Origin of the sequence: Amycolatopsis sp. NPDC051903 (assembly GCF_044452505.1) — a bacterium.
GTDB lineage: Bacteria > Actinomycetota > Actinomycetes > Mycobacteriales > Pseudonocardiaceae > Amycolatopsis.
The window spans coordinates 1-115,343 of sequence record NZ_JBITBT010000023.1 but is presented as its reverse complement, the minus strand read 5'-3'; the positions used below and the strand labels follow the sequence as shown (position 1 = coordinate 115,343).

Annotated in this window: 93 protein-coding genes and 1 other RNA gene (1 of these 94 running past the window's edge); 66 read left to right on the top strand and 28 right to left on the bottom strand. The window is 71.8% G+C overall.

Annotation, left to right across the window (positions count from 1 at the left end; translation table 11 throughout):
- The 7 genes from ACIA77_RS34790 to ACIA77_RS34760 all read left to right on the top strand — a co-directional run.
- Positions 1-466: the 3' portion of a TIGR02569 family protein gene (locus ACIA77_RS34790; protein WP_395890293.1), read on the top strand. The gene continues 332 nt to the left of window position 1, outside the view; the window shows 466 of its 798 coding nt (coding positions 333-798); the start codon falls outside the window, past its left edge; the stop codon is at positions 464-466.
- A 166-nt stretch (positions 467-632) separates the two neighbouring features.
- On the top strand, positions 633-2,639 hold the full coding sequence (locus ACIA77_RS34785; RefSeq protein WP_395890335.1) for a molybdopterin oxidoreductase family protein: 2,007 nt from the start codon (positions 633-635) through the stop codon (positions 2,637-2,639).
- The gene (locus tag ACIA77_RS34780) at positions 2,636-4,051 is read left to right on the top strand and encodes an FAD-dependent oxidoreductase (protein ID WP_395890292.1); all 1,416 of its coding nucleotides are present in this window, start codon (positions 2,636-2,638) and stop codon (positions 4,049-4,051) included. Before ACIA77_RS34785 ends, ACIA77_RS34780 begins: the two co-directional genes overlap by 4 nt.
- Complete coding sequence (locus ACIA77_RS34775; protein ID WP_395890291.1) at positions 4,048-5,409, top strand: nitrate/nitrite transporter; 1,362 nt, start codon at positions 4,048-4,050, stop codon at positions 5,407-5,409. Before ACIA77_RS34780 ends, ACIA77_RS34775 begins: the two co-directional genes overlap by 4 nt.
- Entirely contained in the window at positions 5,409-7,913 is a 2,505-nt protein-coding gene (nirB, locus tag ACIA77_RS34770; protein ID WP_395890290.1) for a nitrite reductase large subunit NirB, read from the top strand. Before ACIA77_RS34775 ends, nirB begins: the two co-directional genes overlap by 1 nt.
- On the top strand, positions 7,910-8,248 hold the full coding sequence (nirD, locus tag ACIA77_RS34765) for a nitrite reductase small subunit NirD (protein WP_395890289.1): 339 nt from the start codon (positions 7,910-7,912) through the stop codon (positions 8,246-8,248). Before nirB ends, nirD begins: the two co-directional genes overlap by 4 nt.
- The gene (locus ACIA77_RS34760) at positions 8,245-9,348 is read left to right on the top strand and encodes a uroporphyrinogen-III synthase (RefSeq protein WP_395890288.1); all 1,104 of its coding nucleotides are present in this window, start codon (positions 8,245-8,247) and stop codon (positions 9,346-9,348) included. The genes nirD and ACIA77_RS34760 overlap by 4 nt, the downstream gene beginning before the upstream one ends.
- Here ACIA77_RS34760 and ACIA77_RS34755 read toward each other — a convergent pair.
- Positions 9,314-10,513 carry an FAD-dependent monooxygenase gene (locus tag ACIA77_RS34755; RefSeq protein WP_395890287.1) on the bottom strand — a complete coding sequence of 400 codons (1,200 nt, stop codon included), beginning with the start codon at positions 10,511-10,513 and terminating at the stop codon, positions 9,314-9,316. The two genes, ACIA77_RS34760 and ACIA77_RS34755, sit on opposite strands and share 35 nt — an antisense overlap.
- A gap of 116 nt (positions 10,514-10,629) precedes the next feature.
- On the opposite strand from ACIA77_RS34755, the gene ACIA77_RS34750 reads away from it, so the two are divergent.
- On the top strand, positions 10,630-11,100 hold the full coding sequence (locus ACIA77_RS34750) for a MarR family winged helix-turn-helix transcriptional regulator (protein ID WP_395890286.1): 471 nt from the start codon (positions 10,630-10,632) through the stop codon (positions 11,098-11,100).
- A gap of 22 nt (positions 11,101-11,122) precedes the next feature.
- Here the strand turns inward: ACIA77_RS34750 and ACIA77_RS34745 are convergent, their stop codons facing one another.
- Positions 11,123-12,241 carry a DNA glycosylase AlkZ-like family protein gene (locus ACIA77_RS34745; RefSeq protein WP_395890285.1) on the bottom strand — a complete coding sequence of 373 codons (1,119 nt, stop codon included), beginning with the start codon at positions 12,239-12,241 and terminating at the stop codon, positions 11,123-11,125.
- A 10-nt stretch (positions 12,242-12,251) separates the two neighbouring features.
- On the bottom strand, positions 12,252-12,650 hold the full coding sequence (locus ACIA77_RS34740) for a DUF3224 domain-containing protein (RefSeq protein ID WP_395890284.1): 399 nt from the start codon (positions 12,648-12,650) through the stop codon (positions 12,252-12,254).
- 62 nt (positions 12,651-12,712) lie between these two features.
- Between ACIA77_RS34740 and ACIA77_RS34735 the strand changes: the two genes are divergently transcribed.
- A complete protein-coding gene (locus tag ACIA77_RS34735; RefSeq protein ID WP_395890283.1) occupies positions 12,713-13,690 on the top strand; it encodes a helix-turn-helix transcriptional regulator in 978 nt (325 codons plus the stop codon).
- Positions 13,683-14,477: a uroporphyrinogen-III synthase gene (locus tag ACIA77_RS34730; RefSeq protein ID WP_395890282.1), complete on the top strand. Its 795-nt coding sequence runs from the start codon at positions 13,683-13,685 to the stop codon at positions 14,475-14,477. Before ACIA77_RS34735 ends, ACIA77_RS34730 begins: the two co-directional genes overlap by 8 nt.
- Here the strand turns inward: ACIA77_RS34730 and ACIA77_RS34725 are convergent.
- Entirely contained in the window at positions 14,474-15,295 is an 822-nt protein-coding gene (locus tag ACIA77_RS34725) for a siderophore-interacting protein (protein ID WP_395890281.1), read from the bottom strand. The genes ACIA77_RS34730 and ACIA77_RS34725 overlap by 4 nt on opposite strands.
- Before the next feature lie 46 nt (positions 15,296-15,341).
- The gene (locus ACIA77_RS34720; RefSeq protein ID WP_395890280.1) at positions 15,342-15,668 is read right to left on the bottom strand and encodes an MGMT family protein; all 327 of its coding nucleotides are present in this window, start codon (positions 15,666-15,668) and stop codon (positions 15,342-15,344) included.
- A 138-nt stretch (positions 15,669-15,806) separates the two neighbouring features.
- Here ACIA77_RS34720 and ACIA77_RS34715 point away from each other — a divergent pair, with 138 nt between their 5' ends.
- The 4 genes from ACIA77_RS34715 (at position 15,807) to ACIA77_RS34700 (ending at position 24,235) form a co-directional block, all read left to right on the top strand.
- On the top strand, positions 15,807-18,980 hold the full coding sequence (locus ACIA77_RS34715) for an ATP-dependent helicase (protein ID WP_395890334.1): 3,174 nt from the start codon (positions 15,807-15,809) through the stop codon (positions 18,978-18,980).
- Entirely contained in the window at positions 18,977-22,396 is a 3,420-nt protein-coding gene (locus ACIA77_RS34710; protein WP_395890279.1) for an ATP-dependent helicase, read from the top strand. Before ACIA77_RS34715 ends, ACIA77_RS34710 begins: the two co-directional genes overlap by 4 nt.
- 198 nt (positions 22,397-22,594) lie before the next feature.
- Complete coding sequence (locus ACIA77_RS34705) at positions 22,595-23,677, top strand: potassium channel family protein (RefSeq protein ID WP_395890278.1); 1,083 nt, start codon at positions 22,595-22,597, stop codon at positions 23,675-23,677.
- 87 nt (positions 23,678-23,764) lie between these two features.
- Positions 23,765-24,235, top strand: a complete 471-nt coding sequence (locus ACIA77_RS34700) for a hypothetical protein (RefSeq protein ID WP_395890277.1) — start codon at positions 23,765-23,767, stop codon at positions 24,233-24,235.
- Between the two features lie 31 nt (positions 24,236-24,266).
- Here the strand turns inward: ACIA77_RS34700 and ACIA77_RS34695 are convergent, their stop codons facing one another.
- Positions 24,267-25,271 carry a neutral zinc metallopeptidase gene (locus ACIA77_RS34695; RefSeq protein WP_395890276.1) on the bottom strand — a complete coding sequence of 335 codons (1,005 nt, stop codon included), beginning with the start codon at positions 25,269-25,271 and terminating at the stop codon, positions 24,267-24,269.
- 365 nt (positions 25,272-25,636) lie between these two features.
- Between ACIA77_RS34695 and ACIA77_RS34690 the strand changes: the two genes are divergently transcribed.
- Genes ACIA77_RS34690 through ACIA77_RS34670 form a run of 5 tightly spaced genes read left to right on the top strand, consistent with a single transcriptional unit; the run spans position 25,637 to position 31,021 of the window.
- Positions 25,637-26,977: a hypothetical protein gene (locus ACIA77_RS34690; protein ID WP_395890275.1), complete on the top strand. Its 1,341-nt coding sequence runs from the start codon at positions 25,637-25,639 to the stop codon at positions 26,975-26,977.
- Complete coding sequence (locus ACIA77_RS34685) at positions 26,974-27,609, top strand: DUF4129 domain-containing protein (RefSeq protein ID WP_395890274.1); 636 nt, start codon at positions 26,974-26,976, stop codon at positions 27,607-27,609. Before ACIA77_RS34690 ends, ACIA77_RS34685 begins: the two co-directional genes overlap by 4 nt.
- Positions 27,606-28,751 (top strand): DUF4350 domain-containing protein, encoded by a 1,146-nt coding sequence (locus ACIA77_RS34680; protein WP_395890273.1) that lies wholly within the window; start codon positions 27,606-27,608, stop codon positions 28,749-28,751. Before ACIA77_RS34685 ends, ACIA77_RS34680 begins: the two co-directional genes overlap by 4 nt.
- On the top strand, positions 28,748-29,731 hold the full coding sequence (locus ACIA77_RS34675) for an AAA family ATPase (RefSeq protein WP_395890272.1): 984 nt from the start codon (positions 28,748-28,750) through the stop codon (positions 29,729-29,731). Before ACIA77_RS34680 ends, ACIA77_RS34675 begins: the two co-directional genes overlap by 4 nt.
- Positions 29,732-29,734: 3 nt before the next feature.
- Positions 29,735-31,021 carry a DUF58 domain-containing protein gene (locus ACIA77_RS34670; RefSeq protein WP_395890271.1) on the top strand — a complete coding sequence of 429 codons (1,287 nt, stop codon included), beginning with the start codon at positions 29,735-29,737 and terminating at the stop codon, positions 31,019-31,021.
- Here the strand turns inward: ACIA77_RS34670 and ACIA77_RS34665 are convergent.
- Complete coding sequence (locus ACIA77_RS34665; RefSeq protein ID WP_395890270.1) at positions 31,018-32,022, bottom strand: stage II sporulation protein M; 1,005 nt, start codon at positions 32,020-32,022, stop codon at positions 31,018-31,020. The two genes, ACIA77_RS34670 and ACIA77_RS34665, sit on opposite strands and share 4 nt — an antisense overlap.
- Before the next feature lie 151 nt (positions 32,023-32,173).
- Between ACIA77_RS34665 and ACIA77_RS34660 the strand changes: the two genes are divergently transcribed.
- The 12 genes from ACIA77_RS34660 (at position 32,174) to ACIA77_RS34605 (ending at position 46,146) form a co-directional block, all read left to right on the top strand.
- The gene (locus ACIA77_RS34660; protein WP_395890269.1) at positions 32,174-33,178 is read left to right on the top strand and encodes an RDD family protein; all 1,005 of its coding nucleotides are present in this window, start codon (positions 32,174-32,176) and stop codon (positions 33,176-33,178) included.
- Between the two features lie 12 nt (positions 33,179-33,190).
- Complete coding sequence (locus ACIA77_RS34655; RefSeq protein WP_395890268.1) at positions 33,191-33,859, top strand: DUF2207 domain-containing protein; 669 nt, start codon at positions 33,191-33,193, stop codon at positions 33,857-33,859.
- Positions 33,852-35,366 (top strand): DUF2207 family protein, encoded by a 1,515-nt coding sequence (locus ACIA77_RS34650; RefSeq protein WP_395890267.1) that lies wholly within the window; start codon positions 33,852-33,854, stop codon positions 35,364-35,366. The genes ACIA77_RS34655 and ACIA77_RS34650 overlap by 8 nt, the downstream gene beginning before the upstream one ends.
- 9 nt (positions 35,367-35,375) lie before the next feature.
- On the top strand, positions 35,376-36,671 hold the full coding sequence (locus ACIA77_RS34645; protein ID WP_395890266.1) for a M16 family metallopeptidase: 1,296 nt from the start codon (positions 35,376-35,378) through the stop codon (positions 36,669-36,671).
- Positions 36,668-38,059, top strand: coding sequence for a M16 family metallopeptidase (locus ACIA77_RS34640; protein ID WP_395890265.1), 1,392 nt, complete (start codon positions 36,668-36,670; stop codon positions 38,057-38,059). Before ACIA77_RS34645 ends, ACIA77_RS34640 begins: the two co-directional genes overlap by 4 nt.
- Positions 38,059-39,066 carry an NAD(+) diphosphatase gene (gene nudC, locus ACIA77_RS34635; protein ID WP_395890264.1) on the top strand — a complete coding sequence of 336 codons (1,008 nt, stop codon included), beginning with the start codon at positions 38,059-38,061 and terminating at the stop codon, positions 39,064-39,066. Before ACIA77_RS34640 ends, nudC begins: the two co-directional genes overlap by 1 nt.
- Before the next feature lie 253 nt (positions 39,067-39,319).
- Complete coding sequence (locus ACIA77_RS34630; protein ID WP_395890333.1) at positions 39,320-40,561, top strand: ROK family transcriptional regulator; 1,242 nt, start codon at positions 39,320-39,322, stop codon at positions 40,559-40,561.
- Between the two features lie 22 nt (positions 40,562-40,583).
- A complete protein-coding gene (locus tag ACIA77_RS34625; protein ID WP_395890263.1) occupies positions 40,584-41,960 on the top strand; it encodes an extracellular solute-binding protein in 1,377 nt (458 codons plus the stop codon).
- Complete coding sequence (locus ACIA77_RS34620; protein ID WP_395890262.1) at positions 41,957-42,940, top strand: carbohydrate ABC transporter permease; 984 nt, start codon at positions 41,957-41,959, stop codon at positions 42,938-42,940. The genes ACIA77_RS34625 and ACIA77_RS34620 overlap by 4 nt, the downstream gene beginning before the upstream one ends.
- Before the next feature lie 70 nt (positions 42,941-43,010).
- The gene (locus tag ACIA77_RS34615; protein ID WP_395890261.1) at positions 43,011-43,895 is read left to right on the top strand and encodes a carbohydrate ABC transporter permease; all 885 of its coding nucleotides are present in this window, start codon (positions 43,011-43,013) and stop codon (positions 43,893-43,895) included.
- Positions 43,892-45,157, top strand: coding sequence for a 6-phospho-beta-glucosidase (locus ACIA77_RS34610; RefSeq protein ID WP_395890260.1), 1,266 nt, complete (start codon positions 43,892-43,894; stop codon positions 45,155-45,157). Before ACIA77_RS34615 ends, ACIA77_RS34610 begins: the two co-directional genes overlap by 4 nt.
- The gene (locus ACIA77_RS34605; RefSeq protein ID WP_395890259.1) at positions 45,154-46,146 is read left to right on the top strand and encodes an N-acetylglucosamine kinase; all 993 of its coding nucleotides are present in this window, start codon (positions 45,154-45,156) and stop codon (positions 46,144-46,146) included. Before ACIA77_RS34610 ends, ACIA77_RS34605 begins: the two co-directional genes overlap by 4 nt.
- A gap of 47 nt (positions 46,147-46,193) precedes the next feature.
- Here ACIA77_RS34605 and ACIA77_RS34600 read toward each other — a convergent pair whose 3' ends face one another.
- From ACIA77_RS34600 to ACIA77_RS34590, 3 genes are all read right to left on the bottom strand, one after another.
- On the bottom strand, positions 46,194-46,706 hold the full coding sequence (locus tag ACIA77_RS34600) for an SRPBCC domain-containing protein (RefSeq protein WP_395890258.1): 513 nt from the start codon (positions 46,704-46,706) through the stop codon (positions 46,194-46,196).
- Positions 46,703-47,029, bottom strand: a complete 327-nt coding sequence (locus ACIA77_RS34595; protein WP_395890257.1) for an ArsR/SmtB family transcription factor — start codon at positions 47,027-47,029, stop codon at positions 46,703-46,705. Before ACIA77_RS34595 ends, ACIA77_RS34600 begins: the two co-directional genes overlap by 4 nt.
- Positions 47,030-47,099: 70 nt before the next feature.
- Positions 47,100-48,011, bottom strand: a complete 912-nt coding sequence (locus ACIA77_RS34590; RefSeq protein ID WP_395890256.1) for an AraC family transcriptional regulator — start codon at positions 48,009-48,011, stop codon at positions 47,100-47,102.
- Positions 48,012-48,104: 93 nt separating this feature from the next.
- On the opposite strand from ACIA77_RS34590, the gene ACIA77_RS34585 reads away from it, so the two are divergent.
- Entirely contained in the window at positions 48,105-49,091 is a 987-nt protein-coding gene (locus tag ACIA77_RS34585) for an aldo/keto reductase (protein ID WP_395890255.1), read from the top strand.
- Here ACIA77_RS34585 and ACIA77_RS34580 read toward each other — a convergent pair.
- Positions 49,088-50,455, bottom strand: coding sequence for a gluconate:H+ symporter (locus ACIA77_RS34580; protein ID WP_395890254.1), 1,368 nt, complete (start codon positions 50,453-50,455; stop codon positions 49,088-49,090). The two genes, ACIA77_RS34585 and ACIA77_RS34580, sit on opposite strands and share 4 nt — an antisense overlap.
- A complete protein-coding gene (locus ACIA77_RS34575; RefSeq protein ID WP_395890253.1) occupies positions 50,452-50,946 on the bottom strand; it encodes a gluconokinase in 495 nt (164 codons plus the stop codon). Before ACIA77_RS34575 ends, ACIA77_RS34580 begins: the two co-directional genes overlap by 4 nt.
- Positions 50,947-51,042: 96 nt before the next feature.
- On the opposite strand from ACIA77_RS34575, the gene ACIA77_RS34570 reads away from it, so the two are divergent.
- Both ACIA77_RS34570 and ACIA77_RS34565 read left to right on the top strand, forming a co-directional pair.
- Positions 51,043-51,753, top strand: a complete 711-nt coding sequence (locus ACIA77_RS34570; RefSeq protein WP_395890252.1) for a FadR/GntR family transcriptional regulator — start codon at positions 51,043-51,045, stop codon at positions 51,751-51,753.
- A gap of 49 nt (positions 51,754-51,802) precedes the next feature.
- Positions 51,803-52,699: a cobalamin biosynthesis protein gene (locus ACIA77_RS34565; RefSeq protein ID WP_395890251.1), complete on the top strand. Its 897-nt coding sequence runs from the start codon at positions 51,803-51,805 to the stop codon at positions 52,697-52,699.
- On the opposite strand, the gene ACIA77_RS34560 is transcribed toward ACIA77_RS34565, so the two are convergent.
- The 3 genes from ACIA77_RS34560 to ACIA77_RS34550 all read right to left on the bottom strand — a co-directional run bounded on the left by ACIA77_RS34560 (position 52,696) and on the right by ACIA77_RS34550 (position 54,756).
- Positions 52,696-53,310, bottom strand: coding sequence for an FMN-binding negative transcriptional regulator (locus tag ACIA77_RS34560; protein WP_395890250.1), 615 nt, complete (start codon positions 53,308-53,310; stop codon positions 52,696-52,698). The genes ACIA77_RS34565 and ACIA77_RS34560 overlap by 4 nt on opposite strands.
- Positions 53,311-53,378: 68 nt before the next feature.
- A complete protein-coding gene (locus tag ACIA77_RS34555) occupies positions 53,379-54,215 on the bottom strand; it encodes an SURF1 family protein (protein WP_395890249.1) in 837 nt (278 codons plus the stop codon).
- A gap of 79 nt (positions 54,216-54,294) precedes the next feature.
- The gene (locus tag ACIA77_RS34550) at positions 54,295-54,756 is read right to left on the bottom strand and encodes a low molecular weight protein-tyrosine-phosphatase (RefSeq protein ID WP_395890248.1); all 462 of its coding nucleotides are present in this window, start codon (positions 54,754-54,756) and stop codon (positions 54,295-54,297) included.
- A gap of 40 nt (positions 54,757-54,796) precedes the next feature.
- On the opposite strand from ACIA77_RS34550, the gene ACIA77_RS34545 reads away from it, so the two are divergent.
- From ACIA77_RS34545 to ACIA77_RS34530, 4 genes are all read left to right on the top strand, one after another.
- Positions 54,797-55,618: a Nif3-like dinuclear metal center hexameric protein gene (locus ACIA77_RS34545; RefSeq protein ID WP_395890247.1), complete on the top strand. Its 822-nt coding sequence runs from the start codon at positions 54,797-54,799 to the stop codon at positions 55,616-55,618.
- A 53-nt stretch (positions 55,619-55,671) separates the two neighbouring features.
- Entirely contained in the window at positions 55,672-56,409 is a 738-nt protein-coding gene (locus tag ACIA77_RS34540; RefSeq protein WP_395890246.1) for a zinc ribbon domain-containing protein, read from the top strand.
- Positions 56,406-57,545 carry a bifunctional RNase H/acid phosphatase gene (locus ACIA77_RS34535; RefSeq protein WP_395890245.1) on the top strand — a complete coding sequence of 380 codons (1,140 nt, stop codon included), beginning with the start codon at positions 56,406-56,408 and terminating at the stop codon, positions 57,543-57,545. Before ACIA77_RS34540 ends, ACIA77_RS34535 begins: the two co-directional genes overlap by 4 nt.
- Before the next feature lie 199 nt (positions 57,546-57,744).
- Positions 57,745-59,493, top strand: coding sequence for a hypothetical protein (locus ACIA77_RS34530; protein ID WP_395890244.1), 1,749 nt, complete (start codon positions 57,745-57,747; stop codon positions 59,491-59,493).
- On the opposite strand, the gene ACIA77_RS34525 is transcribed toward ACIA77_RS34530, so the two are convergent.
- Both ACIA77_RS34525 and sfnG read right to left on the bottom strand, forming a co-directional pair.
- A complete protein-coding gene (locus tag ACIA77_RS34525) occupies positions 59,490-60,671 on the bottom strand; it encodes an SLC13 family permease (protein WP_395890332.1) in 1,182 nt (393 codons plus the stop codon). The genes ACIA77_RS34530 and ACIA77_RS34525 overlap by 4 nt on opposite strands.
- Positions 60,672-61,920: 1,249 nt before the next feature.
- Entirely contained in the window at positions 61,921-63,045 is a 1,125-nt protein-coding gene (gene sfnG / locus ACIA77_RS34520) for a dimethylsulfone monooxygenase SfnG (protein WP_395890243.1), read from the bottom strand.
- A 265-nt stretch (positions 63,046-63,310) separates the two neighbouring features.
- On the opposite strand from sfnG, the gene rnpB reads away from it, so the two are divergent.
- The 10 genes from rnpB to ACIA77_RS34470 all read left to right on the top strand — a co-directional run bounded on the left by rnpB (position 63,311) and on the right by ACIA77_RS34470 (position 77,874).
- Positions 63,311-63,706: RNase P RNA component class A (gene rnpB, locus ACIA77_RS34515), an RNA gene on the top strand.
- 744 nt (positions 63,707-64,450) lie between these two features.
- Positions 64,451-65,299: a hypothetical protein gene (locus ACIA77_RS34510; protein ID WP_395890242.1), complete on the top strand. Its 849-nt coding sequence runs from the start codon at positions 64,451-64,453 to the stop codon at positions 65,297-65,299.
- A gap of 482 nt (positions 65,300-65,781) precedes the next feature.
- Positions 65,782-66,048, top strand: a complete 267-nt coding sequence (locus ACIA77_RS34505) for a hypothetical protein (protein WP_326568540.1) — start codon at positions 65,782-65,784, stop codon at positions 66,046-66,048.
- A 12-nt stretch (positions 66,049-66,060) separates the two neighbouring features.
- Positions 66,061-66,549 carry a hypothetical protein gene (locus tag ACIA77_RS34500; RefSeq protein WP_395890241.1) on the top strand — a complete coding sequence of 163 codons (489 nt, stop codon included), beginning with the start codon at positions 66,061-66,063 and terminating at the stop codon, positions 66,547-66,549.
- A gap of 3 nt (positions 66,550-66,552) precedes the next feature.
- Positions 66,553-69,522 (top strand): ATP-binding protein, encoded by a 2,970-nt coding sequence (locus ACIA77_RS34495; RefSeq protein ID WP_395890240.1) that lies wholly within the window; start codon positions 66,553-66,555, stop codon positions 69,520-69,522.
- Entirely contained in the window at positions 69,519-71,588 is a 2,070-nt protein-coding gene (locus tag ACIA77_RS34490; protein ID WP_395890239.1) for a magnesium transporter, read from the top strand. The genes ACIA77_RS34495 and ACIA77_RS34490 overlap by 4 nt, the downstream gene beginning before the upstream one ends.
- Positions 71,589-71,591: 3 nt before the next feature.
- Positions 71,592-72,191 carry a hypothetical protein gene (locus tag ACIA77_RS34485; protein ID WP_395890238.1) on the top strand — a complete coding sequence of 200 codons (600 nt, stop codon included), beginning with the start codon at positions 71,592-71,594 and terminating at the stop codon, positions 72,189-72,191.
- 4 nt (positions 72,192-72,195) lie between these two features.
- Positions 72,196-73,194, top strand: coding sequence for a C40 family peptidase (locus tag ACIA77_RS34480; RefSeq protein WP_395890237.1), 999 nt, complete (start codon positions 72,196-72,198; stop codon positions 73,192-73,194).
- Positions 73,195-77,340: 4,146 nt separating this feature from the next.
- Positions 77,341-77,652 carry a hypothetical protein gene (locus ACIA77_RS34475; protein WP_395890236.1) on the top strand — a complete coding sequence of 104 codons (312 nt, stop codon included), beginning with the start codon at positions 77,341-77,343 and terminating at the stop codon, positions 77,650-77,652.
- A 24-nt stretch (positions 77,653-77,676) separates the two neighbouring features.
- Positions 77,677-77,874 carry a hypothetical protein gene (locus ACIA77_RS34470; RefSeq protein WP_395890235.1) on the top strand — a complete coding sequence of 66 codons (198 nt, stop codon included), beginning with the start codon at positions 77,677-77,679 and terminating at the stop codon, positions 77,872-77,874.
- Positions 77,875-78,970: 1,096 nt separating this feature from the next.
- Here ACIA77_RS34470 and ACIA77_RS34465 read toward each other — a convergent pair.
- Positions 78,971-79,933: an AAA family ATPase gene (locus ACIA77_RS34465; RefSeq protein ID WP_395890234.1), complete on the bottom strand. Its 963-nt coding sequence runs from the start codon at positions 79,931-79,933 to the stop codon at positions 78,971-78,973.
- Positions 79,934-80,059: 126 nt separating this feature from the next.
- Here ACIA77_RS34465 and ACIA77_RS34460 point away from each other — a divergent pair, with 126 nt between their 5' ends.
- Genes ACIA77_RS34460 through ACIA77_RS34450 form a run of 3 tightly spaced genes read left to right on the top strand, consistent with a single transcriptional unit; the run spans position 80,060 to position 82,805 of the window.
- Positions 80,060-81,460, top strand: a complete 1,401-nt coding sequence (locus tag ACIA77_RS34460) for an RNB domain-containing ribonuclease (RefSeq protein WP_395890331.1) — start codon at positions 80,060-80,062, stop codon at positions 81,458-81,460.
- On the top strand, positions 81,457-82,230 hold the full coding sequence (locus ACIA77_RS34455; RefSeq protein WP_395890233.1) for a helical backbone metal receptor: 774 nt from the start codon (positions 81,457-81,459) through the stop codon (positions 82,228-82,230). The genes ACIA77_RS34460 and ACIA77_RS34455 overlap by 4 nt, the downstream gene beginning before the upstream one ends.
- Positions 82,227-82,805 (top strand): hypothetical protein, encoded by a 579-nt coding sequence (locus tag ACIA77_RS34450; protein WP_395890232.1) that lies wholly within the window; start codon positions 82,227-82,229, stop codon positions 82,803-82,805. The genes ACIA77_RS34455 and ACIA77_RS34450 overlap by 4 nt, the downstream gene beginning before the upstream one ends.
- Before the next feature lie 98 nt (positions 82,806-82,903).
- Here ACIA77_RS34450 and ACIA77_RS34445 read toward each other — a convergent pair whose 3' ends face one another.
- Together ACIA77_RS34445 and gabT are read right to left on the bottom strand one after the other, a co-directional pair.
- A complete protein-coding gene (locus tag ACIA77_RS34445; protein WP_395890231.1) occupies positions 82,904-84,331 on the bottom strand; it encodes an aldehyde dehydrogenase family protein in 1,428 nt (475 codons plus the stop codon).
- Positions 84,328-85,683, bottom strand: a complete 1,356-nt coding sequence (gabT, locus tag ACIA77_RS34440) for a 4-aminobutyrate--2-oxoglutarate transaminase (RefSeq protein WP_395890230.1) — start codon at positions 85,681-85,683, stop codon at positions 84,328-84,330. The genes ACIA77_RS34445 and gabT overlap by 4 nt, the downstream gene beginning before the upstream one ends.
- Before the next feature lie 106 nt (positions 85,684-85,789).
- On the opposite strand from gabT, the gene ACIA77_RS34435 reads away from it, so the two are divergent.
- Entirely contained in the window at positions 85,790-87,208 is a 1,419-nt protein-coding gene (locus ACIA77_RS34435) for a PucR family transcriptional regulator (RefSeq protein WP_395890229.1), read from the top strand.
- Here ACIA77_RS34435 and ACIA77_RS34430 read toward each other — a convergent pair.
- Positions 87,198-87,968, bottom strand: a complete 771-nt coding sequence (locus ACIA77_RS34430; protein WP_395890228.1) for a cache domain-containing protein — start codon at positions 87,966-87,968, stop codon at positions 87,198-87,200. The two genes, ACIA77_RS34435 and ACIA77_RS34430, sit on opposite strands and share 11 nt — an antisense overlap.
- Before the next feature lie 6 nt (positions 87,969-87,974).
- Positions 87,975-88,718 (bottom strand): FadR/GntR family transcriptional regulator, encoded by a 744-nt coding sequence (locus ACIA77_RS34425; protein WP_395890330.1) that lies wholly within the window; start codon positions 88,716-88,718, stop codon positions 87,975-87,977.
- A 115-nt stretch (positions 88,719-88,833) separates the two neighbouring features.
- On the opposite strand from ACIA77_RS34425, the gene ACIA77_RS34420 reads away from it, so the two are divergent.
- The 5 genes from ACIA77_RS34420 (at position 88,834) to ACIA77_RS34400 (ending at position 94,395) form a co-directional block, all read left to right on the top strand.
- Positions 88,834-90,255 (top strand): gamma-aminobutyraldehyde dehydrogenase, encoded by a 1,422-nt coding sequence (locus ACIA77_RS34420; RefSeq protein WP_395890227.1) that lies wholly within the window; start codon positions 88,834-88,836, stop codon positions 90,253-90,255.
- A 34-nt stretch (positions 90,256-90,289) separates the two neighbouring features.
- Complete coding sequence (locus ACIA77_RS34415; protein ID WP_395890226.1) at positions 90,290-91,366, top strand: ABC transporter ATP-binding protein; 1,077 nt, start codon at positions 90,290-90,292, stop codon at positions 91,364-91,366.
- 25 nt (positions 91,367-91,391) lie between these two features.
- Positions 91,392-92,600, top strand: a complete 1,209-nt coding sequence (locus ACIA77_RS34410; protein ID WP_395890225.1) for an extracellular solute-binding protein — start codon at positions 91,392-91,394, stop codon at positions 92,598-92,600.
- Positions 92,601-92,694: 94 nt separating this feature from the next.
- Complete coding sequence (locus tag ACIA77_RS34405; RefSeq protein WP_395890224.1) at positions 92,695-93,576, top strand: ABC transporter permease; 882 nt, start codon at positions 92,695-92,697, stop codon at positions 93,574-93,576.
- Between the two features lie 15 nt (positions 93,577-93,591).
- The gene (locus tag ACIA77_RS34400) at positions 93,592-94,395 is read left to right on the top strand and encodes an ABC transporter permease (protein WP_395890329.1); all 804 of its coding nucleotides are present in this window, start codon (positions 93,592-93,594) and stop codon (positions 94,393-94,395) included.
- On the opposite strand, the gene ACIA77_RS34395 is transcribed toward ACIA77_RS34400, so the two are convergent.
- Positions 94,392-95,171, bottom strand: a complete 780-nt coding sequence (locus tag ACIA77_RS34395; RefSeq protein ID WP_395890223.1) for an SDR family NAD(P)-dependent oxidoreductase — start codon at positions 95,169-95,171, stop codon at positions 94,392-94,394. The genes ACIA77_RS34400 and ACIA77_RS34395 overlap by 4 nt on opposite strands.
- Before the next feature lie 56 nt (positions 95,172-95,227).
- Here ACIA77_RS34395 and ACIA77_RS34390 point away from each other — a divergent pair, with 56 nt between their 5' ends.
- Positions 95,228-95,791, top strand: coding sequence for a TetR/AcrR family transcriptional regulator (locus ACIA77_RS34390; RefSeq protein ID WP_395890222.1), 564 nt, complete (start codon positions 95,228-95,230; stop codon positions 95,789-95,791).
- Here the strand turns inward: ACIA77_RS34390 and pip are convergent.
- On the bottom strand, positions 95,788-96,741 hold the full coding sequence (gene pip / locus ACIA77_RS34385; RefSeq protein WP_395890221.1) for a prolyl aminopeptidase: 954 nt from the start codon (positions 96,739-96,741) through the stop codon (positions 95,788-95,790). The genes ACIA77_RS34390 and pip overlap by 4 nt on opposite strands.
- Before the next feature lie 484 nt (positions 96,742-97,225).
- On the opposite strand from pip, the gene ACIA77_RS34380 reads away from it, so the two are divergent.
- Together ACIA77_RS34380 and ACIA77_RS34375 are read left to right on the top strand one after the other, a co-directional pair.
- Positions 97,226-98,173: an undecaprenyl-diphosphate phosphatase gene (locus tag ACIA77_RS34380; protein WP_395890220.1), complete on the top strand. Its 948-nt coding sequence runs from the start codon at positions 97,226-97,228 to the stop codon at positions 98,171-98,173.
- A 52-nt stretch (positions 98,174-98,225) separates the two neighbouring features.
- A complete protein-coding gene (locus tag ACIA77_RS34375) occupies positions 98,226-99,143 on the top strand; it encodes a cytochrome c oxidase assembly protein (RefSeq protein WP_395890219.1) in 918 nt (305 codons plus the stop codon).
- 19 nt (positions 99,144-99,162) lie between these two features.
- Here ACIA77_RS34375 and panB read toward each other — a convergent pair whose 3' ends face one another.
- On the bottom strand, positions 99,163-100,038 hold the full coding sequence (gene panB, locus ACIA77_RS34370; protein ID WP_395890218.1) for a 3-methyl-2-oxobutanoate hydroxymethyltransferase: 876 nt from the start codon (positions 100,036-100,038) through the stop codon (positions 99,163-99,165).
- A gap of 243 nt (positions 100,039-100,281) precedes the next feature.
- Between panB and lysX the strand changes: the two genes are divergently transcribed.
- From lysX to ACIA77_RS34355, 3 genes are all read left to right on the top strand, one after another.
- The gene (lysX, locus tag ACIA77_RS34365) at positions 100,282-103,605 is read left to right on the top strand and encodes a bifunctional lysylphosphatidylglycerol synthetase/lysine--tRNA ligase LysX (RefSeq protein ID WP_395890217.1); all 3,324 of its coding nucleotides are present in this window, start codon (positions 100,282-100,284) and stop codon (positions 103,603-103,605) included.
- Positions 103,606-103,695: 90 nt separating this feature from the next.
- Complete coding sequence (locus ACIA77_RS34360; RefSeq protein WP_395890216.1) at positions 103,696-104,268, top strand: hypothetical protein; 573 nt, start codon at positions 103,696-103,698, stop codon at positions 104,266-104,268.
- A gap of 433 nt (positions 104,269-104,701) precedes the next feature.
- The gene (locus tag ACIA77_RS34355) at positions 104,702-105,244 is read left to right on the top strand and encodes a methylated-DNA--[protein]-cysteine S-methyltransferase (RefSeq protein WP_395890215.1); all 543 of its coding nucleotides are present in this window, start codon (positions 104,702-104,704) and stop codon (positions 105,242-105,244) included.
- Between the two features lie 39 nt (positions 105,245-105,283).
- Here the strand turns inward: ACIA77_RS34355 and ACIA77_RS34350 are convergent, their stop codons facing one another.
- Positions 105,284-107,005, bottom strand: coding sequence for an NAD+ synthase (locus ACIA77_RS34350; RefSeq protein ID WP_395890214.1), 1,722 nt, complete (start codon positions 107,003-107,005; stop codon positions 105,284-105,286).
- Between the two features lie 99 nt (positions 107,006-107,104).
- Positions 107,105-109,444, bottom strand: a complete 2,340-nt coding sequence (gene secA2 / locus ACIA77_RS34345) for an accessory Sec system translocase SecA2 (RefSeq protein WP_395890213.1) — start codon at positions 109,442-109,444, stop codon at positions 107,105-107,107.
- A 164-nt stretch (positions 109,445-109,608) separates the two neighbouring features.
- Between secA2 and ACIA77_RS34340 the strand changes: the two genes are divergently transcribed.
- Positions 109,609-111,171, top strand: coding sequence for an alpha/beta hydrolase (locus ACIA77_RS34340; RefSeq protein ID WP_395890328.1), 1,563 nt, complete (start codon positions 109,609-109,611; stop codon positions 111,169-111,171).
- Here ACIA77_RS34340 and ACIA77_RS34335 read toward each other — a convergent pair whose 3' ends face one another.
- Positions 111,172-111,837 carry an LppX_LprAFG lipoprotein gene (locus tag ACIA77_RS34335; protein WP_395890212.1) on the bottom strand — a complete coding sequence of 222 codons (666 nt, stop codon included), beginning with the start codon at positions 111,835-111,837 and terminating at the stop codon, positions 111,172-111,174.
- A 90-nt stretch (positions 111,838-111,927) separates the two neighbouring features.
- On the opposite strand from ACIA77_RS34335, the gene ACIA77_RS34330 reads away from it, so the two are divergent.
- Positions 111,928-113,208 (top strand): MFS transporter, encoded by a 1,281-nt coding sequence (locus tag ACIA77_RS34330; RefSeq protein ID WP_395890211.1) that lies wholly within the window; start codon positions 111,928-111,930, stop codon positions 113,206-113,208.
- Between the two features lie 76 nt (positions 113,209-113,284).
- A complete protein-coding gene (gene glnA / locus ACIA77_RS34325; RefSeq protein WP_395890210.1) occupies positions 113,285-114,628 on the top strand; it encodes a type I glutamate--ammonia ligase in 1,344 nt (447 codons plus the stop codon).
- The last annotated feature ends 715 nt before the right edge of the window (positions 114,629-115,343 follow it).

Here is a 115,343-nt window from a genome sequence, read left to right as displayed (position 1 = left end):
CCTGCCGCGCCCGGATTTCCTGTCCGCCCGCGACGACGTCGACGCGATCGCCGACCGCATCGCGTGGGAGGAACTCGACCGCCCGCTCGACGAAGCCAAGGGCGGCCGCTGGTTCGAGGTGCTGGCCCCCGCGCGCCGGCCGGTCAAGCTGCCGTTGCAGGTCGCGCACGGCGAACTCCTCGCGGGCGTGCTCTTCGACGGCGACGCCGCCCCCGGCATCGTCGACTTCGTGCCGTACTACCGCCCGGGCGAATACGGCGCCGCCGTGGCCGCCGTCGACGCCCTCGCCTGGGGCGGCGCGACGGGTGACCTGCTCGACCGGTGGGCGCACCTGCCGGAGTGGCCGCAGCTGCTGCTGCGCGCGGTGCTGTTCCGCTTGGCGGGCAACGCGTTGAACCCGCGCTCGACCGGCGCGGCCCTGGACGGGCTGCGCGCCGCGGCGCGTGAGGTGAGCGCGATCCTCTAGACCTCACCGCTCGGTGGTGCGAAGCGGCGAGTGATGTCAACTGCCTGAAACATTCCAGCGTTTCCAGGTAACACGGCGTGCTTAGCGTCGGGGCCAACGCCGACCCCGAGGAGCGCCCGTGCCGCACGCCGACACGCACTGCCCCTACTGCGCGCTGCAGTGCGGGATGCGCCTGGAGGGCACGCGCGTCACCCCGCGCGACTTCCCGGTCAACGCCGGGGGTCTGTGCCAGAAGGGCTGGACGTCCGGTGAGCTCCTGCGCGGTGGCGACCGGCTGACGACGCCGCTGGTCCGGCGCGGCGGCGAACTCACCCCGGCGAGCTGGGGCGAGGCGCTGGACGTCGTCGCGGCGAAGCTGCGTGACCTCCGGAACCAGCACGGTCCCGACTCCGTCGCGGTGTTCGGCGGCGGCGGGCTCACCAACGAAAAGGCTTACCTGCTGGGGAAGTTCGCCCGCGTCGCACTCGGGACTTCGCAGATCGACTACAACGGCCGCTTCTGCATGTCGTCGGCCGCCGCGGCGGGGCTGAAGGCGTTCGGCGCGGACCGCGGGCTGCCGTTCCCCGTAACGGACCTCGCCGGCGCCGACGTCGTGCTGCTCGCCGGGGCGAACCCGGCGGAGACGATGCCGCCGTTCGTGCAGCACGTGCGCGGCGCCGAGCTGATCGTCGTCGACCCGCGCCGGACGCCGACGGCCGAGCTGGCCGGCCTGCACCTCGCACCGGCGCCGGGCACGGATCTGGCGCTGGCGCTGGGGATCCTGCACGCCGTGGTCGCCGAGGGCCACCTCGAAAAGTCCTATGTGGACCATCGGACGGCCGGCTTCGACGAAGCGTGGCGCATCGCCGCCGCGTGGTGGCCGGAGCGGGCCGAGCGCGTGACCGGCGTCTCGGCCGCCGACCAGCGGCGCGCGGCCGAGCTGCTCGGCAAGGCGCGCAACGCCTACGTCCTCACCGCTCGCGGAACCGAGCAGCACGCGACCGGCACGGCGACCGTCGGCGGCTGGATCAACCTGGCGCTCGCGCTCGGGTTGCCCGGCCGGCCCGGCTCGGGGTTCGGCTGCCTCACCGGCCAGGGCAACGGCCAAGGCGGGCGAGAACACGGCCAGAAGGCCGACCAGCTCCCCGGCTACCGGAAGATCGACGACCCGGCCGCCCGCGCGCACGTCGCCGGAGTCTGGGGCGTGGCCCCGGAAGCCCTGCCGGGGCCGGGCCGGTCGGCGACCGAGCTGCTCGACGCGCTGGGCCGTGAAGACGGCCCGAAGGCGCTGCTCGTCTTCGGCAGCAACGTCGTGGTGTCGGCGCCGCGGTCGGCCGCGGTCCAAGATCGACTGTCCGCGTTGGACTTCCTCGTCGTCGCCGACTTCGTGCTGTCCGAGACCGCCGAGCGCGCCGACGTCGTGCTCCCGGTCACGCAGTGGGCGGAGGAAGACGGCACGCTCACCAACCTCGAGGGCCGGATCCTCCTGCGCCGCAAGGCCGTCGACGCGCCGGCCGGTGTGCGGTCCGACCTCGGCGTGCTCCGCGACCTGGCGACTCGCCTCGGCCAGCCGGCCGAGCGGTTCCCGGCTGACGCGGGCGAAGTCTTCGAAGAACTGCGGAAAGCCTCGAAGGGCGGCACCGCCGACTACTCCGGCATCACCTACGACCGGCTCCGCTCGGGCGAAGCCCTGCACTGGCCCGTCCCCGCCGAGGACCACCCCGGCACCCCGCGGCTGTTCCTCGACCGCTTCGCCCACCCCGATGGCCGCGCGTGTTTCGCCGCGGTCGACCACACCGGGCCCGCCGAACTGCCCGACGCCGAATTCCCCTTGCAGGCCACCACCGGCCGCGTGCTGCAGCACTACCAGTCCGGCGCCCAGACCCGCCGGATCGCCGAGCTCGTGGACGTCGTCCCGGAGGTGTTCGTGGAGGTCCACCCCGAAACCGCCGCGCGCGCCGGCCTCGCAGACGGTGCCCGCGCCGTCGTGCGGTCACGCCGCGGCGAGACGGTCGCCCGCGTCCGGTGCGTCGGTTCGCTCAAGCCCGACCTGGTGTTCCTGCCGTTCCACTTCCCCGGCGAAGGCCGGGCGAACCTGCTGACGAACCCCGCGCTCGACCCGGTCAGCCGCATGCCCGAGTTCAAGGTGTGCGCGGTCGCGCTGTCCCAGGTGGACGAAGAGGTGGACGCGTGAGCGCCCGGCACGTCGTCGTCGCCGGGTACGGCATGGCTGGCGCGCGGCTGGCCGACGAGATCCGGCGCCGGGACCCGGACGCCGAGCGGGTGCGGCTCACGATCGTCGGCGCCGAGCCGCACCCCGCGTACAACCGGGTGCTGCTCTCGTCGGTGCTCGCGGGCGGGCTGACCGCGGCCACCGTGCGGCTGCACGACGAGGACTGGGCCGCCCGCACCGACGTCGACCTGCGGCTGGGCGAGTCCGTGGTCGCCATCGACCGGGAGCACCGGACCGTAGAGACCACCGGCGGTGTGCTCGGCTACGACGCCCTGGTGCTCGCCACCGGCGCCGAACCGTGGCTCCCGCCGGTCGAAGGACTCGAACCCGGCCCGGGTGTGCTGACCTTCCGCACCCTCGACGACTGCACCCGCATCCTCGACGCCGCGCAGCCCGGCGCACCCGTTGCCGTGCTCGGCGGCGGGTTGCTCGGCCTCGAAGCCGCGCGCGGGCTCGCCGGGCGCGGTGCGAACGTCACCGTCGTCCACCCGCACGGGCACGTGATGGAACGCCAGCTCGACGCCGGCGCCGGCCGGGTGCTCGCGCGGCGGCTCGCCGAGCTGGGCGTGAGCTTCCGCTTCGACGCCACGGCCGCGCGCCACCTCCCCGGCGACGGCCTGAAACTCGACGACGGCAGCTTCGTCCCCGCCGACCTGGTCGTGGTGGCCGCGGGCGTCCGCCCGGAAACGGCGCTCGCCGAGGCGGCGGGCCTGGCCGTGGACCGCGGCGTGCTCGTGGACGACCTGCTGCGCACCAGCGACGGCCGCATCCACGCCCTGGGTGACTGCGCGCGCCACGACCACGCGCCGGCCGGGCTGGTGCAGCCCGCGTGGGAACAGGCCGCGGTGCTCGCCGACCTGCTCACCGGCGTCGACACAGCCGCGCGCTACCGCGGCACGCGGGTCGTCACGCGGCTCAAGGCGCGGGGCGTCGACCTCACGGCCCTCGGGGAAACCCACGACGGCGCCGACGCCGACGTCCTGACGATCGACGACCCGTCCGGCGGCCGCTACGGCAAGCTCGTCGTGCGCGACAACCGCGTGACGGGCGCGATCCTGCTCGGCCTGCCCGACGCGGCCGCGACCGTCACGCAGTTCCACGACCGCGGGATCCCGCTGCCCGAAGACCGGCTCGCCGTGCTGCTCGGCCGTGCGCTGCCCACGGGCACGCCGCCCGCCGCGAGCCCCGCCGACCTGCCCGCGTCGGCCCTGATCTGCCGCTGCAACGCCGTGACCAAGGGCCGGCTCGTCGAGGCGTGGCGCGGCGGCGCCACGGACGTCGCCGCACTGGCGCGCGCCACCCGCGCCACCACGGGGTGCGGCGGCTGCCACGACACCGTTTCCGCCGTCGCCGGCTGGCTGGCGGCTCAATGACCCCGATCGAGGAGGACACCGTGAAGGCCAGCTGGATCGAGCACTGGGAACCCGAGGACGAGACCTTCTGGGAGTCGACCGGGAAGCGGATCGCCCGGCGCAACCTGTGGTTCTCCGTGTTCGCCGAGCACATCGGGTTCTCGATCTGGACACTGTGGTCGGTCGTCGTGCTGTTCATGGGGCCGGCCTACGGGTTCTCGGCCGCCGACAAGTTCCTGCTCGTGTCCACCCCGACGCTCGTGGGCGCGGTCATGCGGCTGCCCTACACGTTCGCCGTGGCGAAGTTCGGCGGGCGCAACTGGACGATCTTCAGCGCGGCGTTGCTGCTGGTGCCGACGGTGCTGACGGCGATCGTGCTGCACCCCGGCACGTCGCTGGGCACGTTCGTGCTGATGGCCGCGCTCGGCGGGGTCGGCGGCGGGAACTTCGCGTCGTCGATGACGAACATCAACACCTTCTACCCGGAGCGGTACAAGGGCTGGGCGCTCGGCCTCAACGCCGGCGGCGGCAACCTCGGTGTCGCCGTGATCCAGCTGGTCGGCCTGCTCGTGATCGGCACGGTCGGGGCGACGGCGCCGCGGGTCGTGCTGTTCATCTACTTGCCGTTGATCGTGATCGCCGCCTTGTGCGCCGCGCTGTTCATGGACAACCTCGCCACCGTTCGCGGTGATACGAAGGCGATGCGCGAGGTCGTCCGATATGGACACACGTGGGTCATGTCGCTGTTGTACGTCGGGACGTTCGGTTCGTTCATCGGGTACAGCTTCGCGTTCGGGCTGGTGCTGCAGAACCAGTTCGGCCGCACGCCGCTGCAGGCCGCGGCAGTGACGTTCCTCGGGCCGCTGCTGGGCTCGCTCGCGCGGCCACTCGGCGGGCGGCTGTCCGACCGGCTCGGCGGCGGCCGTGTCACGTTCGCGACGTTCGGCGGGATGGCGCTGGCCACGGTCGTGCTGATCCTGGCGTCGTCGGCGAAGTCGCTGGTGCTGTTCACCGTCGCGTTCATCGTGCTGTTCGTGCTGACGGGCGTCGGCAACGGCTCGACGTACAAGATGATCCCGGCGATCTTCCAGGTGAAGGCGCACGCGGCCATCGACGCGGGTGGCGACGAAGCCGTGGAGCTGCGCAAGGCGCGGCGCCTGTCGGGCGCGCTGATCGGGCTCGCCGGCGCGATCGGGGCTCTGGGCGGGCTGTTCATCAACCTCGCGTTCCGGCAGTCGTTCGCCGCCGCGCACAGCGGGGTGCCGGCGTTCGTCGGGTTCCTGCTGTTCTACGCGGTGTGCGTGGGCGTGACGTGGGCGGTGTACCTGCGCAAACCCGCGCTGCAGGCGCAGGTCGCGCTGGCCGGGGGACAGGTCTGATGCGCACGGTGGTGGTGGCCGGGCACGGCATGGTCGCGCACCGGCTCGTGGAGGCGTTGCGCGCGGCCGATGCGGCCGGCGAATGGCGGGTCGTGGTGCTCGCGGAGGAGAGCCGGCCGGCGTACGACCGAGTGGCGCTGACGTCCTACGTGGACACTTGGGATCCGGCCGCGCTGGCGCTGCCCGGCGCGGACTACGCGGACGACCCGCTGGTCGAACTGCGGCTCGGCGACGCCGTGGTGACGGTGGACCGGACCGCCCGGCAGGTGATGACGGCGTCCGGGCACGTGCAACCGTACGACGCGCTGGTGCTGGCCACGGGATCGCGGCCGTTCGTGCCGCCGGTGCCGGGCCGGGACCTGCCGGGCGTGTTCGTGTACCGGACGATCGAGGACCTCGACGCGATCCGCGCGGCCGCCGCGAAGCCGGGCCGGGGCCGCCGGTCCGCCGTGGTCATCGGCGGTGGCTTGCTCGGCCTGGAAGCCGCGAAGGCGTTGCGGGACCTGGGTTTGTCGCCGCACGTCGTCGAGATGGCGCCACGGCTCATGCCGCTGCAGGTCGACGAGGGCGGCGGCGCGCTGCTGCGCCGGCTGATCACGCAGCTCGACGTGACCGTCCACACGGGAACGTCCACGGACGCCATCGAGGCCGACGGCTCGCGGCTGCTGGCGAAGCTGGGCAACGGCACGGAACTCGACGTCGACCTCGTCGTGTTCTCCGCCGGTGTCCGCCCGCGCGACGACCTGGCCCGGCAGAGCGGGCTGGCCGTGGGCGAGCGCGGCGGGGTGCTGGTCGACGCGAACTGCCGCACGGACGACCCGGCCGTGTTCGCGATCGGCGAGTGCGCGGCCGTGGCGGGCCGCGTCTACGGCATCGTCGCGCCGGGTTACGCGATGGCGGAGGTCGTCGCGGCGCAGCTGACCGGGGGAGAGGCGACGTTCCCCGAACCGGACACGGCCACGAAGCTCAAGCTGATGGGTGTCGACGTCGCCAGTTTCGGCGACGCGCACGCCGCCGCGGAGGGCGCGCTCGAGGTCGCGGTGAACGACGCCGTCGCCGGCACGTACAAGAAGCTCGTGGTCACCGACGACGGCCGCACGCTGCTCGGCGGGGTGCTCGTCGGCGACGCGGCGGAGTACAACACGCTGCGCGCGCTGGTCGGCCGTCCGCTGCCCGCCGACCCCGGTGCGTTGCTGGCGCCCGCCGGCGGTGGCGCGGCCGTCGGGGTCGACGCGTTGCCCGACGAAGCGCAGATCTGTTCGTGCAACGGCGTGTCCAAGGGCGCGCTGACGAGGGCGATCCACGAGGACGGCTGCGATTCCGTCGGCAAGCTCAAGGCGTGCACGCGCGCCGGCACGTCGTGCGGTTCGTGCGTGCCGATGCTGGCGAAACTGCTGAACGCGTGCGGCGTCGAGCAGTCGAAGGCGCTGTGCGAGCACTTCCCGCAGTCGCGCGCGGAGCTGTTCGAGATCATCCGGGCCACGCGCATCACCACGTTCAGCGAACTGGTCAGCCGCCACGGCACCGGAGCCGGGTGCGCGGTGTGCAAACCCGCCGTCGCGTCGATCCTGGCGACGCTCGGCAACGGCCACATCCTCGGCGGCGAGCAGGCGACGCTGCAGGACACCAACGACAAGTTCCTCGCGAACATGCAGCGCAACGGCAGCTACTCCGTCGTCCCGCGCATCCCCGGCGGCGAGATCACGCCCGAGAAGCTCATGGTGATCGCGCAGGTCGCGCAGGACTTCGGGCTGTACACCAAGATCACCGGTGGCCAGCGGATCGACCTGCTGGGGGCCACTGTGGACCAGCTACCGGAGATCTGGCGACGGCTCGTCGACGCGGGGTTCGAGTCCGGCCACGCGTACGGCAAGGCGCTGCGCACGGTGAAATCGTGCGTGGGCTCGACGTGGTGCCGCTACGGCGTGCAGGACAGCGTCGGTCTCGCGATCGAGCTGGAACTGCGCTACCGCGGGCTGCGCTCGCCCCACAAGATCAAAGCGGGGGTGTCCGGCTGCGCGCGCGAATGCGCCGAAGCGCGCGGCAAGGACTTCGGGGTGATCGCGACGGAAAAGGGCTGGAACCTCTACCTCGGCGGCAACGGCGGGGCCACGCCGCGCCACGCCGAGCTGTTCCTGTCCGATGTGGACACGGAGACCCTGATCCGCACGATCGACCGGTTCCTCATGTTCTACGTCCGCACGGCCGACCGGCTGCAGCGCACCGCACCGTGGCTCGAGGAGCTCGACGGCGGGCTCGAGCACCTGCGCGCGGTGATCGTCGACGACAGCCTCGGCATCTGCGAAGACCTCGACGCGGCGATGGCCAAGCACGTGGCGGACTACGCCGACGAATGGCGTGGGGTGCTGGAAGACCCGGAGAAGCTCGCGCGGTTCAGCTCGTTCGTCAACGCGCCGGGCACGCCGGACCCGTCGATCTCGTTCCGCCCGGAACGGGAGCAGAAGGTGCCCGTGATGCTGGGCGTGCCGGAGGTGAAGCGATGACCACGTCGATCGAACGGACCTGGACCGCGGTGTGCCCGGCGGCTCACGTGGGTGATCACTCCGGTGTCGCGGCCCTCGTGGAGGGGGAGCAGGTGGCGGTGTTCCGGGTGGGGTCCTCTTGGTTCGCGCTGTCCAACTGGGACCCGTGCAGCGGCGCGGCGGTGCTGTCGCGCGGCATCGTCGGGGACGCCGGGGGAGCGGCGGTGGTCGCGTCGCCCGTGTACAAGGACCGGTTCTCCCTCCACACCGGACAGTGCCTGGACGCGGAGGGGATTTCGGTGCCGGTGTACCCGGTGCGGGTGCGGGAAGGGGTCGTCGAGGTGGGCTCCCCGTGACGGACGTGCTCCCCCTGGCCGGGTTCGTGGCCGGGATCACCGCGGCGCGCCGGGCTGACGAGCTCGGCGCGCTTCTGGTGCGCAAGGGGGCCTCCGTGCGCTACGGCCCGGCCATCCGGATCGTTCCGCTCGCCGACGACACCGAACTGCACGCCGCCACGCGGCGGCTGCTGGAGTCCCGGGTGGACTTCGTCGTGGCCACCACCGGCATCGGCTTCCGGGGCTGGGTCGAGGCCGCCGAGGGCTGGGACCTCGGCGACGCGCTGCTGGACCGGCTGGCGCGGGCCCGGCTGGTGGCGCGCGGCCCGAAGGCGACCGGCGCGTTGCGGGCCGCCGGACTGTCGGAGGACTACTCGCCGCCGTCGGAGAGCAACGCCGGAGTGCTGCAGCACCTGCTGGAGTCCGGTGTGGACGGACGCACCGTCGCCGTCCAGCTCCACGGCGAGCCGTTGCCGTACTTCGCCGACGCCCTGCGCGCGGCGGGCGCGTCGGTGATCGAAATCCCCGTCTACCGCTGGGTCGGCCCGGCGGATCCGGGCCCGCTCGACCGGCTGCTGGACGCGGTGCTCGACGGCACCGTCGACGCGTTGCCGTTCACGTCCGCGCCGGCCGCCGCGTCGACGATCGCCATGGCCCGCCGCACCGGCCGGCTGCCGGCGCTCGTCGAAGCGTTGACGTCACGTGTGGTCGTCGCCTGCGTCGGCCCCATCACCGCCGGGCCGCTGGCCGCTCTGGGCATCCCGACCGTCCAACCGCGACGGTCGCGCCTCGGCGCGCTCGCCCGCACCGTCTCCGACGCCCTGCTGGCCCGGGCTCCGCGGCTCTCGGTCGCCGGCCACGACTTGGAACTCCGCGGCCAGGCCGTGGTCCTCGACGGTTCTTGGCACGACATCGCTCCCGCCCCCATGGCTTTGCTGCGCGTGCTCGCCCACACGCCCGGCCGCGTGGTCTCCCGGCGCGAGCTCACCACCGCGCTGCCGTCGGGCGGTGAGGAGCACGCCGTGGAAACCGCGATCGGGCGCCTGCGCACCGCGCTCGGTGGCCCGGCCGTGATCCAGACCGTGGTCAAGCGCGGCTACCGCTTGGCAGTCGATCGGTGAAGTCGGGCAGCTCCAGCGCGGAGTACTCCGGCCGGTCGGTAGCGGTGGGCAGGGTGCTGCGCCGCGACAGCTCGGCGTTGCGCGCGGCCAGCGCTTCGGCGGTGTTGGGGAACATGCTCGCGTTGCCTTCGGAGACCAGCGCCTGGTTCAGCTCGACGAACGGGCGCGCGGTCTGCTCGTAGGCCTCGAACGCCGCGGTGTGGTCGGCCCGCGTGGCCAGTTCGCCCGCGAGCACGTAGGCCCCGACGAGCGCGATGCTCGAACCCTGCCCGGTCAGGAACGACGGCGCGTACGCGGCATCGCCGATGAGCGCGACCCGGCCCGATGACCACCGCAGCAGGTGGATCTGGCTGACGACGTCGAAGAACAGGTCGTCGGCGGCGCGCATCGCGTCGACCAGCCGCGGGATCTCCCAGCCGTCGCCGGCGAAGACCGAGGCCACGAGCTCGCGCTGCGCGGCCGGGTCGCGGAAGGCGTCGAACGGCGGCTCGGGGCGCGCGAAGCTCAAGAAGCCGTGCACGTGGTCGCTGTCCCCGACGGCGTACAGCGCCGCGCCGCGGCCCGGCGTGCTCCACAGCACGCCTTCGCGGGACAGGCCGAAGTCGTTGCGCACGGTGAAGCCCGCGAAGCAGTACCCGAGGTAGCGGTGGAACTGTTCCTCCGGGCCGAACGTCAGGGCGCGGACGCCCGAGTGCAGGCCATCGGCGCCGATGACGAGGTCGAACGTGCGGCGCCGGCCGCTGCGGAAGGTCACGTCGACGCTCTCGGGCCGATCGTCGAGGGCGGTGACGGTGTCGTCGAAGAGGTACTCCACGCCGTCGCGGGTGGCCGAGTGCAGCAGCTTCGCGAGGTCGCCCCGGCGCACCTCCAGGTCCCGGCCGTCCACGCCACCGGCGATGGCCTCGGGCCGCAGGGCGGCGACGACGCTGCCGTCCGGGTTGAGGAAGGAAATGCGGCGGGTGTCGACGTGGGCCTCGCGCAGCTGCGGCAGCAGGCTCATGCGCTCGACCACGCCGAGCGCGGTGCCGCGGATGTCGATGGGGTAGCCGCCGCCGCGCAGCGCGCTCGCCTTTTCGACGACGGTGACCTCGAACCCGTAGCGGTCGAGCCAGTACGCCAGTGCCGGTCCGGCGATGCTGGCGCCGGAGATCAAAACGGTGGTCATGGTGTCCTCCAGGTCAGATAACTAACTTAGGTATGCTTATTCAGACCGCACCGGTCCCCCTTCGACCGGAGCGCCTGCGTCAACTATATAACTAACTTAGGTATCTATGAGGTGTGATGGGTGACACAATCGACCCGGCGGCGGTGCTGCCGCGGCTGATGCAGCTGGGCAACGCGCTCAACCGCAGCCAGCTGACCGAACGGGCCATGGCGCAGGTCGGCATCCCGCTCGACCGGCCGGCCGTCAGCGTCCTCGTCACGCTGCGGACAGCCGGGAAACCCTTGCGCGTCGGGGAGATCGCCTCGCGCATGCAGGTCGTCGGCCCGCACGTCACGCGCCACCTGCACGCGCTGGAGAAGCGCGGCCTCGTCGCCCGCGTGACCGACCCGGACGACCAGCGCGCCCGCCTGATCGAACTCACCCCCGACGGCACCACCGCGGCGGGCCGCTACCTGCAAGCCGTGCTCGGCTGGTTCACCGACGCACTGGCCGACTGGCCGGCCGAAGACCGCGCCACCTTCGGCCGGCTGCTGGACCGCTTCGTCGAGGATCTGACCGCCCGCCTCGCGACCATCGACGAATCCTGAGCGCCGGCGGGCCGCGGGGAAACTAAGCCCAGGTCACCGAGAAATCCCCGTACCCCCGCGCAGTCGCAGCCCGGGCGGCTTCCTCTTCGGCCGCGTCGCGGTCCGCGCGGCGGAGGGGGTCGAAGGCCGTGAGCGTGAAGGCCAGCCGTTTGCCCGAGCCGCGGGTGCGCCACACGCCCAGGAGTTCGCCGTCCACCAGGAGGGCGCCGGGGCTGCCCAGGATTTTCCAGACTTCCTTGGCACGCGCCGTGTCGGGCACCAGTACCGCCTTGTCGCGGGCTTGGGTGAAGGGGTCCAGGGGCGGCAGCAGCCGCACCACCGACGGTGAAGGCGGGTTCTCCAATGCGTCCACTTGGGACGAAGGCAGGTACGCCCGCCGGCCGTCCACGCGGACCTCGGTCAGGTCGGCCGGCCACGTCCGCGCGACCACCGTCTTAGCCGTGCCGGCGAAGCCCGCCGCGTCGCCCTGGGTGGCGGGGCCGTTCACGGTGAGGTAGCCGCGCACCACGCGGGACGCGGCGGCCGGGTCCGGTGAGGTTCGCATGCGGCCGCGATCCTCCAGCGGCGCGAGCGTCGCCGGGGACTGGTCGGCTTCCAGGCGCACGCCGCCGTGGAGGGTGGCGACGCGCATGAGCTGTTCCTGGATGTGCGTGGCGTTGCAGCCGCGGCACCAGCGTGAATACGCGTCGGGCAGTTCGCGCGTCGCAGCGGCGCTCACGGCGCCCTTCGACATCGGCTTCGTCACGACCTTGCGGATCGCGCGCGCCGCGGTGAACAGGACTTCAGTGGCCGGCACGCCCGTCGCGCCGATTTCCTTCTTCTGCCACAGCATCCGGGCCAGCGCGTCGTCATCGTCGAGCGGCACGAGGGAAGCCACGAGCTCCGGCAGGTCCGCGCGCCGGTGGAAGTGCGGTGCACCGCGGTGCGACCACACGAGGGCCAGGCGTGGATCGTCCACAAGGGAATTCGGGTCCACCGGGGAAGCCGACCGCGCGGCGAGCGCGAGCAACGCGGTGTCGCGCATGCTGTCCTGCAGGCCGAGGTCGAACAGCGACGACGACACCGGATCAGCGGCGCTGCGGTGCAGCCCGTGCTGCGCGACCCGGTACGCCATGACCTGCTTGCGCGACACTTCGAGCACAGCCGCCTCCTCAGCCCAGCCGGTAGTCGAACGTGTACGACACGGTCGGCTCGCCGAGCACACCCGTCACCGTGCCCGAACCGGCCAGCCCGGCGAGCCCGCCGGTCGCCGAACCGGGCACGACCTCGAACTTCGACCAGATGCCCTTCGGGTCGAACCCGCCTTCGTGGCGGACGACGAAGGTGCCGCGGCGGCCGCCGACCACGCCGTCGAAGCGCTCGAAGCTCGGTGACGTCGTGCCGCCGCCGTCGTAACCCTCACCCGCGTAGTACAGCAGGTAATCGCAGATCGACTCACCTTCGATGACACCGTGGTACTCCATCGTGGCGTGCGCGTAGGCCACGCGCGGCCCGCCCTCCTCGCCGCTCGCGAGGTGCTCGTCCCACTTCTTCATGCTGAATTCGTTCATGCCGCCCACTCAACCGCCCATACCTGTCAGCTTGTGTCAGGATTTCGGGGCATACTCGATTCGTGCGCGCTTCCCGACTTCTCACGGTGCTGCTCCTGCTGCAGAACCGCGGCCGGATGACGGCCGAAGAGCTGGCCGCCGAGCTGGAGGTCTCCGTGCGCACGGTCTACCGCGACATCGACGCGCTCTCGGCCTCCGGCGTCCCCGTGTACGCCGACCGCGGCCGCGCCGGTGGTTATCAGCTGGTCGACGGCTACCGCACCCGGCTGACCGGGCTCACCGAGGAGGAGGCGCAGTCGCTGTCGCTCGCCGGGCTGCCGGTGGCCGCGGCGGAGCTGGGACTCGGCACGGTGCTGGCGGCGGCGCAGCTCAAGCTGTACGCCGCCCTGCCGAAGGAGCTGCGCAGCCGCGCCGGCCGGGTCGCCGAGCGCTTCTACCTCGACGTGCCCGGCTGGCACCGCGGCATCGAGAGCGTGCCCGCGTTGTCCCTCGTGGCCGACGCCGTGTGGTCGGCCCACCGCATCCGCATCCGCTACGAACGCTGGGGACAGCAGGAGGTCGAGCGGGTGCTGGAGCCGCTCGGCCTGATCCTCAAGGCGGGCAACTGGTACCTCGCCGGCCGGTGCGAGGGGACCGATCGCACGTACCGGATTTCGCGCATCCGCGAGCTGACGGACCTCGGCGAAGAGTTCGAGCGACCGGCCGACTTCGACCTCCCCGCCTATTGGCAGGAGTGGTCGGCGCAGTTCGAACGCCGCATGTACCCGCGGATCGCGACGGTGCGCCTGTCACCGCGCGCGCAGGCTCTCGTACCGTTCTACGCGGGCAGCGTCGGCGCCCGGGCGTTGCGCGAGGCGCTCGACGGCGGCGCGGAGCCCGACGAAGAGGGCTGGCTCACGATCGGGCTGCCGGTGGAGCCGGGCGAACCGGCGATCGGCGAACTGCTGCGGTTCGGGCCGCACCTGGAAGTACTCGAGCCGGCCGACCTGCGGGCGCAGCTCGCGGAAGCGATCAGGGAGATGGGAGCGACGTATGGGTGAGCTCCACGGGGTGCGCATCGGCGTCACCGCCGAACGCCGCGCCGACGACCTCATCGGCGCCTTGATCCGCCACGGCGCCGAGGTGCGCCACGCGCCCACGATCACCATCGTGCCGCTCGCCGAGGACCCGGAGCTCAAGCGCAGCACGGAAACCGTGCTCGCCGCGCCCGTCGGCTTCACCGCCGTCACGACCGGCGCCGGCTTCCGCGGCTGGGTCGGCGCCGCCGACGGCTGGGGCCTCAAGGACGACCTGCTCACAGCCCTCGCGGCCTCGCGGATCTTCGCGCGCGGCCCGAAAGCCGTCGGCGCGTTGCGCGGCCTGGGCCTGCGCGAGGATTATGCGGCGCCCGGCGAGAGCAACGCGGAGCTCTTCCAGGCCCTGATCGACGCGGGTGTCGAGGACGAGCGCGTCGCCGTCCAGCTGCACGGCGCGCCGCTGCCGGAGTTCACGAGCCGGCTCACCGGCGCCGAAGTCGTCACCGTCCAGCCCTACCGCTGGCTGTCGCCGCCGAACGCGCAGCCGGTGTTCTCCCTCGTCCACGACATCCTGTCGGCCGAGGTCCAGGCGCTGGTCTTCACCAGCGCCCCGGCCGCCACCAACTTCCTGACGCTCGCCGGGGACCGCCGGGACGCGGTGGTCGACGTCCTGCGGCGGGGCGAGATCAAGACGTTCTGCGTGGGCCCGGTGACCGCGGCACCCCTCGAAGCCGCGGGCATCCCGACCTGCCAGCCCGAGCGGCAACGGCTCGGTGCCCTGGTCAAGCTGGTCGTGGCCACCCTGGGCTAGGGCGCCGCCGCCACCCGCTCGCGCCCGACGGCTTCTTCGCTCATGCCGTGGCGCCAGTAGCCCGTGAAGCAGATCGCCGCCTTGTCGAAACCGCGGTCGCGCACGAGGTGGCGGCGCACGTGCTTCACGGCGTTCGCCTCACCCGACACCCACGCGTACGGCGCCCCGCCCGGCAGGTTCGCGACGCGCAGCGCGTCGAGCAGCGCCGCACCGTGCGGCCGCTCGCCGCGCACGACCCAGTGCAGCTCCACCGCGCCCGCGGTGTCGAACGTCTGCCGCTCCGCGCGGTCGGGGATCTCGACGTACACCGACGCCCGCGCCGATCGCGGCAGCGCCTCCACGATCGCGCCGATCGCCGGCAGGGCCGTCTCGTCGCCGACGAGCAGCTGCCAGTCCGAGCCGCCGGGCACCTCGTAGAGGCTGTGCGGGCCGACGAACGCGACCGCGTCGCCGGCCGCCGCCCGCGCGGCCCACGACGATGCCGGGCCGAGGTCGTCGTCGTGCAGCACGAAGTCGATGTCGACCTCGGCGCGCTCGGGCCGCAGGGCGCGCACTGTGTAGGTGCGCATCGGCGGCCGGACCTCGTCGGGCATCGCGAGGTAGGTCCGGTACCAGGACAGCACGTCGCCGCCGGAGGGAGGCGGCGGCAGCTGCGGCTCGTCCTGCCCCGCGAGCGGGAAGAACACCTTCAGGTACGCATCGGGGCCGAACCCCTCGGACGCGGCCAGCGTCGCGCTGTCGAACGTGACCCTGGCCAGGTGCGGGGTGACGCGCCGGACCGCGGTGACCCGGCCGCGGTGGGAAGTCAGCAATGCCATTAGGTGAGGCTAACCTAAACGACGGCGCTTGTGAAAGCGCGCGTGCTTAGAAGAGCCCGGCGGGACCGTCCTCTTCCGGCGGCCCGTCGGGCTGCCACCGGTACTTCCGCAGGTTTACGCGCTGACCGTCGGCGAGCACCCCCTCCGCACGCAGGCGTTCGAGCTGCTCGTGGACCAGGTGCGGCGCCGGCGTGCCGTCCGCGCGCAGGATCCGCTGCCACGGCAGGTCGTGCCCGTCCTCGGCGAGCACCCGCCCGACCAGGCGCGGAGAGGGCGCACCGGAGAGCGCCGCGATGTCACCGTACGTCGCGACGGTCCCCGCCGGCACGTCGCTGATGACGGCCCGGATCCGCTCGTGAAGTTCGTCGTCCACCCCAGCACTGTGCCGCATGCCACCGACAGTTCCGGCCGCCGGTCGCCAAGTGCGTGCCGGTGCGCCACCCGCCCGTGGCGGCGTGCTTCCATCAATGACGTGAACGGGCGGAGGACGGTACAGGGACAGGCGCGGCTCGTGCGCCCGCCCGCCGCCGGCGCACCCACGTTCACCTGGGACGCCGGCGCGCGCCGCGTGCTCTCGGCGCCCGCCGGGTTCCTGCGCGTGCTCGGTGGCCCGGGTACCGGGAAGACGACCTTGCTCGCCACCGCGGCCGCGCGCCGCATCGCCGAGGGTGCCGACCCGGAGAGCGTGCTGGTGCTCACCACGTCACGCCGCTCGGCCGACGCGCTGCGCGCCGACATCACGCGCCGGCTCACCTCCGATCCGGAGCAGGCTTCGCCGCTGCCGCGCACGGTGAGTGAGCCCCTGGTGCGGACGGTCCACTCGTACGCCTTCTCGCTGCTGCGACTCGAAGCCCGCGCCGAGGAACTGCCGCCCCCGCGGCTGCTGGCCGGAGCGGAGCAGGATGTGGTGGTGCGCGACCTGCTGCAGGGCGACCTGGCGATCGGCGCGCCCGACTGGCCCGAGCAGCTGCGCCCGGCGCTGAACGTGCCCGGCTTCGCCGAGGAGCTGCGCGACCTGCTGATGCGCGCCGCCGAACGCGGTCTCGGGCCCGAGGACCTCGTCGAGCTCGGCCACCGCAAGGACCGCGAGGAGTGGGTGGCGGCCGGGCACTTCTGGGCGCAGTACGAGGAAGTCACGCAGCTGCAGGGCGCGGGCGGCAACGCGCTCGGCGTCCGCAGCGCGCCCGCGCTCGACGCCGCCGAGCTCGTCACGTCGGCACTGCTCGCGTTCGAGGACGACGAGGAGCTGCGCGAGCGCGAACGCAGCCGCGTGCGGCACCTGTTCGTCGACGACGCCCACCACCTCGACCCGCTGCAGGTCCAGCTGATCCGCCAGATCGGGCTCACCGCCGCCGAGTTCGTGGTGGCCGGCGACCCCGACCAGTCCGTGTTCTCCTTCCGCGGCGCCGATCCGCGGCTGTTCGCCGACGCGGACGACGACGGCGACCGCACGGTCGTGCTCACCACGTCGCACCGGCTCGCGCCCGCCGTGCGCGAGGCCGTGACGCGCCTCGGCGCGACGCTGCCGGGGGCGTCGGCGCACCGGAAAATCGTGTCACCGCAGGGGAAACGCGGGGGCAAGGTCCGCGTGCGGCTGATGCCGACGCCCGCCGCCGAGGCGAGCTGGATCGCCGACCAGTTGCGGCGCGCGCACCTCGTCGACGGCGTGCCGTGGTCGGACATGGCCGTGCTCGTGCGCTCCCCGGCGCGGACTTTCCTGGTGCTGCAACGAGCTCTTCGCGCGGCCGGGGTGCCGATCGGCTCCGCCACCCAGGAACTGCCGCTGGCCAAGCACTCCGCCGTGCGGCCGCTGCTGGCCGTGCTGCGGATCGCCGCCGAGCCCGAACTGCTCGACGTCGACCTCGCGGAGATGCTGCTGTCGTCGGCTCTCGGTGGCGCGGATCCGCTGGCGCTGCGCCGGTTGCGCCGGGGGCTGCGGCGGCTGGAACTCGCGGGCGGCGGCCAGCGCTCCAGCGACGAACTGCTCGTGGAAGCGCTGCGCGGCGGGGACATCCTGGCCGGGCTCGCCGACGCCGAGGCCGGTCCGGTCCGGCGCGTCGGCAAGCTGCTGAGCGTCACGAACCGGGCCGCCGTGCGTGGTGACGGCGTGGAGCAGGTGCTGTGGGAGCTGTGGGAGGCCAGCGCGCTGCAGGAGCGGCTGCTGCGGCTGGTCGACCGCGGCGGTTCACTCGGCGCGCAGGCCGACCGGGACCTCGACGCCGTGGTCGCGCTGTTCGACGCCGCGGGCCGCTACGTCGACCGGCTGCCGCGCGCGAGCGTCGCGGCGTTCGCCGACTACCTGTCGTCGCAGAACATCGCGGGCGACACGCTCGCGCCCGCCGCCATTCCCGGCGAAGGGGTGACCCTGGCGACCGCCCACGCGGCCGCGGGTCGCGAGTGGACGGTCGTGGCCGTGGCGGGCGTGCAGGAGGGCGCGTGGCCGGACCTGCGGCTGCGCGGTTCGGTCCTCGGGGTCGAACGGCTCGTCGACGTGCTGTCCGGAGTGGACGACAACGACCGGGTGTCGGCGATCGCGCCGATCCTGGCCGAAGAGCGGCGGCTGTTCTACGTCGCCGCCGCCCGCGCGCGGAGCACGTTGCTGGTCACGGCCGTCGCGGGCGAGGACGAACAGCCGTCGCGGTTCCTCGACGACCTGGAGGAGAACGGCGCCGACGACGGTGCGCTCGACTCCCGCATGAAGCCACCGGGCCGGTCGCTGGTGCTGGCCGAGCTCGTCGGTGAGCTGCGCGAAGTCGTGTGCGACGACAAGGCCGACCCCGAACGGCGCGAACGCGCGGCCACGCAGCTCGCGCGGCTGGCCGACGCCGGTGTGCCCGGCGCGCACCCGAGCACGTGGTACGGGCTGCTGCCCTCGTCCACCGACCAGCCGGTGCACGGCCCGGGCGACCTGATGCGGATCTCACCGTCCACAGTGGAAGTCCTGGTGAAGTGCCCGTTGCGCTGGCTCGTCGAACGCCACGGCGGCAGCGACCCCGCGCAGCTCGCCGCCGTCACCGGGACGCTCGTGCACGGGCTGGCGCAAGCCGTCGCGGGCGGGCGCACCGACGACCAGATCCAGGCCGCGCTCGACGACGCCTGGGTGCGCGTCGACGCCGGGGCGCCGTGGTTCTCGCGGCGCGAACGCAACCGCGTGGAGGCGATGCTGCAGAACTTCGTGCGGTGGCTGGAAGGCAGCCGCAAGGAGCTCGTCGAGTCGGGGGTCGAGCAGGACATCGAGGTCGAGCTGCCGATGGGCGACGACGAGGTGCGGGTCCTGCTGCGCGGCCGCGTCGACCGCGTCGAGCTCGACAAGGACGGCCGGCCGGTGATCGTCGACATCAAGACCGGCAAGGTGCCCGTGTCCGGTGCCGACGCGGAGCAGCACCCGCAGCTGGCCGCGTACCAGCTCGCCGTGCTCCTCGGTGCCATCGAGGGCAAGAACACGCCCGGCGGCGCGCGGCTGGTGTACGTCGCGAAGTCCAACGCCAAGACCGGCGCCACCCAGCGCGACCAGCCGCCGCTCGACGAGGACGGCGGCCGGCAGTGGCTCGACCTGGTGCGGTCGGCGGCGGCCGCCGCGGCCGGGCCCGGCTACGAGGCCCAGGAGAACCCGGACTGCGACCGCTGTCCCGCGCGGGGCTGCTGCCCGCTGCGGCCCGAGGGCCGGCAGGTGACGGGGCCGTGAGCTCGTTCCTCCTCGCGAGCCCCGTGGAACCCGCGGAGATCGCCGACGCGCTGGGGCTGCACCGCCCGACGCCCGAACAGGCCACCGTGATCTCGTCGCCCGTCGAGCCGTCGCTGGTCGTCGCGGGCGCCGGCGCGGGCAAGACGGAGACGATGGCCGCGCGCGTGGTGTGGCTCGTCGCCAACGGGATCGTGAGCCCGGAACGCGTGCTGGGCCTCACGTTCACGCGCAAGGCCGCGCGCCAGCTCGGCGAACGCGTGCGCGCCCGGCTGCGGCGGCTGGCCGGTTCGGGGCTGCTCGACAAGATCGACCCGACGGGCGGCCTGCGCGCGGTCGTCGTGGCCGGGGAGCCGACCGTGCTGACTTACCACGCCTACGCCGGGCGCCTGCTGTCCGAACACGGTCTGCGGCTGCCCGTGCAGCCCGGCGTGCGGCTGCTGTCGGAGACGTCGTCCTGGCAGCTCGCGCACCGCGTGGTGTCCACTTGGGACGACGACCTCGACACCGATCGCGTGCCGTCGTCGGTCACGGCGCAGCTGCTCGCGCTGGCCGGCGAACTGGGCGAGCACCTCGTGCCCACGGACAAGCTCGCCGAGTACACGCAGTGGCTGTGCGACGTGATCGAGAACGCGCCGCGCGCCAAGGGGCAGCGGGCGTCCTTGCCGGTGAAGCTGCAGGAAGTGATGGCGGCGCAACGGTTCCGGCTCGCACTGCTGCCGCTCGTCGAGGCGTACCACCGGCGCAAGCGCGCCGAGGGCGCGCTGGACTTCGCCGACCAGATGTCGCTGGCCGCGCAGCTGGCCGACGGGTATCCCGCCGTCGTCGCGGGTGAACGCGAGCGGTACGGCGCCGTGCTGCTCGACGAGTACCAGGACACCGGCCACGCGCAACGCGTGCTGCTGCGGTCGCTGTTCGGGATGGGGGACCACGCACCGATGCCGGTGACAGCCGTGGGCGACCCCGCACAGGCGATCTACGGCTGGCGCGGCGCGTCCGCGGCGAACCTGCCGCGCTTCACCACGGACTTCCCGCGCCGCGTCGCCGGGCAGCTCGCCCCCGCGCACGAGTTCGGCCTGCTCACCAGTTTCCGCAACCCGCCGGAGATCCTGGCGCTCGCCAACGCCGTCGCGGAACCGCTGCGGGCGCGAGGGCTCGGGGTGCAGCCGCTGCGGGCACGCGACGGCGCCGGGCCGGCCGACATCGCGGTGGCGTTGCTGCCCGACGTCCGGGCGGAACGCGAGTGGGCCGCCGACGCCCTGGCGCGCCGCTGGCACGCCGAGAAGGAGGAGTCCGGCAAACCGCCGACGGCCGCCGTGCTCGTGCGCCGCCGCGCGGACATGGCGCCGATCGCGGCGGAACTGCGGTTGCGCGGGCTGCCCGTGGAGGTCGTCGGCCTGGGCGGGCTGCTCGACGAGCCGGAGGTCGCGGACCTCGTCAGCACGCTGCGGGTGCTGGCCGACCCGCTGGCCGGAAGCGCGGCCGCGCGCCTGCTCACGGGCGCGCGGTGGCGGCTCGCCGCGGCCGATCTGGCGGCGCTGTGGCGCCGGGCGGGTGAGCTGTCGTCCCCGGCGCCGCAGGGTGAATCCGCCGAAGAGCCGGTGCTCGTCACCGAACGCGCCGAGCAGGCCGGCCTGATCGACGCCGTCGACGAACCCGGTGCGCCGGAACGGTATTCCGAGGACGGGTACCGGCGCATCCGGCGCATCGGCGCGGAGCTGGCCGCGTTGCGCCGCCGGCTCGACCAGTCGCTGCCCGAACTCGTGGCCGACGTCGAGCGGACGATGCTGCTGGACGTCGAATCACTGGCGCGGCCCGGTTCGGCGGGCCGCGCGCACCTCGACGCGTTCGCGGAGGTCGTGACCGACTACGCCGAGACGGCGCCCACGGCCACCCTGTTGTCCTTTGTGGACTACCTGAACACGGCCGCGCACGCCGAAGACGGCCTCACGCCGGGCGAGGTGGAGGTCGTGCCCGACCGCGTGCAGGTGCTGACCGTGCACTCCGCGAAGGGGCTGGAGTGGGAGGTCGTGGCCGTGCCGCACCTCGTCACCGAGGTGTTCCCGAGCAAGCGCCGGTCCTCGTCGTGGCTGCGCACGTCGACCTCGCTGCCCGCGATCCTGCGCGGTGACTCGGCGGACCTGCCGGAGCTGCGGATCTCCGCCGGGTTCGACCGCAAGGAGGTTCAGGAAGCGCTCGAACTGCACGAAGAGGGCTTCGCCGCGCGGGAAGCCGACGAGGAGCGCCGGCTGTGCTACGTCGCGCTCACGCGGTCGGAGCGCGCGCTGATCGTGTCCGGGCACTGGTGGAACGAAAGCAGCACGCGCGCCAAGGGACCGTCGGTGTTCCTCACCGAGATCGCCGACGTGCTGCGCGAAGCCGACCCGCCGATCGGCGTGCTCGACGCGTGGGCCGACGAACCCGCCGAGGACGAGGAGAACCCGCTCGTCGCCGACTCCCGCACGGCCCGCTGGCCCGTCGACCCGCTCGGCGACCGCCGGACGGGGGTGGCGACGGGAGTCGAGCTGGTGTTCGCGGCGATGGCGGAGCTCGCGAAGCAGCCACCGCCCCCACCCCCGGAGCCGCGGGACGAGCAGCCCGACCTGTTCAGCGTCGCCGCCGAGGACGACGACGTGCCGCTGCCGCCCGAGCCCGACGAGTACGACGATTTTGCCGGGGAACCGGACGGGCCGCCGGCCGATGAGTACGAAGAGGACAGTGCCGATGAGGTCGACCCCGCCGACCCCGACGGCTGGATCGCCGACACCGACGTGCTGCTCGCCGAACGCGCCCGCGCCCAGTCCACTGTGGATCGCGTGGTGCTGCCCGCGCAGCTGTCGGTGAGCCAGCTCGTGGAACTCGCCGCCGACGCCGACGCGCTCGCGCGCAAGCTGCGCCGGCCACTTCCCTTGCCGCCCAGTACGTTCGTGCGCCGCGGCACCGCCTTCCACTCGTGGCTCGAACAGCGGTTCTCCGGTGAGGGCCTGCTGGACATCGACGACTTGCCGGGCGCAGCCGACCTCGATGAGGCGCCGGACGCCGATTTCGAACAGCTGCAGGAGGCGTTCGAACGCAGTGAGTGGGCCGAGCGCGTGCCGCTGGCCGTGGAGGTGCCGTTCTCGGCCGACGTCGAGGGGATCACCGTGCGCGGCCGCATGGACGCCGTCTACGCCGATCCCGACGGCGGCTGGACGGTGGTGGACTGGAAAACCGGCTCCGTGCCCTCGGCCGACCGGCTGCCCGCGCTGGCCGTGCAGCTGGGCGCGTACCGCCTCGCGTGGGCGGCGCTGAAGAACGTGCCGGTGGACCGCGTGCGCGCGGCGTTCCACTACGTGCGCCACGGCCACACGCTCAGCCCGGCGGATCTGCTCGACTCCGAGGGCCTGCGTGACCTGCTGCGGAACGTCCCCCGGGAGTAGCGGCTCAGGCTCGGTCCTGGTACCGGAGGAACTCCCCGGTTGGCGTCGCACGTGGACGTGCGCCCCGGGCGTCGCCCGAACTCGGCGCGCCGGGTCCCGGCCTGCCACAACGTGATCACCGCGACGGGTGTGCGGGCGTTGACCTTCGGCTATTCTCCCCGCTGTGAGTGACGCCGAACACCCGCGGGGAGCCGGTGCATGAAAGCCCTGAAACGGCTGCCCCTGAACGTCCGGCTGAGCGACCGCCCCGACCACGAGCTCGTCGGCGTGATCCGGATGCCGGAGCTCACCACGAGCCCGATGCGCGCGATCGTCAAGCGGATCATCGGCGCGCTGCTCGCGCTGCTGGCCGCGGTGCTGATCGTCTACGCCGACCGCGACGGCTACCGCGACGTGAACGGCGACGGGCTCTCGTTCCTCGACTCGATCTACTACGCAACGGTCTCGCTCTCCACGACGGGCTACGGCGACATCACGCCGGCCTCGGCGTCCGCGCGGCTGGTGAACATCCTCGTCATCACGCCGCTGCGCGTGCTCTTCCTCATCGTCCTCGTCGGGACCACGCTGGAGGTGCTCACGGAGCGCTCCCGGCAGGCATTCAAGATCCAGAAGTGGAGGACGAAGGTGCGCGACCACACCGTCGTCGTCGGGTTCGGCACGAAGGGCCGCTCGGCCGTCAACGCGCTGCTCGGCGACGAAGAGGTGCAGCCCAGCCGCATCGTCGTCGTGGACACCGACCAGGAGGTGCTCGACGCGGCGAGCTCGATGGGGCTCGTGACCGTGCACGGCTCCGCCACCAGGGCCGACGTCCTGCGCGTGGCCGGGGTGCAGCACGCGAAGGCCGTGGTCGTGGCGCCGAACCGCGACGACACGGCGGTGCTCGTCACGCTCACCGCGCGCGAGCTGGCGCCGAAGGCCCACATCGTCGCGTCGGTGCGGGAGGCCGAGAACGTCCACCTGCTCAAGCAGTCCGGCGCGAACCAGGTCGTGGTCTCCAGCGAGACGGCCGGGCGGCTGATGGGCATGGCGACCTCGGCCCCGCGGCTGGTCGACATGGTCGAGGACCTGATCACGCCGGAATCGGGACTCGCGATCGCCGAGCGGCCCGCCGAAGCGTCCGAAGAGGGCGGTTCGCCGCGGCACCTGCCGGACATCGTGCTCGGTCTCGTCCGCGACGGCGTGCTCTACCGCGTCGACGCCCCGCAAGCCGACGCGATCGAGCCCGGGGACCGGCTGCTGTACGTCAAGAAAGTGACGCAAGTGGACAAGGTCGAGTCCTGATCACACCGTGACGGCCGTTCGGCGGAGGGTTACCCCGCCGCCGGTACCTCACTGGGTTTTGCCCCGGGGATCTGGAACCATGGCGGCGTGAAGCTTCCCGACGTCACGAGCAGGACCTCCGTGCAGAGGTGGCTCCAGGTCGGCATTCCCGCCGCCGCCGGGGTGCTCGTGGTCGTGCTCGCTTGGCTCGCCGGCCCCGGTCTCTTCGGCATCGGCGGCGCCGACGCGGGCGCCCCGGTGCAGGCCGAGGTCACCAAGCCCGCCGCGTGCTCCGCGGCGAACCCGGTCGAATCCGTCAAGTTCACGCTCGGTGGCAAGCCCCGCGAAGGCGCGCTCAACGGCTGCGGGCACGCCCTGAACGAACGGGTGGAAGTCGGTGTCCCCGTGGACGCCGCCGACACCGGCACCATCAGCGTCACGGCGTCCGACACCTCGGCCGGCTCCCAGGACGCCCGCGGCCCGATCGCGCTGGTGCTGCTGGTCTTCGCGTGCTTCTCCGGCGGGATGTACGCGTTCCTCGTCATCCGCGGTTCGGGCAAGCTCGCTCTGCTGCACTGACCCAGCACCAACCCGGAGCGGGCGCGTCGCGTCAGCTGACCAGCGACGAAGGCGCCGCGAACGTGTTGCAGTCCGCGATGCGGTTGGACTTCGCACCCTGGCGCCACCAGTAGGCGTAGTGGGCGTTGGTGCCGTGGTCGTGGCTGTGGGACGTGTTGTCCCCGCGGGTTTCCTGGTCGTTCCAAGCCTTGTTGTACATGTCGCGGGTGATGGTGCCGCCCTGGTCGACGTGGGCGCCGAGGAACATGCCCGAGAAGCACTGGGCCTGCAGTTCCTTGCGGCGCGACATTTCGAGGCCCTCGGCGCTGTTCTGGCCGGCCGCGTAGATCTTCTGCCACGCGGCGTCCATGATGCCGGCGACCTCCTGCACGTGGTGGCCGTACTCGTGCGCGAACAGGGCCAGGTAGACGCCGGGGTTGTTGCCGTACTGGTCGGTCTGCAGCCCGGCGAACGGGACGTACAGGTTGTTCTCGCAGTAGTACGCCGCCGTCGCGATGCCGACCTGGATGGTGCCGCACGCGGTTTCGAAGCTCGGGCCCGTCGGGAAGTGCAGGGCGGGCGGGGTGAACGGCAGGTCGTAGGCCTCCAGGAACGGCCCCCACGCCGCGTCGAGGCACTTGCTGGCCGCGGTGAAGAACGCTTCGGCGCCCGACTGCGAGCTCTGCCAGGCCGGCAGGTCGCAGACGCGGTTCTGCAGCCCGGCGTTCGGGTCCTGCAGGATCGGGTGGTCGGCCAGCTTGAGGATCTTCTGCGGGCCGGCGGTGCTCGGTTCGGTGGTGGACGTCTCGGGCGCCGAGGACGCGGTGGACGACGAGCCGTTGTTCGGCGGTAGCTCCAGCGGGCTGGTCGGCGCGGGCGCCGGGTTGTTCTGGTACCCGGTGGCGCCGACGTCCGTGCTCGGCCGGTTCAGCGCGACGATCGCGACGACACCCAGCACCAGCACCGTCACCGCGCCCAGCGCGATCCCGATGATCGCGCCCGGCGAACGCCGCTGCGGCTGCGGCGGGGGGTAGCGCTGCGGCGGGTACTGGCTCATCCAGGGGTTCTGCGGCGGCGGGCCCAGCGGAGGCGGCCCCTGAGGCGGGGGTCCCTGAGGCGGCGGCCCTGGGGGCGGTCCCTGCCGGCCTGGACCCTGTCCCGGGACCGGCGGCGGTTGAACGGTCCCGCGAGGCGGCACCTGGCCGTAGGGCGGTTGCGTCATCAGGGCAGTCCCGGAGGGTCTCGGCACGGGCCGGGCGGCCCCCGGCTTCCGTTCAGCATATCGGGGGAACGGGGGCCGCACGCACCACTCGTGCCCCATCGGTCACCCGACGTGGGTGTCACCCCAGGTCTGGCCCGGTTTGGGAGCCTCTGGAAGAGTGAGCGGCAGCAAGTGACGGGCCGTGACCACGAGGGGCTTCGATGACAGACACACCCGGCTCGCCGGGGCCCGGCGACGACGCGCCCACCCCGAGCCACGGCTTCCCGCGTCCCGATCCGGCCGGCTCGTCCGCCGAAAAGGCCGAAAACGCCGCGAACACCGGTGGCAGCCCGGCTTCGGAAAGCCCGGCGCCGCCCGGCGCCGCGGATTCCGGCGCCCGAAATCCACAGTGGCGGACTCCGGGCACTCCCGTTTCCGGTTCACCCGAACCTTCCGCGCCCGCGGGCCCGCAGCAGCCCGGCTCGCCGCAAGGCGCGCCCGGGACCCAGAACGCGCAATGGCAGTCTCCCGCCGGCGGTGGTCAGCAACCCGGCTCGCAGTGGCAGTCTCCCGGCGGGTACCAGCAATCCGGGCCGCAGCCGATGCCGCAGTACCCCGGCGGCCCGTACGGCGCCGGCCCCGGCTGGAACCCGCACGGCCTGGGCAAACCCGGCGTGATCTCGCTGCGCCCGCTCAACGTCGGTGACATCCTCGACGGCGCGATCACCGCCATCCGCCGTTACCCGGTGCTCATCCTCGGCGTGTCGGCGATCGTCGCGGTGATCGTGGCGGGGCTGAACCTCATCGTGGCGCTGGTGCTCAGCCCCGACCTCAACCGCGTCGCGACGCTCGGCCCGGCCGCCACCCAGCAGGAGCAGCTCGACGCGTTGTACTCCCTGCTGGGTTCCACGGCCCTGAGCTTGATCCCGACGTTGATCATCATCCTGCTCGGCCAGACGTTCCTCACGGGTTTCCTCACCGTGGTGATGGGCAAGGCCGTGCTGGGGCGCCCCGTCGACTTCCGCTCGGCCTGGAGCGAAGCCGCCCCGCGGCTGCTGCCGCTGCTCGCGGTGACGGTCCTGTACGGACTGGCCACCGCGGTCGCCGCGATCTTCTGCTTGCTGCCCGCCGTGATCCCGTACGTGTTCTGGTCGCTCGCGGGCCCCGCGCTGGTGCTCGAGCGCGGCACGATCCGCCAAGCGTTCGGGCGTTCGCGCACGCTCGTGTCGGGCGCGTTCTGGCGCGTGCTCGGCATCCTGCTGCTCGCCGCGGTCATCGGCTGGCTAATCTCCGCGATCATCGGCATCCCGTTCGAACTCGGCTCGGGCGCGTTCTCGGGCCTGTTCGACCCGCAGGCGCAGGTGCCGCAGCAGACCACGGGCGGGCTGGTGCTCCAGTCGGTGGGCACGGTGATCGCCAGGACGATCGTCACGCCGTTCACCGCGCTCGTCACGGTGGTCCTCTACATCGACCAGCGCATGCGGCGTGAGGGCATGGACATCGAGCTGGCCAGGGCCGCGGGCCTCAACCCCCCGCCGGCACCGCCGCGGCAGGCGTGGTGACGTTCCTGTTCCTCACCGACGTCCCGGTCGACATCGACCGGGACCACGCTCGCCTGCGGGCGATCGAGGAGCTGAGCAACCCCGCGTACGCGGACGCGCGGCCCAGCCTGCTGCAACAGGTCGCGACGTGGCTCGGCGAGAAGTTCAGCGAGCTGATCAACAGCCTGTCCGGTGTTCCCGGGGGACCGCTGGGACTGCTGCTGATCGTCGCGCTGCTGATCGTGCTGATCGTGGTGGTGCGGATGCGCGTCGGGAAGGTCGGGCGCGCCGCGCAGGCCGCCCGGCACGTCTTCGGCGGCCGCCGCCGCAGCGCGGACGAGTACCGCAAGGCCGCCGAACAGGCCGCGGCGCGCGGGCAGTTCGCCGACGCCGTGCGTGAACGCTTCCGCGCGATCGTCCGCGGTCTGGAGGAACGGGCGCTGCTCGACGCCCGTTCGGGCCGCACGGCCGACGAAGCCGCCGCGGAAGCCGGGGCGCTGCTGCCGAACCTCGCCACCGACCTCGCGGCGGGCGCGCGGCAGTTCGACGACGTGCACTACGGCGGACGGCCCGGCTCGGAAGCCGCGTACCGCGCGCTGACCGACCTCGACGACCGGGTTCGCCGCGAGCGCCCGGTGCTGGTGGGCGCGTGAGCACCACCAGCTCCGTCTCGCCGGACCTGCGGCGCATCTGGCGCGGCGTGCGGGTGCCGCTCGGGCTCCTGCTGCTGATCGTCCTCGTCGCACTCGCGCTCGTGCTCAGCCGCGGTGACCAGACGAGCGGCGACCTCGAACCCGGTTCGTACGAACCTCGGGGCAGCCACGCGCTGGCGCACCTGCTACAGGAGGAAGGCGTGGACGTCCGTCCCGTGCACACGATCGCCGAAGCGCTGCAGCAGGCCGACGGCGGCACGCTCGTGATCACCGCGCCCGAACGCGTGCCCGGCACCGGCCTGACCGACCTGCGCCGCCGTGTGGCGCACCTCGTGCTCGTGGCGCCGGACGCGAACACACTGTCCACACTGGTCCCGACCGTCACGACCGCCGGGACCACCGACGTCCAGACGCTGTCTCCGGGTTGCACGGTGGGGGCCGCGGTCGGCGCGGGCACCGCGACGCTCGGCGGTACGCGCTTCCGCACGGACGACTCCGAAGCGCGCCAGTGCTACCGCGCCGGCCAGGACCCCACGCTCGTGCAGTTCGCCGACCGCACGGGCACCGTCACGCTGCTCGGCACCGGCGCGCCGCTGACCAACGACCGCCTTTCCGACGAGGGCAACGCCGCGCTCGGGATGCGGCTGCTGGGTGATCACCAGCGGCTCGTCTGGTACGTGCCGTCGCCCAACGACCCCGCGCTCGGCGGCGGGCAGAAGTCCTTCTACGAGCTCATCCCGCCGGGCTGGCGTTACGGTGCCTTCACGGCCGGGATCGCCGTGGTGCTGTTCGCGTTGTGGCGGGCGCGGCGGCTCGGCCCGGTGGTGCCCGAGCCGCTGCCGGTGCTCGTGCGGGCGGCGGAGACGGCGGAAGGCCGCGCGCGCCTGTACCGCCGGGGAGGTGCGGCTGGGCACGCAGCCGAGACGTTGCGCGAAGCGGCCCGCGGGCGGCTGCGGGCGAGACTGGGCTTGCCGCGCGAAGCCGAAGCTGCGGCGATCGTCGAGGCGGTGAGCGCGCGCACGGGCCGGCCGGCGGCCGAACTCGGCGGCGTGCTCTACGGGCCGCCGCCGGAGGACGACGCCGGGCTGGTCCGGCTGGCGGACGAACTGGACACCGTGGAACGAGAGGTGGAGCGGTCTTGAGCACCGAACAGACGCAGGCGCCGGCCGGGACGAACGACGCACGAGCGGCGCTGATCGCCCTGCGCACCGAGGTCGGCAAGGCCGTGGTGGGCAACGACGCGGCCGTCACCGGGCTCATCCTGGCGCTGCTCTGCCGCGGGCACGTGCTGCTGGAGGGGGTGCCGGGCGTCGCGAAGACGTTGCTGGTGCGGGCATTGGCGGCGGCGCTGGACTTGAAGACGACGCGCGTGCAGTTCACGCCCGACCTGATGCCGGGCGACGTCACGGGTTCGCTGGTGTACGACGCGCACAGCGGCGAGTTCTCGTTCCGCGAAGGCCCGGTGTTCACGAACCTGCTGCTCGCCGACGAGATCAACCGCACGCCGCCGAAGACGCAGTCGTCGCTGCTGGAGGCGATGGAGGAGCGGCAGGTGTCGGTGGACGGCAGGCCGCGGCCGCTGCCCGACCCGTTCGTGGTGATCGCGACGCAGAACCCCGTGGAGTACGAGGGGACCTACCCGCTGCCGGAGGCGCAGCTCGACCGGTTCCTGCTCAAGCTGACCATGCCGGCGCCCTCGCGCGAGGACGAGATCGGCATCCTCTGGCGCCACGCGCAGGGTTTCGACCCGCGTGACCTCGCGGCCGCGGGCATCCGCCCGGTCGCGGGCGCGGCGCAGCTGGCGACGGCGCGGCAGGCGGTGGCGCGGGTGACCATCGGGCCCGAGGTGATCGGCTACGTCGTGGACCTGTGCCGCGCGACGCGCGAGCTGCCGGCCGTCCGGCTGGGCGTTTCCCCGCGTGGCGCAACGGGTCTGCTCGCCGTGACGCGCGCGTGGGCGTGGCTGGCCGGGCGTGACTACGCGACACCGGACGACGTGAAGGCGCTGGCCCGCCCGGCGCTGCGGCACCGCCTCGATGTGCGGCCGGAGGCCGAGCTCGAAGGCGTGACGGCCGACGGGGTCCTCGACCGGGTGCTGGCCTCCGTGCCGGTGCCGCGCTGACGCGTGGCACTCACCGGGCGGCTCGGGCTGCTGGCGCTGCTGGGGGCGCTGGTGGTCGGGCTGCTGTTCCCGTCCACCGCCGGCGTGCTCGGTGTCGGCGCGGTGCTGCTCGTGCTGGTGGCCCTCGACGTCGCGCTGGCCGGCAGCGTCCGCGCGCTGCGGTTTTCGCGCAGTGGCACCACTTCCGTGCGCCTCGGTGAGCCGGCCGAGGTCACGCTGACCGTCACGAACCCGGGCCGGCGCACCGTGCGCGGCCTGCTGCGCGACGCGTGGCCGCCGAGCGCCGTCGCCGGCGACCGGCACCGCATTGCGGTTCCGGCGGGGGAGCGGCGCACCGTCACCACGCCCATGCTCCCCACCCGCCGCGGCGACCGGCGGGCGTTCCGCGTGACCGTGCGCGCCGTCGGTCCCCTCGGCCTGGCGGCGCGGCAGGGTTCGCACGAGGTGCCGTGGTCGGTGCGGGTGCTGCCGCCGTTCCACAGCCGCAAGCACCTGCCGTCGCGGCTCGCGCGGCTGCAGCAGCTCGACGGCCGCAGCGCCGTGATGATCCGCGGGCAGGGCACCGAATTCGACTCGCTGCGCGAGTACGTCGTCGGCGACGACGTGCGCTCCATCGACTGGCGCGCCACCGCCCGCGCGGCCGACGTGATGGTCCGCACCTGGCGCCCCGAACGCGACCGCCACGTGGTGCTGGTCCTCGACACGGGCCGCGTTTCCGCCGGCCGCGTCGGCGACGCGCCCCGGCTCGACGCGGCCATGGACGCCGCGCTGCTGCTCGCCGCACTGGCCTCCCGCGCGGGTGATCGCGTCGATCTGCTCGCGTACGACCGCCAGGTGCGGGCCGCGGTTCCGAGCTCACCGGCGTTGTTGCCCGCCTTGGTGAACGCCATGGCGCCGCTCGAACCGTCGCTGGTCGAGACGGACGCGCGCGGCATGGTCGCCGAGGTCCTGCGGCGCTCCCGCCGCCGCGCGCTCGTGGTCCTGCTGACCGGCCTCGACCCGGCGCCGCTGGAGGAGGGGCTGTTCCCCGTGCTGACGTCGCTGACCTCCCGGCACCACGTCATCGTGGCTTCCGTGGCCGATCCCCGCGTCGCCGAAATGGCCGCCGCCCGCGGCGACGCGGAGTCCGTCTACGACGCGGCCGCGGCCGAACGGACCCTCGCCGAACGGGCTTCCGCCACCGCCCGCCTGTCCCGCCGCGGGGTCGACGTGGTGGACGCCGTGCCGGAAGACCTGCCCCCGGCGTTGGCCGACCGCTACTTGGCGCTGAAAGCCGCGGGGCGGCTCTAACCCGCTTCGGGCAGCGCGTCGCCGGTGTACCGCCGGTCCAGGTCGCCGAGTTCGCCGTCGCGGGCGGCGCGGCGGCCGAGCGTGAAGACGTAGGTCAGGAACAGCAGTTCGACGACCACGCCGATGCCGATGCGCACCCACGTCGGCCAGCCCGACGGCGTCACGAACGCCTCGATCACGCCCGACACCAGCAGCACGCACGCCAGCCCCAGCGCGATCACCACCACCGACCGGCCCTGCTCGGCCAGCGCGGCGCTGCGCGAGCGCCGCCCGGGGTCGATCACGGTCCAGCCGAGCTTCAGCCCCGTGCCGGCGGCGATGAACACGGCCGTGAGCTCCAGCAGGCCGTGGGGCAGCAGCAGGCCGAGCAGCACGTCGCCGCGGCCGGCCGAGGACATCAGGCCGATGGCGATGCCGGCGTTGAGCGAGTTGAGCCACAGCGCGCTGATCACGGGCAACCCGAGCGCGACGCCGAGGAACAGGCAGGTCGCCGCGACCCACGCGTTGTTCGTCCACACCTTGGCGGCGAACGAGCTCGCCGGGCCGGTCGAGTAGTACGTCTCGTACTGGCCGCCGGGGGCCGTCATCGCCTTGACCTCGTCGGGGGAGATCAGCGAAGCGCGCACGGAGTCGTCGCCCGCGATCCACACGCCGAGCACGGCCATCAGGGCCACCGACACCAGCGCGGCCGGGATCCACCAGCGCCGGCTCAGGTACACCGCGGCGGGGAAGCGGCGCGTGAAGAACAGCGCAACTTCGCGCCACGCGGGACTGTGCGAACCCGTCACCGCGGAGCGGGCCCGCGCCACGAGCGCCGACAGCCGGGCCAGCAGTGCGGGGTCGGGCGCCGTCGAGCGGATGATCGACAGGTGCGTGGCCGTGCGCTGGTAGAGCGTCACGAGCTCGTCGGTTTCGGCGCCGGACAGCTTCCGCTGCCGTACGAGCTCGCCGAGCCGCGCCCACTCCGAGCCGTGCGCCGCGACGAAGACGTCGACGTCCACCCGATCACCTCCTGGAACCCCAGCCTAGGGCTCACTGCGCCGTCCGTTGCCGAACGGGCCACAGCCACGGCGGAAAACGTTGCGCCGTGCGCGCGGCGCTCGGTTCGGGTGTCCGCCTCCGTTCGGCCGGACCGGCAACTAGGCTTGCCCGGTGCAGGAAGAGTCCGATCTGGTCACCGGCGAGGCCGTCGTCCTCGACCTGCGGGTGGCCAAGCTCGCCAGCCGCGGCGTCGCGATGATCCTCGACGTTCTGGTGCAGGCCGCGTTCCTGCTGATCGTCGTGGTGGTCGTCGCCGTCGCCGCGCCCGACCTCGACCCGGCGCTGTCGGTCGCGTTGCTGCTCACGGTGTTCGTGCTCGTCGTGATCGGCTATCCCGTGCTGTTCGAGACGCTCAGCCGCGGCCGCTCGCTCGGCAAGCTCGCGCTCGGCCTGCGCGTGGTCCGGCTCGACGGCGGGCCCATCCGCTTCCGCCACGCCCTCACCCGCGCGCTCGCCGGGTTCTTCGTGGACTTCTGGGCGCTCGGCTTCCTCGGCGCGGTGGCCGTGATCGTGTCGCTGAGCTCCTCGAACGGCCGTCGCGTCGGCGACTACCTCGCCGGCACGCTCGTGATCCGCGAACGCGTGCCGCGCAGCGCGCAGGCGTACGTCGCGATGCCGCCGGGGCTCGAGGGCTGGGCCGCGCAGCTCGACCTCAGCCGCCTGCCCGACGACCTGGCCCTGGCCGCCCGCCAGTTCCTCGCCCGGTTCCACGAACTGCGGCCCGACGCCGCCGAAGCGCTCGGGCACGGGCTCGCCCAGCAGGTGGCGTACGCGATCGGCGCCGCGGTGCCCTACGGGATGCCGGCGTGGGTGTTCCTGTCGGCGGTGCTGGCCGAACGCCGCAACCGCGACCAGGCGCGGCTCGCGCAGCAGGTGTACGCGGGCGCGCAGGCACCGCAGCCGGGGTATCAGCAGCGGCCGGCCTACCAAGCGCCGCCGGGGCAGTACGCGGACCAGAGGCCTGGGCCGGCCTCGCACCAGCCGCCGCCGTCGTACCCGCAACCCGCGCAGCCCCCGTACCAGCCGCCGCCCCCGCCGCAGCAGGGCAACGGCGTGGCCCCCGAGCAGCAGACCCGGCCGCCGGAGCCGGAGAACCCCTTCACCCCGCCGAGCTGAGCTGAGCCATCCGTGCTGATCGCCCTGGCCCTCGGCGTGACCACCACCGCCACCGCCCAGCCCGACGGGTCCGTCACGGTCGTCGAACGCGTGACGATCACGGCCCCGGCCACGCACCGGATCGCGTTGCGCGTACCGGTCACCGACGACGAAAACCGCGTGTACACCGTCCGCGACGCCCGGGTAACCGGCGCCGGTCACCTCGCCGAGGACGCCGGCGGCGTCACCGCCAGCTACACCGGTGACGCCACCCTGACGTACACAGTGGACGGTGCGGTCGCCGCCGGCGGCCAGGTCCGGTGGCCCGTCACCGGCGGCTGGGACCAGGACCTCACCACGCTCACCGCCCGGCTGCGGGCGCCGGGCATCTCCACAGTGGACTGCTTCGCCGGCGCCGTCGGCTCGGCGCGGCACTGCACGTTCTCCGAACTGGGCGCCGACGGCGTCGCCACCGTCGAACAGGACGGTCTCCGGGGCGGCGACCGCGTCGACCTCGTGGTGCAGGTCCCGCCGGGCGCGCTGGCCGGGAACGCCCGGTTCGTCCCGGTCTCGCCGGTCGCCGATTTCCTGAAGGGGCCCGGAATCCCGCTCGTCGCCCTGGTCGTGCTGCTGGCCGGCGCCGCGGCCACCTGGCTGCAGCGCCGACGTGGAACCCGGCAGCGGGTGCTGGCCCGTGCGTAGGCTCGCCGTCCTCCTCGCGATTCCGGCGCTCGTCTTCACCGCCACGCCCGCGCAGGCGCAGGACCTGCCCGGGTTGCCGCAGAGCGCCGAAGTCACCCTCAAGCTGCAGCGCGACGGCAGCCTGTCCGTCATCGAGGCCGTGTCGGTCCCGGCCGGCACGACGATGACCCGCACCCTCCCGCTGCGCACCTCCGCCGACGGCGCCCACGACCGCGTGCTCACCGTGCGCGACCTGAGCATCGAGGGCGCCGGCACCGCCGACACCACCGAAGACCAGGTCAGCTTCGACCTGCGCGGCGGCACCTCGATCGTGCGCTACACGGTCGACGGCGTGGTCGGGCGGACGCTCGGCGTCGAGCACGTGACGTGGGACGTCGCCGCCGGCTGGGACACCCGGCTCGAACTCCTGCGCGCCACCTTCGCCGCACCGAACCTGCCCGACGCGCTCACCTGCCTCGCCGGCCCGCCCGGCTCCGCCACACCGTGCGGCGCCGCGCAGCTCGACCACTCGGGGCTCACGCGCGTCTCGGTGTCGAAGCTGGCCCCGGGCGATCGCGTGGAGCTCACCGCGGAGTTGCCCGCCGGCACCGTGCCCGCGAACGAGCACCTGGTGCCCGCGAGCACCGTGGCCGGCGCGTTCCTCGTGACGACCCCGGTCGTGGCCGCGTGGCTCGCGCTGGCGGTGCTGCTGCTCGCCGGGATCGCGCTGCTGGTCGTGCTGCGCCGCCGGGACCGCGCGGCCGCGTTGCCCGTGCAGCTCGAGGTGGACGGGCACTTCTCGTCGCCGCAAGGCGTGCTGCCCGGCCACGTCGGCGTGCTGCTCACCGGCCGCGCCGACGCGGTCGACGCCGCCGCGACCGTGCTCGACCTCTGCGTCCGCAACTACCTCTGGGTCACCGACGGGCCGACCCTGCACCGCCGCAACCCGCCGGATGAGCAGCTGACCCCGTTCGAGCGCGCGGTCTACGAAACGGTCGTGCCGGGGGAGTCGGCGCGCCTCGCCCCGTTCACGGTCGACGCCGATCCGCACGCTGACGCCGTGGACCGCGGCTGGCTCTCGCGTCGCCCGGCGCAGCTGACCCGGGCGGGGCTGCGCGGCTGCTGCTACGGGGTTTTCCTCACCGTCCTGCTTTCTTTCACCGTCGGCTACGCCCAGCTCGGCCTCGTCCTGCTGGCCGCCGGAGCCGCGCTCGCCTTGGGCGCGTCGTGGCTGCCGCCGCGCACGCCCAACGGCACCTACCTGCGCGATCAGCTCCTCGGTCTGCGCGCCGAACTGCTCGCCGCGGAACCCGCCGACGACCTGCTCTTCGCCCGCGCGCTCCCGTACGCGCTCGCGCTGGACGTGCCGGCCCCGGCGCGTTCGCTGCAGGCGTACTGGTCGGATGCCGGCGACGACGCCGCCCGCACCAGGGCGTTCACCGCGGCGCTGGTGGCGGCCGCCGGAGGGGCACGACACCACGTGGGAGCGGTACCACCAGTCGAGCCACGCGCCGCCGCCTCTGCGTAGGGTGGGGGCATGGCCGATCCCGAGCTTCACCGTTTCACGATTGACAACGGTCTGCGCGTGGTGCTCGCCCCGGACCCGACCGCGCCGGTTGTCGGGGTCAGCGTGCACTACGACGTGGGCTTCCGTTCCGAGCCGGAGGGGTTGACGGGCTTCGCGCACCTCTTCGAGCACCTGATGTTCCAGGGCAGTGAAAGCCTGGAGAAGCTGGCCCACTTCCGCCACGTGCAGTCGAGCGGCGGGACCTTCAACGGGTCCACCCACCCCGATTACACCGACTACTACGAGGTGCTGCCCTCGGCGGCCCTCGAGCGCGCGCTGTTCCTCGAAGCCGACCGCATGCGCGCGCCGAAGCTGACCGCGGAGAACCTGGCGAACCAGATCGAGGTCGTCAAGGAGGAGATCCGCCTCAACGTGCGCAACCGGCCCTACGGCGGGTTCCCCTGGATCCTCCTGCCGCCGGTGCTGTACTCGACGTTCGCGAACGCGCACGACGGCTACGGGGCGTTCGAAGACCTCGAAGGCGCGACGCTCGACGACTGCGCGGCGTTCTTCGACACGTACTACTCGCCGGCCAACGCGGTGCTCACCGTCGCCGGCGATTTCGAGGTGGAGAACGCGAAAGCGCTGATCCAGAAGCACTTCGGCGACGTGCCGCACCGGCCGGCGCCGAACCGCCCGTCGTTCGCGGAACCGCTGCCGACGACCGAGCTGCACGGCGAGCACGAGGACCCGCACGCGCCGCTGCCCGCGCTCGCCGTGGGCTACCGCATGCCCGACCCCGTCAACGACCTCGACGGTTACCTCGCGTACCTCGTGCTGGCCGGCGTTCTCACCGACGGTGACGGCTCCCGCCTCCAGCAGCGCCTCGTGCACCGCGAGCCGCTGGTCGTCGACATCGGCGCCGGCGCCGGGCTGTTCGGCCCGTTCGAGGCGCGCGACCCCGACACGTTCACGATCACCGCGATCCACCCGCCGGACGTGGCGCGCGAGCGCGTGCTGGCCGCGCTCGACGAGGAGCTCGAGAAGCTCGCGTCGACGCCGCCGGACGAGCAGGAGCTGAAGAAGGTGACGGCCCGCTGGGCCGCGAGCCTGCACTCGGAACACGACCGGCTGGTGTCGCGCACGCTGGCGTTCGGCGCGTTCGAGCTGCTGTACGGCGACGCGTCGCTGATGCACCGGCTGGCCGACCGCATGTCGGCGGTCACCGGTGAAGCCGTGTCGGCCGCGGCGAAGGCGCTGCGCCCGGACGCGCGCGCCGTGCTCGTCGTGAAGCCCGCCAACTCCGAAGGGATGGACGAGCAGTGACCTCGGCTACGCACCGCAGTGCGGAGGAGATCGGCCGCACCGCCGCCGGCCCGCGCGCGCTGCCCGCACTGGGTGAGCAGCGCGCCGCCGCCGAACTGTCCCACGTGGACACGACGCTGAGCAACGGCCTGCGCGTGCTGGCCGTGCGCAAGGCTTCCGTGCCGCTCGTGGAGGTGCGGCTGTGGATCCCGTTCGCGGGGGACGACAAGCTGCACCCGGCCACGGCGGAGGTCCTGGCCGAGACGCTGCTGACCGGCACGGCGAAGCGCGACCGCGTGGAGATCGACGCCGAACTGGCCCTGATCGGTGGTGACCTCGGCGCGGGCGTGGACCCGGAACGGTTGTACGTCAACGGTTCCGCGCTGTCCGACGGCCTCCCGACGCTGCTCGACGTGCTCGGCGACGTGCTCACCGGCGCCACCTACGGCGACACCGAGGTGATCCGCGAACGCGAGCGGCTGATCGAGCGCATCGCGGTGTCGCGGACGCAGCCGCGCACGATCGCGCGCGAGGCGCTGCAGAAGCACCGCTACGGCGACCACCCGGTGACCCGCGAGGTCCCGGAGGCGGCCGACGTCGCCGTGGTCACCCCGGAGCAGGTGCGGGCGCTGCACGCGGCTTCGGTGCTGCCGCGCGGTTCCGTGCTCGTGGTGGCCGGCGACATCGACCCGCAGGCCGTGCCGGCCGAGCTGGAGCGCGCGCTCGGCGGCTGGGCCTCGGACCGCTCCGCCGTGGTGCTCCCGGCGCTGCCGGAGCTGGCCGGCGGTTCCGTGCTGCTGGTGCCGCGCGCCGGCGCCGTGCAGTCGCAGATCCGCCTCTCGGCGCAGACGGTGACGCGCACCGACCCGCGGTACCCGGCGCTGCAGCTGGCGAACCTGGCGTTCGGCGGGTACTTCTCGTCGCGGCTGGTCGAGAACATCCGCGAGGACAAGGGGTACACCTACGGCGCTCACTCGGGGTTCGAGTTCACCGGGCAGAACGCCGTGGTGAACGTCGACGCCGACACCGCCAACGAGGTGACCGCGGCGGCGCTGCTGGAGACCCGCTACGAACTGGGCCGTCTCGCGCTCGTACCGCCGACGGCCGAAGAGGTCGAATCGGTGCGCCAGTACGCGATCGGCTCGCTGGTCACGTCGACCTCGTCGCAGTCGGGCCTGGCCGGGCAGCTGCTGGCGCTGGCGTCCACGGGCCTCGGCGTCGAGTGGCTGCAGGAGCACCCGGCGCGGCTGGCGGCGGTCACGGAGGAGCAGGTTGCCCAGGCGGCGCTGGACTTCTTCGCGCCCAAGCGGTTCACCGGCGTGGTCGTCGGTGACGCCGAGGTGCTGGCGCCGAAGCTGACCGCGCTGGGCGAGGTGACCGTCGGGTCCGAGCCGGGCGAGCCGGCCTGATGACCGTCCCGTTCGCACTCGGTGCCCTGCCGACGCTGTCGCGGTCCACTGTGGACCGGCAGGAGGCGTTGCGCACCAACCCGGAGCGGCTCCTCGAGAAGTGGTCCGAGGCCCGCGTCGTGCTGCTCGACGACGCGGGCCGCACCCCGGTCTCCGAGGGCGGTTCGGCGCTGGCCACCCGCAAGGCCGTCGACTTCGGCTCGGAACCCCCGGCCGACGCGGTGTTCCTCGGCGAGTGGGAGGACACGGACTACTGGTCGCTGCCCGGCCGCGCCGAGGGCGACGCGGACACCGTGAAGATGGCCGGCAGCTGGGGTGTCGTCGAAGAAGTGCCCCGCGTGGACGGCGAGATCTGGGTCGAGCTGCGCGGTTACGGCGATCAGCTGGACGACACGTCGGCCGGCTTGTTCACCACCGCGCAGGCGCTGCGCCACTGGCGGCGCCAGGCCCGTTTCTGCACCCGCGACGGCTCGCCCACGAACCTGGTCCACTTCGGCTGGGCCAGCAAGTGCGAGGCCAAGGGCCACGAGGAGTACCCCCGCACCGACCCGGCGGTGATCTGCCTGGTCCACGACGAAGACGGGGTCAACGGGTCCCACGTGCTGCTGGCGCGCCAGCCGATCTGGCCCCCCGGCCGCTACTCGGTGCTCGCCGGCTTCGTCGAAGCCGGCGAATCCCTGGAGGGCTGCGTCTCCCGCGAGATCGGCGAGGAGGTGGGGGTCGACGTGACGGACATCCGCTACCTCGGCAGCCAGCCGTGGCCGTTCCCGCGCTCGATCATGCTGGGCTTCACCGCCCGGGCGTCCCGTTCGCAGCCGCTGGTGCCCGCGGACGGCGAGATCGAAGAAGCGCTGTGGGTCTCGCGAGCCGAATTGCGGGAGGCCTTCCGCAACAGCGGCACCGACGTCTCCACCCCGATCGCGGACGGCGCGGCGCAGATCCTGCTGCCTGGCAACTCGTCGATCGCCCGCGTGATGCTGAAGGCGTGGGCCGACGCCGAGGAGTGACTTTTCGCAGGTGATGAGGGCCCTTCCCGTTGCGGGGAGGGCCTTCGTCGTTTCCGGGTGCTCCGTTCGGAGCGGCACCGTGTGCGCACGACCGGCTACGCAGCGCGCTGCCGGAAACCTCCGCGACGCCAAGCGTTACCCGCTCGTTCCACGCACCCATTGACGCGATGTGGCCTCGCTCACTACAGTCGCCCGAAACCGTCTGTAAAGTATCCTAATTAAGGGGCCGCGAGTGCGCGCCGGAAGCCCGAGGATGTTGCGCGAGATCAACGACCGCGCGGCCATCGAGGCGTTGCTGCGCAGCGGGCCGCTCACGCGGGGCGAACTCGAAGTGGTCATCGGGCTGTCGAAGCCGGCGACGGCGCAGCTGCTGACGCGCCTGGAGCAGGACAACCTGGTGGGCAAGGCGGGTGAGCGCGCGGGCGGCGGGCGTGGACCGCGCGCGCAGTTGTGGGCCGTGAACGGCAGCCTCGCGCACGTCGCCGCCGTGGACCTCACGCCGCACGTCGCGGACTTCGTGATCGCCGACGTGGCGGGCACGGTCGGCGCGGAGTACCAAGTGCGGCTGCCCGTCCACGAAAACGCCGACGTGATCGGCACCTTCGGCAAGGCGCTCAAGCACGTCACCCGGAAAGCCGGCCTCGAGCTCGGCGACCTGGCCCACGTCGTCATCGGCGCGCAGGGCGCGTTCGACCCGCGCACCGGTCTGCTGTCCTCCGCGCCGCACATCCCCGGCTGGCTCGGGTTCGACGTCCCCGCGAAACTCAGCGAAGAGCTCGGCATCGCCGTGACCATCGAGAACGACGTGAACCTCGTGGCCGTCGAGGAGATGACGGCCGGGAAGGCCCAGGACGTCGACGACTTCGTGATGGTCTGGCTCTCGGATGGCGTCGGTGGCGCCGTCGTCATCGGGCGGCGGCTGCTGCGCGGTGCGACCGGCGGCGGGGGCGAGATCGACTGGATGCGCGTCCCCGATCCGGCCACTGTGGACACCGGCGACCGCTGGCCCGAGGCCGGCGCGCGGTTCGGCAACCTCGTCGACTCGCCGGGCCTCACGCGGCTGGCGAAGGCCCACGGCCTCGCCGCCGAGACCGGCCCCGCCGCCGTCGCCGAGGCGAGAAGCCAAGGCCACCAAGCGTTTCTCGACGACGTCGCCCGCCGCGTCGCCGGGGGACTGGCGAGCCTGGTCGCCGTCGCCGACCCGCAGCTCATCCTGCTGTCGGGCGACACCAGCCGGGCCGGTGGCGAGGAGTTCGCCGCCACCGTCGCCGAGCAGCTGCACGCGCTCGTCCTGCCGCGCACGCCCGTCGCGCTGGCTTCGGTGCAGGGCAACGCCGTGCGGGCGGGCGCGTTGCAGTCCGCGCTCGCCACCGCCCGTGAAGACGTCTTCGGCGTCGTCACCCCCACGCTCCGCGGGTCGCGCCGACCCCCGGAGGGCACAGCGGGAGCGCCTTCCGCGGCACTCCCGAGCTCAGCCCCGTCCCCGACCGAGTAACCACCCCACGAGGAGGAGGGTCATGGCCCCCACGACCCGCGTCCGCAGGATCGCGCGAAGGCGCGGTTCTCTGCTGCTGTCCGCCGCGGCGGCCGCCACGCTGCTGGTGACCACGGCCTGCGGCGCGGCCGCGCCGAGCGGCTCGGGCGACGCCGCGGCGCCGCCGAACAAGGACGACAAGCTCACCCTCACCGTCTACAGCAAGTTCACCGATCGCGAGTACGGCGTCGTCACGGCCGCGCTGAACAAGCTGAAGGCCAAGTACCCCAACATCACGATCAACCACGAGGGCAACCAGGACGACGACAAGCTCACGCAGTCGATCCGCGGCGGCAACCCGCCCGACGTGGCCATCTCCTTCTACACCGACAACCTCGGCGCCTGGTGCTCCACCGGCAGCTTCCAGGACCTCAAGCCCTACCTCGACCGCGACAAGATCGACGTGAACCAGATCCCCGAAGCGGTTCGCAACTACACGTCGTACCAGGGCAAGCGCTGCGCCATGCCGATGCTCGCCGACGTCTACGGCCTCTACTACAACAAGGACATGTTCGCGGCGCACGGCATCAGCTCGCCGCCGAAGACCACGACCGAGCTGTTCGAGGACGCCAAGAAGCTCACCGAGTTCAACGCCGACGGCTCGATCAAGACGATGGGCTTCATCCCGTCGATGCCGTTCTACGCCAACCAGGCGCAGTACTGGGCCCCGAACTTCGGCGCGCAGTTCATCGGTCCGGACGGCAAGTCGTCGATCTCGTCCAGCCCCGGCTGGAAGGCGATGTTCGAGTTCCAGAAGAAGCTCATCGACTTCTACGGCGGCCACGACAAGGTCGAGAAGTTCAAGGCCGGCCTCGGTGACGAGTACTCCGCCGACAACGGCTTCCAGAAGGGCAAGCTGGCCATGATGTACGACGGTGAGTTCCGCACCGCGTTCGTCAAGGACCAGACCCCGACCCTGAACTACGCCACCGCGCCCGCCCCGGTGCTGGACAGCATGGCCGACCACTACGGCGCCGGCTTCGCCACCGGCACGATCATCGCGATCCCCAAGGGCGCCAAGAACCCCGGCGCCGCGTGGGAGCTGATCAAGCAGGTCACGCTCGACACCGACACGCTCGTGGACATGGCCAACGGCCTCAAGAACGTGCCCAGCACCACCGCATCGCTCACCTCGCCGAAGCTCGACGTGCCGCCGCAGTTCAAGACCTTCCTCGACATCTACGGCAGCGGCAAGCTGGTCGCCAACCCGTCGACGCCGATCGGCGACGCGTTCCTCAAGGCGGTCAACGACTTCGCCGAGAAGTGGCAGGCCGGTTCCGTGCCGGATCTCGACGCCGGCCTGAAACAGGTCGACGCCCAGGTGAACGACGAACTGGCGCAGAAGGGCGCCGGCGGATGACGTCGGTACTCGAAGCCAAGACCCCGTCCGCACCCGCCAAGGTGCGGGCGGGGTCGGCCCGGGCCAAGCGCCGTCGCACGGTGTTCTACTTCATGGCACCGGCGACACTGGGGTTTCTGATCTTCTTCGGGTACCCGCTCATCGCCACCGTCTACTACTCGTTCACCCGCTACGACCTGATCAACCCTCCACAGTGGATCGGCTTCGACAACTACGTGCGCATGTTCACCAGCGAGCCGCTGGTGAAGACCGCCGCGTACAACACGTTGTGGCTCGTGATCGTGCTGACGATCTGCCGGGTGCTGTTCTCGCTCGGGGTCGCGTCGGTGATCTCGCGGCTGAAGTCGGGTGTCGGCCTGGTCCGCACGCTGTGCTACCTGCCCACGCTCGCCCCGCCGGCCGCGGCGACGCTCGCGTTCGTCTTCGTGTTCAACCCGCAGTTCGGCCCGGTGAACCGGTTCCTGCACCTCGTCGGCGTCGACGGCGGGTTGTGGTTCAACAGCCCCGCGATGGCGAAGCCGTCGCTCACCCTGCTGGCGCTGTGGGGTTCGGGCGAACTGATGATCATCATCCTCGCGGCGCTGCTCGACGTGCCGGTCGAACAGTACGAGGCGGCCGAACTCGACGGCGCCGGCCCGATCCGCCGGTTCTGGCACGTGACGCTGCCGTCGATCTCGCCGGTGCTGTTGTTCGGCGTGGTCAACTCGATGATCTACGCGCTGCAGTTCTTCACCCAGGCGATCGTCGCCGCGTCCGCTTCGGCGGGCACGGCCGACGTGGCCGGCAACTCGAAGCTCATCGGCGCGCCGGAGAACTCGACGCTGACCTACCCGATCTGGTTGTACGTGCAGGGTTTCCGCTACTTCAACATGGGCTACGCGGCGGCGATGGCCGTGCTGTTGTTCATCGTGTCCGCCGGGTTCACGTGGGTTCTCGTGCGGCAGTTGCGCAAGAGCCAACACCAGGAGGAGGGGGCATGAACATACACTCGCGCCAGCCTGTTCATGGCCCCGACCGGGTGCGGGTGTCCCGCAAGAACGGAGTGGGCGCATGACCACCATTTCGGCTCCCGCGCCGGCTCCGGCGCCACCGCGGGTGCGGTTCAGGCGCCGCTGGGACAAGCGGCTCGGGTTCATCGCGACCCACGCGATCGGGATCGCGCTCGGTGTGATCTTCGTGCTGCCGTTGCTGTTCGTGTTCCTGACCGCGGTGATGAAGAGCGACCAGGCGATGTCGTCGAGCCTGTGGCCCACGGAGTGGCACTTCGAGAACTTCGTCGAGGTGTTCCGCCGCGCGCCGCTGCTGGAGTACTTCGGCAACAGCCTGCTCTACTCGGCGCTGGCGACCGTCGGCGCGCTCGTTTCGGCCATCCCCGCGGCCTACGGGCTGGCGAAGCTGAAGTGGCGCGGCCAGAACCTGTTCTTCATGCTCACGGTGGCCGCGATGATGCTGCCGCCGCAGGTCACGGTCGTGCCGCTGTACGACCTGTGGGTGCGGATGGGGCTCACCGGCACCCTCGTTCCGCTGATCGTGCCGTACTTCTTCTTCGACGCGTTCTCGATCTTCCTGCTGCGCCAGTTTTTCCTCACCATCCCCAAGGATTACCTGGAGGCGGCGAAGATCGACGGCTGCACCGAGTTCCGGGCCATGACGAGGGTGCTGCTGCCCATGGCCAAACCGGGGATCGCGGCCACCGCGATGTTCTGTTTCCTGTTCACCTGGAACGACTACTTCGGACCGCTGCTCTACACCGGCGAGAACCAGGAGCACTGGCCGCTGTCGCTGGCCATCGCCTCGTTCCGCGGTATGCACCACGTGGAGTGGAACCTCACGATGGCCGCGACCGCGCTGATCATGGCGCCGGTGATCGTGCTGTTCGTGTTCGCGCAGAAGTCGTTCGTCAAGGGCATCACGTTCACGGGAGTCAAGGGATGAAGCTGGCAGTCGTCGGTGGCGGGTCCACCTACACGCCGGAGCTGGTCGACGGCATCGCCGGGCGGCGGTCCACGTTGGACGTCGACGAGATCGTGCTGATCGACCCCGACGCCTACCGCGTGGAGACGGTCGGCGGGTTCAGCCAGCGGTTGCTCGACCACGCCGGGCACCCGGCCCGCGTGCGCACCACCGCGAGCCTCGAAGAGGGCGTCGACGGCGCGTCGGCCGTGCTCATCCAGCTGCGCGTGGGCGGGCAGAAGGCGCGCGCGTCCGACGAGACGTTCCCGCACGTCTGCGGTTGCCTCGGCCAGGAGACGACGGGCGCGGGCGGGCTCGCGAAGGCGTTGCGGACGGTGCCGGTGGTGCTCGACATCGCCGAGCGGGTGCGCAAGGTCGCGGGTGCCGACACGTGGATCGTGAACTTCACCAACCCCGTCGGCATCGTCACGCGCGCGCTGCTGCAGGAGGGTCACCGCGCGGTCGGGCTGTGCAACGTCGCGATCAACCTGCAGCGCAAGTTCGCGAAGCTGCTGGGTGCTTCGACCGAGGCCGTGCGGCTCGTCCACACCGGACTCAACCACCTGAGCTGGGAACGCGGTGTGCTCGTCGACGGCGTCGACCGGCTGCCCGAGCTGCTGCAGCGCCACGCCGAGTACCTGGGTGCGGAGGTGACCGCGCCCGTCGAGTGGCTGCGGCGGATGAACGCCGTGCCGTCGTACTACCTGAAGTACTACTACGCGCACGACGCGCAGGTGGCCAAGCAGCTCACGGAACGGCCCCGCGCCGAGGTCGTGAGCGACGTCGAGGAGGAGCTGCTCAAGATCTACCTCGACCCGGAGCAGGTCACCAAACCGGAGTCGCTCGAGAAGCGCGGCGGCGCCTACTACTCGGAAGCCGCGGTGCAGCTCGTGCACGCGCTCACCGGCGACGGGCCGGCCGAGGAGCACGTGGTGAACGTCCGCAACGACGGCACGTTCGGCTTCTTGCCGGACGACGCCGTGATCGAGGTGTCGTCCACTGTGGATTCTTCCGGGGCGCGGGCGATCCCGCAGCACGCGGTGGAGCCGCGGTTCGCCGGCCTGATCGCGGCGGTGACGGCGTACGAGTTCCTGGCGCTGGAAGCCGCGGTGAAGGGCGGGCGTGACCGCGTGGCCGACGCGCTGCTGGCCCACCCGCTGATCGGCCAGTACAGCAAGGCCGACCAGCTGGCGGACGAGCTCGTGGCCCGCAACCGCCACTTCCTGCCGTGGGCGAGCGCATGAGCGACCCGGCCGCTCCCGCCGTCGTGGCCATCGACGGGGGGAACAGCAAGACCGAGGTGCTCGTGGTGTCGCGCGAGGGTGCCGTGCTCGCCGAAGCGCGCGGCCCCGGCGCGTCGCCGCAGAACATCGGCGTCGCCGGGTGCGTCGCCGCATTGGAGACGTTGGTGCTGGCGGCGCTCACCTCGGCGGGCTTGCCCTCGACGCGGCCGTTCGGCGTCCACACGTCGGCTTACCTCGCGGGGCTCGACTTTCCCCGGGAGGAAGCCGCGCTGCACGAGGCGTTGTCCGCCCGCGGCTGGAGTTCGACCCTGCACGTGGGCAACGACGTGCTCGCCCTGCTGCGCGCCGGCAGCTCCGACGGCACGGGGGTGGCGGTGGTGTGCGGCGCCGGGATCAACGGCGCCGGCGTCGGCCCGGACGGGCGCGTGCGCCGCTTTCCCGCGCTGGGCAAGATCTCCGGCGACTGGGGCGGTGGCTACCGCCTCGGCGAGGAGGCCCTCTGGTGGGCGGTGCGCGCCGAGGACGGCCGTGGCCCGTCGACGGCGCTGCAGGCGGCGGTCAGCGGGTTCTTCGGGGTGCCGCGGGTGTTCGACGTCGTGCAGGGCCTGCACTTCAAGGAGATCGACTCCGCCCGGATCCACGGCTTGTGCCCGCTGCTGTTCGCCGTCGCCGCCGACGGGGACGAGGTCGCGCAGCAGGTCGTGACGCGGTTCGTGGAGGAGGTCAGCGTGTTCGCCGCGGTGATCCTGCGGCGGCTGGACCTGGCCGGGGGCGCGCCCGAGATCATCCTCGGCGGGGGAGTGCTGACGGGGGTCGGCCCCGCGGTGATCGCCGAGATCGAGCGGCGCTGCCTGAAGGTGGCGCCGCGGGCGGAGGTGCGGGTGGTCGACGTGAACCCCGTGGTCGGCGCCGCGCTGTTCGGGTTGGACGAACTGGGCGCCCCGGCGGCGGCCAAGGCCGCGCTGAAGGCGGCGACCCAGCGGAGCTGACGACGGCGGGCGGTGTCCCGTGTGGACACCGCCCGCCGCTGCCGCGGTCAGGCCGCCGCGATGCCCTTGCCGGTCTCCAGCACGGACTTGAGGTCCGACAGGACCCACGCCCAGCCGCCACCAGCGTTCTCGCCGGGGCCGGCGTCGACGTTCTCCTGCGAACCCGACACGAGGGCCTCGTGGCCGGGCGCACCGGTGACGTCGTGGGTCACCGTGAGTCTGGTGCCCGCGGTCTTGGTCTCCTCGATGTCGTAGGTCAGCGTGGTGTACGGCTCGGCGACGAGACTCGGGTCCATCAGCAGCTTCCACGTGATCACGAGCCGCCGGGGCGGGTCGGACTCCAGGACCTCGCCGTCGAGCAGGTCGCTGGTGAACCCGGCGTCGATGAACTCCTGCGTCGGCTTGGTGCGGTGCTTGCCGCCCCGGCGCAGGTCGAACTCGGCCAGGCCGGAGTACCCGTACTTCTGCGTCCACTCCGGCTTGGTGATCGCGTCCCAGATCGTCTGCGGCGTCGCGCGGATGTACACGCGGTTGACCTGCACGGTCTTCGTCTCGGTCATTTCGGTGGCTCCCTCTCCAGTTCGGCCTTCAGTTCCGTCAGCGCCGACACGTGGCGCTCGGTGTACTTGTCGATCCACCGGTCGTGGATCTCCCTGATGGGCACGGGATTCAGGAAGTGCCGCTTCTCCCGCCCCTCCTTCCGCGTGACGACCAGCCCGGCTTCCTCGAGCAGCTTCAGGTGCTTCATGACCCCGAACCGGGTCATGTCCACTTCGGACTCCAGCTCCGTCAGCGTCTGGCCGTCGTGCTCGAACAACCGGTCCAGCAGGAACCGGCGGGTGGGATCCGCCAGCGCCTTGAAGACCAGGTCGTCGTCGTGCACACGGCGAGAATAGGTGACCAAAAGGTCACATGTCAATCAGAACAGCGCCAGGTTGCGCCGTTTGTCCGAATCAGCGACTGCGTGTGCTCGCCGGGGAACGCCCGGTGACCCGCTTGAACGCCGCGCTGAACGCGCTTTCCGAGCCGTAGCCCCACCGCGCCGCGACGGCCGCCACGGTCCTGCCGTCGGCCAGCTCCCGGGCCGCCCCGGTCATGCGGCGGTGCAGCAGGTAGTCCATCGGCGCCAAGCCCACGAGGGCCTTGAAGCGGGTGGCGAACACCGTCCGCGACATCCCCGCCACGGCGGCCAGCCGCGCCACCGTCCACGCCTCGCCCGGGCGCCGGTGCATCGCCGTCAGCGCCGCGCCGACGGCGGGGTCGCGGAACGCGCCCAGCCAGCCCGGCGCATCGGCCGCGCCCAGGAGCGATCGCAAGACCTGCAGGGACAGGATCTGCGTCAAGTGCTCCCGCATGACGGTGCCACCGGGCTGCGCCGCGGAGGTCTCGAAGGCCAGCAGCCGCAGGGTCGAATTCAGCACCGCCGCCGTGTGGGCGTCCGCGATGCGGGCCGACGAACCCAGGTCCTCCAGCAGCACGGCCACGGCCGGGTCCGCGAAGTCCAGCGTGCCGCCGACCAGTGACGTGTCCGCGGCAGAACCCACCCGGCCGGCCGAACCCACGAACAGCGAGCGGCTCTCCACCGGCGGTACGTCGGGGGCGCTGGCCGTCACGTACGCGGCGTCGCGGCCGACGACGTAGCAGTCACCCGGCGCGAGCAGCACCGGCGCCGCGTCCTCCGGCACCAGCCACGCCGACCCGGCGGTCACGGTGATCACCTTCGCGTGCGCGGCGCCGCCGAAGCGCACCGCCCAGTCGCCGCCGGCCGTCAGCGACGCGGGGTCGGACGGGCGCATCGCCGCCATCGACAGCGCGTCCGACAGCGGGTCCGGACGATCCAGCACGAGCTCCGAACGTTCGCTCATGGTCCGCGGCCACCGCCCTTCCTAGCGTGGGAACAGTCAAGACCGAAAGGAATCACCGTGCAGTACCAACAACTCGGGGCCACCGGAACTTTCGTGTCCAGGATCGCACTGGGCACGATGACGTTCGGCGGTGCCGGCACCCCGCCGTGGGACGTGATCGGCGGCCTGGACCTGAAGGCGGCCGACGAGCTGGTCGGCATGGCCCTCGACGAAGGCGTGAACCTCGTCGACACCGCCGACATGTACGCGGGCGGGGAGACCGAGGAGTTCCTCGGCAAGATCCTCAAGGGCCGGCGCCGCGACGTCGTCCTCGCCACGAAGGCCTACTCCCGCATGGGACCCGGCCCCAACGACGTCGGCCTTTCCCGCGTGCACCTGATGAACGCGCTCGAAGACAGCCTGCGGCGCCTGGGCACCGACCACATCGACCTCTACCAGATCCACGCCCACGACCACCTGACGCCGATCGAGGAGACCCTCTCGGCCCTCGACGACGCCGTCCGCCAGGGCAAGGTCCGCTACGTCGGCGCGTCGAACACGTTCGCGTGGCAGCTCGCCCAGGCGCTGGGCGTGGCCGACCTGCGCGGCTACCCGCGGTTCGTCTCGCTCCAGGCCTACTACTCGCTCGTCGGCCGCGACCTCGAACGCGAGCTCTTGCCGCTGGTCCGCGACGCGAACCTCGGGCTGCTCGTCTACAGCCCGCTCGCCGGCGGTTTCCTGTCGGGCAAGTTCACCCGCGACGGCCACGACGCCTCCGCGCGCCGCGCCCAGGCCGACAACCCGCCGATCGACCGCGAACGCGGTTACGACATCGTCGACGTCCTGCGCAAGATCGCCGGGAAGCACGAAACGACCGTCGCGCGGACCGCGCTGGCCTGGGTGCTCGCGCAGCCGGGCGTCACCAGCGTGATCGTCGGCGCGAAGCGCCCCGCGCAGCTGCGGGAGAACCTCGCCGCCGTCGACGTCCGGCTGGACGAGGCGGACCTCGCCGAGCTGGACGCCGTCAGCGCGCTGCCGCTGGAGTACCCGGCCTGGACGCTGCGGGGCGCGTACCCGTACCGGACTCCGCAAGCCGGCTAGAGCAGCGCCCCCAGCGGCAGGATGAGGACGATCGCGACCACCGAGATCACGGTCTCCATCACCGACCAGGTCTTCAGAGTCTGCCCGACCGACATCCCGAAGTACTCCTTGACCAGCCAGAACCCGGCGTCGTTCACGTGCGACAGGAACAGCGAGCCGGCGCCGATGGCGAGGACCAGCAGGGCGTTGTGCGTCGGGTCGAGGGTCGCGGCCAGCGGGGCGACGATGCCCGCGGCGGACACGGTGGCCACGGTCGCGGAGCCGGTCGCGAGGCGGATCGCGACGGCGACGAGCCAGCCGAGCAGCAGCGGCGACAGGTGGGCGCCGGTGGAGAGGTTCGTGATCACGTCGCCGACACCGGCGTCCACCAGCGTCTGCTTGAAGCCACCGCCCGCGGCGACGATCAGCATGATGCCCGCGATCGGCGCGAGCGACTCGCTGATGATCGTCGACAGCTTCGTGCGGTGCAGCCCCGCCGGCCGGCCCAGGGTGACCATGCCGACGAGGACCGCGAGCAGCAGCGCCACCAGCGGGTCGCCGACGAAGTCGAGCACGCGGCGGACGGCGTTCTCCTTGCCCAGCAGGATGTCCGAGAGCGCCTTCAGCAGCATCAGCACCACGGGCAGCAGCACCGTCGTCAGCGTGATGCCGAAGCTGGGCCGGTGGTCGACCTCGGTGCTCTCCGACTCGGGCACGAGCCGTTTCGGCGGCTCCGCGGCCGGCACCCACCGCGAGGCGACGTGGCTGAACAGCGGGCCGGCGACGACCACCGTCGGGATGCCGACGAGCAGACCGAGTGCGAGCGTGATGCCGACGTTGGCGCCCAGCGCGCCCGCCGCGGCCAGCGGTCCGGGGTGCGGCGGGATCAGGCCGTGGAGCACCGACAGGCCGGCGAGCGCCGGGATGCCCAGCAGCAGCACGGGTTTCCCGCTGCGCTTGGCGACCAGCAGCACCACCGGGATCAGCATGACGAGGCCGATTTCGAAGAACATCGGCAACCCGATCAGCGCGGCCACCAGTGCCATCGCCCACGGCAGGCCCTTGCCGTGCACGCGCCCCAGGATCGTGTCGACGATCCGGTCCGCACCCCCGGAATCGGCCAGCAGCTTGCCGAGCATCGCGCCGAACGCGATGAGCAAGCCGACCGACGCGACCGTGCTGCCGACGCCGGTTTCGAAGCTCTTCAGCAGCTTGTCCACGGGCATGCCGGCGACGATGCCGAGCACGCCCGAACCGATCGTCAGCGCGAGCAGCGGGTGCAGCTTGAGCCGGCTGATCAGGATGACGATCACGGCGATGGCGAGCACCGTCGCGAAGATCAGGCGGGTGTCGTGGCCGGTCCAGCCGGCGGCGAGGGTGGTCATGCACGCTCCCGGAACGCGACGAGCGCCGCCTCGACGAGGTCGGCGGGAGGTTCGGTGATTTCGAGGACGAGGCCCGGCTCGTCGGGCTGCAGCGGTTCGAGGTCCGCGAGCTGGGAATCGAGCAGGGACACGGGAAAGAAGTGGCCTTCGCGGTTCTTGATGCGATCGGCAAGCAGGTCGCGCTCACCGTGCAGGTGCAGGAACCAGACCTTGCCGCCCTCGCGCAGTTCGTCGCGGTAGCGGCGCTTGAGCGCGGACGACGACACGACCCCGCCGCTCCGCTGGTGCCCGGCGATCCACTTCTCGATCGCCCGCAGCCACGGCTCGCGGTCCTCGTCCGTGAGCGGGTGCCCGGCGCTCATCTTCTCGATGTTGGCCTTCGGGTGGAACGCGTCGGCCTCGGCGTACTCGACGCCCAGCCGCTGCGCCAGCGCCTCGCCGACCGTCGTCTTGCCCGAGCCGGACACGCCCATCACGACGATGACGGTCATCCCGCACCTCCTTGTGTCCGGAAGAGTGAATCTCAAAAGTAGTACTTATTCAAGAAGAAGTACTACTTAATCGAATCAGCCCGGTAGGTTGGCGGGATGGGGAGCGGCCGGCACGAGGAAGTCCTCGACCTGCTGGGCGCCGCGATCGCCGACGGCGAGCTGGCGCCGGGCTCCGTGCTGCGCTCCGACGAGCTGCAGGAACGCTTCGGCGCCTCACGCACGGTCGCGCGCGAGGTCGTCCGCGTGCTCGAGACGATGGGGCTCACCACGAGCCGGCGCCGCGTCGGCGTGATCGTGCGCGATCCGGCCGACTGGAACCACTACGACCCGCGCCTGATCCGCTGGCAGCTCGACGGCGCGGGCCGCCCGGCGGCGCTGCGCACGCTCAACGAACTGCGTTCGGGCGTCGAACCGTCTGCCGCCCGGTTCGCGGCGCTGCGGGCGACGCCGGAAGACCGCGGCCGCCTGCGCGCGCTCGGCCGCCGGCTGGAGGAGACGGCGAAGGCGCGTGACCTCACCACGTTCCTCGGCCACGACATCGCGTTCCACGACCTGCTGCTCACCGCGTCGGGCAACCCGATGTTCGCGCAGCTGTCGTCGGTGGTCGCCGAGGTGCTGGCCGGGCGCACGTCCCACGGTCTGATGCCCCCGGAACCACAACCCGAAGCCGTCGCGCTGCACCTGGAAGTGGCCGCCGCCGTCGACGCCGGCGACGCGGACCGCGCCGAGTCCGCCATGCGCGCCATCGTGGACCAGGCACGCGACGAAATCGCCGCGGCGGTGTCGAGTAACCTCGGCGGGCAGTGAGCCGCTGATCCGCGGCCGAAAACACTTCCCCTTCCCCGGAGGGCTGCTGGTGAGCGCGGCGCGCGCGATCGGTTTGGTGCTGGGCCTGGCGGCCGACGGTGTGCTCGGCAACCCGCGGCGCCGTCCGCCCGTCACGGCGTTCCACCGGGTCGCCGGTTCCGGCCCGGCCGGCGTCGGGATCGCGGGCGCCGCGGTGGCGGCGGGCCTGCTCGCCGAACGCGCGGGCCGCGGGCGCCCGGTGGTGCAGGCGGCGGCCACGGCCGTCACGACGTGGGCGGTCGTCGGCGCGGCCGGCCTGGCGACGCAGGGCACGGAGCTCGCGCGCGACCTCGAAGAGGGGCGCCTCGAACCCGCGCGCGGCACACTGTCCGAATTGGACCCGCGCGTCGCGGACGGGCTCGGGATGATCGCGCTTTCCCGGGCGTCGGTGGAAACCCTGGCCGAGAACACGTCCGAAGTGGTCGTCGCGCCGCTGCTGTGGGGTGCCCTCGCGGGCGTGCCCGGGCTGCTCGCCTCGCGCACGATCAGCGTGCTCGCGCGCCGCTCCACGGGCCACTGGCTCGTCGTCCGGCTCGACGAGCTCGTCCACCTCGTGCCGACGCGCATCGCGGCCGCGCTCACGGTCCTGGCCGCGCCTGTCGTCGGCGGGTCCGCCGGCGGCGCGTGGCGCGCGTGGCGGCGCGACACGATCGCCCACCCGAGCCCGAACGCGGGCCGCGTGGAAGCCGCGTTCGCGGGCGCGCTGGAGATCCGCGTCGGCGGGCGCACGGTCTACCCGCACGGCGTGGTCGAGCTGCCGGTGCTGGGTGTCGGCCGGAACCCGGACGCCGGGCACGTGACGCGGGCCGTGGAGCTGTCGCGCGTGGTCGGCTGGCTCGCGGGTGCGACGTCGGTGGTCGTAGCCGTGCTCGTCGGCGCCCGGCGGCGCCGGACCAGGAAGGCTTAAGACCTGCGCTGCAGGTGCCCCAGCGCGGCGGCGTCCAGCGGCCCGCCGCGGGCCGCCAGCTTGCCCGAGATCCGCTCCCGGTCGGCGGGGGTCTTGTTGCCGCCGTACTTGAACTTCGCCTGCACCGACGTCACGGTCAGCTCGATCCCGCGGATGCCCGGCAGCAGCCGCCGGTCCGGTGCGTCGACGGACGAGACCGGCGTCCGGCCGCCGCCCGGTTCGAAGTGGCCCAGCTGCCGGTTGAGCAGCGCGGCCTTCTCCGCCGGGTCGTCGACCAGCCGGACGTCGCAGGCCAGCTGGGCCGAGGCGTAGTACGACGTGGGCACGCCCAGCGCGGGGTCATCGGCAGTGTTCCAGTCCGACGGGATGTAGGTGTCCTCGCCGATCACCGTGAGCAGGGCCCGCGGGTGCTCTTCCAGCAACGGCCAGATCGGGTTGGGCCGCGCGAGGTGCAGCCAGACCGTGGCTTCGCCGTCGAAGAGGAAGTGCGTCGGGACGACCACCGGCAGGTCGCGGCCCCGGCCGCCGGCCACGAGCTGGCCGAAGTCGTGGTCCTTCAGCCACTGCCGCCATTCCGCGTCGTCCCCGGCGTCCCAAGGGTGGATCAGCATGTCCCCGAGTATCCGTCGGGCAAGTGGCTACGCAGAAGGGCCAATTCCCGGCGAAAACAGGTGGCCACTCAGGCGGTCGGGGTGAACTCGTCCTCTTCTTCGTCCTCGGCCAGCATCTCGGCCACGGACTTGCGCCGCGTGCGCTCCGGCTGCTCCGCGGTCAGCGCGCCACCCGGCTTGAGCTCCCGGATCGTGAAGTACAGCCAGCCGAGGATCGCCATGCTGCCGAAGGCCAGCCACTGCAGCGCGTACGAGAAGAACGGCCCCGAGTCCAGCTGCGGCAGCGGCAGCGCGCCGAGCACGCCGGGCTGGTTCTGGTCGAGCTGGAAGTAGCCGGGCCGGATCGTCAGCCCGGACGCGCGCGCCACCACCTGCGAGTCGACGACGTAGCTCTGCAGCTTGCCCTTCGTCGACGCGTCGGAGAACGCGTCGCGGTGCTTCGGGTCGACCTCGTCGCTGCGCACGCGCGCGACCACGGTGACCTGGCCGCCGGGCGCGGCGGCGTAGGGGAGCACGCCGGACTGGTCGTCGAGCCGCACGTAACCGCGGTCGACCAGGTAGACGGTGCCGTCGGTCGCGCGCAGCGGCGTGAGGACCTCGTACGCGCCTTCGCCCTGCACGGTCCGCAGCCGTGCGACGACCTCGGCCGAGGGCAGGTACGTGCCCGTGAGCGAGACGAGGTGCCATTCGGTGTTCTGGTTCGGCTTCGCCCCACCCGGCAGCAGCTGCGTCACGGGCACCGGCTGCGCGGTGAACGACGCGGTCAGCGCGTTGTTCTGGGCCGACTGCTCGGCGTCGCGCCGGAACTGCCACGGCGCGAGGAGGGTGTAGCAGCAGACGGCGAAGGTGAACACCACCACCGTCAGTGCCAGCCAGCCGGGCCGGAGCAGAAACCGCAACCGCACGCCTCCACGTTAGGCCGTCACCGTCGCGGGGTGCGCGGCGACCTGTCCCACCTGTGATTTCGTGCGGGACAAACCGGCGCTAACCGTGCGCGCGGACCCATTCGAGCAGCCCCGGCACCGCGCGTTCGATCATCGCCAGGACGTCCTCGAACCCGTCGCCGTCGCCGTAGTACGGGTCGGGCACCTCGGCGCCGACCTTGGCGGTCGGGTCGAACTCGCGCAGCAGCCGCACGCGCGCGGGGTCCTCGACGCGGGCGCGCAGGAAGTCCAGGTGGCCCTCGTCGGCGGCGAGCAGCAGATCGGCTTCGAGGTCGGCGTCGTTGACCTGCGACGCGACGTGCTGCGTCGGGTAGCCGTGGGCCTTGAGCGTGGCCTGCGCCCGCCGGTCCGCGGGCTCACCCGCGTGCCACGGCCCGGTCCCCGCGCTGGAGACCGTCACGGAGTCCTCGAGGCCGGCCTCGGCGAGCTTGGCGCGGAACACGAGCTCCGCCATCGGGGAGCGGCAGATGTTGCCGGAGCAGACGAACACGACGTGCGACACGGTGGGCAGTCTCGCAGAACGGGCGTGGGAGGATCCCGTGGTGCCCGCCCTAGCCGAGATCATCGACGTCCTCGAACGCAGCTACCCGCCGGACCTCGCGGAGAGCTGGGACGCCGTCGGGCTCGTCTGCGGGGACCCGGCGGAGCCCGTGACGCGCGTGCTGTTCTGCGTGGACCCCGTCGAGGAGACGGTGGCCGAAGCCGAAGAGCTGGGCGCGCAGCTGATCGTCGCGCACCACCCGCTGCTGCTGCGCGGCGTGCACGGCGTCCCGGCCGACACCGCGAAGGGTGGCCTCGTGCACCGCCTGATCCGCGGCGGCCGCGCGCTCTACTGCGCGCACACCAACGCCGATTCAGCCGACCCCGGCGTGTCCGACGCGCTCGCGCAGGCCCTCGGCCTCGAGGTCGACGGCCCCCTCGACCCGCACGAACCCGGCGGCCGCACCGGCGTGGGGCGGCTCGCGCACCTGGCCGAACCGGAGCCGTTCGGGGCGTTCGTGCAGCGCGTGGCCGACGCGTTGCCGGCCACCGTGCCCGGCGTGCTCGGCGCGGGCGACCCCGAGCGGCCGATCCGCACCGTCGCCGTGTCCGGCGGCGCGGGCGACTCCTACCTCGCGCGGGCGAAGGCGGCGGGCGTCGACGCGTTCGTCACGGCCGATCTGCGCCACCACCCCGCCGGCGAGCACCTCGCGGGCACCGGCCCGGTGCCCGCGCTGGTCGGGGTCACGCACTGGGCCAGCGAGTGGCCCTGGTGCGGGCAGGCCTCGGCCCTTGTCGACGCGGCCTTTGCGGGTAACGTCGTCAGTCACGTCTCCACGCGGTGCACCGACCCGTGGACCGTCCGCGCCACCCCTGCCCGCTGAGCCCTCCCGCACCCGATTCCTCCACCGAACCCCTCCCTCGAACAAGGAGCACCGTGAAGGCCGACCCCGCCGTCCAGCGCCAGCTGCTCGAACTCGCGAAGGTGGACGCCGAGCTCTCCCGCACCGAGCACCGCCGCCGCACCCTGCCCGAGCTGGCCGAGATCGAAGCCGGTGAGAAGACCGCGCGGGAGAAGCGCGACGCGCTGGTGTCCGTGCAGACCGCCGCCTCCGACCTGGACCGCGAGATCGCGCGGCAGGAGAAGGAGGTCGAGTCGGTGCGGGCGCGCGAGGACCGCGACCGCAAGCTGCTGGAGTCCGGGTCGGTCAACGCCAAGCAGATGACCGACATCGAGCACGAGCTGCAGACCCTCGGCCGCCGCCAGAGCGCGCTCGAGGACGACCTGCTTGAGCTGATGGAGCAGCGCGAGGCTTTGGAACTCGACGCGCAGCGCACCGGCGCCGAGGTCGACAAGGCCGAAGAGGCCGTGGCCGCCGCGGTCGCGCGCCGCGACGAGGAGTTCAAGGACCTCGACACCACCCGCGCCCGCCGCGAGGAGGACCGCGCGAAGCTCGTGCCGCGGTTCGACGAGCCGCTGTTGAAGCTGTACGAGCGCGTGCGCGCGCACAAGGGCATCGGCGCCGCGCTGTTGCGGGCCCGCCGCTGCGGCGCGTGCCAGCTGGAGCTGGACCGCAACACGATCGCCGAGATCAAGGCGACGCCGGAGGACACCGTCGTGCAGTGCGAGAACTGCGGGGCGGTCCTCGTCCGCACCCTGGAGTCGGGCCTGTGACCGACCGCGTCGTCGTCGAGGCCGACGGGGGATCCCGGGGCAACCCGGGCCCGGCGGGCTACGGCGCGGTCGTCAAGGACGCGGGCACCGGCGAGGTGCTGGCCGAGCGCCACGAGTTCCTCGGCGTGGTGACCAACAACGTCGCCGAGTACAACGGGCTCATCGCGGGCCTGACCGCGGCCGCCGAGCTCGGCGCGTCCACTGTGGACGTGCGGATGGACTCGAAGCTGGTCGTCGAGCAGATGTCCGGCCGGTGGAAGATCAAGCACGCCGCGCTGCAGCCGCTGGCGCAGCGCGCGCGTGAACTCGCGGACCGCTTCGACCGTGTCACGTACATGTGGATCCCGCGCGCAGAGAACTCGCACGCCGACCGGCTGGCCAACGTCGCCATGGACGGCGGCACCGGCAAATCCGGTGGCACCAAGCCCGAGCCGCAGGTCAAGACCACCGAGACCGGGGAAGCCGACCGCGTCGCCAAGGCCGGGTGGACGGGCGCGCGCGGCACGCCGACCCGCGTGCTGCTCCTGCGCCACGGCCAGACGGAGATGTCGATCGACCGTCGTTATTCGGGCCGCGGTGACGTGCCGCTCACCGAGCGCGGCCAGAGCCAGGCGGCCGCCGCGGCGAAGCGGCTGGCCGCGATGCCGGGTCTCGTCGGCGAGGACGGCGAGGCGGCGCCGATCGTCGCGTCGCCCCTGACGCGGACGAAGCAGACCGCGCAGGCGGTGGCGGACGCGCTGGGTACCCGGTTCGTCACGCACCCGGGCTTCATCGAGACGGACTTCGGCGCGTGGGAGGGCCTGACCTTCACCGAAGCCGCGGAGCGCGACCCCGAACTGCACCGCTGCTGGCTGCGCGACTCGTCGTGCGCCCCGCCCGGCGGGGAGAGCTTCGACGCCGTTTACGAGCGCGTCGGCCAGGCGCTGCGCGACCTGATCGACCAGTGCACCGGCCGCACGGTCGTGGTCGTCAGCCACGTGACGCCCATCAAGACGGTCCTGCGCATGGGCCTCGACGCGGGGCCCAGCCTGCTGTTCCGGCTGCACCTGGACCTGGCGTCGCTGTCGGTGGTGGAGTTCTACCCGGATGGCAACTCGTCCGTGCACCTCGTCAACGACATCTGCCACCTCTCCTGACCGAGCCGCCGCCGACCGGGCGAAATGTGGCCCGGATCACGCTCAGGGACGACGTGTCGGCGGCCCTCGATCCGGTATTGGCTAGAGTGCTGTGTCGACCGCGGCGCCGCGGCGCGGGTCCCACGCGGGACCCTCATGAGGGGGGCGCAGGCTCGTGCGTTTCTCGGCAAGCTCTGCGAGTAGAAACAGTGACGAGGTAATGACGGCTAGCGCACTCAGCGAAGCATCCGAACGCGGCCTCCCCGAAGAGGTCGTGCCCGAGACCGCCCGCGGCCTGCGCCACGGCTGGCTGGCCGCCACGCTGGCGGTGCTGGCCGGCGTCGCCGCCGTCGCCTGGCACGCCACGCGCTACGGCCACTGGATCGTCGACGACGCGGCCATCACGTTCTCCTACTCGCGCAGCCTCGCCGACGGTCTTGGCCCCGTGCTGCAGCCGGGCGCGCCGCCCGTCGAGGGGTTCTCCGACCCCACGTGGATGGTGCTGCTGGCGCTCGGCAAGCTCGCCGGCCTGTTCGACCACGGCCTGCTCTTCGGGATCCCCGACTACGTGCTGTTCCCGAAGCTGCTCGGCCTGCTGTTCACCGCGGGCATCCTGATCCTCTGCCACGTGGTCGCCCGGCAGGTCCTGCCGCGCCACGCGTGGGCCGCGACGCTGGCCGTGGGCCTGACGCTGGCGACGATCCCGTCGTTCGTCATCTGGGTCGTGTCCGGCCTGGAGAACTCGCTGTTCGCGTTCGCGGTGCTCGGCCTCGCGACGGTGCTGTTCACGGCCGTGCGCAAGGAGCGCACGCTGTCGTGGAAGGTCGCGGTGGCCGCGGGCGTGATCGTCGCCTTCGCGGCTTTGACGCGCCCGGAAGGCCTGATCTACGCGGGTGCGTACCCGATCGTCCTGCTGTTCGGGGTGCGGCGTGCGGGGTTCTGGATTTCGTTCCGCTACGCGGTGCTGTCCATTGTGGCCTTCGCCGTCCCGTTCGGCGCGTACGTGGCCTGGCGTCACAGCGAGTTCGGCGGCCGGTTACTGGCGAACCCGTCGGTGGCGAAGAAGCAGGGGCTGCCCGACCTGATGTCGGTCATCCGGCCCGGCACCCTGGCCCTGTACGCGGGGGTCGCGGCCGTGGTGGTGCTCGCGGCGGTGGCGATCTGGGCGCTGAAGAAGGCGCCGTGGCGCCGGTCGCTGGTCGCGCTGCTGACGCCGTTCGCGCTGGGTGTGATCGCGTTCGGCGTGATGGTGCCCGACTGGATGGCGCAGTTCCGGTTCGCGACTCCCGTGTGGGTGCTGGGCGTGCTGGCGGGCACGCTGTCGTTCGCGGAGCTGCTGCGCACGGTGAAGGTGCGCTGGCGCGCCGTCGCGTCCGTGGTGGTGGTCGCGGCGGCCATCCCGTCGCTGGTCGGGTTCGTGCAGCAGTCGGACGAGTTCATCAAGAGCCCGACCGTCCCCGCGTGCCTGATCGCCGACCGCTTCGGCCGCGGCTTCAACACCTACGCCGACATGCTGGGCCTCAAGCAGGCCTCGCTGCTGCTGCCGGACCTCGGCGGCTCGTCGATGACCAGCCGCCTGCAGCTCGTGGACATGGCGGGACTCGTGAACGCGCCCATCGCCGACCTCACCCACGACGACAACATCGCGGGTCTGCGCGACTACGTGTTCGACACGGTGAAGCCGACCTTCATCCACTCGTGGGGCCCGTGGGCCGGCGGCAACGGCATCTCGCTCGACCCGCGCATCGACCGCGACTACTACCCGATCTTCATCTACCCGGGTCCGGGCCTGCGCAACGGTGACTGGGTGCGCAAGGACGCCGTCACGGACCTGGCCAAGCTCCAAGCCGTCCAGCACTACGCGGCGACCACGATGATGGACGTCGAGGCCTACCGCTTCGGCAACGGCCTCGACGACTGCGGTCCCACGCTGGAGCCCGGCCAGACCATTCCGCCGCGGGCCTCCTAAGGCAGGACCACCCACAGCGCGGTCGTCGCGGCGGCGAGCGTGAGCGGGGTCGTGAGCGCGCCGAGTTTCAGGAACTCGAGCGCTCGCGGCTTGTGCCCGTGGCGCGCCAGCACGCGGCGCCACAGCAGCGTCGCCAGCGAGCCGAGGTAGGTCGCGTTCGGGCCGACGTTCACCCCGATCAGCACGGCGAGCAGGACGCCGGTGTTCGGGTGGTCACCCAGGACCGACAGCAGGATCAGCGTCGCGGGCAGGTTGTTGACGAGGTTCGCCAGCACCGCCGCGACCGCCGTCGCCAGCAGCAGCTCGGGCAGGCCCGCCGTGGTGGGCAGGAGCTGTTCGAGCACGCCGCCGAGCACGTGCTGGTCCACAGCTTCGACCGTGACGGCCAGCCCCAGCACGAACAAGACCAGCAGCGGTGACGCCTCGGTGACCACCTGCCACGGCCTGATCTTGCGTTCCGCCAGCGCTTTGGCGCTGAGCACCAGCGCCGCCAGCGCGGCGATCCAGACCGGCGCGACGTGCCCGAACTCCCCGACCGCGAACCCGACCAGCATCGCCGCCAGCACGACCAGCGCGAACACCGGCGCTCCCCGGTGCTGCGGCTGCTGCGTGCTCCGCGGGCCTCGGAGGTCCCTCCTGAAGAACCGCGTGAACACCACCAGTTCGAGGGCGAGCGTGACCAGCCACGGCAACGCCCTGAGCGCCGTGAACCCCGCGAAGGTCAGCCCGGACGCCGCGAACGCGAGGAGGTTGGTCAGGTTCGACACGGGCAGCAGCGTCGACGCGGAATTCGCCAGGTGCGCACACGCGTAGACGTGGGGTTTCGACTCGAGCCGCAGCTTCTCCGCCGTCGCCATCACCACGGGCGTCAGCAGGACCACCGTCGCGTCCAGGCTCAGCACCGCCGTCACCCCCGCCGCCGCGGCGAACGTCAGCACCAGCAGCCGCCTCGCCTCCCCCCGGCACACCTCGGCGAGCCGGCTGCCCAGCCACGTGAACACGCCGTCGATCGCGGCCAGGTGACTGACCAGCAGGATGGCCGCCAGGAACCCCATCGTCGGCAGGATCTCCCCGACCCGCCCCCACGCCGCCGCCGGCGTCGCCAACCCCAGCCCCAGCACCACCCCGGCCACCGGCACGGCCACCACCGCCTCCGGCAACCCGCGCGGCCGCACCATCGCGAACCCCAACGTCACGGCCAGCAAAACCAAACTCACAACGGCGGCAAGGGGCTCGGGCACAGCTGAACGCTAGCCGCCGACCGCCCCACCACAGGCCCGGCGTGGGCTGCCTCACCGGGCCCCGGCTGCTCCCACCGGCCACCAGTACGGGCCACTCTCACCGGCCGCCGGCTCACACCCCGATGCGGACACCGTTTCGCGCCACGGCACGCTCCGCTCACAAGACACGGGGCCAGCTTCGACCGTCGCCCCGCGGCACGCTCCGCGCACCATCACGCCGAGGCGGCTCCGATCGCGTACAGGAACGCCGAGGCTGGTCCGACCGCCTACAAAACGCCGAGGCGGCTGCGACCGCGTACAAAAACGCCGAGGGCGGGTCCGACCGCGTACAAAACGCCGAGGCGGCTGCGATCGCGTACAGGAACGCCGAGGCGGCCGCGACCGCGTACAGGATCGCGGGGGAGCAGCTTGGCCCGCGGGCGCGGGCGCCGACTTCGGCGGAAAGCGCCGACTCATCCCACGTTCGTCGGCTCACGCTGCGGCTGCCGGCTCGCCCTGCGGTGCCGGCGACCTGCATCCACCAGCCACAACCCCCCACCAGACAGGGCCCCGCCCGCCCTGGGGGCTGACCCCGCTCCATTTTATCGGCCACCACCGACAAAACCCGCCACGAAGCCGCAAACGGTGCTGTTCATCCACAACTCGCCGACCATGTGGACAAACCAGAATTCGCCAGCCCACACCGCACCAGAATCGTGGACAATCGCGCCCCGTCCGGTCAGCCATCCGCGGCAGGGACTCCGCCACGGGGCCGATCTCCGTGCTGAACCGTTCGGCGAACCCCGCCGGGCAGGCCGGGCCACCCATCGAACGTCTCAGCCGCCAGAGTCCGGCGCCCAGGGCGAGGCCTTGATGAACCTGCGCCGGGAAAACCCACAGCACTCTCGGCGCCTGCCGAAGTTCTCAGACGAATAGGACCTGCTCCGCCCATGGAGTGTCCTTACATAACCCGCGCTGGGTGGCCGCCCAGGTTCATGGCGCGCTCAGCGGCAACGAAACGTCTCAGCTGCCAGCCGCCGGGCCCGGCCGAACTTCGAGCCGCCTTACTGCGCTGGGTGACCGCCTAAGTTCATGGCGCGGTCGACGTCAACTGAACTTCAGATCCCAGCCAGCTCAAACCCGGACGACCCCGCAACCAACCTCCGCCAGCCCAACCCCCGCCATTCTGAGCCGCTCACAAACCACCTCAAATCCCCACCGGCTCCGGAACACCCTTCCCCTTCGCCAGGTCCCGTTCCTTCTCCCGGATGATCGGCAGCACCGTCTTCCCGAACTGCTCCACATCCTCCAAATAGTGCAAGAACCCCAGCAGCAACAGGTTCGCCCCGCGCTTCTTGTACTCGAGCGCCCGGTCCGCGATGTGCTCCGGCGTCCCGATCAGCTGCGTGCGGAACCCGTCGTTGTACTGCACCAGGTCTTTGAACTCCGAGTCCGCCCACATGCCCTTCGAGTCGGCCGTCGACTTGCCGGCCTGCGCGACGGCGGCGCGGAAGCCTTCGACCGCCGGGACGTTCGCCTTTTCGACGATCTCCCGCAGTACCGCTTCGGCTTCGGCGGCCGTGTCGCGGGCGATGACGAAGCCGTTGAGTCCGAAGCGGACAGTGCGGCCGGCGGCGTGCTGCCGGACGTCCGAGACCTGCTCGCTGAACCCGTCGTAGTCCTTGCCGTTGCTGAAGTACCAATCGGACACGCGGCCGGCGACGCCGCGGGCCGCGGTGGAGTTGCCGCCCTGGAAGATCTCCGGGTGGGGCCGGCCGGGCGCGGGCACGGGCTTGGGTTTGACGTCGAAGTCGTGGACGCGGTAGAAGTCCCCCGAAAACGAGGCGTGGTCGTCGGTCCACAGTTCGCGGACGGTGCGGATGAACTCCTCCGTGCGGCGGTACCGCTCGTCGTGTTCGAGCCACGGTTCGCCCAGTTTGGTGAATTCGTCCTTGAACCAGCCGCTGACGACGTTGATGGCCGCGCGGCCGCCGGAGATCACGTCGGCGCTGGCGACGAACTTCGCCAGCACGCCGGGGTGCCACAGTCCGGGGTGGATCGCCGCGATGACCTTCAGCCGCTGCGTGGCGAGCAGGAGCGCGAGGCTGAACCCGGTGGATTCGTGCTGGTAGGCGGCGCCGTAGCTGGCCGTGTAACGGACCTGGGTCAGGGCGTACTCGAAGCCGTTGTTCTCCGCCAGGACGGCGAGCTCCTTGTTGTACTCGTATCCCCAGTCGGTGCGCTGTTCGATGTCGCTGGTGACCAGGCCGCCGCTCACGTTCGGGACCCAGTAGGCGAATTTCAGGGGCTCGTGCAGGTCTGGCGCGGACATGCGGCGAGTGAAACAGCGGCGCCGAAACGGGGTCAACGGCCTTCCACGCGCTGGGATCCTCCACAAAGGACCTGGTACAGATCCACTTGAACCACCCCGCCGCGCGGCGCGTATTCCCGAGCGGAAGGAGGTGGTCGGCGGTGTTCGGCCTCGTGCAACTGCTGGAGCTCGCCGCGCTCGCCGTGATCGTGACGCTCGGCGCGGTCGAACTGCTCGCCCCGCCGGGCGTCCGTCCGGTGCGCGGACGGTACGATCGTCGAGCGGACGAGTTGGCAGGACGGTCGCGAATCGGGGTGACCCGGTCCGAGGAAAGTCCGGACTCCGCAGGGCAGGGTGGTTGCTAACGGCAACCCGGGGTGACCCGCGGGACAGTGCCACAGAGAACAGACCGCCGCCGTCCCCGGACGGCGGTAAGGGTGAAACGGTGGTGTAAGAGACCACCAGCACCCCGGGCGACCGGGGTGGCTCGGTAAACCCCACCCGGAGCAAGGCCAAGAGGGAGCTCGCGCTCCTGCGCAGGCGCCTGAGGACGGCCCGTCCGATGCCTGCGGGTAGGCCGCTGGAGCCTGCCGGCAACGGCAGGCCGAGATGGATGACCGTCGCCCGGCCGGCCGCAAGGCCGCGCCAGGAACAGGATCCGGCTTACATGCCAACTCGTCCGCCCCGTTTTCGGGGCGGTCTTTTCGCGGGGCCGGGTGCCGGTGCGGTGCCGGGTGCCGGTGTTGGTCCGGCGCGGTCGCGCCGGCTTGTGGTGCTTGTGGCGGCGGCCGTCCTGCTGATGGCGGCGTCCTGCTGGTGGCGGTGCCGGTGTTGGTCCGGCATGGCTTTGCCGGCTTGTCGTGCTTGCGCCCTGCTGGTGGTACTTGGTGGTGCTGATCCGACTTTTCCGGGCTGTCTTCTGATGCTCCCGGTGCCCGGTGCCCGGTGCCCGGTGCCCGGTGCCCGGTGCCGGACCGCCGTGTTCGTACTGCCTTCCGGTGCTGCCCCGTGTCCGGTGCCGGCCCGACGCGTTCGTGTATTCGTGCTGGTGCTGATGCCGGCACGCCGCGACTGCCGCCTCTCGCGGCGCTGCCTTCCGAAGCCGATCTCCCTCGTCGAGTCTCCGTTCCTCGGCCGCGCCCCCCTCGACCACTGCTCCCCACCGTTCCGCCCCTGCCCGCACCTGCTGCTTGATCAACCCCTCAAATCCCGCCTCTGCCATCCCCCAACCGAGTTGTGGATGCCTGACCGAGTTGTGGACAACTACCCCGACCTGCGGCGATCTCGACAGAATCGTCGGTGCCGGCCGGTAGAATGGGCATGGGACGCCCCCCTCGGGAGGGCGGGGGCCTGTCCGGCGGGGGCCTGTCCGGCGGGAGCCGACGAGCGCGCACCCCGCGCCTACCGCCCGGTAGCATCCGGGGCCATGGGTGAAGCAGCCGACGCGGCGAAGAAGTTCAAGGGCACCTTCGACACCCTCCACTCGCTGATCTACTTCGTCCCGGAGGCCGAGCGGCACCTCACCGCGGCGGGGCTGCGGCCGGGGCGCATGACGTACTTCGCGAGCCGCTCGGCGCCGTTGGGGGCGGTGGGGGCGGGGGTCGTCACCGCGACGTTCTACAACTTCAACCCGGAGGTCGTCGAGCGGCACATCCCGCGCGCCTGGACCTGCGCGACGCCCGAGGCCGTCCTCGAAGCGCGCCTGAACGCCGTCGACGAGGCCTACCGGCGGCTCCTCGGCGACGAAGTCCTGCAGGGCGGCGAAGTGGCCGAGGCCGCCGAGCTGGCGCGGGAAGCCGCGGGCGGCTGCCGCCCGGAGGGGCGAGCGCTGTACGCCGGGCACGCGAGCCTGGCGTGGCCCGGAAAGCCGCACCTGGTCCTCTGGCACGCGCTCACGCTCCTGCGCGAGCACCGAGGCGACGCCCACGTCGCCGCGCTCCTGGTGCACGGGCTGACCGGGCTCGACGCCCTCGTCACCCACGTCGCGAGCGGCGCCGGCTTCACGCCCGAGATGGCGAAGCGCACCCGTGGCTGGAGCGAGGAGCAGTGGGACGCCGCTGTGAACCGGCTGAACCGGCAGGGCGTCATCGGCCCCGACGGTGATCTCACGGACAAGGGGGCCGAGTTGCGGGAGCGCGTCGAAGCCGCCACGAACGCGGCGTCGGAAGAGCCTTGGACGCACCTCGGTGAGGAAAAATCCACCCGCCTGGCCGAGCTCTGCCGGCCGCTGAGCCGCGCCGTGGTCAATGCCGGCGCGTTTCCGCGAAACCTCTAGGCAGATCGATAAGGCACGGCTCGTGCCCGTTGTCCTGTATCACGCTATGTAGTGAAAACCCCCGCGCGACTTGCGCGTATCGTGACAAGCGCCTCACTGCGCCGCAGCCGCGAACGCGTAGCGAAAGCAGCGTGGTGCTCACTCAGCGGACTCGTGAGGGGAGGCCGAACGGGGCATGTCACACTGGTTTCGGCCGCCGCACGTCCGCACGGGAAGTACCCAGAGTGAGCAAAGCACTCCCAGTACGGTGACTTCGTCGGTCCACTGCGAAATCCGGGTGGCCGGTCTTAATACCCAGCACCCTTGCCAGCATGATGGAGGGCGAGGAATTCTGACCAGACGACCCCGACCCCCCGCCCGCGTCCACAAGTCGACATTACACTGCGCGCTTTGACCACTACCGCATGTGACGCCATGATGTTGTTCGAGGCTTCGCCGAAGCCAGAACCGCGCGGTACCGTCCGCGCACCGGGAGTATCGCGATGACCACCATGACCACCCTCGAGACGCTGGCCGCCGGCGAACTCGGCACCGGCAACGTCCGAAACTGGTTGCTCGACAACATCGTCCCCCTGGTGTTGCTGGCCGTCGCCCTCCTGCTGCTCTGGCTCGGTGGCGGTAAGGGCGACAACGCGGGTGTCATGCGCCGGCTCGCCGGTGTGGTCATCGCGCTCGCCATCATCGGACTCGCGGTCAGCGGCGCCGGCGTCAACGTGGGCCAGTGGATCGCCGGCCTGTTCACGGGCTGAGGCGGAGCAGGCGTGCGCATCAGGACGGATGACGAGGTCTACCGGGTCGACGCCGTCTGGCTCGGCCCGCCGAAGGCGACTTTTCCCTGGAGAGCCCGCTACGTCGCGTGGCTCATCGGCATACCCATCTTCCTGCTCGTACTCACCGTGGAGAGGTGGGCGGGCTGGAGCTTCGGATTCTTCTCCACGGCGTGGGCGTTCGTGGCCACGATCGTGATCACCCGGCTGATCACCGCGAAGATCAGCCACGAGCGCCCGCTGGGCGCGGTGGTCGCGATGGCCGGGCGCGAGCTGAACACACCGCGGGAGACGACCGCGGCCACGGGTGGCGCGGTGAGCGCCAGCCGTATCCGCGTGCGGGCCGAGCGCCCGCTGCCGAAGCACAAGAGGAAGCGGGCCTACCGGCACCACGGCCACGGCCAGGGCACCGGGACGACGGCCGGAGCACAGGGAGCACCACGAGCGCGCCGGAGCCGCCCCGCGGCTCGGGCCGGGAGGTAGTCGTTGTTCGGTCGCGGCGGAAGCCGAGGAAAGCGTGATCGAGGCGTGCCCACGGGCGCCTGGGAGACGCCCCAGCAGGTCCGGCAGCCATCGCCGAGGAACTCCTCCTCGGGAGGCAAAGCCCGGCGGCTGCCGGGGGAGCAGGCCATCCCCGCGTACACGCCGTCGATCGCCGCGCGCAGCATCGACGGGCACCTGCTGCGCACCGGGCACGAGGTCTACGCCTGGTACCGCCTGGCGCCGCAGCGGTGGTCGTTCCGCTCCGACTCGCAGCGCCGCGACCTGATCGCCGCCATCGCGGGCCAGTACGCCGAGCTGCAGGGCCGGTGGTTGCACCTGCGCGTGACGAACCGCCCGTACCCGATCCGCATGTGGGCCGAGGCCCACGTGCACAACGCCGTCGGGCGGCCGCAGGACGTGCCGGGCGCGCTGTCCTTCGACGACTACCTCATCGGCGAGCAGCAGCAGCTGATGGGCCGCTCGATGGCCGAAAAAGAGGTCTACCTCGGCGTCCAGGTGCAGACCCGGCGCATGGTGGACCGGGCTGTCGAACGCGCCGCGCCCGTGCTGCGCAAGATCCTGCCCGAGGCCGTCGACGCCGAACTGGTGGCGCTGGACTCGGAGGTCGAGCACCTCGACCAGGTCATCGGCACCGCGGGGCTGGAAGGCCGGCCCGTGCACGCCGAGGAGATGTCCTGGCTGATGCACCGCTCGTGCTCGCTGGGCCTGCCCGCGCCGCGGAACATGCCCGCCGTGCCGGGTGCCGCGTGGGAGCCGGAGGACCTGGCCAGCTTCACCGACGCGGCCGACTTCCACGCCGACCCGTACGCGCCGACGGTCACCGTCCGCGGCCGCACGGGCTCCAACGCCGGCGTGTCGCGGCACCTCGCCGTGCTGACCGTCGGCCAGATGCACGGCCTGCAGATCCCCGAGGTCGACGATCCGTGGATCCAGCACGCCGACCGCCTGCCCGCCGCCGTCGAGGTGTCCGCGCGCATCTACGTGCGCCGGCCCGAGGAGGTCTCCGGCGAGCTGCAGCGCCAGATGAACAAGGTGCGTTCGCAGGTCAAGCACTACACCGACGAGCACGAGCTGGAGCCGCCGCAGTCGCTGGCGCGCCAGGCCGGGCGCGTGCTGGAGATCGACGACGAGATGACGTCGGGCTTCACCGCGCTGGCCACGCGCGTGCGGTCGTGGTGGCGGCTGGCCGTGTCGGGGCCGACGGAGCGCGACGCGCTGCGCTTGGCCCAGCAGCTGCTCGACCTGTACAAGCCGAAGGTCGCGATCGAGCACCCCGAAGCCCAGTACGCGATGGCCCGCGAGTTCATCCCGGGCGAGCCGCTCGCGTCGGCCGCGTACATGCGCCGCGGGTCGGTGGTCTGGACGGCGTCGGCCGTGCCCACGGCGACCGCGGAGGTCGGTGACCGGCGCGGCATCCTGCTCGGCGAGACCGTCACCGCGACCCGCCGCCCGGTGGCGTGGGACCCGTGGATGGCGCAGGAGATCCGCGACGGCTCGGGCCTCACCGCGATGGTGGCCGGCCTGGGTGGCGGCAAGTCGTTCCTCGGTGGCGGCATCGTCTACAAGACGCTGCGCTCCGGGGCGCACTGGACGATCCTCGACCCCTCGGGTCCGCTCTCGCGGCTGTGCGACCTACCGGAACTGAGGCCGTACGCCCGGCCGATCAACCTGCTCAACGCGCAGCCCGGCATCCTCAACCCGTACCGCGTCGTGGCCGACCCGCTGCTCGAGCACTTCATGGACGAGGACGACCCGGAACGCTCGTGGCGCCGCGAGAAGGCGCTGGCGGGCGCGACCCGGCGGCGGCTGGTGCTCGACGTGCTCACCGGCGTGCTGCCGTACGAGGTGTCGCGCATGGCGCAGACGCGGATCGTGCTGCTGCGCGCCGTCCGCGCGGTCGGCGGCCGCTTCGACGCGGACCCGGGCCAGGTCATCGACGCGCTGCGCCGCGACTCGAGCGAGCACCACGAGCACGCGGTCGTCGTCGCCGACTTCCTCGACGAGATGCGCGAGCGCATGGCGCTGCTGATCCCGGAGCGCGACGCGGACCCGTACGCCGAGAGCCGCGACGACCGCATGACCGTGCTGACCATGGCGGGCCTGACCCTGCCGAAGGACGGCGTGCCGCGCGAGTACTGGACGGACGCGGAGTCGCTCGGCGTCGAGATGCTGAACCTCGCGGCGTGGCTCACGCAGCGGTCGGTCTACGAAAAGCCCAAGGAGCTGCGCAAGGGCGTCTGGATCGACGAGGCGTTCTTCCTGTCGGAGGTGCCGACCGGGCGCGTGCTGATGAACCGCTTCGCGCGTGACTCGCGCAAGTGGAACGTCCGGGTGCTGCTGTCCTCCCAGATCCCGGCCGACTTCCTGAAGATCCAGGGTTTCGTCGCGCTGCTGGACTCGGTCTTCGTCGGCCGCCTCGACGACGACGACGCCCAGGCCGACGCGTTGCGCCTGCTGAAGGTGCCGGTCGGCGTGGGCTACGAGCAGGTCGTCGCCGCGCTCGGCCGCCGCCCCGGCGCGCAGCGCGGCGTGGAACGCGACGTCGAACCCCGCCAGTTCATCTTCGGCGACGGCGCCGGCGGCGTGGAGCGCATCCGCGTCGACTTCTCCGGCCCGCACCTCGACCAGCTGCGCTCGGTCATGGACACCACCCCGGGCTCGCCCGACGCGCGCACCAAGCCCGGCACCGACCTCGTGCTGCCCCACGAGGAAGAGCCCGCCCCGTACGTCCCCACCCCACCAGAGGACGACGAGCTCGAGCAGGACTTCGAATTCCAGGCGGAACTCGAAGTCGGCCTCACCGACGAGCAGCTGCTCGGGTCCCCGGACCCGCTCGCGTCCGAGACCGGCGAGGTGGAGGGCGCGGTGCAGAACGGCAACGGATCCCACGGTCACCCCGACCGACACGCCCGCGCGGGCGGCAAGGGTGGTACCGGCAGGGATGCCGCGTGAACACGGTCTGGACGCTGGCGTTCGTCCTGTCGATCGCCGCCGGCTGGCACGCGCTCAAGCGGCGGATCAAACAGGGGCCCCAACCGGGCGCGCGCCGGCCGAGCCGGCGCGCTGCCATGGTGGCCGTCATCACGATCCTCGGCCTGCAGACCGTGATCATGGCGCCGTCGGCCAACGCCGCGGCGTGCGGTGAATCCCCGAACCCCGAGCGTCCCGGCGCCGGGATGGTCGGCGCGATCGACCCGCCGGAGGGCCACGGCGAGCCGGGCAGCGCGTACATCGATTACGACTACGCGGGCATGGTCTGGAACACCTACCAGACCAACTGCACGGCGCTGTCCGCCATCGCCTCGCCCAGCTCGACCATCGACACGTGGGCGGGCAACCAGCTGTTCAACATCGGCAAGAACATCGTCGGCGCCACGAACTCGCTGCACTACACCGTGCTCGAGGGCGGGCTGCTGAACCCGATCTACAACGCGGTGAAGTCGGGCGCGGAGAAGGTCTACAACAACATCTACGCGCAGCTGTTCGGTCTGGTCGCGCTGATCATGTCGATCATGCTGTTCCGCAACATCTGGCGCGGTGATCTCGCCGGGGTCAGCAAGCGGGCGCTGTACGCGCTCGCGGGTGTGTGGCTGGCGGCGTCGTCGCTGGCGATGCTGCGGTACTTCGACCCGATCGACAAAGCGATCGTGCAGACCACCACGAACATCCAGGCGGGCTTCGTCGACGAGACCTCCGACCGGATCGTCCGCGACATCCTGCCGACGAACCTGCACACGCAGATCGTCTACGACAACTGGCTGCGCGGTGAGTTCGGCTCGCCCACGGCGCCGCAGGCCGACCAGTTCGGCAAACCGCTGCTCGACGCGCAGGCGTTCACCCGCGACCAGCTCGTGAACGTCGACGACGCCAAGCAGAACGTCGTCGACGCCAAGAAGGCCGCCTTCAAGGACATCTCCACCAAGCTCGGCCCCGCCACCGGGTACTTCACCGGGGAGTCCGGCGGGCGCACCGGCGCCGGGTTCCTCGCGCTGGGCCAGAGCGTGGTCTACTCCCTCTTCCAGCTCCTGGCCAAGGCGTCCGTGCTGCTCGCGCAGGTGCTGATCCGCCTGTTCACCCTCACGGCGCCGCTGATCGGGCTCGTCGCGCTGCTGCACCCGGACATCCTGCGCCGCGTGCTGAAGGTCGCCGGCGGGATCGCGTTCAACCTGGTCGTGCTGTCGGTGCTGGCGGGTGTGCACGCCCTGCTGCTGCAGGCCATCTTCGACGCCGGAAACTCGCTCAACCTGCTCACGCAGATGGTCCTCGCCGGACTGATCACGGTGCTGCTCTTCCTCGTCGGACGGCCCGTGCGGCGGTTGTGGCAGATGGTCGAGATGTCCGTGAGCATGGTCGGCGCCGCCGTGCCCGGGCCGAACGCGGGGATCTTTTCGCGCTTCCGCAAGAAGGCCGGGCCGACGCCACAGGACGAGTTCTGGCAGAACGTCCGCGAAAGCGACGAAATCGAAGGCGAAGCCCGGGGCCCCATGGGCGCCACCGTCGGCGGCGGGCGCTACCGGCCGGAGGCCGCGGTCTTCGCCAGCGCGCAGCGCCTCGACAACGGTTCGCGGTCCGCCCGGCCCGCCGCCGCGTGGTCCGGTGCGCCGTGGCCCGGAGCGGTCGGCTCGAGCGGCGCGCAAGGCGCGCTGCCCGCGGGCGGTGGCGGCGGTTCGCCGGTGTTCGGGCAGTACAACCCGGTGGGCGGGGACCCCGGCGACTACGCCGTCGGCGCCCGGCGCGTGCCGTCGCGGGAGAGCCGGCGCGTCGACACGTCCCCGGTGGCCGACCGGCGCTGGAGCGACGAACCGGAACCGGTGGTGATCCCGTCGCGGATGCGTTCGTCCGAACGCGACTACCCGGAGTCCATTCCGGAACAAGCCGGCGGGTACACGCCGCCGGGTGTCCGCGCGCAGCCGCGCCGGGTGGATCCCGAAGTGGTGGCGGGCAAGTCCGTTTTCGTGCTGTACCGGCCTTCACGTGGCATCGAGGTGCGCGACACCGACCAAGCCATGGGGCGGTGACGGATGCCGATCCGCACCAACCGCGGCCGGGCCGCGGTCTACCGCCGCCTGTGGGGATTCCCGCTGCGTTCACCCCGCCACCTCGCCGGGACGGTCGTCTTCTTGGCGATCCTGGTCACCGCGCTGGGCATCGTGCTGCCGAAGGTGATGGGTAAACCGGCCACGGCGACGCCCGCCGGGCCGGCGGCCACCTCGTCCGCGGCGCCGACGACCGGGGTCGCGGCGCCCGTGCCCAGCACCGAAACCCTGCCGACGCGGTTGTCGAGCCCGCTGCTGACCCCGACGTCCGCGCCGCCGAACCCCGAGGCCGTCGACGTCGCCAAGCAGTGGGCCACCGCGTGGGTCAACCACCCCGAGGGCATCAGCAACGCCGACTGGCTCAAGGGCATGCGCCCGCTGACCACCGACGAGTTCCTCCCCGTGATGTCCACTGTGGACCCCGCGAACATCCCGGCCACGCGCGTGACCGGCGAACCCGCCGTCGAGTCCTCGTTCACCAGCTCCGTCAAGGTCATCGTCCCCACCGACGGTCCGAAGCTGCTCATCACCGTGGTCAACACCGGTGCGGGGTGGCGGGTTTCGGACTACGACCAGGCGAGCTGACCCGGTGAAGATCGCGATCCTCGTCACGGTGATCGTCGCCGCCGTTTTCGCGACGGTGCTCACCGCCAGCACCGTGACGAAAGTGGTGGTGGACCAGCAGGAAGCCGCCGCGGGCGGGATCCTCAACACCTCGTGCGACGCCGCGATCGGCCCCACCCAGCCCGGCCAGCCCCAGCAGGGCGCGGCCCAGGCCGGCAACCTCGACGACGAGCAGCGCGGCATCGTCTCGCTCATCATCTCCATCGGCAAGCAGCGCAGCCTCTCGCCGCGCGCGTGGCAGGTGGCGATCCAGGCCGGCATGACGGAATCGGGCCTGCACAACCTCACCTACGGCGACCGCGATTCGCTCGGCATCTTCCAGATGCGCCCGTCGATGAACTGGGGCAGCACGGCGGAGGTCACCAACCCGAACTACGCGATCAACAAGTTCTACGACGTGCTGCTCGCCGTCCCCGGCTGGCAGAACGAACGCCCGGGCGACGCCGCGCAGGCCGTCGAACGCTCCGGTTTTCCCGACCGCTACCACCGCTGGGAAGCGATGGCTTCGGTGCTGGTCGAGAACCTGGGCCAGGTCGTCAACGCGTCCGGCTGCGGCGAGGGCCTGGGCGCGGCGCTCCCGCCGAGCCAGGCGGCGGCGCAGGCCATCAAGTTCGCGCTGGGAGAGCTGGGCAAGCCGTACGTGTGGGGCGCGACCGGTCCCAACGCGTACGACTGTTCCGGTCTCATGCTGCGCGCCTACGAGTCGGCCGGCGTGATCCTGCCGCGCGTCTCCCAGGACCAGTACAAGGCCGGCGCGATGCTCCCGGTGCGCGAGGCGCAGCCCGGTGACCTGATCTTCCTCGCGACGGACCCGGCCGACCCGTCGACGATCCACCACGTCGCGATGTACCTGGGCGACGGCAAGATCGTCGAGGCCCAGCAGACGGGCGTGCCCGTGCACGTGCGCCCGTTCTCCTTCGACGAGGCTGAAGTGGTGCCGCAGGCGGTGCGTCCCGGCGTCTAGCATGGAGTTCGGGAGTCACCGGCTCTTGACCCGGACCGGGGTGACCGCCAGGCCCGCTGGATCGCGGGGCGGATTCACCCGAAGTCGCGGCCTGTCCACGAGCACGCGGCCGCGCGCTGGCAGAGGATGACACACGTGGCACGGAAATTCGGCAAACGCGGCAAGCCCCAGGGCGAGCCCCAGGACCCGCGGACGCTGTTCGGCGCACCCCAGCCGCCGCGGCAGGCCGCGCACCCCGCTTCCAGCACACCCCTGGCCGACCACCTGGCCCACGGCTGGCCCGGCGTGGACGCCGGTTACGTCGTGCTGCCGCGCTCCCTGGCCGAAGGCATGTCGCTGCCGTGGCAGCAACAGATGGCCGCCCTGCTCGCCCAATTCCACGCGGAACACTCCCGGCTCGCCTGGCCGATCTACCGAGTGGTCCCTTCGCGCTACGAACAACTCGTCGACCTGGACGAAGAACAACTCGCCGAAGCCGGCTACCTCGTCGAAATCGACACCGACGGCGAAATGATCTACCGCGAACGCAGCGGGCGCAAAGTCGAGGACCCCGTGAACACGACCGTGCTCGTGTCGTGCCTGGACCCGATCCCGAAACCCGCCCCTCGCCCCGCCGCGCCCGCCCCGGCCCAGCCACTGCAGGCCCCCGCGCCGATGAACATCGGGCCCGCGCCGGTGTGGCGCACCGTTCCTCAACCCGACGGGACGGATGCCGGGTTCGAGGGGAGTGCTCCGGACGCGCCGGGCCGCGCCCCTGAGCAGGCGGGGTGGCAGCCGGGTGCTGCTCCGCCCGAGTCGACGAGTTGGCAGGCACCTCCGGCTGCTCAGCCTGGACTTGAGCCGGGCAGTCGGCAGCAGGGTCCTGTCGGCCAGGCGGGTGGCGAAGCCGCGAGCTGGCAGTCGACCACGGCTGCCCGGCCTGGTTCTGGGGCGACGAGCCGGCAGCAGGGTCCTGTCGGCCAGGCGGGTGGCGAAGCCGCGAGCTGGCAGTCGACCACGGCTGCCCAGCCTGGTTCTGGGGCGACGAGCCGGCAGCAGGGTCCTGTCGGCCAGGCGGGTGGCGAAGCCGCGAGCTGGCAGTCGACCACTGCGGCTCAGCCTGGTTCTGAGGCGACGAGCCGGCAGCAGGGTCCTGCTGGTTCGGCGGGTGCTCCCTCGGCGGGTTGGCAGCCGGCCTCTTCCACCCAGCCTGGTTCTGAGCCAACGGGTTCGCAGTCGGCTCCGCCTGGTCCGCGGGCGTCGGCGGCCTGGCAGCCGGCTCCGCCAGGGCCACCGGCCCCGGCGCCGGTGGGCTGGCTGACGCCTCCTTCGGGTCCGCCATCGCCCGAGCCGACAACCTGGCAGTCGACTCCGGGTGCGCCAGAACGACAGCAACGTCCAGGCAGCGAATCCGATAGGGCCACATCCGCACCGAGCGCCGAATCAGCGGGCTGGCACCCACCCGCAGGCCCGACTCCGCCCGGGTCAGCCCCCGCCTTCACACCGGGTGGCCCGGCGGTTCAGGGTTCTGTTCCTTGGGATCCGGCTGTCCCTCCTGTCCCGGCTCACATGCCGGTGACCTCGCACCCCCAGTGGACCTCGGCACCTGCCACACCGCCCGGGCCGATCACCCCACCCGCCGGCCAGACGCCGATCGCCCAGACGCCCGAGCCGGGCGTGTTGCCACCCGAGAGCGCGTACACGGCGCCAGTCGCCCAACCGGCGCCGCTCCTGCCTGCCGAACCTCTTGCGCCGGAGCTCGTCGACCCTCCTGAGGTCGCCCCGCCGCCTGCGGTCACCGGACCTCAGCCCCAGGTGAGCAGCAGCTTTGCCGCGCAGGCGCCCCACGCGTCCCGACGGGAGTCGACGGCACCTCTTGCGGACGTGCCACCGGTTGCCCACCAGCCTGGAGCAGCTGAGCACCCGCCTTCTGCACTTCAGCCGCCCTCCGCCGCAGAACCAGCCGCTGCGCCATCGGACTCGCGGACGCCGACCAGGCCCGGCGCAGAGCCCGAAACTGTCCAGCGCCCAGCACAGGCAGAGTCGAACCAGCCGCAGTCCGAGCCGGCCCTCCCGCACGTCGGCGAGGAAGAGCACCAGGTCGACGCGCTCTCCGAGCCTGCAGCCGAGGAGTCCTGGGTTCAGCAACAGCCCACCCAACCTGTGCAGACTGAGGAACCACCCGACTCAGCCGGTCCGCACTCAAACCAGAATCCCGCCCCGGAGCAGCACGCGACCGATTCGGCACAGTTGCAGGAACCGGCTGAACAGCGGGAACCGCACCAGCCCCCGGGGCCTGAACAGCCCCTCGAAACGCCTGGTGCCACTGAGCAACACGAGAGCGCCCAGCCGGCATCAGCGCATCGGCCCACCGAAGCTGCGTCGGAACAGCTTTCGGACGTTGCCACTGTCGATCCAGAACCCGCATCGTCCGACCAGCCGCCTGCCGCGACGCAGCCCGAGACGGCACCGGCGACGGAGCCATCCATGGAGCCGCCGACACCGAGCACAGCTGCGACCCCACAGCACTCATCGGCCGAATCGTCCAGCCCTGAACTGGCAAACCCCGCAGCGGAGCCCCGGCCCGCCGAAGTTCCGCCCCCGCACGACACACAGCCCACCGACCAGCGTCCCCACGAAGCACCAATCCCGAGCCCCCAACCGGACGCCCAGCAACCCACCGAAACCGCTCCCGCCGAACCTCCACCGAACGCCCCGACACCGAGCGGCACCACTCCCGACGGAACCACCCCAAGCGACCCAGCACTCGCCGGACCGCCTTCGACTGGACTCGCCGCTGCCGACCCTGCCTCCGGCGCACCACCGCCGGACGCGACGACGCGAGGCGAGACCGCGCCGCGTGGAGCGGAACCTGTCGAGGTCCCGGTAAATGGGCCTGCGCGGGCTGAAGCTGCGCCGCGCGGAGCGGATTCCGTCGAGGTCCCGGCGAACGGGCCTGCGTCGGGCGAAGCTGCGCCGCGCGGAGCGGAACCTGTCGAAGTGGCGGCAAACGGATCTGCGCGGGGCGAAGCCACACCGCGCGGAGCGGAATCTGTCGAGGTTCCGGCGGGCGGGCCTGTGCGGGGTGAAGCTGCGCCGCGTGGAGCGGGATCTGTCGAGGTTGCGGCGGGCGGGCCTGTGCGGGGTGAAGCTGCGCCGCGTGGAGGGGATTCCGTCGAGGTTGCGGCGGACGGGCCTGCGCGGGGCGAAGTCGCGCCGCGTGGAGCGGAGTCCGTCGAGGTTCCGGCAAACGGATCTGCGCCGGGCGAAGCCACACCACGCGGAGAGCAACCTGTCGAAGTCCCGGCCAATGAACCTGCCCCGGGCGAAGCCACACCACGCGGAGAGCAACCCGTCGAAGTCCCGGCCAATGAGCCTGCGCCGGGCGAAGCCGCACCGAACGACACCACGCCAAGCGTTCCACCGTCCGGCGGACGCGCGCCGAGTTCGTCTGCACCTGGCGATCCGGTGCCTGATGCCGCGGTGCCGGGCGAGCCCACGCCAAACGGGGCAGTGCCCGGCGGACCTGCGCCGAGTTCTGCTGCGATCAGCGCGCCGGCACCTGGTGGAGCGGCATCGGGCGAGGGCGAGCAAAGTGCTGTCGCGCCCAGCGGACCAGCGCCGACCGGCGCGGTGCCGAGCGAGTTGGCCGGCGGCGAAATCGTGCCTGGCCTGACGACACAGAACGAGGCCGCGCCCGTCGGACCCGTCCCCAGCGAAACGTCGCCGAGCGGGCCGGCGTCGGGCCCAGCTGTGCCTGGTGAGACCGCACGCAGCGGGCCCGCACCTGGCGGTCCGGTGCCGAGCGAAGCCGCGCCGAGCGAGCCGGAGCCCGGCGGGCCGACGTCGGCAGGGCCGTTGCCCGGCGGAAGTGTGCCCGCCGGACCTGCGCCGGGTGTGCCTGGTCCAGTGCCGGGCAGCGGGCAGCCGCCGTTGCCGCAGCCGGGTGGACGGGGCGGGGAGGCCCGGCCGCCGCAGGGGTGGGAGCAGCCGGTGCAGGCGCGGTGGCCCGAGTTGCCCCAGCCGCAGCCCCGGCCGCAGTTGGGGCCGGACGGGCGACCACTGCCGGTGTTCCCGGGGCAGGAGTCGGGGCCCGTCGCGCCGCCGCCCGTGACGGCGCGGGGGTATCGGGCGGCGCCGCCGGTGTTTCCCGGGAAGGAGCCGTCCGTGCCGGTTGTGCCGGAGGTGCCGCAGACCCCGCCGGTGCCGGCGGAGAAGCCGGCGTTGCCGCAGCCGTCGTCGATGGAGCGGAAGCTGTCGGGGGAGCGCGGCTCGGCGGAGGGCGCGCCGGTGCGGGACGTGCCGCTCGGCCTGTCCGACCGGAAAACCCCCGACGACGAAGCGACGCCGCCCCGCGGACTGCCGAGCGCCCGCGGGTGGTTCGACGAGTACCCGGACAACCCCGACGGCGACGGCGGTGGCGGCGAGTTCGGCCCGACGGGCGAGCCGACCGAGATTCCGTTCCGCTGGCGCAAGTGACGTCCCGGATGCCACGCTGAACGCATGGCTGACGACCCGAATCCCGACCCCGGCTGGTACTACAACACCCGCACCCACGAGGTGGAACACCTCCAGCGCAGCCGCAGCATCGACCTCCTCGGGCCGTACCCGGACGAGGCCACGGCCCGCCGTGCCCTCGAGATCGCCCGGGAACGCACCAAGCAAGCCGACGCCGCCGACCGCGAATGGAACGGCGACTGACCACCACCGGCGGGCCGGCCGCACCGGCCCGCCACCACGCCAGGCTCGCCGACGTCGCCGCACGGCCCCGCTGAGCTGCCCGCGTCGCGCGCCGGGGCCACACATCCTGACGGCCGAGCAAGCTCCGCTCAGTGACCTGCGGCCGGCTTAGCCCGTGGCTGCCAGCCGGCGGTGCCGGGGCCACATCCTGACGGCCGGGCAGAATCCGCGCAGAGACGTGCGGCCGGCTCAGCCGTGTCGCCGGCCGGCGGTGCCGCGGCTAACGGCGGGCCGGTTCAGCTCTGGGCAGTAGCGACGTCAGCCACCGGCGCTACGGTGCGCGCTGCGCCATCGACTTCCACCACTCAACTTGATCCGGCGGCCGGACGCCTCGCGACTCGGCGATGGTCGCGCTGGCTGACAAGCAAGCTCATGGTCGCGGAGTGCTGCGGCGCGAATCCACGGCGGCCGCGTTTCGTCGCGAGGCCGACTCAGCCCGGCTGAGCACGTCCCGCGCCACGGCCACACGTGACGCAGGGGCCACGACCAGCCCGGCTGCCGATCATCGCCGCGATGCCGGGCAGGGAGCCGGCAGACCGCCGCGTTACGAGTGGACCGTTCGCCCGACTGCAGATCGCCACGAGGTCGTCCCGTGAGCGCGTGGGCGTCGGGCACGGCGGGGCTGCTCGCCGGGCTGCAGGTCGTCGGGGTGGCGTCGTGTCGTGAGTCCGGGGTTGCTTCGGCGTGAGTGGACCGTTCGTGCGGCTGCGGATCGCTACGAGGTCGTGTCGTGAGCGCGTGGGCGTCGGGCACGGCGGGGCCGTTCGCCGGGCTGCAGGTCGTCGGGGTGGCGTCGTGTCGTGAGGCCGGGGTTGGTTCGGCGTGAGTGGACCGTTCGTGCGGCTGCGGATCGCCGCGACGTCTTGCGGTGAGCGCGCAGGCGTCGGGGACGCGCGGGCCGCTCGCCGGGCTGCAGGTCGTCGCCGTGACGTCGCGTCATGAGTCCGGGGCCGCCTCGGCGTGAGTGGACCGTTCGTGCGGCTGCAGGCCGTCGCCACGACGCCCCGCGGTGAGCCCGGTGAGCGCCGAGCACGAGCGGACCGCTCGCCCCACGCCGTCACAACGCCGTCGAAACCCCCGGCCCCAGCACGAACTCCGGGTCGACCTGGGACTCCAGGTCCGCGCCCGTCCGGCCGTTGCCCCAGGCGCGGGCGTTGCGCAGGTGGAACTCGACGCCCTGTTGCTGGTACCGGGTCCAGTCGCGGGTGGTGTCGTCGACCGTGGAGAGCATGGAGTCCAGCGTGGTGAGGTTGCGTGGCTCCAGTTCGCCGATCGGGCGCCACGAGCCGCGCTCGGCGGCGCGGACGTGGCGGGACGAGGAGAGCCAGCCGAGCAGCGCCGGGCCGAGTTCGGATTGCAGGAAGGCGACGTCGTCGGCGTCGGTCACCTTGTTGCCGACCGCCACGAGGTGCACGCCGAAGTCGCGCGCGTGGTCCGCGTACTGGCGGTACACGCCGACGCTGCGCAGCGTGGGCTCGCACACCAGGAAAGTCACGTCGAAGCGCGTGAACAGGCCGGACGCGAAGGCGTCGGCACCGGCGGTCATGTCCATGACGACGTATTCGCCCGGGCCGTCGACCAGGTGGTTCAGCAGGAGCTCCGCCGCCCCGACCTTGGAGTGGTAGCAGGCCACGCCGAGGTCGTCCTCGTCGAACTGGCCGGTCACGCCCAGCCGCACGCCGCCCAGGGAGCGGAAGCACGCGTCCGTGATCGGGTTGTCCTCGAACGGCGTGACCAGGCGCGAGCCGCGGCCGGGCGGGGTCGTCTTGATCATCGCGGCGGCGTCGGGGATCCGCGGGTTGTCGCCGCGCAGGTAGTCCTTGATGAGCGCCATGTGGTCACCCAGCGTGGGCCACGCGAGCGCCTCCTCCTCGGTCGCGCCCAGTGCGACGGCGAGGTGCTGGTTGATGTCGGCGTCGATCGCCAGCACCGGTTTGCCTGCGTCGGCCAGGTACGAGACGAACAGCGACGAGAGCGTGGTCTTCCCGCTGCCGCCCTTGCCGACGAACGCGATCTTCACGGCGAAACCCTTTCAAAAAATGAAGATGGTTTTCATTACAGCACGGCTCAACGTACACCCGCGCGGCTCGCGCCCGAACGGGCGATCGGCGGCCGGGGCGGGGGATAGTGTTGTGTGGTGCCACTCGTGATCAGGACACCCGCGTCCGGAGGGGACTTCCGTCGGCTCCGGACCGAGTTCGCGCTGCCGGATTCGTTCGGTCCCGAGGTGCTGGCCGAGGCCGAGGCCGCGGTGCTCGGCCCGCGCGCCGAAGGCCGCGAGGACGCCACCGCCCTGCCGTTCGTGACGATCGATCCGCCCGGCGCCAAGGATCTCGACCAGGCGATGGTCGTCGAACGCACCGCGCGCGGCTTCCGGGTGCACTACGCCATCGCCGACCTCGGGGCGTTCGTCCCGCCGGGCGGCGCGCTCGACCACGAGGCCCGCCGCCGCGGCCAGACGCTGTACCTGCCCGACGGCAACGTCCCGCTCCACCCGACCGTCCTGTCCGAAGGCGCCGCGAGCCTGCTGCCGGGCGAGACGCGCCCGGCCGTGCTCTGGACCATCGACGTCGACTCCTCCGGAGAGCTCACCGCCACCCGCGTGCGCCGCGCGCTCGTGCGGTCCACCGAGCAGCTCGACTACGAGGGCGTGCAGGCCTCGCTCGACGCCGGCAACCCGCACCCGTCCGTCGCCGCGCTGCCCGAGCTGGGGCGGCTGCGGCGCGAGCTGGCCGTGCAGCGCGGGGCCGTCGAGCTGCAGCTGCCGGAACAGGAGATCAGCGGCGACCCCGACGGCGGCTGGGCGCTGGCCCGCCGCCCGCGCACGGTCGTCGACGCCTGGAACGCCGAGATCTCCCTGCTCACGGGTATGGCGGCGGCGCAGATCATGCTCGAAGCCCGCGTCGGCGTGCTGCGGACGCTGCCGCCGCCGGACGCAGACGCCGTGGAGTGGCTGCGCCGGTCCGCTTCCGTGGTGCACGTCGCGTGGTCGGCCGGCGTCGGGGTGTCCGAGTTCCTGTCCTCTTTGGACCCCGGGCAGCCGTCGTCCATGGCCATCTTCGCCGACACCACGCGCCTCCTGCGCGGCGCCGGCTACACGTCGTTCGACGGTTCGCTGCCCAGCCTCACCACGCACGCGGGCATCGGCGGCGCGTACGCCCACGTCACGGCGCCGATCCGGCGGCTGGTCGACCGGTTCGCCACGGAGGTGTGCCTCGCCGTGACCGCCGGGAGCGAGGTGCCGTCGTGGGTGCGCGAGGCGTTGACCGAGGTGCCGCCGCAGATGTCCGCTTCGGACAGTCTCGCCGCGCGCGTCGAACGGGCCTGCATCGACCAGGTGGAGGCGTGGGTGCTGGCGGAGCGCGTCGGGCGCGAGTTCACGGCCGTGGTGCTGCGCGCGGAGGAGACGCGGGCCGAGATCCTCGTCGAGGACCCGCCCGTGATGGCCAAGTGCTCGGGCGAGAAGTTCCCCGAGGGTGAACGAATCGGCGTCCGGCTCACGGCGGTCGACGTCGACAAGCGGAAGGTGTCGTTCGAACGCGTATGAGGAGCACGGACCTGATCGACGACCTCGGTGAGCCGGTTCCGGTCGTCGGGCCGCCGTCGCGGGTGGTGTCGCTGGTCCCGTCGCTGACGGAGGCCGTCGAGGTCAGCGCGCCCGGCCGGTTGGTGGGCGCGACGGACTACTGCACGCATCCGTCTTCTTTGGACGTTCCGCGTGTGGGCGGGTCCAAGTACCCGAAGCTCGACCAGGTGCTGGCGCTGGCGCCCGATCTCGTGCTGGCGAACTCCGAGGAGAACCGGCCCGAGGACGTGCAACGCCTGCGGGCCAACGGAATCCCGGTGTTCGTCATGGCGGCCGCCGCTTCGGTGCCCGCCGCGCTGGGCTCGTTGCGACGGGTGCTGACGCAGGTGTACGACATCGCCGAGCCCGCGTGGCTGGTCGAGGCCGAGGAGCTGTGGCGCGAGGTCGCGCCGGTGCGGTTCCGGGCCGTCGTGCCGGTGTGGCGGAAGCCGTGGATCGTGCTGGGGCGCGACACGTTCGCGGGCGACGTCCTGCGCCGCGTCGGAGTGGCGAACCTCTACGACTCGGCCGACGAGCGGTATCCGCGGCCCGCGCTGGCGGAGCTGCTGGCCACCGACGCGGATGTTGTGGTCCTGCCGGACGAACCGTATGAGTTCACAGTGGACGACGGCCCCGGCTTCTTTCCGGATTTCCGGCCGCTCCTGGTGTCGGGCCGCTACCTGACCTGGTACGGCCCGTCCCTCGTCGACGCGCACTCGGCGTTGACCCGCGCGGTGGAGGAACTGCCGTGACCGACGCCGAAACGCTGGGCGTGACCGCCGCGCGCCTGCTCGCCGGCTTCGACTGCTGCCCGATCGAACCCGGCCTCACCGACGCCGAGTTCGCCCGCGTCGAAGCGGAACACGGCATCTCGTTCACCGACGACCACCGCGCGTTCCTCGCCGCGGGCCTCCCGGTCGACCCGCCGGGCGCCGACCGCGCCCGCTGGCCCGACTGGCGCAGCGGCCCCGCCGACGACCTGCGCCACCTCATCACGTTCGAGGCGGACCTCCTGGCGGACGCCGTCCGCGACGGCCACTGGGACGACGCGTGGGGCCCGCGCCCGCCGTCGGCGGAGTCCGCGGTCGCGGTGTTCCGGACGTTCCTGGCCGGCGCCGCCCCGATCGTGCCGATCTATTCACACCGCTACGTCGCGGGCCGGCCCGGGACCTTCGGCAACCCGGTCCTGTCCATGTACGGCTTCGACATCATCTACTACGGCGCGGACCTGCCGACTTACCTCGTCAACGAATTCGGCGGCGGGGACTTGACGTTCCCGGCCGGGTGGGAACCGGAGCCGCCGGCGTTCTGGGGTCGGTACTTGTGATGGCGGTGGGCTGAGACGCTGAAGTCCGCGTAGCCCAGGGGTTTCGCGGAGGGACGGGCCGCCCAGGGGCTGGGCGGCCCGTCCCACAGGATCACGTGCTACAGGGTCAAGCCGGTCAGCACCGTCACGCGTTCTTCGGTGAAGTCGGCCATGGCGGAGGCCGGGCCTTCGCGGCCGGCACCCGAGTCCTTCACTCCGCCGTAGGGCATCTGGTCGGCGCGGAAGCTCGGGACGTCGCCGATCAGGACGCCGCCGACTTTCAGGCGGGCGGAGACGTCGAACGCGGTGGGCAGGTCGCGCGTGAAGACGCCCGCCTGGAGGCCGAAGCGCGAAGCGTTGATCCGCTCGACACCCTCGTCCACAGAGGACACCCGGACCAGCGAGACCACCGGGCCGAACACCTCCTCGGCCATCACCGATGCGTCTTCGGGAACGTCGGCGAGCACGGTCGGCTCCACCGTCGCGCCCGAGCGGCCGCCGCCGGTCAGCAGGCGGCCGCCGGCGGACACCGCGGAGGAGACCCACGACGAGACCCGCGTCGCCGCGGCTTCGTTGATCAGCGGGCCCACGTCGACGCCGTCCGAGGTGGGGTCGCCGGTGCGAAGAGCCGCCACCTGGGCGAGCACGCGCGACTCCAGCTCGTCGTACACGTCCGTGTGCACGTACACCCGCTGCACCGAGATGCACGACTGCCCCGCCTGGTACATGGAAAACGTCGCGATCCGCTGCGCCGCGAAGTCCAGGTCGGTCCAATCAGGACAGACCAGGACGGCGCCGTTCCCGCCCAGCTCCAGGGAAACGTGCTTGCGCGGCACGCTGTCGCGGATCGCCCAGCCGACGGGCACGGAACCCGTGAACGACACGACGGGCAGCCGCGGGTCCTTCACCAGTTCGGCCGTCTCGGTGTTGCCCAGGGGCAGGATCGACCAGCTGCCCGCCGGCAACGCCGTCTCCGCCAGGATTTCGCCCAGCAGCAACGAGGTCAGCGGTGTCGCGGGTGCGGGCTTGAGCACGATCGGCGCCCCCACGGCGATGGCCGGCGCGACCTTGTGCGCCACCAGGTTCAGCGGGAAGTTGAACGGCGTGATCCCGAGCACCGGCCCGCGCGGCACGCGCCGCACCAGGGCGAGACGGCCGGTGCCACCCGGGTCCGTGTCGAGGCGCTGCAGTTCGCCGGAGAAGCGCCGCGCTTCCTCGGCCGCCCAGCGGAACGTGGACACCGCGCGCCCCACCTCGCCGCGTGACCACTTCAGCGGCTTGCCCGATTCGGCCGTGATGAGCCGGGCGATCTCGTCGGCCCGCCGGCTCAACGAAGAAGACACGTGGTCCAGCGCCCCGGCGCGCACGTGCGCGGGCGTCGTGGCGAATTCGTCCGCGACGTCCGCCGCGGCCTGCACCGCCGCTTCGACGTCCGAAGTGGACGGTACGTGGTGGGAACCGGCTTCACCGCCGTCGTAGGAGTGGCGAACGACCGCCGTCGTACCACTGGTGACCGGCTTGCCGGCGACCCAGAACGGAACACTCACTTGCGCACCTCCGTGCGAACCGCGTGCTCGAGCACGGACAGACCCTCGTCGAGCAGCTCGTTGGACAGGGACAGCGGCGGCAGCAGCCGGATGACGTTGCCGTAGGTGCCGCAGGTCAGCACGACCACGCCGAGCGCGTGGCACGCGGCCGCGACGCGCTTGGTCAGGTCGGCGTCGGGCTCGTTCGTGCCCGGCTTCACGAACTCCGCGGCCAGCATCGCGCCGCGCCCGCGGACGTCGCCGAGCACACCCGTCTCCTCGGCCAGCGCCCGCAGCCGCGGCAGCACGACGTCCTGCACGCGCCGCGCCGACGAGGACAGGTCTTCGGCGCGCATCGTCGCGATCGAACCCAGAGCCGCGGCGCACGCGACGGGGTTGCCGCCGTACGTGCCGCCCAGCCCGCCGGGGCCGACGGCGTCGAGCAGCTCCGCGCGCCCGGTCACCGCCGAGAGCGGCAGCCCGGCCGCGATGCCCTTGGCCGTCGCGATGAGGTCCGGCACCACGCCCTCGTTGGACGACGCGAACCAGTCGCCGGTGCGGCAGAAGCCGGTCTGCACCTCGTCGGCCACGAACACCACGCCGTTGTCGCGGCACCACGCCGAAAGCGCGGGCAGGAACCCGGGCGCCGGTTCGATGAACCCGCCCTCACCCTGGATCGGCTCGATCACGATGGCCGCGACCTGGTCGCCGCCGATCTGCTTCTCGATCCGGTCGATCGCGATCCGCGCCGCCTCCGGACCCGAGAGCCCGTCGCGGTACGGGTACGAGCCCGGCACGCGGTAGACCTCGGGCGCGAAGGGACCGAAGCCGTGCTTGTAGGGCACCGATTTCGCGGTCAGGGCCATCGTGAGGTTCGTCCGCCCGTGGTAGGCGTGGTCGAACACCACCACGGCCTGGCGCCCGGTCGCCGCGCGCGCGATCTTCACCGCGTTCTCCACGGCCTCGGCACCCGAGTTGAACAGCACCGACTTCTTCGCGTGGTCGCCCGGCGTCAGCTCGGCCAGCGCTTCGCAGACCTCCACGTAGCCCTCGTACGGCGTGACCATGAAACACGTGTGCGTGAACCAGCACGCCTGCTTGCGCACCCGGTCGACGACCTCAGGCGCGGAGTGCCCGACGTTCGTCACCGCGATGCCGGAGCCGAAGTCGATGAGCACGTTGCCGTCGGCGTCGGTGAGCAGCCCGCCGCTCGCGGACGTCACGTACACGGGCAACGTGGAGCTCACCCCCGCCGCGACCGCGGCTGTCCGCCGCTCCTGCAGCGCGCGCGACGCCGGGCCGGGGATCTCGGTGCGCAGCCGGCGCTGACGGGGTGCCGGCGCGACGAGCTCGGCGGCGGGCGTGGTGGTCATGGGCTCAACTCCTGGGAGACGGGCTGGGTCGCCTCCCAGGATGCGGCCGCCGGCCGCCGGAGTCAGCTGGACAAGATGGCCAATTGACCGCGTACGGTTGGCCACTATGGCACTTACGCTCCGCGCCCTGGCGGCCCAGCCCGGCCTGGGCCTGTCGGTGGTCGCGGGGGAGTCCGGGCTCGACCGCCCCATCGGCTGGGTGCACCCCACCGAGCTCACCGACCCGCAGGCGTTCCTCGAAGGCGGCGAACTGCTCCTCACCACCGGCCTCGCGCTCGACGACGCGACGTCCGCCGCCTACGTCCGCCGGCTCGTCGACGCGGGCGCCGCCGGTCTCGGCTTCGGCGTCGGCCTCAGCCACGACCACGTGCCGGAACCGCTGGTCGAGACCGCCGACGAGGTCGGCCTCCCGGTGCTGGAGGTCCCGCGCAAGACCCCGTTCATCGCCCTCACCCGCGCCGTCTCCCGGGCCGTGGCCGCCGACGAGTACGCCGCGACCGTCCGCATCGGCCGGGCCCAGCAGGAGCTCACCCGCACGGCGGTCGGGCGCTCCGGCGTCGCGGGTGTGGTCCGCCGGCTCGCGCGGCTCGTCGACGGCTGGGTCGTCCTCTTCGACGCCGCCGGCCGCGTGCGCGAGGCGTCGTCCGCGACCGCCCGCGCCCACGGTGAGGAACTCGACGTCAAGAGCCTGCGCGCCGGCACCCGGGTGGTGGCGCTGGGGGAGCAGGAGGTGGTGCTCCAGACCCTGCACACACGCGGCGCGCTCGCCGTCGGCACCGGTGAACCGCTCGACGCACCCGGCCGCCACATCGTGAACACGGCTGTCTCCCTGCTTTCCCTGGCCCTGGAACAGGATCGGGCTCAACACGGGGCGCTGTCGCGCCTGCGCACCGGACTGCTGGACCTGATGGCGGCGGGCGAAGAAGCGCTGGCGCTCGACGTGCTGCGCACCGCGCAGGGTGCGCCGGATCCACCGTGGACAGTCCTCGCCGTCGCGGGTTCACCGGCCGCGCGCAACACCGTGTACGACCGGCTCGAACCCGTTGCCGCGCAGGTGTTCTTCGCGCACTCCGACGGGTTCCTCGTCGCCGTCACCGACGAGCCCGAGCGCGTGCTCTCCGCCACGGTCGACGGCTGTCACGTCGGGATCGGCGACACCGCCGCGTTCCCGGATGCGCTCCGCCAGGCCCGGCAAGCCGCCGAAGCCGCCCGCGCGCAAGGCACGCCGCTGCTGCGCTACGCCGACCACGCCGGGCGCGGGCTCCTGAACCTCCTCGATCCCGGTGCCGCGCAAGCGTTTTCGGCCGATCTGCTCGCCCCGCTGCAGGGCCGGGAGGAGCTCGAAGAGTCCCTCCGCTGCTGGCTCGAGAACCACGGTCACTGGGACCGCGCCGCCACCCGGCTCGGCGTCCACCGCCACACCCTGCGCAACCGCATGACCAAAGCGGCCGAACTCCTCGGCAAGGACCTCGACTCGCCGGGCACGAGAGCCGAACTCTGGCTCGCGCTTCAGGTCAGGCCGTGACGAGCAGTGCGATGGGCGAATCACCGCACCGGCGCAACGTGGCGCCGGCCGGCGTCGTCAGCGGTTCGGCGCCCGCGGTCCACCACGCGGGCACGTCGAAGTCGCGCACCAGGGAACCCGTGGCCTGCCGGACGCTGTTCGACACGATCACGCGGCCCTGCGCGTTGAGCAGCGCCGCGCGCCGGCCCAGCGAAAGCAGCCGGCGGCGCACCGTCCGCTCGAACTCGCGCACGTAGACGTCCGCTCCCACCACACCGGCGAACGCACCTCCGCGGTGGACGGGCAGCGTGAAGGTGAGCGTGTACTCGTCGGTGCAGAGGTAGTCGACGTACGGGCCGTTGATGTGGCGCCGTCCGCTGTCGCGGGGCACGGTGAACCACGACTGGCGCGTGTAGTCGAGGAAGTTCGGGCTCTCCGGGTCGAGGCTGATGAACAGCTGCTCCGGCGTGTCCTCGTCGGCCGCTCCGACCGTGGTCCACCACTCGAAGCCGAACTCCTGGTCCGACAGCACGTGGGGCGCGCTCACGAACCCGGCGCCGATCACCAGCCCGCCCAGCGCCTCCAGCACCTGGGGCCGGATGCGATGCAGCGTTTCGGACCCGGCGCCGCCGGGCTCGGCCAGCAGCGTCTCGGCGGCGGCCAGTACGGGCTTCAAGCGCTCGAAGATTTCCTCGACCAGCGCCGATACCTGAGCGACGACCTCGTCGCCGATCAACGTGCGGGTGTCGGTCACGATGCTCACCTCGTGCTGCGGGGTCATCGAAGCTTACGGCGTTTCGAGGCTCAAGTGCAGATCCACGAGCCGGTCGAGCGCGCTCAGGATGTGCTCCTCGGTCAGCTTGCGGGCCAGATCGCCATCGGCGGCGGCGATCGCGGTGACGATCGCCTGGTGCTCAGCGTAGGACTGGCGGCACGTGTCGTCGCCTTCGAGGGGCACCCAGAGCAACCCGCCGTGTTCGCCCTGCAGCCGAACTTCCTGGTTGGTGAGCCGCGGCGACTGCGCCGCGGCCGCGACCTCGAGGTGGAAGTGCCGCTCCGCGCGGGTCGCCTCGGGCCCGCCGGTGCGCAGCAGGTCTTCGCTCGTCAGCCGCAGCCGTTCGAGGTCTTCGGGTGTGCTGCGCTCGGCGGCGAGCCGGGCGGCCGAGCCGGCGATCGCGAGGTAGTGGTCGCCAAAATCGCGCAGGTCGGAGAGGGAGACGAGCCGCAGTCGTGCGGACCACGTGCTCGGCGACGGCCAGTCCGGGGTGCGCACGAAGCTGCCGCCGCCCCGCCCGCGCCTGGTCTCGACCAGGCCCTGCTGCCGCAGCACGGCGAGCGCTTCGCGCACCGTCACGGTGGACACGCGGAACTGCGCGGCGAGCTCGGCCTCGCTCGGCAGCTGCTCGGCGTCGTCGAGCAGACCCAGGGTGATGGCGTCGAGCAACCGCGCCGCGACCGCTTCGGCACGGCCCAGCTGGTCAAGCGGTGCGAACATCGCGAGTCGCGTTCTGTTCGGCATCTCCTTGCGCATCGTGTGGTCCACCCGTCTCGGCGTGCGATTGGGGCCAATAGTGCCCCAGGACCTTGTCATGTGAAATATGGAGTTATATGTTTCACCCTGCCACGGAGAGTCAGGAGGCGCACGCGTGCAGGAACTGAAGCATTACGTCGGCGGGAAGTACGTCGACTCCCTGTCCGGGAAAGTTCTCGAGATCGTCGATCCCGTGACCGGGCGCCCGTACTGCACCGCGCCGGTGGCGGGCGCCGAGGACGTCGACCGCGCGCTCAAGGTCGCGGCGGAGGCGTTCGAGAGCTGGAAGGAGACGACGCCGGCCCAGCGCCAGCTCGCGCTCCTCAAGATCGCCGACGCCGTGGAGGCCCGCGGCGAGGAGCTCATCCGCGTCGAATCGCAGAACACCGGCAAGCCGGTGGCGCTGACGATGTCGGAGGAGCTGCCGATGATCGTCGACCAGCTGCGCTTCTTCGCCGGCGCCGCGCGCGTGCTCGAAGGCCGCTCGGCCGGCGAGTACATGGAAGGCCACACGTCCTTCATCCGCCGCGAGCCCGTGGGTGTCTGCGCGCAGGTGACGCCGTGGAACTACCCGCTGCTCATGGCGATCTGGAAGATCGCGCCGGCGCTCGCGGCCGGCAACACCGTGGTCCTCAAGCCGTCCGACACCACGCCGGCGTCGACGCTGCTGCTCGCCGAGATCTGCGGCGAGTTCCTCCCGCCGGGTGTGCTCAACGTCGTCACCGGCGACCGCGACTCGGGCCGCGCGCTCGTGGAGCACCCGATCCCCGCGATGGTGTCGATCACCGGCTCCGTGCGCGCCGGGATCGAGGTGGCCGGCTCCGCGGCCCGCGACGTCAAGCGCGTGCACCTCGAGCTGGGCGGCAAGGCGCCCGTGATCGTGTTCGAGGACGCCGATCTCGAAACCGCCGCCGAGACCATCGCGATCGCCGGTTACTTCAACGCCGGCCAGGACTGCACCGCCGCCACGCGCGTGCTGGTCCACGACGACGTGCACGACACGTTCGTCGCCGCGCTCTCGCGCCAGGCCGCCGCGAACAGGACCGGCAAGCCCGACGACGACAGCGTCGCCTTCGGCCCGCTCAACAACGCGGCGCAGCTCGAGAAGGTCGCCGGCTTCATCGACCGCCTGCCCGCGCACGCGACCGTCCACTGTGGTGGCCAGCGCCTCGGCGACGAGGGCTACTTCTACGAGGCCACCGTGGTTTCCGGCGTGACGCAGGACGACGAGATCACCCAGAACGAGGTCTTCGGCCCGGTCATCACCGTGCAGCGCTTCTCCGACGAAGCCGACGCGGTGAAGGCGGCCAACGGCGTGCCCTACGGGCTGGCCTCCTCGGTCTGGACCAAGGACCACCAGCGCGCCCTGCGCGTGTCCGCCAAGCTCGACTTCGGGTGCGTGTGGATCAACACCCACATCCCGCTCGTCGCCGAGATGCCCCACGGCGGGTTCAAGAAGTCGGGGTACGGCAAGGACCTCTCGCTGTACGGCCTCGAGGACTACACCCGCATCAAACACGTGATGAGCGCGCTGTAGGAACCGCGTGACCAGAGCCACGGGAAGGCCCGCCATGCCCCACCAAGCCCCTTCGACCTCGCGCCGGCCCGAACGGCCGCGCGCGAGCGGCGAGCCGGCGATCCGGCTCGCCGGGCTGCAGAAGCACTTCGACAAGGTCCGCGCTGTAGACGGCGTGGACCTCGACATCCCACCCGGTGAGTTCTTCTCCATGCTCGGCCCGTCGGGCTCGGGGAAGACCACCGTGCTGCGCATGATCGCCGGCTTCGAGCTGCCGACGGCCGGCACGATCCACCTGGCGGGCCGGGACGTCAGCACGCTCGCGCCGTTCGAGCGCGACGTGAACACCGTGTTCCAGGACTACGCGCTCTTCCCGCACATGTCCGTGCAGCAGAACGTGGAGTACGGCCTCAAGGTCAAGCGGGTGCCGAAGGCGGAGCGCCGCCAGCGCGCCGCCGCGGCACTGGAGACCGTGCGGCTCGGGGGGTACGGCGACCGCAAGCCGACGCAGCTCTCGGGTGGTCAGCGCCAGCGCGTCGCTCTCGCGCGGGCGCTGGTGAACCGCCCGAAGGTGCTGCTGCTCGACGAACCGCTGGGAGCTCTCGACCTCAAGCTGCGCCAGGCGATGCAGCTCGAGCTCAAGCAGATCCAGCGCGAGGTGGGGATCACCTTCGTGTTCGTGACGCACGACCAGGACGAGGCGCTGACCATGAGCGACCGCATCGCGGTGTTCAACGCCGGGCGGATCGAGCAGGTCGGCACCCCGGTCCAGGTGTACGAGAGACCGGCGAGCGCTTTCGTCGCCGGCTTCGTCGGCACGTCCAACCTGCTCAGCGGGCGCGGTGCCGAAGCGGTGATCGGCAAGCCGGGTGTGTACAGCATCCGGCCGGAGAAGATCCGCATCGACGGCAACCTCTCCGCGCCCGCGGGGCCCGGCGAGACCTCCGCGACCGGAATAGTCACGGATGTCGTATACGCCGGATCGACGGTGCGCTACGCTGTCGCGCTCGATGCGGGGGGTCAGTTGTCCGTGGTCCGCCAGAACACCAGTGAACCGGTCGAGTTCGCCGACGGCCGGGTCCGCTTGCGGTGGCGCCACGAACACAGTTTCCGGGTCCCCGAAGCCGGCTAGTTCTCACGGGAAGGTTTCTCTCGACATGAAGAACAGGAAGACGCTGCTCGCGGGTCTGTGCGGCGTGAGCCTGCTGCTCGCGGCCTGCGGGACGTCGGGTTCCGACTCCACCACGGGGTCGGCGCCGGGCGCACAGGGGTTCACCCCGCCCAAGCTGGCCGCACTCACCCAGCTCGGCCAACCGGAAGGCCAGCTGAACGTGCTCGCGTGGCCCGGCTACGCCGAGGACGGCTCCAACGACTCGAAGATCAACTGGGTCAAGCCGTTCGAGGACCAGACGGGTTGCCAGGTCCACGTCAAGCCCTTCGGCACGTCCGACGAGGCCGTGACGCTGATGAAGACGGGCCAGTACGACGTGGTGTCCGCCTCGGGCGACGCCTCGCTGCGCCTGGTCGCCTCGGGTGACGTGGAGCCGGTGAACACCGCGCTCGTGCCGAACTACAACGACGTCTACCCGTTCCTGAAGAACAAGTCGTGGAACAGCGTCAACAACGTCGCCTACGGCGTCCCGCACGGCTGGGGCGCCAACGTGCTCACCTACCGCACCGACAAGGTGAGCCCGGAGCCGACGTCGTGGTCGCCGATGTTCGACACGAACACGCCCTACAAGGGCAAGATCATCGCCTACGACTCGCCGATCTACATCGCCGACGCCGCGCTGTACCTGATGGCGCACCAGCCCGACCTCGGGATCAAGAACCCGTACGCGCTGGACGACAAGCAGTTCAACGCGGCGGTCGACCTGCTCAAGAAGCAGCGCCCGCAGGTCAGCGAGTACTGGTCGGACTACCTCAAGGAGACGCAGGCGCTGAAGAACGGCGACTCCGTGATCGGCACCGCGTGGCAGGTGACGGTGAACCTCGCGAAGAGCGAGGGCGCGCCGCTGAACGCCACGGTGCCGAGCGAGGGTGCCACCGGCTGGTCGGACACGTGGATGGTGTCCGCGAAGTCGCAGCACAAGACGTGTGCGTACAAGTGGATGGACTACATCATCAGTCCGAAGGTGAACGCTCAGGTCGCCGAGTACTTCGGTGAAGCGCCGGCCAACTCCAAGGCCTGCGCCGAGATGACCGACAAGACGCTCTGCGACACCTACCACGCGAACGACGCCGCGTACGCCGCGAAGATCCAGTACTGGACCACGCCGATCCCGCAGTGCCTCGACGGCCGCACGGACGTCAAGTGCAAGGACTACGGCGACTGGACCCGCGCCTGGACCGAGATCAAGGGCTGATCTCCCCGGCTCCGGGGGCGGCGGGCACCTCCCCCCTTCGCCCGCCGCCCCCGGTCTTCCCCCCTCTTCCGAGCGTGACCCGAAAGCGCAGGACATGACTGCCGTGAGCACGCCGAGCCGCCGCGCTTCGGCCTTCTTCTTCCGCAAACCCCGGTTGCGCCTGGGCATCCTGCTCACGGCACCGCTGCTGTGGCTCGGCCTCGCCTACCTCGGCGCGCTCGCCGCCCTCTTCGTCACCGCGTTCTGGTCGACCGACGTCTACACCGGCCAGGTGGTCACGGACTGGTCGTTCGACAACTTCGTCACCCTGTTCTCCGACTCGGTCTACCGCACGATCACCCTGCGGACCGTCGGCATCGCGCTGCTGGTGACCGTGGTCGACGCGATCATCGCGTTCCCGATGGCGTTCGCCATGGCCAAGCTCGCTTCCCCGAAGGCGCAACGGATCCTCGTGATCGCCGTGATGACGCCGCTGTGGGCGAGCTACCTGGTGAAGGCCTACGCGTGGCGCACGATGCTGTCGGGCAACGGCGCGATCGGCTGGCTGCTGAGCCCGTTCGGCCTGTCCGGTCCCGGCTACGGCGTCACGGCCACCGTGATCACGCTGGCCTACCTGTGGCTGCCGTACATGATCCTGCCGATCTACGCCGGCCTGGAGCGGCTGCCCGACTCGCTGGTCGACGCGTCCGGCGACCTCGGCGCGCGTTCGTTCCGCACGTTCCGGTCGGTGATCCTGCCGCTGGCGTTCCCCGCGATCGTGGCGGGCTCGATCTTCACCTTCTCGCTGTCGCTGGGCGACTACATCGCTGTGAAGATCGTCGGCGGCACGTCGCAGATGCTCGGCAACGTCGTCTACGACAACATCGGTGCGGCCAACAACCTGCCGTTCGCCGCGACCGTCGCCATCGTGCCGGTCGTGATCATGCTCGTGTACTTGGCCGCCGTGCGCCGCACCGGCGCGCTGGACAACCTCTAGGAGACCGCCGTGCGGATGTCGAAGACCGCCCGGGTGCTGCTGTGGACGGCACTCGGGGCCGGGTTCGCGGTGATCTACTTCCCGCTGCTGGTGGTGCTGCTCAACTCCTTCAACGCGGACACCACGTTCGGCTGGCCGCCGAAGAGCTTCACCTTCGAGTGGTGGGGCCGCGCGGTCACCAACGCCGGTGCGCTGCACGCGTTGTGGACCAGCGTCGAGGCGGGCCTGGCGGCCACGGCGATCGCGCTCGTGCTCGGCACGATGGCGGCGTTCGCTTTGCAGCGCTACAAGTTCTTCGGCCGCCAGTCGTTGTCGCTGCTGATCGTGCTGCCCATCGCGTTGCCCGGCATCGTCACCGGCATCGCGCTGAACAACGCGTTCCGCACGATCCTCGGCATCGACCTCGGGCTGCTCACGGCGATCATCGCCCACGCGACGTTCTGCATCGTCGTGGTGTTCAACAACGTCGTCGCCCGCCTGCGGCGCCTGGGCGGCAACCTCGAAGAGGCGTCGATGGACCTCGGCGCCGACGGCGTCACCACGTTCCGGCTGGTGACGTTCCCGATGCTGCGCTCGGCGCTGCTGGCGGGCGGGCTGCTGGCGTTCGCGCTGTCGTTCGACGAGATCATCGTCACGACGTTCACGCTGGGCACCGGCATGGAGACCTTGCCGATCTGGATCTACAACAACCTGTTCCGCCCCAACCAGGCCCCGGTGGTCAACGTGGTGGCGGCGGTGCTGATCATCGTGTCGACGGTGCCGGTGTACTTCGCGCAGCGGCTCTCCGGCGGCGACAGCTCGTCGGGTGGCCGGATCTAAGCCACGGAGCGGATGGTGCCGCCGTCCACGCGGAGGGTGGCCCCGCTGACGTAGTCCGCGTACGGGCTCGCGAGGTACGCGACGGCGCCGGCGATCTCCTCGGGCCGCCCGAAGCGCCCGATGTCGTTGGGCACGTAGTCGCGCGCGGCGTTGCGTTCGATGTCGGCCCACTGCTCACCCCAGCCGTGCTCGGGGGCGAGGTCGGTGAGGTAGCGCTGCACGGCGTCGACGAGGATCGCGCCGGGAGCGACCACATTGGACGTCACGCCGGTGTCCTTCAGTTCGCGCGCCAGGGAAACCGCGAGGTTGTGCCGCGCGGCCAGAGTCGCGGTGTACTGGGGGAGCGTGGCCGTCGGCTGGCCCGAGAGGCCGCCGCCGATCTGGATCACGCGGCCCCAGCCGCGTGCACGCATGCCGGGGACGAGCAGCCGGATCAGGCGGACGGCGGAGACGACGTTGACCTCGTACGTCCGCGCCCACTCCTCGGGCGTCGCGTCGGTCCAGCCGCGGTGTTCGTACGCGCCGGCGTTGTTGACGAGCACGTCGACGGCGCCGGCCGCTTCGGCCACCGCGGCCGCGCCTTCGTCGGTGGCGAGGTCGCCGATCGCCACGCCCTTCGCGCCGATCTTGCCGGCGACGGCCCGGGTGCGGGTTTCGTCGCGGCCGTGCACCACGACGTCGGCGCCTTCCGCCGCGAGCAGTTCGGCGATCGCCACGCCGAGTCCCGAGCTCGAGCCCGTGACGAGTGCGCGGCGGCCGGTCAGGTTCAGGTCCATCTTGGTTCTCCAGAAGTCTACGGGTGTAGATATAAGCCTAGTCTACACTCGTATACATGACCGCACCCCGACGGCGTGACGCCACGGCGACTCGCGAAGCGATCCTGCGCGCGGGCGTCGAAGCCTTCACACGCTTCGGCTACGACGGCGTGGGCGTGCGCGACATCGCGCAGTCGGCCGGCGTCACGGCGATGCTCGTGAACCGCTACTTCGGCTCGAAGGAAGGGCTTTTCGCCGAGGTGGTGGAGGTGTCGATGACCGAGCGCACCGTGCTGACGGGCGACCCGGCCACGCTTGCGCGCGACGTCGCCGCCGCGCTGGTGCGCCGCACGGAGCCGGACGCCGACAGCCTCGACCCGTTTCTGCTCATGCTCCGGTCGGCGCCCAACCCGCGGGCCGCCGAGATCCTGCGCGCGGGCATCGAGAAACACGTGGAGCGCCACATCTACGACGTGGCCCCGGGCACGCGCGGCACCGACCGTGCGGCCGTCGCCTTGTCGCTGATCGCCGGGTTCTGGTTGATGCGCACGGTGATCGGCAGCACCGCGCTGAACGAAACGGCCGAACCCGCGCTCGTCGCGACGCTCGAAAGCCTGTTCCGGGTCCTGGTGGACGCCTAGCGGAAATCGTCGGTCGCCTTGCGCAGCGCCGCGAGGGTGCCCGGGTCGTTCACGGCGTGGCCCGCGCCCTCGGTGATGCGCAGCACCGAACCCGGCCACGCGCGGTGCAGTTCGTACGCGGTGATGGGTGGGCAGACGGCGTCGTAGCGGCCCTGCACGAGGACGCCCGGGATGCCGGCGAGCTTGCCCGCGTCGCGGATCAGCTGGCCGTCGTCGAGCCAGGAGCCGTGGCTGAAGTAGTGCACGGCCAGCCGTGCGAACGTGAGCGCGAACGACGGGTCGGCGTAGCGGTTCACGAAGGACTCCTGGGGTACCAGCGCGACCGTCGCGCCTTCCCAGGTGCTCCACGCGATCGCGGCGCGGTCCCGGACGGCGCGATCTTCCGACGCGAGCAGTTCGCCGTAGCCCGTGAGCGGGTCGTTGCGGTGCTCTTCCGGCAACGGCGCGAGGAAGTCGTCCCACTCGGCGGGGAACAGGTGCGCCGCACCGCCGCGGTAGATCCAGTCGAGTTCGCTCCGGCGCGCGGTGAAGATGCCGCGCAACACCAGTTCCGTCACGCGATCGGGGAACGTTTCGGCGTACGCGAGGGCGAGCGTCGCGCCCCACGAGCCGCCGAAGACCTGCCAGCGTTCGACGTTCAGGGCGCCGCGCAGCAGTTCCAGGTCGGAAACGAGGTGCCACAACGTGTTCGCCGCGAGGTCGGCGCCGGGGTCGGCGGCGCTCGGCGTGCTGCGGCCGGCGCCGCGCTGGTCGAACAGGATGATCCGGTACGCGCTGGGGTCGAAGTGCCGCCGCGCCATCGGCGCGATCCCGCTGCCGGGCCCGCCGTGCAGCACGACCACCGGCTTGCCCCGCGGGTTTCCCGCCTCCTGGCAGTAGATCCGGTGCCCGTCGCCGACGTCCAGCACGCCCTCGGCCCTGGGTTCCAGCGGTGGGTAGAGGTCGTCCATGCCGGCCACTCTGCCGGAAAGCCGGCGCCCGGGTGGCGGTCGGGGAGGGTGGCAGTCGGGTGATTTTTCGCTGCCTGGCACGGATTCCGGGTGCGGCACCGGCGGACGGCGGCTGTCCCCGCCCGGTCGGAGGGTGGAGGCCCGCCCCCGCCGCCGGGCTGAGCGGGCCCCCGTCCGAGTCGCGTCGGCGGCCGGGAGTGGCCGCGTCGGCGATTTCTTCACCGTGGTGCGGTCCGCGAGGGGCGGGTGGCGCGTGAAGCTCCGGCTGCTCCCGGCATCCCGGCCTCCTCGGGTGGCGCACCATCGGGTGGTGGGGACCACGCTAAGCCACCAGCCGAACACCAGTCAAGGACATGATTAGTGTTCATGGATGTGAACATGCATAGGGTGGGTCACGGTGGTCTTTCGCCCCCTTGCCCCGGGTTTACCCCGCAGTGGGTAGCTTGCGCGAGGAAACCCGAACCGACGCGAGAAAGGCTCGCGAATGTCCGCGGTCACGTATGTCGAGTCGATCGTCGTCGGCGCGTTGCAAGGCGTGTCGGAATTGTTTCCCGTGTCCAGTCTCGGGCACAGCATCCTGCTGCCCGCGCTGATCGGCGGATCCTGGCAGCGCGATCTGAGCATCGGCGAGGATTCGCCGTACCTGGCGGTGCTCGTCGCGATGCACGTGGCCACCGCGCTCGCCCTCGTGCTGTTCTTCTGGCGCGATTGGGTTCGCATCATCGGCGGCCTCCTGACGTCGATCCGCGACCGCGAGGTCCGCACGAACGACCAGCGCCTCGCGTGGCTGCTCGTGCTCGCCACGATCCCCGTCGGCATCGCCGGGCTGTTGCTCGAAAGCCTGTTGCGCGACTTCCTGGGCAAGCCCGTGCCGTCGGCGATCTTCCTGATCCTCAACGGCGGCGTGCTGTACGCGGCTGAGCGGTTCTCCCGCAGCGCACCGAAAACCACCGGCAGGGGCGCGGCGGACACCGAGGACACCGTCGACTTCAGCGCCGAGGAAACGCTCGTGATGCGCGCGGTCACGGTCGAGGAAGCCACCGACGCGCGGCTGTCGAAGCTCAGCGTCAAGGAGGCCGTGCTGATCGGCTCCGCGCAGATCCTCGCGCTGCTGCCCGGCATCAGCCGCTCCGGCATCACGATGGTCGCGGGCCTGCGCCGCGGTCTCGGTCACGAGGACGCGGCCCGCTTCGCGTGGCTGCTCGCCACCCCGGTGATCCTCGCCGCGGGCGTGCTGAAACTGCCGTCGCTGTTCACGCCGGAGAACAGCCCGTCGCTGGGCCCGGCGCTCGCCGGCAGCCTCGTCGCCGGTATTGCGTCCTACATTTCTGTCCGTTTTCTGACGAAATACTTCGAAACGCGCACCTTGACGCCGTTCGCGATCTACTGCGTCATCGCCGGAATCGGCAGCCTGCTCGTCTTCAGTTTCTGAGGGCGGTGTTCCGGCACGATTTCCGGAAGGGGACACTGGCGTCATCGAAACGGTGCAGAATCTGTCTCCGCTGAGCGGGACGACGATCTTCACGGCCTGGACGCTCGACGTCCCGGCCGTCGTGCTCGTGCTCGCCCTGGGCGCCGCCTACGTCGTCGCCGCCCGCCGGCAGGAGAGCTGGTCGCCGGGCCGGACCACGGCGTTCCTCTGCGGTCTCGCGACGATCGTCGTCGTCACCTGCTCGTTCCTCGGCACCTACGACACCACGCTCTTCTGGGTGCGGGCCACGCAGAACACCGTGCTGCTCATGGTCACGCCGCTGCTGCTCGCCCTCGGCGCGCCGATCACGCTGCTCATGCGGGTCGCGCCGCCGAAGCTCGCCGGCTGGCTGCGCCACCACGGCCGCAGCCCGTTCGCGCGGTTCCTGACGTTTCCGCTCTCGGTCACGGTCGTGCTGATCGCGCCGTTCCTGATCATCTACCTCACGCCGCTGTACGCCCTTTCCCTCGACCACGCGGTGGTCGGCGGACTCGTGCGGGTGCTGCTCGTCGCGGCCGGGTTCCTCTACTTCTACAGCCGAGTGGGCCTCGACCCGACGCCGCGCGGTGGTTCGCACCTCGTTTCGGTGTGGATCTCCTTCACCGAGGTCGTGTTCGACGGCGCGCTCGGCCTCGTGCTGTGGCTCGGCCCGGTGCTCGCACCCGCGCACTACGCGACGGCGCACCCGGGTTGGGGCCCGGACCCGCGCACCGATCAGATCATCGGTGCCGGTGTCCTGTGGATCGGTGGCGACGTGGCGGGCCTGCCGTTCGTCGGCGCGCTGTTCATCCGGTGGGTGCGCGACGACGAGAAGCGCGCCAAGCAGGTCGACGAGCGCCTCGACGAGGAGATCGAATCCGGTGAGGCACCCGCGGGCGGCCTCTGGTGGCAGAACGACCCGGAGCTCGCCGAACGGTTCCGCCGCCGGTGAGCTCCGGATCGCAGGAGGGTCAGTGGAACGCGTGCTCGGCGGCCGGGAACTCGCCCCGCCGCACGTCCTCGGCGAACGCCGAAGCCGCGCCCTGCAGCACCCCGGCGAGGTCGGCGTAGCGCTTCACGAACCGCGGCGCCTTGCCCCGGCGCAGGCCCGCCATGTCCTGCCACACGAGCACCTGCGCGTCGCAGTCCGGCCCGGCACCGATGCCGACGGTCGGGATCTGCAGCTCGTGCGTCACGCGCTTCGCGGCTTCGGCGGGCACCATCTCCATGACCACGGAGAACGCCCCGGCCTCCTGCAGCGCCAGCGCGTCGGCGAGCAGCACGTCCGCCGCTTCGCCGCGCCCCTGCACCCGGTAGCCGCCGAGGTTGTGCTCGCTCTGCGGGGTGAAGCCGATGTGCCCCATCACGGGGATGCCCGCCGAGGTCAGCGCCTCGACGTGCGCGGCGAACCGGCGTCCGCCCTCGAGCTTCACGGCGTGCGCGCGGCCCTCCTTCATGAACCGCACGGACGTGGCCAGCGCCTGCTCGGGCGAGAGCTGGTACGAGCCGAACGGCAGGTCGGCCACGACCAGCGCCCGCTTCACCGAGCGCGTGACGGCGCGGACCAGCGGCAGCAGCTCGTCGACCGTCACCGGCAGCGAGGTTTCGTAACCGAACACGTTGTTGGCCGCGGAGTCGCCCACGAGCAGCACGGGGATGCCGGCTTCGTCGAAGAGCTGGGCGCTGTACATGTCGTAGGTGGTGAGCATGGGCCACGGCTCGCCGCGCTCCTTGAGCTCACGCAGGTGGTGGATGCGCACCTTGCGCGCGGGGGCGGGTTGCGCCGGCGCGGGCCCGGTTCCGTACGGGGCGGCTACCTCGTCGGATCCGTTCGGGTTGGCAGACATCGTCGTCGACCGTCCTTCCCTCGAGGCCTCGGTGAGGTCCCCGGGTCGTGGAGTCAGAACAGGTCAAAGCCTGACACGCCGCGCGGGCGCGTTGAAGGTCGTGCGATGAGCTTCACACGGGCGTGGTGTGCTCCTCCAGGAGGACCCGGGCTCCAGCCTCCCGGGTGATGCGCAGGGACAACCAACCGCTGTTCACTGACGTCTCTGCAGGCGACGATCGACCGTTTCGCGAGGAAGGCACCGATGGGAACCCCAGCGAGCGCGCGCACGCGCATCCCAGCCTGGCGGGCCAAGGCGGGCGGCATCGTCGCGACGGTGGTGCAGCTCGCCGCGGTCTTCTCCGTGGTCGAGCTGATCGCCGGCGGCCCGCACGGGCACGTGCTCAACGGCATCGACATGGCGTTCTCCGCACTGAGCGTGCCGACCAACGCGAGCCTCGTCATCGTGCTGCTGCTGGTCGTGCTGGGTTCGGCGCTGCGGCGGCGCAAGAAGGCCGCGCTGTACACGCTGCTGCTGTTCCAGGTCGGTGGCCTGGCGATCACGCTCGTGCTGCAGGCCGTGCTGCTGTGGGCGCCGGATCTGCTCGCGCTCGGCCCGAAGCAGATCCGGCACATCCCGATGCAGCTCGGCGTGCTGACCGTCGCCGACGTGGTCTCCCTGCTGCTGATCTGGCTGCTGCTCACGCTGCGCCCGGCGTTCCCGGCGCGCCTGGCGCCCGGCGCGTGGCGCGACGGGCTGGCGGTGCTCTTCGGTGGTCTGCTGGCCGTGGTCGCGATCGGCTGGGGCCTCACGGAGGCGTTCCCCGGCACGCTCGGCGACGCGTGGGAGCGCTTCGCCTGGGCGGTCAACCACGCGACCGGTGAGAACCTGCAGCTGCGCCGGATCGGCGTCGGCGAGGGCCCGGCGTGGATCGACATCGTGCTGGACCTCGGCTCGACGTTCGTCGTCACCGCCGCGCTGTACACGCTCTTCCGCGGCGTCCGCAGCCGCCGCCTGCGCACCGACGACGAGGAACTGCGCCTGCGCCGCCTGCTCGCGGAGTTCGGCGACGACGACTCCCTCGGCTACTTCGCCACCCGGCGCGACAAGAGCGTCGTCTTCGCGCCCAACGGCCGCGCCGCCGTCACCTACCGCGTGCTCGGCGGCACCAGCGTCGCCAGCGCCGACCCCGTCGGCGACCGGGACGCGTGGCCCGACGCCGTGCGCGCCTGGCTCGACGAAACCCGTTCGTACGGCTGGATTCCCGGGGTGCTCGGCGCGAGTGAACGCGGCGCGAAGGTGTACGCGGCGGCGGGGCTGCGCGCGCTGGAGATCGGCGACGAGGCGGTGCTGGACGTTCGCGAGTTCTCCCTCTCCGGCCCTGAGCGCAAGTCCGTGCGCCAGGCCGTGAAGCGCATCGAGCGCGCGGGCTACACCGCGCGCGTGCGCCGGCACGGCGAGATCCCGGACGAGGAGATGCACCGGCTGCTCACGCGCGCGCAGCAGTGGCGCGGCGCGGAGAGCGAACGCGGGTTCTCGATGGCGCTCGGCCGGCTCGGCGACCCGAGCGACGCGCGCAACGTGATGGTGGAGGCCTACGACACCGCGGGTGAGCTGCGCGGCCTGCTGTCGTTCGTCCCGTGGGGCCGGCGGGGGCTCTCGCTCGACCTGATGCGCCGCGACCGCGACGCCGAGAACGGGCTCAACGAGTTCATGGTCGCCGAGGTCGTCGCCGCGTCGCCGCACCTGGGTGCGCAACGGATCTCGCTCAACTTCGCCATGTTCCGCGCGGTGTTCTCCGAAGGCGAGCGGATCGGCGCGGGCCCGGTGCTGCGGCTGTGGCGCTCGGTGCTCGGGCTGGCGTCGCGCTTCTTCCAGCTCGAATCGCTGTACCGGTCCAACGCGAAGTACGGCCCGGACTGGGAACCGCGGTTCTTCTGCTACTCCTCGGCGCGCCGGCTGCCGCGCGTCAGCATCGTCGCGGGGGCGCTGGAGGGGTTCGTGCCCATCGGCCGCGCGCGCGTGCTGCGGCACGAGACGGTGACCGACGAGTTCGTGGCCGAGGTCCGGTGCATCGACGAGGAAGCCGCGCAAGTCACGCCGAAACCGGCGCGCCGCCCGGAGCAGGTGCGGGTGCGCGTCGCGAAGCTCGACCGGCTGCGCGAACTCGGCATCGACCCGTACCCCGTGGGGTTCAGCCGCGAAGACCTCCTCGGCGACGTCGTGCGCAAGTTCGCCGACCTGGCACCGGACACGCACACCGGGCACCGCGTGCGCGTGGCCGGGCGGGTGCTCGCGATGCGGACGCTCGGTGGGCTGTGCTTCGCGCGCATCAAGGACTTTTCGGGCGAGGTGCAGCTGATGCTCGACGCCGCCGTGCTCGAGCTCGCCGGCTGGCGCACGGGTGTCGACCTCGGTGACCACGTGGGCGTGAGCGGCGAGGTCGTGACGTCGCGGCGCGGCGAGCTGTCGGTGCTCGTGAACGAGTGGACCGTCACCGCGAAGTGCCTGCACCCGTTGCCGGACAAGCGGAAGGGCCTCACGGACCCGGAGACGCGCGTGCGGCAGCGCTACCTCGACCTGGCCGTGAACCCGGAGTCGGCGCAGCTGCTGCGGCTGCGGTCCACGGTGGTGCGCGCGGTGCGCGAACGCCTGCACCGGGGTGACTACCTCGAGGTCGAGACGCCGATGCTGCAGACCGTCCACGGTGGAGCGAACGCGCGGCCGTTCGTCACGCACATCAACGCCTACGACATGCGGATGTACCTGCGCATCGCGCCGGAGCTCTACCTCAAGCGGCTGTGCGTCGCCGGCGTGGAGCGCGTGTTCGAGCTCAACCGGAACTTCCGCAACGAGGGTGTGGACGCCACGCACAACCCCGAGTTCACGATGCTCGAGGCCTACCAGGCGTACGCCGACTACAACTCGATGCGCGACCTCACCCGCGAGCTCGTGCAGCACGCGGCCGAGGCGGCGTTCGGCGACCAGGTGGTGCGCCGCCACGACGCCGACGGCCACGTCACCGAGTTCGACATCTCCGGCGACTGGCCCGTGATCCCCGTGCACGAAGCCGTTTCCGAAGCGCTGGGGGAGGAGATCGACTCCGGCACCTCGGTGGCGGCGCTGCGGCGGCTGTGCCGCGCGGCCGGCGTGCCGGTGGGGGAGGACGCCGGGCACGGCGACCTCGTGCTGAAGGCGCACGAGCACCTGGTCGAGGGCACGACCGTGCTGCCCACCTTCTACACCGACTACCCGACGGACGTTTCGCCGTTGACCCGCCAGCACCGCGGCGATCCGCGGCTGGCCGAACGCTGGGACCTCATCGCGTTCGGCTCGGAGGTCGGCACCGCGTACACCGAGCTCACCGACCCGATCGAACAACGCCGGCGCCTCGAAGCCCAATCCCTGCGCGCCGCGAGCGGCGACGTCGAAGCCATGGAACTCGACGAAGACTTCCTGCTCGCGCTCGAGCACGGGATGCCCCCGACGGGCGGCCTCGGCCTCGGCATCGACCGCCTCCTGATGATGCTCAGCGGCGCCTCGATCCGGCAGACGGTGCTGTTCCCGTTCGTGCGCCCGCACGCCTGACCCCACCCGCGTTCCCCTTGGCGTGCGGGGAAGATCACGCCTGTGACACCAGGGCGAGCAATGTCGCAACCCTTCGCTTAGGGTATCCGCGTGCGCACTGCGCGACTCGCTGCGGTCGTTCTCGTCGGGCTCGGAGTGGTGGTGTACTCCGCCTGGTTGCTCGAGTTCTTCGTGCCCACCGGCGTCTCGCCGACCCAGCAGCCCGCCGAGGACCTGCTGAGTGCGTCGCCGCTCTTCCGCATCACCACCGGCACCTCGGGCCTCGCGTTCCTCCTCGCCGGTCCACCCCTGACGCGCCTCGCACCCGTCCACTGGACCGGCCGCCTCACCGCCGGCTCCGTCTCCTCCTTCGGCACCACCCTGGTAGCGGACGCCCTCGTACCAGGCACCACAGCCGTCCCCCTGCTCACGAACCTCACCTTCGCGGCCGGCTCCCTCAGCCTCGTCCTCTGGTGGCCCCCAACCTGGCGCGACTGGGCCGTCACGGGGTTCGCCCTGGTGCTGCTCACGTGGGCTCTGGTCCTCGCCGCATCGCTGCTCGGCCCCGGCCACCTGGCAGGCGTGTTCAGCCGCGCACAACTCGTGGTGCGCGCGGTACTACTGGTCGTCGGCATCACCTACGTCGTCGTGATGCCACTGCCGCCCCTCACCCGCGCTCGCTAGCACCGCCCCACACCCCAGGGCACAGCTCACCCAAGGCGACGCACCACGCATACGAAACCGCCGCTGAACCAACCAACCAAGGATGCGCCCAGCCTCTGCCGTGCACCTCGAACGGCGTCGCACCACGCGTACGAATCCGCCGCCAAACTAACCAACTGAGGATGCATCCAGCCCCTGCCCGGCACCTCGATCCGAAGCTTCCACACGGCCGCCGACCCCGTGTCAAGGCACGCTTTCCCGCCTTGACACGGGGTCAGCGGCCGTAGTCACACTCGAGCTTCGGGGTGCCTACGCACCGCAACACGCCCCCGCGCAGGACCGCATCCCCACCACAACGCCACGCAACACGCCCCGCGAGGGCCCGCATCCCCACCACAACCCAACCGCACCCACAACACCCATTTCTGTCACCCCCACCTCCTACCCTGACCACATGCCAGTTGAATTCGCCGTCTTCCCCACCGCCATCGGCGCGTGCGGCCTGGCCTGGCGCGACTCCACCATCATCGGCACCGCCCTCCCCGGCAGCTCCCCGGCGAGCACGCGCTCATGGCTGGCCCACCGCTACCCGGACGCCACCGACGCCACCGGAACCCCACCACCACCCGAAATCCGCACCGCCGTCGAAAAGATCACCGACCTGCTCGCCGGCGGCCACCCCGATCTCTCCGACCTACCCCTGGACCTCGACCCGTTACCCGAATTCAACCGCCGCGCCTACGAAATCGCCCGGCGGATCCCCCCGGGCAAGACCATGACCTACGGCGACATCGCCCACGCCCTGGGCATGCCAGGCGCCGCCCAAGCCGTCGGCCAGGCAATGGGCAACAACCCGTTCCCCATCATCGTTCCCTGCCACCGCGTCCTCGCCGCCGGCGGCAAACACGGCGGCTTCTCCGCCCCCGGCGGCGTCGAGACGAAACGCCGCATGCTCGTCATCGAAGGCGCCCTCCCCGACGAACCGACGCTCTTCTAACCCCGGCCGACCCCTCAGCCGAGTCGCCAGGCCCCAGCCTCAGGCCTTCCGCTCCCGCCAAGCATTCGTGATCGGCAGCCGCCGATCGCGACCGAACGCCTTGAACGTGATCTTCGTGCCCGGCGGGTACTGCCGGCGTTTGTACTCGGCCCGGTCGACCATGCGCACGACGCGGTCGATGGTCGCCGGTTCGAACCCGGCGGCGACGAGGTCCGCGTAGCCGCGGTCGCCCTCCACGTAGTCGTCGAGGATGTCGTCCAGGAGCGCGTAGTCGGGCAGCGAGTCGGTGTCCAGCTGGTCCGGCCGCAGCTCCGCCGACGGCGGTTTGGTGATCGAGTTCTCCGGGATCGGCGGTGTCTCGCCCCGCTTGGCGGCCTCCTCGTTGCGCCACCGCGCGAGCTGCCACACGTGCGTTTTGAACACGTCCTTGATCGGCGCGAACCCGCCCACCGCGTCGCCGTAGATCGTGGAGTAGCCCACGGCCAGCTCGGTCTTGTTGCCGGTGGCGAGCACGAGGTGACCGTCCTGGTTGGACAGTGCCATGAGCAGCATCCCGCGCGTGCGCGCCTGGATGTTCTCCTCCGCCAGGCCCGTCAACGAGAGCTGGTCCACGTACGTCGCGACCATGTCCGCCACCGGCTCCACGCGGAAGTGCGCGCCGATCCGTCGCGCGAGATCCGCGGCGTCGTCGCGTGAATGCGAAGACGAGTACTTCGACGGCATCGACACGCCGTACACGTTGTCGCCGCCGAGCGCGTCGGCCGCGAGCGCCGCGCACACGGCGGAGTCGATGCCACCGGAGAACCCGAAGGTCACCGACGTGAAGCCGTTCTTGTGCACGTAGTCGCGCAAGCCCACGACCAGCGCCGACCACACCTCGGCTTCGTCGGACAGCGGTTCGCTGACCACGGGGTCCGTCAGCGCCGGGTACGCGGGCAGCGGGTCCTCGCTCAGCACCCGGCGGTGGACGTGCAGCCCCGCGAGCTCGCCGTCGGCGGCGTGGCCACCCGCGGTGAGGTCCAGGTCGAGCACCAGCAGGTGCTCCGCGAACTGCGGCGCCCGCGCGAGCAGCGTCCCGTCGGCGGCCACCACGAGAGAATCGCCGTCGAACACGAGGTCGTCCTGCCCGCCGACCTGGTTCGTGTACACCAGCGGTGCGCCGGCTTCGGCCGCGCGGCGCGCGACGAGCGGCAGCCGCTGCTCGTCCTTCGACCGTTCGTAGGGCGACGCGTTCGGCGCCACCACCAGGTCGACGCCCGCCCTGCCGAGCGCGGCGATCGGCCCGCCTTCCTGCCAGATGTCCTCGCAGATCACCATGCCGATGTCGACGCCGTGCAGCCGCAAGACCTCCAGCTCCGTGCCGGGTTTGAAGTAGCGGTGCTCGTCGAACACGCCGTAGTTGGGCAGGTGGTGCTTGTACTGCTTCGCCACGACCTGCCCGCGGTACAGCGCGGCGGCGGCGTCGCGCGGGCCGGCTTCGTCGTGGTCGAGGTAACCGACGTAGGTGAGCACTTCGCCGCAGCCCGCGTCGTCGAGCCGGCGCGCGAGCTCGTCGAGGGAATCGCGCGACGCGTGCGCGAAGGTCGCGCGCAGCGCCAGGTCCTCCACCGGGTAGCCGGTCTGGGACATCTCGGGGAACACGGCCACGTGGGCACCGGCTTCCGCGGCGCGGCGGGTCCACTCGACCGTCAGCGCGGTGTTGCCGTCGAGGTCGCCGACGGTGGTGTTGACCTGGGCCAAGGCGATGCGCAGTTGCGGCATGCGGTCATTCTGACCCAGCCGCGCCGCCCCGCCGAGTGAAATGTGGGCAAAACGAAGCCCGGCCACCGCGTCGGGGGTGACCGGGCTCCGGGAACGCCGTCAGGACCGCTTCATCCGCATCATGCTGCGGACCTTCTTCACCGTCTGCTCGAAGTCCGAGTCGAACGGGTTGTCGTGCACCAGGTACGTCCACGTCGTGTTGGCGCGGCGCACACCGGCGTCAGCGAGGTCGAGGCCGTTGTCGGTGATTTCGGCTTCCTCGAGCGTCTTGGCCGCGCGCGAAGCCGACTCGGGGATGATCTTGTGGAACTCCGGGATCGCCGCGCGGTGGAACTCGTCCAGCGGCGTCTCGCGGGCCAGCGCGCGCAGGTGGATGCTCTCGCGCACGTCGGTCAGGTACGCCAGGTGGTCGGACCAGAGCTGGTCGAGGTGGAACAGCAGCACCTCGCGGCTGAGCTGCTCCAGCCGCTCGGTGTCGGCCAGCTTCTCCTTCAGCTCGGCGAACTTCTCCGGCTGCGCCTTCTCGAGCTCCTCGGCCGCGAACGCCGTGTGCAGCACCTTGTCGCGGTGCTCCAGCAGCTCAGTGCGCTGCCGCTCGATCAGCCGCGTGTAGCGCCAGGTGTTGCGGTGGATCTCCAGGTCGACGCCCTCGGCGACGCGCTGGGCGTGGTTGATCTGCCGCACCGCGGCCGGGTCGGTGATCTCACCGGTCTCCGGATCGGCGTCGATGCCCTCGGGGATGTCGGGGGCGTTGGAGAGGACCAGGTCGTCGTTGAGGCTCGCGAAGAAGATCGCGCTGCCCGGGTCGCCCTGGCGGCCGGACCGGCCGCGCAGCTGGCCGTCGAGCCGGCTCGACGGGTAGCGCGCGGTGCCGATCACGTGCAGGCCACCCAGCTCGGCGACCTCCTCGCGGCCGGCGCCGTCCGTGCCGCCCAGGCGGATGTCGGTACCGCGACCGGCCATCTGCGTGGACACGGTGACCGCGGACTTCTTGCCGGCTTCGGCGATGATCGCGGCTTCTTCGGCGTCATTGCGCGCGTTGAGCACCACGCACGGCAGGTCGGCCTTCGCGAGCTTGTCGGCGAGCTCTTCGGACTCGGCCACGTCCTGCGTGCCGACGAGGATCGGCCGCCCGGTTTCGTGCACCTTGCGGATCTCCTCCTCGATCGCGCGCAGCTTCTGCGACGGCGACCCGAAGATCTGGTCCGGCTGGTCCTCGCGGACGTTGGGGGTGTTCGGCGGGATCACCGCGACCTCGAGGCGGTAGAACTCGCGCAGCTGCTCGGCCACGGCCACGGCCGTACCGGTCATGCCGGCCACGGACGGGTAGCGCGCGAGCAGCGCCTGCACCGTGATGGAGTCGAGGATCTCGCCGCGGTCGGTGGCCGCCACCTGCTCCTTCGCCTCGACGGCGGCCTGCAGGCCGTCCGGCCAGCGCTGCAGCTCGGCGACGCGGCCGCGGGCGGCGTTGATGAGCTGGACCTTGCCGTCGCGCACGAGGTAGTCGACGTCGCGGGTGAGCAGCGCGTGGGCGTGGAGGGCGACGTTCACGGCGGCCAGCCGGTCGGAGCCCGAATCGTCGTAGAGGTCGATGCCGCCGAGCGACTTCTCGACCACGGACGCGCCGGCGGACGTCAGCCACGCGTTGCGGCCGTCGGTGTCGGTCTCGTAGTGCAGGCCCAGCCGCAGCCGCCGCACGACTGTGGCGACCTCTTCGTCGGCGTCGTTGTGGTCGATCGAACCGGCCATCACGAGCGGCACGCGGGCCTCGTCGACCAGCACGGAGTCGGCCTCGTCGACGATCGCCACCTCGGGCGCGGGCTGCACCAGGTCGTCTACCTGCGTCACGAGCCGGTCGCGCAGCACGTCGAAGCCGATCTCGGCGACGGCGCCGTAGGTGACCTCCTGGCCGTAGGCCTCCTTGCGCTCCTCACGCGAGTGCGCGGGCTCGACCCAGCCGACGGACACGCCGAGCAGGTCGTAGACCGGCTTCATCCACTCCGCGTCGCGGCTGGCCAGGTAGTCGTTGACGGTGACGACGTGCACGCGCTTGCCGCGCAGCGCGTACCCCGCGGCCGCGAGCGCACCGGCGAGCGTCTTGCCCTCACCGGTCTCCATCTGGACGACGTGGCCGGTGAGCAGACCCATCGTGCCGAGCACCTGGACGTCGAACGCGCGCTCGCCCAGCGCGCGCCGCGCAGCCTCGCGGCCGAGGGCCCCGACTTCCACCAGCTGGTCGTCGCTGAACGCCTGCGCGCCGTCGAGACTCTCGCGCAGCTTCCCGGCGCGCTCGGTGAGCTCGGCGTCGGACAGCTTCTCGAGGTCGGGTTCGAGCTTCCCGACCGCGGGCAGCAGCGCTTCGTAGCGGGTCAGCTCCACGCTGCCCGGCCGCTGGATGATCCGGCGGAGCCGCTTGCCCACCCGGCTGATCAGTGCCACCCCTGGTCTCCTGTCCTGTCTTGCGTGTCTCCGACCGCCACCTCGCTGGGCTCAACGCACCGGTGGTGCGTCGGAGTTCCGCCGCCGGATGGCACGATCAAACCGTGCCTCCCTTCGCCAGCGCCAGCTCTCGCGCCCACCGGATCGCCGCTCTCGCGGCGGCCGTGCTGCTCGGCGGCACGCTAGCCGCGTGCACGTCGAACAACGGTCAGGTCGCGCCCTCGCCGACAACGGAATCGCACCCGCCCGTCGGGCCGGTGCCGGCGGGGCTGGCGCGGTTCTACGGGCAGAGCATGACCTGGTCAGACTGTGCACCCTACGCGACCTCGGACGACGCGCAGTCCGCCTTTCGTCGGTCCGACATCCAGTGCGCGCGGCTGACTGTGCCGCTGGACTACGGCAAACCGGACGGACAGACCATCACCCTCGGCGTGCTGCGGCACAAAGCGAGTGAACCGGACGACCGCATCGGCTCACTGGTCGTGAACCCGGGCGGTCCGGGCGCCTCCGGCACGGTCGCCGCGGCCGGGCTCATCGACCAGGTCAAGAACAACGACCTCGGCAAGCGGTTCGACCTCGTCGGCTTCGACCCGCGCGGCATCGGCTCGAGCCAACCGCAGATCCGCTGCCTCACCGACCCCGAACGCGACGCCGACCGCGCCGACGACAGCGAGACCGACGGCTCGCCCCAGGGCGTGGCCAAGCAGGAGGGGCAGGAGAAGGACTTCGCCGCCAAGTGCGCCCAGCGCACCAAGTACGGCGACGAGATGCTCGAAAACCTCGGCACTCGCGACGTCGCGAAGGACATGGACGTGCTGCGCTCGGTGCTCGGCGACGAGAAGCTGACCTACCTCGGCTACTCCTACGGCACCCGCCTCGGCTCGACCTACGCCGAGGAGTTCCCGCGCAACGTCCGCGCGCTCGTGCTCGACGGCGCCGTCGACCCGGACCAGGACGCCGAGGACTCGCTCGTCGCGCAGGGCCAGGGCTTCGGCGGCGCGTTCACGCAGTTCGCGAAGTGGTGTGCCGCTCAGCAGGACTGCGCGCTCGGCACCGACCCGGCCGCCGCGACCAAGCAGTTCCAGGACCTGACCCGGCCGCTGATCGACTTCCCGGTGCCGGTGGGCGACGGCCGCAAGCTCTCCTACGAGGACGCCACGACCGGCGCGATCCAGGCGCTCTACCAGCAGAACCTGTGGCAGTACCTGAACACCGGCCTCAACGAGCTGCGCCAGCAGCGCGGCGCGACGCTCGAGAAGCTCGCCGACATCTACAACGAGCGCGGCCCGGACGGGCGCTACGGCACCACGCAGGACGCTTTCACCGCCATCCGCTGCGTCGACGACCCGCCTGTGAAGGACCCGAAGGAGATCCTCGCCGCGCAGGAGAAGTACGTGCAGGTCGCGCCGTTCCTCGATGACGGACGGCCCGCGAGCGCGGCCAAGGACGCGTGCGCGTTCTGGCCGGTGCCCAACACGTCGCAGCCGCACGAGCCGAACGTCGAAGGGCCGCCGAAGACGCTGACCATCTCCACGACGAACGACCCGGCCACGCCGTACCAGGCGGGCGTGAACCTGGCGAAGGCGCTGAAGGGCTCGCTGCTGACCTTCGAGGGCACGCAGCACACCGTGTTCCTGCAGGGCAACTCCTGCGTGGACAAGGCGGGGATCGCGTACCTCGTCGATGGCACGACGCCGCCCGACGGGACCCGGTGCGCGGGTAGCTAGCTACGTCAGGGGAGCGGGCACGGGCTGGTTCTCCTTCGAGAGCTCGAGCTCGTACATCACCGGGCTGTCCTTCTCCGTCGGCGGCGGCACCTGGAGCCAGAGCCGCGCGAACCGCCGCGGCTCGGCGGTGGTGACCCACACCTTCACGTTCACGTCCGAGTGAATCTTTGGCACCAGTCCCGTCGCCACCTCCGCGGGCACGGTCGCGCCGACGCGGTACATGTCGACGCCGTGCACGGGCTCCTGCGTCTCCGTCTGCGGGTGCTGCAGCGAGCTCAGCAGCTTCGCGAGCCCGCCGTCCGGCCCGAGGAAGCGCGACACGGTGAACGTCGCCGGGCCCGACCAGGACTTGCCCGTGGTGTCGTGCGTGGTCGCGTGCGTGCCGTCGACGGTGAAGGAGAACTTGCGGTCGCTCGTGGGCCCGGCCAGCTCGGCGTTGCCCGCCGCGCGGCCGCCGTCGTCGAGCGTCGCGTCGCCTTCGGCCGAGCTCAGGGGCAGGCCGGGCAGCACGCCGTTCACGACCACGGAGAAGTGGGCGCCGCGGACGCCGGCGAAGTTCGTCTCGGCCGCGCCCAGCAGGTCGTCGGCCGAGGGCAGCGAGGGCGCTGTGCACCCGCCGACGAGCCCGAGCAGCAGCAGCACCGGCAGGAAGCGTCGGCAGCGCATGGCGGTGAGCGTACCCGTGGCCCGATCCTTTCGGATGCTGTCCTTCAGGCCACTTTCGGGGCGTGCGGGGACCCCGCAGACTGTCTGCTCGTGACCGTCCAGACCCGCACCGCACCCCGCGTCCACCGAGCTTGGTACGTGGCCGCCGCCGCGTTCATCGCCCTGCTGGCCGCCGCCGGCTTCCGCGCCGCGCCGAGCGTGCTGATCGACCCGTTGCACGAGGAGTTCGGCTGGTCACGCGCGACCATCGGCTCGGCGGTGTCGGTGAACCTCGTGCTCTACGGGCTGTTCGCGCCGTTCGCGGCCGCGCTGATGGAGCGCTTCGGCATCCGCCGCGTGTCCGCGACGGCGCTGTTCGTCGTCGCGCTCGGCGCGGGCGGCACGGTGTTCATGAGCACGAGCTGGGAGCTGATCCTGTGCTGGGGCGTGCTCGTCGGCGCGGGCACGGGCTCGATGGCGATGAGCTTCGCCGCGACCGTCACCACGCGCTGGTTCGTCCGCCACCGTGGCGCCGTGACGGGGGTGCTGACCGCGGCGGGGTCGACGGGCCAGCTGGTGTTCCTGCCGATCGTCGCTGCGCTGGCCGTGGGCAACGGGTGGCGCACGGCGTCGCTGGTCATCGCGATCGCGGCGCTCGCCGTGATCCCCGTCGTGCTGCTGGTGGTGCGCGATCACCCGGCTGACCTCGGCACCGTCGCGTACGGCGCGCCGGAAGGCACGGAGGTCGTGAAGCCGGCGGCGCGCGGCGGGTCGGCGCGGCGGGCGCTGACGGTGCTGTTCCAGGCCATGCGGTCGCGGTCGTTCTGGTTGCTGGCGATCGGCTTCGCGATCTGCGGCGCCACGACCAACGGCCTGGTCGGCACGCACTTCGTGCCGGCCGCGCACGATCACGGCATGCCGCAGACCACCGCGGCGAACCTGCTCGCCCTGGTCGGCGTCTTCGACGTGGTGGGGACCATCGTGTCGGGCTGGCTCACCGACCGCGTCGACCCGCGCATCCTGCTCGGCGTCTACTACGCGCTGCGGGGCCTCTCGCTCGCGCTGCTGCCGCAGCTGTTCACCGATTCGGTGCAGCCGAGCATGTGGGCGTTCATCCTCTTCTACGGGCTCGACTGGGTCGCCACGGTCCCGCCGACGGTCGCGCTCTGCATCCGGTCCTTCGGCGAAGCGGGCCCGATCGTGTTCGGCTGGGTCTTCGCGTTCCACCAGCTCGGCGCCGCGTTCGCGGCCTCGGCGGCGGGCGCCGTGCGCGATCAGCTGGGTGACTACGCGCTGGCCTGGTACGTCGCCGCAGGCCTCGCGGTGATCGCCGCGATCGCGTCGGTGTCGATCACCCGATCCGGGGGACGTGAGCTCACTTTCGTGGCGTGAGGTGAGTTTGCGCATTGTGGACAGTTCCGGCGCGTCGTGAAACACGCCGTTAACACGCTCTCGTTAGGGTGCGGCCATGGATCGGCAGCAGGAATTCGTGCTCCGCACGTTGGAAGAGCGCGACATCCGTTTCGTCCGTCTGTGGTTCACCGATGTGCTGGGGTTCCTCAAGTCGGTCGCGGTCGCGCCCGCCGAGCTGGAGGGGGCGTTCAGCGAGGGGATCGGGTTCGACGGCTCGGCCATCGAGGGCTTCGCCCGCGTGTACGAGTCGGACATGGTCGCCAAACCCGACCCGTCGACGTTCCAGGTACTGCCGTGGGAGACCCCGGAAGGCGGCCCGTACTCCGCGCGCATGTTCTGCGACATCGCGATGCCCGACGGCTCACCGTCCTGGGCCGATCCGCGCCACGTGCTGCGCCGCCAGCTGTCGAAGGCCGGTGAAGCGGGCTTCACGTGCTACGTGCACCCGGAGATCGAGTTCTTCCTCCTGGCCACGCTGCCCGACGACGGCAGCGAGCCCGAACCGGCCGACAACGGCGGCTACTTCGACCAGGCCAGCCACGCCACGGCGACCCACTTCCGCCGCCACGCCATCGAGACGCTCGAGGCGATGGGGATCTCCGTCGAGTTCAGCCACCACGAGGGCGCCCCGGGCCAGCAGGAGATCGACCTGCGCTACGCCGACGCCCTGACGATGGCCGACAACGTGATGACCTTCCGCTACGTCGTCAAGGAGGTCGCCCTGACGCAGGGCGTCCGCGCGACCTTCATGCCGAAGCCCTTCACGGACCAGCCGGGCTCGGGCATGCACACCCACGTGAGCCTCTTCGAGGGCGACCGCAACGCGTTCTACGACGCGGAGGACCCGTACGAGCTCTCCGCGACGGGCAAGGCCTTCGTCGCCGGCCTGCTGCACCACGCCAAGGAGATCTCCGCCGTCACCAACCAGTGGGTGAACTCCTACAAGCGGCTGATCAGCGGCAGCGAAGCCCCGACGACGGTCTCGTGGGGCCGGGCCAACCGGTCGGCTCTGGTGCGCGTGCCCATGTACTCGCCGGGCAAGGCGTCCTCGCGGCGCGTGGAGATCCGCACCCTGGACTCCGCGTGCAACCCGTACCTGGCGTACTCCGTGATCCTCGCCGCGGGCCTCAAGGGCATCGAAAAGGGTTATGAGCTCCCGCCGCCCGCTGAAGACAACATCTGGCAGCTCTCGGAGTCCGAGCGCCGGGCAGCGGGCTACGCCCAGCTGCCCCAGAACCTCGGCGAGGCCCTCGCGGAGATGGAACGCTCCGAGCTCCTGCCCGACGCGCTCGGCGAGCACGTGTACGACTTCTTCCTCCGCAACAAGCACCGGGAGTGGGACAACTACCGCAGTGCGGTGACGCCGTACGAGCTGCGTACCCTCCTGCCGGTCCTCTGACGGTTCTTGCTTCTGACCTGCTGTTTTGCTTCGGGTGGTCCCGGTGCCGGTGTTCGGCGCCGGGACTTCTTCGTCTCCGCCCTTCAGCGGGTGGCGACTGGCTTCCGGCCGGCCGCGCGTGACCGTGCCAGGCGCTCGAACCGCCGCTCACCCGGTCCGCCGACCGGCCGTGCACTCGCGGCTACTTCCGCGCCGGCGGCGCCCGGGCGCCGCCGAATCCGTCGTCCCGCGTTAGAGGGGCCTCCGGATCCGTCCTCGGGCCGGGCCCTCCGCCGCGGTCTTCCTCGGTCCTCGGCGCCGACACCGGGTCCGGAGCTCCCAATGTGGCCCCTGACCTGCGGAGATGTCGTTAATTGACCCCCCTGTTTTCGGGCCGTTGCGGGGCATGTAATCTTCTCTTCGTCGCCAGGAACACCGGGCCGGCGGGGCCGAAAGCCCCAAGGGACCAGGGCGCCAGGGCCGAGCGGGTTGACACCGCGAAACGGACCAGGTAATGTTCAGCGTCGGCCCACGAGCGGCCGCCGAATCCCTACGACTAACCTTGTAGGTCTCGGCATGCTCGACCAACAGCTTGAAACAACGCGGTGATCTGGTTTGCCTGCTGGGTGGGCTGGGTTGCGGTGTGTTGCTTGAGAACTCAACAGTGTGCTAGTGAACTAAGCCAGTAGAGCTTATGTAGTGAAACCCCCTCGTCGGGGTTTCCTTTGAGAGCAAG

What these genes read in the sequence shown, in the direction of transcription:
- ACIA77_RS34785 (WP_395890335.1), top strand. Translation starts at nt 633, where the DNA reads ATGCGCCTGGAGGGCACGCGCGTCACCCCGCGCGACTTCCCGGTCAAC.
- ACIA77_RS34775 (WP_395890291.1), top strand. Translation starts at nt 4,048, where the DNA reads ATGACCCCGATCGAGGAGGACACCGTGAAGGCCAGCTGGATCGAGCAC.
- nirB (WP_395890290.1), top strand. Translation starts at nt 5,409, where the DNA reads ATGCGCACGGTGGTGGTGGCCGGGCACGGCATGGTCGCGCACCGGCTC.
- nirD (WP_395890289.1), top strand. Translation starts at nt 7,910, where the DNA reads ATGACCACGTCGATCGAACGGACCTGGACCGCGGTGTGCCCGGCGGCT.
- ACIA77_RS34755 (WP_395890287.1), bottom strand. Translation starts at nt 10,513, where the DNA reads ATGACCACCGTTTTGATCTCCGGCGCCAGCATCGCCGGACCGGCACTG.
- ACIA77_RS34750 (WP_395890286.1), top strand. Translation starts at nt 10,630, where the DNA reads ATGGGTGACACAATCGACCCGGCGGCGGTGCTGCCGCGGCTGATGCAG.
- ACIA77_RS34740 (WP_395890284.1), bottom strand. Translation starts at nt 12,650, where the DNA reads ATGAACGAATTCAGCATGAAGAAGTGGGACGAGCACCTCGCGAGCGGC.
- ACIA77_RS34730 (WP_395890282.1), top strand. Translation starts at nt 13,683, where the DNA reads ATGGGTGAGCTCCACGGGGTGCGCATCGGCGTCACCGCCGAACGCCGC.
- ACIA77_RS34725 (WP_395890281.1), bottom strand. Translation starts at nt 15,295, where the DNA reads ATGGCATTGCTGACTTCCCACCGCGGCCGGGTCACCGCGGTCCGGCGC.
- ACIA77_RS34705 (WP_395890278.1), top strand. Translation starts at nt 22,595, where the DNA reads ATGAAAGCCCTGAAACGGCTGCCCCTGAACGTCCGGCTGAGCGACCGC.
- ACIA77_RS34695 (WP_395890276.1), bottom strand. Translation starts at nt 25,271, where the DNA reads ATGAGCCAGTACCCGCCGCAGCGCTACCCCCCGCCGCAGCCGCAGCGG.
- ACIA77_RS34690 (WP_395890275.1), top strand. Translation starts at nt 25,637, where the DNA reads ATGACAGACACACCCGGCTCGCCGGGGCCCGGCGACGACGCGCCCACC.
- ACIA77_RS34645 (WP_395890266.1), top strand. Translation starts at nt 35,376, where the DNA reads ATGGCCGATCCCGAGCTTCACCGTTTCACGATTGACAACGGTCTGCGC.
- nudC (WP_395890264.1), top strand. Translation starts at nt 38,059, where the DNA reads ATGACCGTCCCGTTCGCACTCGGTGCCCTGCCGACGCTGTCGCGGTCC.
- ACIA77_RS34630 (WP_395890333.1), top strand. Translation starts at nt 39,320, where the DNA reads ATGTTGCGCGAGATCAACGACCGCGCGGCCATCGAGGCGTTGCTGCGC.
- ACIA77_RS34625 (WP_395890263.1), top strand. Translation starts at nt 40,584, where the DNA reads ATGGCCCCCACGACCCGCGTCCGCAGGATCGCGCGAAGGCGCGGTTCT.
- ACIA77_RS34620 (WP_395890262.1), top strand. Translation starts at nt 41,957, where the DNA reads ATGACGTCGGTACTCGAAGCCAAGACCCCGTCCGCACCCGCCAAGGTG.
- ACIA77_RS34615 (WP_395890261.1), top strand. Translation starts at nt 43,011, where the DNA reads ATGACCACCATTTCGGCTCCCGCGCCGGCTCCGGCGCCACCGCGGGTG.
- ACIA77_RS34610 (WP_395890260.1), top strand. Translation starts at nt 43,892, where the DNA reads ATGAAGCTGGCAGTCGTCGGTGGCGGGTCCACCTACACGCCGGAGCTG.
- ACIA77_RS34605 (WP_395890259.1), top strand. Translation starts at nt 45,154, where the DNA reads ATGAGCGACCCGGCCGCTCCCGCCGTCGTGGCCATCGACGGGGGGAAC.
- ACIA77_RS34600 (WP_395890258.1), bottom strand. Translation starts at nt 46,706, where the DNA reads ATGACCGAGACGAAGACCGTGCAGGTCAACCGCGTGTACATCCGCGCG.
- ACIA77_RS34590 (WP_395890256.1), bottom strand. Translation starts at nt 48,011, where the DNA reads ATGAGCGAACGTTCGGAGCTCGTGCTGGATCGTCCGGACCCGCTGTCG.
- ACIA77_RS34580 (WP_395890254.1), bottom strand. Translation starts at nt 50,455, where the DNA reads ATGACCACCCTCGCCGCCGGCTGGACCGGCCACGACACCCGCCTGATC.
- ACIA77_RS34575 (WP_395890253.1), bottom strand. Translation starts at nt 50,946, where the DNA reads ATGACCGTCATCGTCGTGATGGGCGTGTCCGGCTCGGGCAAGACGACG.
- ACIA77_RS34570 (WP_395890252.1), top strand. Translation starts at nt 51,043, where the DNA reads ATGGGGAGCGGCCGGCACGAGGAAGTCCTCGACCTGCTGGGCGCCGCG.
- ACIA77_RS34560 (WP_395890250.1), bottom strand. Translation starts at nt 53,310, where the DNA reads ATGCTGATCCACCCTTGGGACGCCGGGGACGACGCGGAATGGCGGCAG.
- ACIA77_RS34530 (WP_395890244.1), top strand. Translation starts at nt 57,745, where the DNA reads ATGACGGCTAGCGCACTCAGCGAAGCATCCGAACGCGGCCTCCCCGAA.
- ACIA77_RS34525 (WP_395890332.1), bottom strand. Translation starts at nt 60,671, where the DNA reads ATGGTGCGGCCGCGCGGGTTGCCGGAGGCGGTGGTGGCCGTGCCGGTG.
- sfnG (WP_395890243.1), bottom strand. Translation starts at nt 63,045, where the DNA reads ATGTCCGCGCCAGACCTGCACGAGCCCCTGAAATTCGCCTACTGGGTC.
- ACIA77_RS34510 (WP_395890242.1), top strand. Translation starts at nt 64,451, where the DNA reads ATGGGTGAAGCAGCCGACGCGGCGAAGAAGTTCAAGGGCACCTTCGAC.
- ACIA77_RS34505 (WP_326568540.1), top strand. Translation starts at nt 65,782, where the DNA reads ATGACCACCATGACCACCCTCGAGACGCTGGCCGCCGGCGAACTCGGC.
- ACIA77_RS34485 (WP_395890238.1), top strand. Translation starts at nt 71,592, where the DNA reads ATGCCGATCCGCACCAACCGCGGCCGGGCCGCGGTCTACCGCCGCCTG.
- ACIA77_RS34470 (WP_395890235.1), top strand. Translation starts at nt 77,677, where the DNA reads ATGGCTGACGACCCGAATCCCGACCCCGGCTGGTACTACAACACCCGC.
- ACIA77_RS34455 (WP_395890233.1), top strand. Translation starts at nt 81,457, where the DNA reads ATGAGGAGCACGGACCTGATCGACGACCTCGGTGAGCCGGTTCCGGTC.
- gabT (WP_395890230.1), bottom strand. Translation starts at nt 85,683, where the DNA reads ATGACCACCACGCCCGCCGCCGAGCTCGTCGCGCCGGCACCCCGTCAG.
- ACIA77_RS34435 (WP_395890229.1), top strand. Translation starts at nt 85,790, where the DNA reads ATGGCACTTACGCTCCGCGCCCTGGCGGCCCAGCCCGGCCTGGGCCTG.
- ACIA77_RS34430 (WP_395890228.1), bottom strand. Translation starts at nt 87,968, where the DNA reads ATGACCCCGCAGCACGAGGTGAGCATCGTGACCGACACCCGCACGTTG.
- ACIA77_RS34425 (WP_395890330.1), bottom strand. Translation starts at nt 88,718, where the DNA reads ATGCGCAAGGAGATGCCGAACAGAACGCGACTCGCGATGTTCGCACCG.
- ACIA77_RS34415 (WP_395890226.1), top strand. Translation starts at nt 90,290, where the DNA reads ATGCCCCACCAAGCCCCTTCGACCTCGCGCCGGCCCGAACGGCCGCGC.
- ACIA77_RS34410 (WP_395890225.1), top strand. Translation starts at nt 91,392, where the DNA reads ATGAAGAACAGGAAGACGCTGCTCGCGGGTCTGTGCGGCGTGAGCCTG.
- ACIA77_RS34405 (WP_395890224.1), top strand. Translation starts at nt 92,695, where the DNA reads ATGACTGCCGTGAGCACGCCGAGCCGCCGCGCTTCGGCCTTCTTCTTC.
- ACIA77_RS34400 (WP_395890329.1), top strand. Translation starts at nt 93,592, where the DNA reads ATGTCGAAGACCGCCCGGGTGCTGCTGTGGACGGCACTCGGGGCCGGG.
- ACIA77_RS34395 (WP_395890223.1), bottom strand. Translation starts at nt 95,171, where the DNA reads ATGGACCTGAACCTGACCGGCCGCCGCGCACTCGTCACGGGCTCGAGC.
- ACIA77_RS34390 (WP_395890222.1), top strand. Translation starts at nt 95,228, where the DNA reads ATGACCGCACCCCGACGGCGTGACGCCACGGCGACTCGCGAAGCGATC.
- pip (WP_395890221.1), bottom strand. Translation starts at nt 96,741, where the DNA reads ATGGACGACCTCTACCCACCGCTGGAACCCAGGGCCGAGGGCGTGCTG.
- ACIA77_RS34380 (WP_395890220.1), top strand. Translation starts at nt 97,226, where the DNA reads ATGTCCGCGGTCACGTATGTCGAGTCGATCGTCGTCGGCGCGTTGCAA.
- panB (WP_395890218.1), bottom strand. Translation starts at nt 100,038, where the DNA reads ATGTCTGCCAACCCGAACGGATCCGACGAGGTAGCCGCCCCGTACGGA.
- lysX (WP_395890217.1), top strand. Translation starts at nt 100,282, where the DNA reads ATGGGAACCCCAGCGAGCGCGCGCACGCGCATCCCAGCCTGGCGGGCC.
- ACIA77_RS34355 (WP_395890215.1), top strand. Translation starts at nt 104,702, where the DNA reads ATGCCAGTTGAATTCGCCGTCTTCCCCACCGCCATCGGCGCGTGCGGC.
- ACIA77_RS34350 (WP_395890214.1), bottom strand. Translation starts at nt 107,005, where the DNA reads ATGCCGCAACTGCGCATCGCCTTGGCCCAGGTCAACACCACCGTCGGC.
- ACIA77_RS34335 (WP_395890212.1), bottom strand. Translation starts at nt 111,837, where the DNA reads ATGCGCTGCCGACGCTTCCTGCCGGTGCTGCTGCTGCTCGGGCTCGTC.
- glnA (WP_395890210.1), top strand. Translation starts at nt 113,285, where the DNA reads ATGGATCGGCAGCAGGAATTCGTGCTCCGCACGTTGGAAGAGCGCGAC.